Consider the following 115,343-nt stretch of genomic DNA (forward strand, 5'->3'; position numbering starts at 1 on the left):
ACGGAATTCGACTGGCTCAGCACGGACGAGGCGGAGGTCGATAAATTCGTGAAAGATCCGCTTTGCGGGTACATCTGCACAACGGGATTTTTTAAAGACTTTTTTATCCATCTGTCCGATATTCATCTGAAACGTCATATGCGGAGCATTCCGAAGCACCTTCCGGTCCTGCTTCTGGCCGGTGATAAAGATCCCGTCGGCGGGCAGGGCAAGGGCGTGAGACGGCTTGCGGCCTTGTACCGTAAACTGGGGCTGGAGCAGGTGGACTGCAAGCTGTATGAGAACAAACGTCACGAGATTTTAAACGAAGTGAACCGCGAAGAAGTGATGGAAGACGTGATAAGCTGGCTTGATTCTTCCCGTGGCCTGATTAAAGAACCCGTTACATCCTGAGGAGCAGACCGGACCGCGAAAGCGGTCTGTTTTTTTTAGTTGCCGGCCGCATAATCAGGGCTTAACAAAAATACCAAATAAAGGTATTATGGAATCATCTAATCAGGGATGTGATCTTCATAATGGTTACCGACACGGTAGCGGGGCTGCTTTTGTTAGGGGTCGTGGCCTGGAAGTCGTATCAAGCCCGGCAGGCTGATCACGTACGAGGTCGCGGAAGGAAACGGCCCCGTGATCGATATTATCGTAGCGGGCGCGATGGACCCTGTCCGGCTGTCCTGCAAGGAGCGAGATTTTGCCATCCTGAAGGAGCAGATCGTCCGGTATTTCGAAGAGAAGCCGGATGGCCCTCAAACGGCGGACACGGGAAGAGGGAAGATTTCCGCGGTGTGAGATGGGGAAGCATGTAGCGGGAAAGCAGATAGGAAAAAACGTCCTGCAGTTGACCGGTGAGAGATCGGGGTCGCTGCAGGACGTTTTATTTTTTAACGGAAGGCCGCTGTTTTTCGCCTTAGGGTCAGTAAAGGCCGAGCGAGATGTATTTGATCTCTACGTACTCCTCGATCCCGTATTTGCCGCCTTCCCGGCCAAGGCCGCTTTCTTTCATGCCTCCGAACGGGGCTTGGGCGGAAGAAGGCAGGCCGTCGTTTACGCCCACGATGCCGTACTGGAGCCGTTCGGCGAGGCGGATGGCGTGATTGATGTTGGATGTGAACACGTAGGACGCGAGCCCGAAAGGAGAATCGTTCGCCTGCCGGACGGCATCGTCCGGATCGGTGAATTCCACGATCGGCGCAACAGGCCCGAACGTTTCTTCCTTCATGATCAGCATAGAGCCGGTTACGCCCGTAAGCAGAGTCGGCTCGAAAAAGTAGCCGGCATGCTCAGGCACTTCCTTCCGGCTGCCGCCCGTAATGACGGTTGCTCCGCGTTCCACGGCATCCGACACGTGCTTCTGAATCTTGTTCAGGCCGTCTTCGTCAATGACGGGCCCGATTGCGGAGTCCGGGTCCATGCCGTCGCCGACCTTCAGGGCCCGGATTTTGTCCGCCAGCAGGTTTTCGAACGCTGCGCGGATGCCCTTCTGGACGTAAATCCGGTTGGCGCATACGCAGGTTTGTCCGGCATTGCGGAACTTCGACAGCAAGGTCTGCTCGGCGGCCAGCTCTACGTCGGCATCGTCCAGCACGATCACCGGGGCGTGACCGCCCAGCTCCAGCGATATTTTCTTCATCGTATCGGCGGAAGCGCGCATGATGTGCTTGCCGACCTCCGTCGATCCGGTGAAGGTCACTTTCGCCACCCGGGAGTCCGCAAACAGCGTATCGCCGATCACGGAGGCTTCTCCGGTCACGATGTTGAGTACCCCGGCTGGTATTCCGGCTTCTTCAGCGAGCTTGGCCATGTACAGCGCCGTTAGCGGCGTCTGCTCCGCGGGCTTGACGATGCAGGTGCAGCCTGCCGCGAGCGCCGGACCTACCTTGCGCGTAATCATGGCGGCGGGGAAATTCCAAGGCGTGATCGCGGCCACGACACCGACGGGCTGACGAAGGACAAACATCCGCTTGCCCGAGCTGGTTGCCGGGATGATGTCCCCGTAAAGCCGCTTGGCTTCCTCGGCATACCAGGATATGAAGCTGGCCGCGTAGGCGATTTCGCCTTTGGCTTCGGATAACGGCTTGCCCTGTTCGGCTGTCATCGTTTCGGCCAGGTCTTCCTGATGCCGCATCAGCAGGTGGTACCAGCGCATCAGCATATCGGAACGCTCGTAAGCGGATAAAGTGCTCCAGGATTGAAAAGCGGCATGGGCCGCTTCGATAGCGGCCTTCGTTTCGGCTTCTCCCGAATCCGGTACGGTCGCAATCTCGCCCAGAGTGGAAGGGTTAACGACCGAAATCGTCTTAAAGCTGTCCGCTTCGATCCATTGGCCGTTCACGTAATTCAACCAGCGTTCAGAAGTGCTGCCGGAAGTTGTCATAGTCATGAAGATCTCCTCCTTTTTGTTACGAAAAAAAGCTAACACAGTAAAAAAGGCGCACAATCGCCTTTTTGAAAAACGGCACATGGAGTGAATGCCGGGCAATTGAAAGCAGGCGGAGCCCGTAAAGCTTTTCGCTAACCGGTATCCTTAATTTATTATACCCCTTCCCATAACCGATCGCACACCGGGCCTTCTGCGGCTTCTATTTCAGTGTTTTGACGAGTTTGCGGCAGAGAGACAGCCCGTGGAAAATCCTCTTCATCCCGAGAGTGATTAGGGGAGTCTATCGACAGCAGCCGATCCTTTACATATTACGGGTATCAGCGTCAGCCAAAACGGGTATCTATGAAAGGAGGCTTTTACCGCAAATCGGTAAGGCGCCCGGCAGAACTATGAGCAAATAAGCGCGGGTTTTACCGGAACTGTCACCACGCTCTCGTCACGAGAGACCGAACAAGATTGAACGGAAGGAAGGGTGAGATCATGACCGAACAACAACCATCCATGGAGAAAAATACGAAGCGGCGCACCGCCGGCGATTCTCTGGGTCAGGTTCAGCTCCCGGCCGATGCCTATTACGGAGCCCAGACTCAGCGCGCGGTGTTGAATTTCCCGATCAGCGGATACCGTCTGCCGAGGGAGTTTATCAAAGCCCAGGGCATTATTAAAGCGTCGGCCGCTGCCGTACATAAAGAACTGGGCGAGCTGGACGGCGAGATCGCAGATGCCATCCTGGCGGCGGCGGACGAAGTGATCGAAGGGCGCTGGGACAGCCAGTTTGTCGTCGACGCTTTCCAAGCCGGGGCGGGAACGTCGCAAAACATGAACGCCAACGAGGTGATCGCCAATGTTGCGCTTGAGAAACTGGGACTGGAACGCGACCGCAAGGACAAGATCCATCCCAATGATCATGTGAACAAAAGCCAGTCGACCAACGATACGATTCCGACGGCCATTTGCATTTCCGTGCACGAATCCGTGGAGCGGAAGCTCCTGCCCGCGCTGGATAAGCTGATCGGCGAGCTCGCGAACAAGTCGAGGGAGTTCCATTCGGTCGTAAAATCGGGCCGCACCCATTTGCAGGACGCGGTTCCGCTCCGCCTGGGACAGGAGTTCGAAGGCTACGCGGCCACGATCGGCCAAATGCGAAAACAGCTGGAGCAGGCCGCGGACGGCCTCCTGGAGCTGGGCATCGGCGGCAATGCCGTCGGCACGGGAGTGAACACCCATCCCGAATATGCCGCCAGGATGGTGGCGGAGATCGGCCGCCGCACGGGCACGCCTTACCGGCAGGCTCCGAGCCGGTTCGCCTTTATGCAGAACCCGTCGGCGGCTCTGCGCGTAAGCGGGCTTCTCCGGGATTTGGCCGTGCATCTGATCAAGCTGTCCAGCGATATCCGCCTGCTTAATTCCGGTCCGCAGACGGGCCTTGCCGAAATCCGGCTGCCTGCCGTGCAGCCCGGCTCTTCCATTATGCCGGGCAAGGTTAACCCGGTTCTGCCGGAGATGCTGTATATGGTCTGCTGCCAGGTGATCGGCAACGACACGGCCGTCCAGACGGCGATGATAGGCAGCCAGCTTGAAATCAACGTCATGATGCCGGTCATCGCCCACAATGTTTTGCAATCGGCACACATTTTGAGCACTGCGGCGGAAGCGTTCTGCGAACGCTGCGTGAAAGGAATCGAAGCCGATGAGGAGCAGTGCCGCTACTGGATGGATCGCAGCTTGTCCCTGGTCACGATGCTGAATCCGATTATCGGCTACGACAAAGCGGCCGAGATTGCCAAGGAGTCGCTGAAAACGCAGAAGCCGCTTCGTCAGCTTGTCGTCGAGAAGGGGATTCTAACCGAGGACGAGTGGGAGCGGATTGTTCAGAACAGTCTTTCCGAATAAAACGGAAGCCGCCCGCTTGGGAATTCAGACAGGCGGCAGAAAAAAGTCCCGGCTCGTGCAGCATTTTGCGTGCACGTGCCGGGACTTTTTCTTATGAAATAAATAGGAAACGGGGCGGGGGAAAACGTTTGTGTTCCTTAGCCGCAAGTTTCCGTCTTCATCCCGTGCGGTTCAAACGGTTTTTAGCGGCGTGAAACGTACTTCTTGTAAGCCGTCGTGCCGTACAGCTTTAAATGTAGTTTAGCCCTGCCGTATACGGGAAAGGGAGCGGGAAGACGGACCGGAGCTCTTCCTGCCACTGGGCAGGCGCAATCCGGACCACGGCGTCCGGATTGAACAGCAGCTCCATCCAGTCGTCCACGCTCAGGAGAAGATCCGGCAGTCCGTGCAGCGTCAGCCGTACGCCGCCTTCTCCGGTTTCGCCTACGCCGAGCCGCTCACCGAGCCTGCTTCCGCTCTGTTCGTCCAGGTAGGGACGGAGCTGTCTCAGAAGAAGCTGCGCGTCCGTCACAAGAAGGGTGCCTTCATTCCGGCTTTCTTCCGACGGGAAACTTCGCAGGGCTTCGTGCAGTCCCGTTTCATAAAACGGGACCGCCGCCTGAAACTCGGCCAGCTCCAGCTGGGCGGTAAGACCGGCGAGGAGCCGTGCGGCCGCTTCGGGTTCGCCGGCCCACTCGATCAGCCGGGGGAACCGCGTGGACGTCGCGGCCGGGTCCGGCACGGCCGCGACGATAAAGGCCGCGAGCTCGCCGTCCTTCTCGGCGATCCACGTCTCGTGCCGCAGCTTCAGGCAGCTGGCGTACGCACGCGCGTCGATCAGGCTGCCGAGATCCCACGGGCTCTGCTCGAAAGCCGAGCGGCGGGCGGCGGCCAGTCTGCTCATGGCCGGCAGGTCGCCCCGCTCATACGGCCGCAATCGGTAACCTCCTGCGGACTCATCCGCCTGCAGGGGGGCAGCGCCGCCCAGCGCATAGCGGCGGAGGGAGCCGAACGGCCGGCAGCCTGCGCGGGTGTAGAGGGAGCGGCCGCCGGAGACGAGCAGCAGGGAGCCGCCCGAACGCGCCACCTGCCCGCGGGCGGCGGCGAACAGTTCGCCCGCGATGCCTTGTCCGCGGCTTTCCGGGTGCGTGCACACGGAGCCTAGCGAATAGACGGCAAGCCGTGCGGGACCGATGCGGATGACAGACGGGAGCAGGCCCATGAAGGCGACGAGCCGCCCGTTTTCGAAAGCTCCTACGGATTGGGAATGTAGAGCGGAGAAGAGGAACGGGAAACCTTCCGCCATCGAAATCTGCTCGGAATCCCGGAAAATCGAATCCGCCAAATCGGCGGCCTCCCGCATCTCTTCCTGGTTGACAAGCCGGATGTTCATGTAAATATTCATCCTTTCCGCCGTTTTTAACGGTTTTCTCTATTATAGAAAATGCCCGGCCGCAAAGGCAGGTAAAATTTACAAATTGATCATAATTTCTAACCGGCCGCTAAGAAGCGGACTTGGCTGTCCGGACGCCGCGTTCAGCTTGTGAGGCTTTAACGCCGATAAGAACGTTCTATATATCGATAGCGAAAAAAAGGAAAATTAAGGTATAATAACCTCGGTATCCTCTTCATTTCAATAGAGTCGGATCGGAATTTAGGCAAGATTATGGTACGGGGAGAGCTGGGGATGAAACTGCGCTGGAGAGGGCTGGCATACGGCCTTGGAGCTGCTGCGATTGCAGGCGGGATTTGGTTGTTTACCTCGGATTACGAAGTGAGAAAAGAAGGGACGGCCCGTAAAATAAGCGCGGAACAGGCGCCTTCAGCCGAAGCGATTATCGTGCTTGGAGCAAAAGTCCATCCGGACGGGCGGCTTTCGGATATGTTAAAGGACCGGATGATCACGGCCGCGGAGCTGTACGAGAGCGGAAAGGCGGACAAAATCCTCGTGTCCGGCGATCATGGAACACTCGGCTATAACGAAGTAGGGGCGATGAAAAATTTTCTGCTCGAGCGGGGGATTGCGGAAGAGCGCATTTTTATGGATCATGCCGGTTTTAATACGTATGAGTCCATGTACCGGGCCAAGGCTATTTTTCAGATCCGCAAAGCCATCGTCGTCACTCAAGATTATCATCTGGCGCGGGCGCTGTATGACGCGAAGGGACTCGGCGTTGAAGCGTACGGCGTGGCGGCGGATCGCCAGGAATACCGGGGCATGGCGAAATTCAAGGCCCGCGAAATGGCGGCGAGAAGCAAAGATTTCGCTTTGATCCGGTTCTTCAAACCGCAGCCGACTTACTTGGGGGAAGTGATTCCCATTACCGGTGACGGCCGGTCGACCAAAGATTCCTGGCTGATCGAGGAGGCGGTATGGCGGCCGAATGCCTGAGAATACGGTCAGGCACAGATATCGGCACCAACAGAAAAAGCGCCTCTTGCGGGCGCTTTTTTCAGTGAATCGTCCTGAACGTGGGGCCTGTGTCCGCCGAGGCTGTATGTCCGGCAAGCGGATCTTGCGGCTCGAACCAGATGTGACGGTAATCGATATGGCCGAAGGCGTTCAGTTTTAGCCCGCGTACGCTTTTGTGGTAAGTAGTCTGCATTCTCCGGTGATAGAGAAAATGGACCGCGCTGTCTTCCGTGAGAAGGGACTCCAGCTTATCGAAAAGGTCCAGCCGCTTGCGGGGATCGGGCTCGGCAAGCAGTTTGCCCACTCTCCGGCTCAGCTCCGCGCGCAGCGGGTCGTCGAACATGCGCCGGATCGACCCTTCCTCCTGCATGAAAAGCTCCAGCAAAGAGAGCGTCTCGCTTTCGTCCAATACGACTTCATACAGAACGAGATCGGCCTCATCCATGACATCGGGTGTAAGGAATTCATCCCGCTCATGGAGCACCACCTTGATGTGGAGTCCGGCTTTGAGGCAGCGGGTTACGATCCAGTCGATGTCTTCGTACGTTTTGTATGAATCTTTGCAGTGGAGGGTCAGTTCGGTTCCGGCGTAGGCGGAGGAGTCCGGAATACCGGCGGTTTCTTTCTCCTTCTCCTCCAAGTAAGGGGTACAGCCTATCTGCAGGCTTTTATCGGGCAAAAAGCTCGCGGCCGCAATGGCGCGGCTCTCTCCCAATTCTTCGACCATCGCGCAAGCTTGAATGACGGAACGCACGTACCGGCGGAGTCCGGCGTCCTGCAAGGGGCCTTCCTTGCGGCGGTTGAACGAAAGAAGCGCACACCCCGAGGAAATGCATTCTACCGCCTGCCAGTCATGCTGGGGCTTGGAGCCGGGCGCATAAGGGGCGCGCTGGACCATATTGCAGGCGTCCGTCATCACAACCAGTTCCGGTGAATCGCGGAGCAGAATGTGCTCGACGACATCCAGGAACGGGCGTCCCAGGTAGTAGCGTTCGTTGGCGTGCAGCAGATACCCGTAGCCGGGTCGGATCTCCAGCCGGAAAGGACCGGTACCGACGGGACAAGTGAAGTAGACCGCGGGGTCCGCTTCGCAAAGCTCCCGGGGCAGAACCGCCGCAGACGGCGAGGTCAGACAGTGCGGGAAAAGCACGTGCGGTTTGTCCAGCACGAACTGGATGGCCATCCGGCTCAGAACGCGGATCTGCCGGACATCTTCAAGCATCCAGCGCTGGGGCGAGAACACCTCGGGACTCAGCAGCCTGCGGATGGAGTATGCGGCATCGGCCGCTTCCAGTTCCCGGCCGTGGTGAAAGAGCACGCCTTTGCGCAGGTAGAACGTCCAGATCGTGCACGTTTCATCCGATTCCCAGTGATGGGCGAGACTCGGCACGAAGTCGCCTGCGGCTCTGTCGTACCGGACGATGGTATCGAATAACTGCCGGCTTAAATGGACATCATTGGCAAAGAGCAGGGCGGCCGGGTCGAACGTCCGGTAGGTTTTGTTAATGGGCAGCCGCAGCACGTCGGCGTCCTGTTCCGTGTCTTTCGCCTTGTATCCGAAATAGCGGGAGACATGCTGTAGAAGCTGTTCTTTCATTAAAGGCGTATCCGCATACTGGTGTATCCACTCGAAAGCGTGCTGATACTGTTCTTTCTCGGCAAATTCGGCCGTTTGCTTCATCAGCATTTCTTCCAGAGTATAATGGAAGTGGAGCTCGGATTTGTTCCCTCGGCCGCGGCCGGGAACCCAGGTGATCCAGCCGGCTTCGGACATTTTGCGGATCACGAGTTTGACGTTGCGCACCGTGCAGTGAAGCCGTTCGGCCAGTTCCTCCAGGGTGAGGGAGACGGGAAGCCCTTGCGGCACCGCGCTGTACGCTCGGCACAATTCGAGATAATGATGGGTAATCTGCATCCCGATCCCGCCTTTACATGAGAATTTTCTCCTGATTATACAAGAAGCGGGTAAGGAGCGAAAGCGAACAGGCTCAAAAATAAATTCGATTCCGGGAGGGTTTCCTTCATGAAAATAGAGTTTGCCGGCAAAGCCGTTATTGTGACGGGAGCGGCCTCGGGCATCGGCCGCGTAATCGCGCGCCGCTATGCCGAGCGAGGAGCGGCCGTCGTCCTGGCGGATACGGACGAGGCCCGCGGAGAAGACAACGCGCGGACGATCCGCGAAGGAGGCGGGGAAGCGCTGTTCGTTCCGGCGGATATGAGCCGGCCCGGCGACATCGTCCGCCTCATCGAGCAGGCAGCCGGGACGTACGGCCCGCTCGGCTGCCTGATCAACAACGCCGGCGTCTCCGAATGGAAGTCGACGTACGACTTGACAGTGGAGGAGTGGGACCGTGTCCTCCACACGAACCTGCGCGGCACGTTCCTCTGCGCGCGGGAAGCGGCGAAGCGGATGCGTGAAACCGGAGGCGGCAGCATCGTGAACATCGCGTCCACGCGGGCGCTGATGTCGGAGCCGTCTTCGGAAGCATACGCCGCTTCGAAGGGAGGAATCGCGGCGCTGACGCATGCGCTCGCGATATCGCTGGGCCCGGACGGCATCCGCGTGAACTGCATCAGCCCGGGCTGGATCGAGACCGGGGACTACGGGGCGCTGAAGCCGTCCGATCATAAGCAGCACCCTTCGGGCCGCGTCGGCACACCCGACGATGTCGCCAGGGCCTGCTTTTACTTGACGGATCCCGCGAACGACTTCGTTACCGGAGAGAATCTTGTCATTGACGGGGGCATGACCCGCAAAATGATGTATGAAGAATAGAAAGACCGGAGTTTCTCGCTCCGGTCTTCGCTTTTTACCCAAATAATTGTAAACTAATAGAGAAGCGGACTTTATACTAAAGAAGAGGTGTTTTTCATCAAGATTCTTGTCCTATATCTTCTTGTCGTTAATCTTGTGGCATACGTCTGGATGGGCGCCGACAAACGCAGAGCGCGCAGCAGGGAATGGCGGGTACCGGAGAAGCGGTTGTTCCTGACGGCTCTTATCGGTGGGGCTCCCGGTATCTGGGCGGGCATGTATGCCTACAAGCACAAAACCAGACATTTCACGTTCAAATACGGAATTCCGCTGCTGCTGATCGTCAATGTGATCGTTTTCTGGAAGCTGTTCCGTTTTGTGGGGGAGTGAATTTTCATAACGGGGAGAGCCGGTTTAACGAGACTGGACTCCGTGTGAAGAATAATGAAGAAAAACTCCAATTGATGTGGTAGAATAAAAAAATACATAGAAACTGTTTCAAACGGGATTACACAGGTACAGCGACAGTCGTTAAGCCGGGAGGCCTCATGAGGCACACCGGCGGAAGAGCAGGGAAGTAAGCCATCCGACTTGACTCCTTGAACCAAACACCCTATGATGGAAAGGCTGCCGTCCGCTGCTGCTCGCGGATGGCTTTATGCTGTGGACTTCAATCCCCGGCTCTCGGCGCGATGCGCCCTGATTTCGGCCGGAAACGCACATTCTTTTTAACGACCGGAGGAGATCGTGATGGACCATACATTTCTGATCGTCAAAGTGGCGGAACAGGAACAATTACATACGGTGATCCGAACCTTGAAACAACATATGCTGGCTCCTCTGCTCGCCTGGAAAACGCCCGGGAAGAGACACCGGTCCCATCTGATTCTGCGCGGGGATCTCGCCCGTTTGACGGAGGCCAAACTATTGCTGGGCGGACTGATGTCGGCTCAAAGCATCGAGATGGATTTTCAGGTGCTGATGCTCGCGTCGTAGCGCATTTTCCGAGATTCGCCCGTCCGGGATGAAACCCCGTAAGGTTGTCAGTCCAAGACCGGTATGCTAAGGTGGACATACATCCTTTTTTTTGAGGGGGGCGCCAGACGGAATGAATCCCGATTTTATTTCCATCCAGATGACAGACGGCGAATTGAAATATTCCCATAAGAAAAACGGTCTGGGACTTACGGTCACGACGAAAGAACTCATCGTCCAGAAACCCCACGTCAATTACTATATCCCTTTGCAGGCGATTCTCAGCATCGTGCCGTTCGAAGCCAAAGGACGCACGCTCACGTTGTCTTCCCGGAACGGAGGCGGGAGCGAGCTGACTTCGATGTCAGCGGGCCTTCCGCATTACAGGCTTAGCGTCAGCGGCGTAAGGCTTCATAACCGAAGCGGCATCTTTACGATGGGCGCGGTGGAATTCATCGTTCCGCTGCGCGACGAACTGCTGCTCACCGTATCGCGGTTGAGCGGTCTTCACGCCGTCGAGTAATCGCCTCAAGCGCAAGCGCGAACGAGCTGCAGCACCGGGAGACGCACATACACAAAACCCCCGCAGGAAAGCCTTACGGCCTTGAAACTGCGGGGGTTTTTGCATAGCCGGCAGCGGTGGATGGAGCGTCCGTGCCTTGCCGGGCTAAAGCCGCCGTGCGCCATCTTCAGCGGAAGGCTCAGGCTCTGTCCGGCGTGGATTCGGGCCGGTAGCCGGCTTCCGCCTGTGCTTCGGGGCCCAAGCCATTGTCGTCTTCGATGGTTCCGGCTTCGTAAGACTGGAGGAACTGCTCTCGGGTCAGTTCCGTTCCTTCTGCGGAAGCGGCTTCGGCATTACCCCCGGAGGAACTTGGGGTACCCACTGCGAAATTGGGATCGTGATTGTCGGTCATAGACATAATCTCCTTTAAAAAGACCTCCGCTTGGAGGCCGCGATTGGGTTTAGTATGTTCCGGGTCCGACCGGATTATAAAAAAAGAAAAAAACAGGCGGGACCTTAAAAAAACTTAAGTCCCGTCTGTTTTTCGTTTTCTTCGGCGCCTTTGAAAAATTGCTCGACCAGTTTGTCCAGACGCACGATCTGGTGACCGTAGTCATAGATCCCGGAGGCGACCACAACGAGCCGGTGCAGGTCGCCGGTACTGCTGGAAGCGTCCGTAATGAGTCTCAGGAAGGCGTCGTTCTTGAGATCCATCGCTTCGAGCTTCTCGTAGGACTCGTTCTTGTATTTCTTCTCGAATTTCATAAGGACATACTCGTGGTATTGAGTAAGGGCTTCCAAATGCTCGTCGACGAACGCGTTCATGTTTGGAGTGCGCGATGCTTGGAAATAATGCTCTTCGACCAGCTGTAAAATATCCACGCCTTTGCGCAGGGTGTGAAGCATCTGCTTGTAGACGACAAGGCGCTTGGACTGGCTGTATTTCAGCCGTTTGAGTTTTTTCTGCTCTTCTTCGAAGAGCTTGTATTTCTCCTCCAGGCGGAACAGCGCGCCCACGACACCGTCTTTCGTTTCCTGAAAAACGGATTCTTTCATTTCATTGGAGATGACCGTCCTCTGAAGAGGCGATATCTGACTGAAGACCCCGTGAACTTCTTCCATAAACCGTTTCTGCCAATTAGGCGGGAAAAAAAGCACGTTAATGACGAAAGCGGACCCGACTCCGAGCGAGGTGAGCAGGAACCGGTTAACGGCGAACCACCAGTGGCCGCCGGAAGCATCCATCACGGCGATAACCGTTACGAGGGTGAGGCCGATGTTCGCTTCCATTTTCATTTTAAGACAGATCATGATGGCCAGAATACAAACGACCCCGATCGCGATCGGGTGCTTGGGAAAAAACGTACCGGCGACGAGGGCGAGCGCCGCTCCCAGTGTGTTGGTTTGCAGCTGATCGAGAAAATAACGCCAGGAGCGGTAAATGGACGGCTGCAGGGCGAAAATCGCGGCAACCGCGGCAATAACCGGGGCGGTCGTATGCAAAAGCATACTTAAGTACAAAGCTAGAGTGACGGCCATGCCCGTCTTTAACATTCTGGCTCCGAACGTCACATGCAGTAACTCCCTTCAGATGGTTCGAGATGACGAACTCATTATCGCATTGCAGGTGCGGCCGAGTCAATCGGCCGGGAAATTCCCGGCGGGACGGGCTATACAAGCGCCTTGGAAAATGTAAAACGTGTCCGATGAAAGGTAAATGCTGTTAGTTTCACATACCCGCAGGAACGGTTATTGAAAAGATGTAGAGGCTGGGAGGCGTATCATGGAGCTACTGTTAATCGTCATTTATTTGGGGATCGTCCTGCTCGTTATCGAAATTTCGGCGGTATTGATGATGCTCACCGGGCTTGACAACGAAATTGCCCGCTTTCAAGTCACTTCCCTGCTGACAGGCACGGGCTTCACCACACAGGAATCCGAGCTTATTATCCGGCATCCGGTTCGCAGGCGAATCGGTATTTTTTTGATTTTATTCGGCGTGTTCTCTCTTGCCGTCATCATTACGCTGGTGTCCAACCTGCTCGAAAAGCGGTTCAGGCTGCCGGAGCTGCTGGTTATAACGGGTATTCTGGCTTTTCTGCTGGTTATCTTAAAAGTAAAACCGATGCAAAAACGGCTGAGCAAAAAACTTCATGCGCCTCTGGAGGAAGACGAAGGCGTGGAGGAACTGCCGGTAAGCGAGCTTTTGTATAATGACGAAGAAGACTGGATCATTGATATTCCCGTTATTGAAAATTCCGAGTACGAGCATTGTCATATCGACGATCTGTGCACGGCCGATGAAGACATTAACCTGCTCTTTGTCCAGCGGGGGCCGCTAAGAATCCGGAGACGGAGCGAGAATTCCGATACCCGCATTGAAGCGGGCGATGTTCTGTACGTATACGGGAACAAAAAGCAGATCTCCGAAAAATTCAGCAAAGAATTGGAGCATCGTCACGAAAATCTGGTAGACGAAAATAAGACAGTCTCTCTCTTATAACGAAACTATTCCTTCTCCCATGCGTTAAATAATATGGAAAAGTCTAACAGGTGGGGAGAGGGAATTAGATGAACGACAAACGCGCGTCCCGCTTGCGTAAAGCGGGTATGCTTACGGTGGCCGGCTCTCTTGGAGTCGGTCTTCTGCTGCCCGGAATGACAAGTGCGGCGAATGACTCCGCTCCGGTGTACAGGTTTCAGGAGGACGCGAAAATCGTGTCCGGAAGTGGTCCGGTCCAGCCGGCCGATCCCTCGGGCAGCGCCAAGCGGGAGAAAGAGGCAAAGATTACAAAGGAACAGGCGATCGACAGACTGAGGGAATTATTTCCCGACCTGAAAAATGCGGAAGTATCGTCTGCGAGCCTAGGTGAGTCGACGGATGGCTATCCCCCTGTGCCAAGGCTTGTATGGACCCTATCCTGGTCCGTGACGAAGGGGAATTCCACTTCTTCCTTTCACAGTGTGGTGGATGCCCGGACAGGAGATGTTTGGTCGACTTCATTTCCCGGCGTTTGGCTTAAAGAGGAAGAGAGCTTTTATCCGCCGGCAGTCAACCAGGAGAAAGCTGCCCAGATCGCGCTGGATCTCGTGAAAAAAGCGATTCCGTCCTTGCAAAACGATACGCTGGAACCCTTTCTTTCCTACGGCTCGCAAAGCGCGCTTTTCGGTTCGGTCCTGTATGATTTTTCATTCAGACGCAAAGTGAACGGTCTGTTTGTCGATTTCGAAGGCATCAACGTTCAAGTGAGGGGGGACGGCCGGGTTACGGGGCTGCACGCCAGTTTGCACACAAGCTCGTATCCTTCCCCGACTCCCAAAATAAGCGAACGGGAAGCCGCGGCCAAATATAAGAAGGATTTTGCGGTCGACTTGCAATATGTGAAGCTTCAGAACGGATCGGGCCCAAAAGAATGGATACTCGGTTATGTGCGGAACCCGTTATTTTATGCCCCTGTTGACGCTCAAACCGGAGAGTATGTTTTTGAAGGGCTGTATGCCGCGTACGGTACTTCGGCCTATGCGGATGTCCCGAAAACAGGAGCTTCTTTCAAAGCGCATACGGGAGCACCGTTAAGTGCGGAGCAAGCCGAAGAACTCGTAAAAGCGACGGGGTATGTTCCGGAAGGAAGCAAGCTTGCCCAGAAGTCCGAGCAGGAAGGCTGGCGTACGCCGGGGCAACTCGTCTGGAGTCTGAACTGGAAGGACGAGAACGGAAACGATACCCATGCGATTGTCGACACCCGGACGGGTCAAATCCTGGAACTTAGCGAGAACGGGATTTATCCGCCCTGGAACCAAAATCCTACTGTGAAGCCGCGAAGCATACCGATAGAATCCGCGGATGCGAAAGCGCTCCAATTGTTTGACGAACTCGTTCCACAGGCTTCTGAAAATTGGAAACTGGTGAAGAAGAACAGTGCGGTAAAGGACAACGTCTCATCTAAGAAAAACGAACCGTTTACATACCAGTTTCAGCGGGTCAATAAGGGGATTCCCATCCAGGATCAGCAGATTATCCTTCATTTGAACGGAGACGGAAGTCTCTATACCCTCCAGCTTCCCTATGAGCAGGAAGCGATTGAGGAGGCTTTGAAGGCGGTGAAACCTGCTGCCGTAACGAAGGAAGAGGCGTTGAAGCGGCTCCAGGCTGACGGCCGGGTGAGCTTGTCCTATACGATGAACGGAGCGTTTTATACGGGCGGCGGAGACGATAAGGAAAGAAAACTGCTGCTTGTCTACCGGCAAGGTTCTGAGGCAGAGTCGGCCTGGCAGGTGCTCGATGCCGCGTCCGGTAAGCTGCGTGATTTGAGGCCGGTCCCGGCTGCCGCCAAGCCGTCCGAGGGGAAGGATATTACGGGGCACTGGGCGCAAAAAGAGTTGGCGGAGCTCGTCCGTCTCCAAGTTCTTGTTCCGGATGCGGACGGTAATCTGAACCCGGATGCCGTTCTTACTTACGGAGACTGGCTGACGATGTTCGCCCGCGGAATCAGGCCGGATTCGTATTAGGGAGAGAGCTACCGGAAGGTTGAGGCACTTTATGCGGATGTGCAGCCGGGGAGCCCGTACTACAGGACCGTCAGTTTGCTGACGGATATCAACCGGTTGCAGCCGAACCCGGAGAGGAAGCTCGGCGTGGATGAGCCTTTGACGCGGGAGAAGCTGGCATCGGCGCTTGTGAACGAGCTTCGGTACGAGAAACTGTCGTCCTTGCTGGATAAGCCGCTCGGCAAGCTTGCCGTCACAGATGAAGACAGCGTCAAAAACAAAGCCGATGTTTTCCTCGTCATGAAGCTGGGCCTGCTGCAGGACATCGGAGGCGAATTCCGACCGCAGGACGCAGTGACGAGGGCGCAGGCGGCCATCGTTCTGATGAGGATGGCGGGGCTTCAAGGCAAAACGGATCAGCCGATAGCTTATTAAGCGGCGGTAGAGCCTGGGACCAAGACGAAGCAGATCCGGCCTTGCGAGATGAACGGAGCGCCGAAATAAGCGATAGGGGGTGACCTGGCACAGAGAGAAAGAGTGCGGCTCAGTCGTGACATTAACGAAGTCCTAAAGAGTAGTTGAAAAAACGTTGTAAGATAACGCGAACAATGCGGAGCAAGCGGGGCCCATACAGTCCGGAAATGAGGTTAACATAACGGCATTGAATAAGCCCGGCCTGAATCATTCAGGCCGGGCTTATTGGGATGCGGTTGTTGATGCCTCGCAGATGAGTCGCGCCGGTATAGTCCATGACCGGCTGGATAGGAGTCGGCTTACACCCAGGCTACGCGGCTGGCGTTGAAAGCACGGCTTCGGTGTGCGATGGAACTTGACGAACCAGACACGCGGCTGACCTGCCGCCGCTTGGGACCGCATCGCGCGTTGGAAACACGAACGCTGCGGAGACTCCAAGCCGCCGCCGGACCTGCGCGGCGGCTAGTACGTGCTGCGCGCCCGGCCGGGCAGCCTCCGCTGCAGCCAGCGCAGGGCCCGGGCCGCGTTCGGCTCGATGCAAGGCCGCATGACCGCGGCGAACCGGCGGCTCGACAGCGCGGCCACGATCGCGGCCGCGGCCGCGCATCCCGCCGCAAGAGCCGCGACAGCTCCCGCCGCTCCCGCGTCCATCAGCCGGGCGAGCAGCTGCAGGAGCCCGGCTGCGCCCAGCAGCTTGATGGCGGCGCCATGCAGCAGGAAGACATAGACCGTCCGTCCTCCGAGGACGGTCAAGCGGCTTTCCGCGCGCGGGAGCAGCAGCAGGAACGCGGCCGATGCGGCGGCCTGCGCCGCATAGCAGCCGAGGCGCAGCATGGTGCCCGCTGCGGCGGGGACGCCGAGCTGCGCGTAGCTGCCGCCCCCGGCGAGCCACTGCGCGGCGGTGTCTGCGCCCGCCGCGTGCCAGAACGCGGGCAGCGCCAGCAGCAGCAGCGCCGCGGCGGCCCGGATCGCGCGGCGCTGCGGGGCCGTGCGCCGACGGGGTTCCCGTTCTTCCCGCCAGTAGTATCCGGCGAGGAAGAACGGGAAGAACACGAGCGTGCGCGTCAAGCCGAGCCACGCGCCCGCTTCCGCCGGCAGGAAGCCGGCTGCCGCGCCGAGCAGGACGGCGGCGGCCACCGGGTGCTTGAGCCGGGCGAACGGGATGAGCAGAAGCTTCCAGCCGAAATGCGCGGTCAGAAACCAGAGCATCCAATACGGAAGCCAGAACGAATACCGGATGCCGGGGCTGTGGAGCCAGAACAAATCCAGAACCGAGTACAGGGTCTGAAAGAAGAGATACTGCAGGGCGATCCGCAGCATACCGGCTGCCGCCTCGGGTGTCTGCCAGTACTTTTTGGCGAAATAACCGGTTACCAGCACAAACACCGGCAGATGAAAAGTGAAGATGGCGGTCACGACAGCTTGCGCTGCCTCCGGCAGAGGGGGAAGGGTAAGCAGCAGGTTGACCAGAACAACCAGCAGAATCAGGAAAAAACGAACATTGGTAAAAAACACGGCAGTCGGGTTTCGCATAGGAGTCATCTCGCTTTGTGCAAATTTGGTTTTATTACTATAGAAGAAACGCAAGCAGCCAAACCTGCCTGGATGCGGCTGTTACGGGAATTAGGCTTTCTAAAGGAAGTATAGAACTTCTTGTTTTAAGAGATTGTGATATTATTCACATGCCCTTATTAAGTAACGGCTTTCATTATGAAGAATGCTTGAACATGATTATAATCACTTATTTTGGGCTAAGTGTGATAAATATCACATACATCCCTCTTGGGGAGGACTATACTAAAGTCAGAAAGAGAGAACAACACACGAAAGAAGGTGAAGGAGCCATGAAAGAGACAGCTGACCCGCAAGTTCAGCAAGGAAGATGCCCGCAGTGTGGTTCCGGTATCCTCGCTGCCAAAGAAACAGAGTCCCCCTGGGTTTGCGAAGACTGCCGGTTAAAGCCACTGGTATCCAGAGCTGAAGGCTCCGCCGGCTCATCCGATCTTCCTGAATGATTCAGGAAGAAGAAGAAAGCTTTTTACGGCTAACAATGTGAAAATATTCACAATAAAATACGGGATAAACGAAAGGATGCGAGTATCATGACCGCCCTTCATCTTGTAAACGCAGCACCCGCACACTGTCAGGCATGCGGCGCCCGGCTTCAGACACACCCCGAGGGTTATAAGGATCTGTGCTTCGACTGTGTGCAGACCTGGCAAACCGCCAAGGCGCAAAAAGCAGGCGAAACCGGACTTCCTCTTCCTCTGGAAGCGGAATGCGGCTTGATCGAGCAGTACTGGCTCTAAATGCTGGAAACACACTCAACATCCAATACAGAATACGCAGCTTGAGAGGGGAAATTCATATGTTTAACTGGTTAAGAACGAACGTTTATGCGGCAGGTCTGATGCTGATCCTCCGCTTCTATCTTGGATACGCATGGATTACGGGAGGATGGCACAAGCTGACAGGCGGGTTTGACGCCACGGGCTTCCTGAAAGGCGCGGTAGCGAAGCCGATTGTCGATAAAGCGACCAATGAGCTGGTCTATCCGACCTTCACCGCATTCCTGGAAAACTTTGCACTGCCGAACGCCAAACTGTTTAACGTACTGATTCCGCTCGGAGAGTTTCTGGTAGGACTGGGTCTTGTCCTCGGCGCACTGACAACGGCGGCAGCATTCTTCGGGGTTCTGATGAACTTCATGTTCCTCTTCGCAGGTACCGTAAGCACTAACCCTTGGATGATCCTGCTCGGTGTTATCGTCATCGCCGCCGGAGCCAACGCCGGCAAGTTCGGAGCCGACTACTACATCCTTCCTTACCTCCGCAAGCTCCTTCGCCATCGCGGAGATCATGGCGCAAACCCTACCCTTGGAGGAGGCAAGACACGCGCCCATATCTGATCGGACTATAAAACGCTCTTCAAAAAAAGCCCCGGGTATCCGGAGCTTTTTTTTGTTAAACGGAGAAAGAATGAGCTTGAATCAGCTTGAAGAAGCAACACTCAAATGAATAGGGTTACATGGCATAGAATGGCAGCGGGCTGTCCTCCGGGGTTGTTTACAGGCCCGATTCGCGGGAGTAACATACTCTCATGGTCCGTCAGATGGGGCTTCGGACACCATGTCCGGATCCCGGAGGCGGCCATACCATCATCTTCATCTGCGCGCTTAATTCTCGTAAGAGAAGCGGGGGACCCACGAACTGGGGTGAATCGGAATGTTTTTTTCCGTAGGGGCCTCTCAAATCCGAACCCGGCAGCTAACCTCGCAAGCGTCATTGGGAGAAAAGGAGTGGAAAAGGAAGAAATGGACCGACGAATTATCCGGATTGAATTGTTTGAATTCGATGTACCCTGCTGTTACCATCATGCCAAAGGAAAGCTCGAGAACTGCAGGTACGGGCTGCTCAAACTCACGGACGAGGGCGGAGAGACAGGCTGGGGAGAATGTTTGATGTCTGTGAACGAGAAGGTTTTCGATCTTGTGAATTGGGCCCGGTTTCTGTACCGCCTTCAAAAAAGCACGCTGGCTCAAGCGCTCGACACTGTCCGCTTGTACCGCGTTCTCTGGGGGAATGTGAAGGCGGATCTGGTGGAAATGGCCTTGTACGATCTGAAGGCCCGATCGCAGGGCAAACCGTTCGTGGACGTTCTCGGAAGCTTCAGCGGCTTCAGCAGCTTCGGAAGCGCCGGACGTTCCGGAAACAGCTCCTTCCGCCTGGAAACGGCCGCTGCCCGGAGTGACGGCAGCGGGACTTGGCCGGACACGGAATCGCACGTTTCTTCTCGCGTCAGGCAGGCTGCGGGCTTCGGCCACGCTGTGGCGGACCGCGAATTTCCGGTAAGCGGGCGCTTCCAAGCCGAGCGGGAACTACACCCCGGCTGCTGCGGCTCTCTGCTGGATGATTTGCGCAACGCGTGCATGCTCCGGCAGGAAGGAATGGCGCTGGCGATGCATAAAGATTATTTGATCGGTCCGGCCTGCTGCTTATGGGAGCATACCGCTGCCGTGCTGGGAGCAAACTGGCTGGAAGAGGGCAGCAGCCCTGAACCGGCGCGCCTTGCCCCGCTGCAGGCTTGCGAGCGGATAGCCGGCACCGGATTTCAGCTGGATCAGCCGGTACTTTTTGAAGAATCCCGCGCTTATTTTGTCGTTTTATAGGACGGAACGTTTGCTTTTGGGGGGGAGTTCGCCTACAATAATACCAGAATTCCCCTGAAAGGAGAGGTTCTTGTGTCTACTAACGAATTGAATAACCAGGAAACATCTAAAAAATCACGTATCGTTGTCATCGGAACCGGTGCCGTAGGTTCCACCACGGCGTACACTCTGCTGCTCAGAGAGCGGATGTCCGAGCTTGTCCTCATCGATTATAATCACGCGAAAGCGAACGGGGACGCACTGGATATGAACCACGGCCTGCCGTTTACGGGCAGGGTAAAAGTATGGGCAGGGGACTATTCCGACTGTGAAGGCGCCGATATTATCATTATTTGTGCGGGCGTCGCGCAAAAGCAAGGGGAGACCCGTCTCGATCTGCTCAAGCGCAACGTCGACATTTTTAACGGCATCGTCGAGAATGTGACGAAGTACAACCAGACAGGCATTATTCTGGTGGCGACCAACCCGGTTGATATCATGTCTTATTTTACATGGAAAAAGTCCGAATGGCCCGTTAACCGTGTCATCGGCTCGGGAACTTTGCTGGACAGCGCGCGTTTCCGCTATTTGATCGGCGAGAAGCTTCAAGTGGACCCGCGCAGCATTCACGCGGCGATTATCGGGGAGCACGGAGACTCGGAAGTGCCTTTGTGGAGCTTGGCTAATTTTGCCGGACTGCCTCTCGAGCTGAATCAAGAGGATAAGGACGAAATTTTCCAAAATACGCGGGACGCGGCTTACCAGATTATTGAGGCGAAGGGATCGACGTATTACGCGATCGCTTTGGCGCTTGACCGGATCTGTACGGCGATTCTGCGCGATGAAGGCGCGGTGCTGAACGTTTCGACGTTTGTTTCCAATTATCACGGGTTGTCCGACGTTTATCTCGGGGTTCCGTGCATTGTGGACCGTACGGGCGTGCGGGAGGTTATCACGCTGCCCTTAAGTGAAGAGGAAGAGAACAATCTGCGCAAATCGGGAGCCAAGATCCGGGAAATGATCGATTCGATTTCGGAACGCCTGTAAGCGCAGAGACATGAACAAGTATAGGGCATGTGAATAAAACGATGAAAAGCGGCTGGATATCAGCCGCTTTTTTGTATGCTGTAAGTGTTTTTTTAAGGGGATATGCGATTTAATTGACAAATTGACTTAACAAAACTTATAATTACTTATAAACGATTATCGTTTTGCATGAATTCACTTAAGGGTGTGCCGATATGTTTCAGGAAGAACGAATCGAAGCGATTATGGAATACTTAAGGGAACATCAGCGGATGGACGTGAAGGAAATCTGCGACAGGTTCGACGTGTCTCGGGACACCGCCCGCAGGGATCTCGTCCGGATGGATGAGATCGGGCTCATTGTAAGGACCCGCGGAGGCGCTATGCTGCCGACCCTTAACCGCGCGGTGACCGCTTATAAGGACCGGATGCAGAGGGCTCCGGACGAGAAGAGGCAGATCGGCCGGGAAGCCGCCAAGCTGATCCGCGACGGGCATTACTTGTTTCTCGACACGTCCACGACGGTTGCGACGGTCGCCGAGCATATCCAGACAACGGACAACGTGATCGTGACGAACTCCATCGATATTGCGGCGAAACTGGCGGACAGTAAAAGCTTCAAGGTGCATATGCTCGGCGGGCAGCTTGATCTGGAACACCGGTTTCTGTTCGGGGCGACTGCCCTCGCGCAGCTGGGGGATTATTACGTCGATTTGCTGTTTCTCGGCGCCTGCGGAATCAGTCCGGACGGGCTTTCCTACCCGCACGAAGAGGACGGCTCCATCAAACGCGAAATGATCCGCAGAGCCGATCGTGTCGTCGTTTTGGCGGACCATACGAAGTTCGGCAAGCAGTTGTTTTATAAAGTTGCGGGTTTGGACGATCTGGATGTGATCGTGACGGACCGCGAACCGGAAGAAAGTATGCTCCGCCTGCTGGAAAGGCATGATGTGGAGCTGCTCATCGTAGAGGGGGACAATCAGCATGATTAAATTGATCGTAACGGATTTGGACGGTACACTCATGAATGCCGATCTGGAGGTTGCGGACGCGGATGCCCGTATGCTGCGGGAGGCGGCCGGACAGGGCGTGCAGATCTGCATCGCATCGGGCCGGCTGTATCCCGATATCCGGAAGATTATGAACCGTGTCGGGGTCGAGGCATACGGCATCAGCCAGAACGGCTCCGCGGTTTACACCCGGGAAGGAGAGCAGCTGGATGCCTCGCATTTCCCGGGGGACCGCGCGTCCGACTTGTTCGAGATTGTCTCGAAGCGGGAAATCGTATTCTTCGTCTGCTGCTCGGACGAAACGATCCGCCTTCATAAAAGTACGGACGCTTCCCGGCCTTATGAAGAACGTCAACTCAGCCCCGTCCATCATCAGGCCGATATCGGCCGGGAGATCCGCTCGGGGCAGGTGAAGCCCTGCAAGTTTTCCCTGTTCGGCGATATGGAGAAGCTTCTGTCTTTTCGCGAGGAACTGATGGAAAAATATGCGGGAAGCGTGGAAGCCGTCATTTCCGATCATGACTGTATGGACCTGATGCCGGCGGGGATTTCCAAAGGAACGGGCCTGGCCCGGCTGCTTAAAGAGCTGGGGCTGAAGCATGACGAGGCCGCCTGCGTCGGCGATTCCTATAACGATCTGCCGATGTTCGCCCTGACGCCTCACAGCTTTGCGATGATGAAAAGCCGGGATGAGGTAAAGGCGGGAGCGGGTCATAAGACTTCGTCGGTGGCGGAAGCGGTGACGGCCGTTCTGACGCACAACCGTAGCCGCCGCGGCAATGAGGCGGCTGAAGCGCAGGTCTGACGGCCGGGCCGCCGGCCCGGCCGAAGTTTTCCCGGCTTTCGAAGCCAGCCCCGTCCGTTCCTGCAGCGGCAGGACAGCCGGCGGTGTTCGTCAGCCGGAGCGGACCCGGCAGGAGCGTAATCCCCCGCGGAAAGGAAGCTTTCCGGAGCGGGAGCGTGATCCTGCCGGGTCCGCAGGCTTTTTGCGGGAGTGGTGCCGCCCATGCGGGCTTACCCGGCGCGCAGTACCCTGTGCCCCGGTGCGGCACGATGACGGCCAACGATAACAACGCGAAAGGCCCGTCCGGGATATCCGGACGGGCCTTTTAACGATGCGGAGCCCCGCAAGCCGGACTCCTTTGAATATTCGGCTGCCGCAATCAGGCACCAATCTGCTGTTCCGCCCATATCCTGATATCAATTCCCGTTATTCATTCCATAAGAATACCTGATATACAGGAGGATGCGGCATGAATCTGCTTCAATCGATTGAACAATCGTTCGGCGGGTTAAAAAAACCGACGATGAACGAGCTGAGGGCCGGGCTGGAAGCCTTGTCTCTGACGAGGGACAAAATCGCCCCGCACGTTACCGAGCCGGAGCGGCTGGCCTACGGCCGGCATGTGCTGCTGCGGACTGCCGATGTGGAGGTCGTCGTGATCCATCTGCCGGGGCACAGCAAAACGGCTATTCACGATCACGGGTCTTCGATCGGCTGCGCCCGCGTTATTGAAGGCGAGATGCTCAATGTGTGGTACGAACTGGACCGGGGAGGTTATCCCGAGCCTTTTATGGCGGCTCCCGTTGCCGAGGGAGAGTGTATGTATGCTCCACGCGGGCAAATTCACGAAATGCGCAACGAGCATGAGCAGCGGATTGTAAGCCTTCACGTGTATTCGCCTCCCTTAACGGGGACGAAAGCGTACTTGCCCTACCGCGAGGTGCTCGATTTCGTGATCTGATGTTCACCCGTGATTCTGCACCCCTGCCGCCCCGGCTGAATCCGAAGATAGGTGCGGCACTTACGGCAGCGATCATGCAAAAAGACAAAAGCCCTGCTTTATCCAGGGCTTTTTGAGCTGCTTTCAAGTGGCCGGACATACGTCCGGGCCTTTATAACGACCACGCCGGGTACAAAACGCTACCCCGAAGCCGCGGTCTTTTTCGGCTTTTTGGGAAAAATCACATACGACAACGTAATGGCGGCGTCAACGGCCAGGATGAGACTCCATACTTTCAAAACGGATGCAGCAGTCTCGTGGTTCACGATGCCGGCCAGGGCCAGGCGGAGCGCCAGCGGACCCGAAGGTTCGGGAGGAAGCGATTCCGCAGGCAAAATTCCGTACATCACGATCAGGACGGCCGTAACGGCGGCATAGAGAGCAAAATGAACGGAGAAGTTTTTCAGCTCGCGGCGTGTATGTGCGGCTCCCGTTAATTTAAGCTCCGCGGGAGGAAGTTCGTTTGCCGGTATTCCCCGCCATTTGGCCGTCTTTCTGGCGATGAAGGCATCCAACTTGCGCAGATCGTTCCGTCCGAAGAACAGCGCGTAAGCGAGAAAGATCAGGATCACCAGCTGAAAGGTCTCGAATTGTCCGGTCCGTCTGTAATCCAGGTAACCAATGGCCGCCATCCACAAGTCGCTCAGCAGGAAAAGCAGGATAAACAGCTTGCTTAGCTTCCGATAATTCCAGACGTAGCGAAGAAGGAGAAAGCACGCGATACTGACCCAGAAAATCGCTTCTCCTCCGATAAAGAACGCCCACTTGTACTGTAAAATAAAATCCAACATCTGACGATCACCTCTGCTTCATGTCTATGCTCGGAGAATAACACATGACGCAGCGTCAGGTTCAAGAGAAAATCGTCTACGCTTTACATCCGGGTCGGCTCAACGTGCACGTGCACATGACCGACTTTATGCTTGCGGAGCATCCGCTGCTCCACGTCCTCCGCGATATCGTGGCTCTGGGCGACGGTCAGCTGGTGATCCACGACGATTACGACGTCGAGAAGCACCTGATTGCCGTGAACGCGGGCTCTGACGTCTTCGATGGCTTCCACACCGGGTGTTCCGGCAATCGTCTGTTTATAGAGCGCCAGCTTCTTGTCGTCGAAGCCGTCCGTTAAGGCGTGAGCGGCGTCGATGAAAATGCCCCAGGCCGTCTTGCAGATCAGCAAGGAGACGAGAACGGCGGCAACGGGATCGAGCCAGGGAAGCCCGAGCCTCGCACCGATAATGCCCGCGAATGCGGCCAGGCTGACGAAAGCGTCGGAACGGTTGTCGTAAGCGGCGGCCAGCAGCGCTTTGTTGTTGATCCTGCGGGCAAGCCGGATATTGTAGGCGTACACCCCGTACATAACCGCCGCGCACAGCAAAGCGACCCAAGCGGCAAGCAAGCCGGGGGCTTCCAGCTTCGGTCCTGTGAAAGAGCTTACCGCCTGGATAAATACCTGAATGCCGACGGCAAACATGATAAAAGAAGCGATGAGCGCCGCGATGGTTTCGGCGCGGAAGTGGCCGTAAGGATGATCGCTGTCTGGCGGTTTGCGGGAGATCCGCAGCCCGATGAGGACCGCCACGGAAGCGATCAGATCCGTGGCATTGTTGAGACCGTCGGCCGTGAGCGCTTCCGAACCGGCCTTATATCCGATGCCGAGCTTAAGCACAGTCAGTGCGATATAGGCGACAATGGATGTCCAGGCACCCCGTTCGCCTTGTTTTAAGTCGTTGTATGCTTCCACTTGCGCTGCCTCCATTGCCCTGCTTTAGTTCTGGACTTCTATCGTACCGGACGATACCCGTGTGGGTCTAGAGAAACAGTGTTGACCCCCGGCTGAAAACATGGGCCGGGTCCACTATGTTGGTGCCGGACAACTTTCGGAGAGAGGAAAATGGAGCGCTGTTCAGGCACCTGATTCGCCGGGGGGTGGAATGAAAGCGAAAAATTCTTTACAATAGAGTGAGGTATTTAACCCCGCGAAATTTTATGTAGGGATTGTTATCCATAGAAAGAGCGCCGATTGCCGGCAAAACGGCATACAAACGGGCAAACCAACAGGGTTATACAAAGGGTTGTATTTGATCGGTTAGGAGGTATCAGCATGATTCGCAGAAGCACCCTGCTCCTGATAGGCCTGCTGCTTGCAGGAATGTTAAGCGGCTGCCTGAGTACTGGCTCCAACGAGGCGAAAGCGCCTCAGGCGCCGGAACCTACGGTGACTCCCGAACCGCAGCCGACGGTAAAACCGGGAGCGGACACCAAGAAAGATACGCCTTCCGAGTTTCAGATCCAGACGAGGCTGCTCGATTTTCATCTGATCGATGAAAGGACGGGCTACGCCTGGGGCGTGACGAATCAGTCTTTGCGTATGTACCGGACGCTGGACGGCGGGCAGACCTGGCAGAACGTATCCCCGCCGTCAGCCGGTAATTTTAAATTTTCACCGGGCTACGGCCAAGCGATATCTTTCCTCGACAAGCAGAGAGGATGGATCGTCCGCAGCGATCTGGAGGGCAAACAGACCACAATCTGGCAGACGGAGAACGGGGGAGGAAGCTGGAAAGCCGTGGATCTGCCCGAACAGATGAATCCCGTCGTGCTGGATTTTCAGACGCCGCAGAACGGCTGGATGCTCAGCATCACGGACCCGTCCAAGGCGGACTCCGGCCACATCCTGTACTCCACCTCCAACGGAGGATCGACTTGGCAGCGGACCGCCGATGCCCAGCTTCCCCAGGAAGGGACCATTACCGGGCTAACTTTTCAGAATCTGCGGACAGGCTGGCTCTCCATGGAAGTGAAAGGGCAGCCGAAAATGTACCGGAGCGAGGACGGCGGGCGGACCTGGAAGGAAAGCAAGGTGATCGCCGCAGCCCGCAGCAGCGAAGCTTGCGAGGTTGTGGACGTGCTGCAGCCGGTATTCTTCGGATCGGACCGCAGCAAAGGCTGGATTCCGTTCAGCTGCCCGAGCAGCGAGGCGGATCAGTTCCACGGCTTGTTCACGGAGGACGGGGGCGTCAACTGGAATTACGCGCCTTTCAAAGTCGGAACCGTCAAAGAGTCCAACGCGTTCACGCTGCCTTTTTTCCTGAGCGAGACCGACGGGTGGTACCTGGATAAAAATATCGTCTACCATACGACTGACAAAGGTAAAACGTGGGCGCCGCTGAATGAGGACAAAATTTTGTCCAGAACGTGGAGCAAATACCCGCAATTGACGCAGCTCCAATTTATTTCGGAAAATGTGGGCTGGATTCTTCTCGAAACGAAGGATCAGAAGAGGTCCGTTCTCGTACAGACCAAAGACGGCGGTAAATCGTGGTCCGTTTTATAGAAAGTTACAAAAACACCCGTCCGTAAAGGCGGGTGTTTTTGTACGGCTGGCCGGTTCAATCGGATTTTCCTGAAATCCTATTGTTTCAGCAAAAATTCGTTTCCGTCGATATCCTCAAAACGCGCGTAGGTTCCCCAAGGCATTTGATTGGGCGCTTCGAGAAAACGGACGCCTTTGGCGGACAACGTCTTGTAGGTTTCCTGAATATCGTCGCACTCGAAAACGACGGCGGCTTTCTGCTCTTCCCACCCCGGCATGATGGACTTGGGATAAAGCACGAGGCGTGTCTGGGCGCCGGGCGGCGCAACTTCTATCCAGGACGCATCGGGACCCATCGGATGGTTGGCGACTTCGGCGAACCCGGCCCGCTCCGTCCAAAATTTGAGGGATGCCTGCTGGTCATCCACATAAACCGCAATCGTGCCCGCTTGTTTGATCATGGTTGTCCTCCTGGAGTATACTCGACATAGGATCTGGATGGTGTATCCAGCCTTAGTATAGTCAAGCTCCCGTCCGAGATCAAATCGGCAGGGAGAAACGGGAGCTAGCGAAACCGGCCGAACCGGACCCCGAACTGATCCTGATCCGGACCCGACGAACCGCAAACCGTTGGGCCAGCCTTAAACCGATTCGGCCACCCGTAACGCGGACCCGGCCAACGTCAGATCCACCGATCGCAGCCGAGAAAAGAAAGGGGAGCGCAGACTCCCTGAAACCGTTCCGAGGAGTGATTGAAGTCATGAACTCAAACTTATCGCACAAAAGCCGCATACTGATGATGGCAGGCGTTGTGTCCCTGCCGCTTGCCCTGGCGGCATGCGGTTCGGATTCGAAAGCCGTGCCCAGTCCTACGGCCGCGCCAACCTTATCCGCCGCACCGACTCCGTCCGCGAGTCCGAGCGGGAGCCCGCCACCGAGCGCAACGCCGGCTCCGTCGGCCAAGCCGGGCGAAGCGGGTTCGACCGGTTCCGATAAAGCGGCGCAAGTTAAAGGGATAATGGAGCTGGCGCGCAAAGGTCAGATTGCGGGCGTGGAATATGCCGCCCACACGGGACTTATTGACGACGTGGAGAAGAAATGGGGCAAGCCCGACAAGCAGGAAAGCGCAGGAAAAGGCCAATATGCGACCTATACGAAGCGCGGAGTCGCTTTCGGCTTTAACAAAGGGATGCTGATCTTCGATGTCCGTTCCTATGACAAAGCTCTGCAGCAGCTTGCTCTAGCGGATATCAAACAGACGCTCGGCGAGCCTGCGGAAGTAACGGTCAACGGCGGCGACACGATTTATACGTACGGAGCCGGAAGCCGGTATCAGTTGAAATTCGTTATCCCGAAATCGACCGGCAAGGTGGATCACATCTCGGTATACAGTCCCGAGGATACCAAAAATCTGATGGCCGGATAAAAGTCAGGCAGTTCCCGTAAGGGAACTGCTTTTTTATTTCTTGCCTGATTTATTAGGAAGCGCTTCGGCAGGTAAATGAAGCTTGCGGGCGAATTCCAATGTACAGAGCCTGTGCCGAAGGAGGGAACAACATGGACTGGAAAAGCACGACAAGCTGGTTATGATCGGCGATTCCATCACGGATTGCGGCCGTGTAAGGCCGGTGGGGAAGGGCGAACCGATGCGCTGGGCAGCGGATATGCGGCCCAGGTGGATGCCCTGATCCGCTCGGTCTATCCGGAGCTTGCGGTCCGGATCGTCAATATGGGCACGGGAGGCAACACGGTGCGTGAACTGAAAGAGCGCACGGGGAACACCATTAACGTAAATGTCTATGCGTAGGTTTGTATGTACCGGTTTTTCTGTAGAGCTTTGCAAAAAAAGTTCCGACGTACCTGAGTCATTTCTATCACGTAATCTTCGGAGGTGCTGTTATTCATGTATTATTTGGCGGATAAGGATCGCTACGGTTCCATGATTTACAATCGGGTTGGCCGCTCCGGCTTGAAGCTGCCGGTTATTTCACTGGGCCTTTGGCACAATTTCGGCGGATCGGATTCGTACGAGAACGGCCGCGCGATGATCCGAAAAGCGTTTGATCTGGGAATTACTCATTTCGATCTTGCGAACAACTACGGGCCCCCGCCGGGTTCGGCGGAAGAGAATTTCGGCCGCATGCTGAAAACGGACCTTGCGCCTTACCGGGACGAGCTTATCATTTCTTCGAAGGCCGGATATCTTATGTGGGAAGGGCCCTACGGGGAGTGGGGATCGCGCAAAAATCTGACGGCCAGTCTGGATCAGAGTCTGAAACGGATGGGGCTCGATTATGTGGATATTTTTTATTCCCACCGCTTCGATCCCGAAACGCCGCTCGAAGAAACGATGATGGCGCTGGATTCGATAGTCAGACAAGGCAAAGCGCTCTATGTCGGTGTGTCCAATTATACGGCGGAACAGACAGCCGATGCGGTTCGTATTCTGAAAGAGCTGGGGACGCCGCTGCTCATTCATCAGCCGTCGTATTCCATGTTCAACCGGTGGATCGAAAACGGCCTGCAGGACGTGCTGCGGGAGAATGGAGTCGGAAGCATTGCCTACTGTCCTCTGGCGCAAGGGCTGCTCACGACTAAATACCTGGGCGGAATTCCGGCGGATTCCCGCGCGGCCAAACCGTCGGTCTTCCTGCAGGAAAAAGACGTGACAGACGAGAAGCTGGAACAAATCCGGAGGCTGAACGAGCTCGCCGGCGACCGTAAGCAGACCCTGGCCCAGATGGCGCTTGCCTGGGTGCTGAGAGAGGGACGCCTGACCTCGGCGCTGATCGGCGCAAGCCGGCCGGGCCAGATCGAAGAGAACGCGGCCGTTGTCGCCAATCTCGGCTTTTCCGGGGACGAGCTGGACTTGATCGAATCCGTGCTTGCCTGAAAAGAGAACTTCTCCTTGCCGTACCCTCGGCCGGACAAAATATTCCCATAATGCTGGAAGGACCCTACAGGAAGTGTTATGATGGTAGTTGACTATTTTGGCTGTGCCGATTTACAAAGGGGGAAGAAACGATGGGCCGACGCTTTATTATCGAGTCCGTCCTGGTTGCCATATATGGACAACTGCTGGTGCCCGGGCGTCCGGTAGAGTATATTCTGCCTTACTCCACCGTTGCCGAGTTGTACGAGTTGAAGGACAGCCCGGAGCCGGTTATGCCCGATCCGCAGGAGGACGCGCATGTAAAAGAGATGATCGGAGAGCTGATCACTTTTTTCGAGGATCCGCTGAACAAGAAAAAAATCGAACGGGCCTTGACCGTTCCGTGGCGTAAAAGCCCGCCGATCCTTGTGAACGATATGGTATCCTTCACGGTTATTAATTCCGTGGACAACGCTCATTACGGGGAATCGTTCGATCCGGTGGAAACCGAACTGATTTTGACCGCCTTGCACGAAAAGGTGCCTATGCTGACCGATCAGGTCGAGCTGGTGGAAAAAATCATTCAGGCGGAAATTCCGGTGCAGATTTACGATGTGGACGATTTCGAGTTTGCGGTGGAAGAGGGCATATCCGCGGACGATTTCAAAAATTTGCTGTAAGGTGTCCCGTTCAGGGTACGCTGTTACGCGAAAGACCGCCGAAAGGCGGTTTTTTCGTTTCGGTTTAGGATGGCAACAACTGTCGGCTCCTGCAGGCTCAAGGGCATATTGCACATTTTCACACCGTGCCGTAGGATAGAGAGTAGACGATTTTCGAGTTGCATCGTTACAAAACCGCACCCGGATTCGACAACGAAGACCTTATCGCAAGGAGGACAAGACTATGTACAAAGCATTAACGATTGCGGGTTCCGATACCAGCGGAGGAGCCGGCATTCAAGCCGACCTGAAAACATTCCAGGAGCGCGGCGTATACGGAATGACCGCCCTGACCACGATTGTCACGATGGACCCGCATAACGGCTGGGCCCATCAGGTTTTCCCGATTTCCACCGAGGTGCTTGCGCCGCAGCTGGAGACGGTTCTTCACGGAGTCGGCGTGGATGCCATGAAAACAGGCATGCTCGGCTCGGTTGAAATCATCGAACTCGTAGGCCGTACCATCGACCGGGAGAACGTCGGAAATGTCGTGATCGACCCGGTTATGGTCTGCAAAGGCAACGACGAGGCGCTTCATCCCGAGACGACCGTCAGCCTGCGCGACGTCCTGGTGCCGCGTTCCACGATCGTGACGCCGAACCTGTTCGAAGCGGCCCAGCTTAGCGGACACGCTCCACTGCGCACCGTGGAAGATATGAAGGAAGCGGCTGCGGCGATCAAGAAGCTCGGCGCCAAATATGTGCTCGTTAAAGGCGGCGGCAAGCTTCAGCACGACAAAGCGGTCGACGTTCTGTACGACGGCGAAACATTCGAGCTGCTGGAGTCCGATCGCATCGAAACGACGAATACGCACGGCGCAGGCTGCACGTATTCGGCGGCGATTACGGCGGAGCTGGCCAAAGGCAAATCCGTGAGAGAAGCCGTTCGCACGGCGAAAGCTTTCATCACCGAAGCGATCCGTCATTCGTTCCCGCTGAACCAGTACGTAGGCCCGACGCTTCATTCGGCGTACCGTGTGTACGGCGGCGGAAACTGAGCAGTTTTTCATCGTTAAGGCCTCACTTGCATCGAACAAAAACCCGCATGCGGAGAAAATCTCCGTATGCGGGTTTTTGCGCGTTTACTGGGTCAGGGCCTTACTTGCGGTTGTCCGTACCGCCGTTACCGGCGTTCTTCGCCGCTTCACGGAACATATCCCGGAGCGTGTCCCGGTATTTCCGGTCGTCGTACTTCTCGTCTTTCGGCGGTTGCGGCACGATTTCCGGCTCGGGTTCGGGGCGGAGTCCGCGGCGAAGCGCGTCGCGGTAGTCCATGTCCGAATGGACGCCGCCGTCTTCACCCGCTGATCCGGACCTTGCGGCCGGGGCAGCGGGAGCCGCCGCCGTCATTTCGGCGGGTAGCTCGGCGGCATGCGGAGCGGGAACGCCCGACGGCGCGCGATCCGCTGCCGGGGCGCTGCCGGCTGCGGCCGCAGGGGCGGACGGCGCCGGGCGTTCCGCCGGCGTTTCGTCCGCCCGAAGGCTGGCTGCACCGCCCGCACCGTCCGCGTGCAGCGGTTCAGAGCTGCGCTTCCGGTCCGCGAACGGGTGCAGCTGCAGCCGCGGCGTTTCCCCGGCGGAAGCGGCCGCGCTTTCCGCAGCGCCGCTTCCTGCGGCGTCCGCGGAGGCAAGCGCTCCGGCTGCGGACGGCTCGGCCGCTTCATGCGGCGGCTCCTCCGGCAGCGGCGCCTCGGTATGCCGAGGCTGCGACGCCGGACGGATGCTGCTGCCGCGCAGCGACGCTTTGCGGCCGTGCGTGTGGCCCGCGTGCCGCTGGCTGCGCGGAGGCAGCTCCGGCTCGGCCTCCGGCTGCGCGAGCGGAGGGAGGGCCTCCTCGGCCGCAGGAGCGAAACGTGCTTCCTCCTGCTCTACAGGAGCAGAAGCAGAAGCGGCAGCCGTGCCCGGACGTGCAGGGGCGGTATCCGGCTCCCGGGAAGAAGCGCTCGGAACGGTCAGTTCCGGTGCGCGCTGTTCTTCCAGGCTATCGGGATGCGTGCTGGCATGGGCCGCGTCCGTAAGGTCCGGAGCGACTGCAGATGCAGCGGCTCTTGTTCCGACATCTGCAGAAGGAACTTCTCCATGCGGCTCGGCGGTTTCGGGAGCGTGTCCGTCCGTTAAGTTGTTGACCCGGCTACCGGAAGCTGGCTCCTCGGCCGGTTTCTCCGGCTGCCGGCTTTGCGCCGACTTGCGGAACAACTTCAGGTTAACCGGGATGAGCACCAGAAGGCCGATGACCACAATGGCCAGAAAATAAAATAAGTCCAACGGGTATCATCCTTTCCTTAACGCTTTAGGCTAGCTTTTGGGCGATATCGGCAACCCGTTTGCCCAGGGCGCGTCCCAGAGCCAGATCCGATTCGGTCGGCAGGTTGGGGGGAGCATCCTTGGACGCCTCGACCGGACAAGTGATGCCGACGCCGTAATAGGAGCCGTAAAGCACATTTTCCGGTACGTTGCTCGGCAGGCCGACGATGATCATGCCGTTGTGGAGCATCGGTGTAATCAAGTTCCAAAGCGTCATTTCAATGCCGCCGTGGACAGTGGCCGTTGTGCAGAACGCGGCGCCGACTTTCCCGATGAGCTCGCCTTTGGCCCACATGTAGCCGAGTTTGTCGATCCAGCTCTTCAGCCCGGAGCTGATCGTGCCGAAATGGCCCGGACAGCCCCAGATGATCGCATCCACGTCTTCCAGGTCGCTTATGCGAGCCTCGTTAACGTGATGGAGCAGAACCTCCGCCTCCGGATGAGCGGCTGCGCCTTCCGCGATGGAGCGGGCGAGGGCTTCCGTATGGCCGCTTTCACTGTCGTAAACTACGTAAATTTTCATAATAGACTTCCTTTCCTGACAGGGTCAAATGAGAAAGCGCGGATGTTACACCCGCGCTGTTTGTCCTCTCGAATCCGTCAATTCAATCGGTTCTGCCGGCTTCTCGGCCAATTTTTTCTTGGCGGATTTGCCGTGAGCGACGCGGCGGAAGAAGAAGGAGACAACCAATGCGACAATCGTAAGTCCTGTTGCGACGACGAAGGCGTCATTGATACCTTGAATCGTCGATTGCTTCGTAACGAGCCCGTACAGCATCTGGCTGGCATACGCTTTGCCTGCCGCAAGGGACTGGCCCATCTGCTGGGCGAATGCGGCGCCCATGCTGTCCAGCCCGGACGGATTGTAGTTCGGGTTGGATAAAGACAGGTCGTTGGCATATTGTCCGACATGATAGGTTGTGCGATTTGTCATGATGGTAACCAGAATCGCCGTACCAATGGAAGAGGCGATCTGGCGCGCTGTATTGGAAGCCGCGGTGCCATGGCTGGCCAGCTCTCTAGGCAGTTGGTTGAGTCCGGTCGTCATGATCGTCATCGCAATGAACGACATGCCGAACATACGGATCGTGTACAGCCACATCAGAGTCGAATAGGTCGTATCCGCATTAAGATGAGCGAATTGCCAGGTTGTGATGGCCGTGATGGTAAGGCCGATAAAAGCGAGGGGCTTGATGCCGAACCGGTCGAACAAGGCGCCTGAAATAGGCGACATGACCCCCATCAGGAGTGCGCCGGGCAGCATAAGCAGACCTGCTTCCATCGGGCTGTACCCGCGGATGTTCTGGACATAGATCGGAACGAGGATAGACGCCCCGAACATGGCCATGTTCACGATACAGCTGACGACAGTACTAAGGGAAAACATGTTGTACTTGAAAACCCGCAGATTCAGAAGCGGGTTTTTGGCGGTCAGCTCGCGCACGATGAACAGAGCGATAAAGACGACGCCGATAATGATGGTCGAAACGACAGGAACGGAATCCCAGCCCTTGCTGCCGGCTTCACTGATACCGTACAGGAGCGAGCCGAAGCCGATCGTCGACGTAACGAAACCGAGGAAGTCGAATGCGGGTTTCGTTACTTTCGTGACGTTTTTCAGCACAAAGAAAGCAAAAATAATATCGACGATGGCAATCGGCATGGCGACGTAGAACAGGATTCTCCACGTCCAGTGCTCGATAATCCAGCCCGACAGAGTAGGGCCGACAGCCGGAGCGAAGAACATGGCGATTCCGATGGTCCCCATGGCGCGTCCCCGCACCTGCGGGGGATAGATGTTCAGAATAACGGTCATCATGAGCGGCATAATAATACCGGCGCCCGCGCCCTGTACGATACGGCCGATCATCATAATGGTGAAGTTCGGCGCCATACCGCATATCAAACTGCCGACGGTGAAGGAAATCATCGCGGAGATGAACAGCTGTCGGGTCGTAAACGTACCGATCAGGAAAGCGGAAATCGGAATAATAATCCCGTTAATCAGCATGTAACCGGTGGACAGCCATTGAATGGTGTCCGCAGACGCGTTGAAATCATTCATCAAATGGGGCAGGGCCACATTGAGAAGCGTCTGATTAAGAATGGTAACGAAGGCACCCAGAATTAAAACGAGAAGCACCGTACCACGATGCTTCGTCATGTCCTCTTCGGGTTCTTTCTCCTTGTAGACAACTAATGCTTTTGTTTCAGACATTCCTTAATCGCTCCTTACTTATGGATGCGGACCTCGGCGCTCATACCGGGTACGAGTGCAACCCCTTGATTATCGGTCAGCATGATTTTAACCGGGACAACTTGAGTGACTTTCGTGTAGTTCGCGTTGCTGTTGCTTTGCGGAAGCATGGAGAACGTGCCGGCAGTAGCTTGGCCGATCTGATTCACGGTTCCGGTCAGCGTATTGTTCGGGAAAGCATCGACATAGATATCGACGGTCTGGCCGACTTTCACGTTTTTGAGCTGCGTTTCTTCAATGTTGGCATTTACGAAAAGGCTGCCCATGTTGTAGGCATAGCCGAGCGGTGTGCCGGGAGCTACGGTTTCGTTGTCATAAGCGCTTGTCTGTACGACAGTGCCGTCGGCAGGCATAGACACGTTCACGGCGGTAGTTCCTTGAGCTCCGGCCGTTTGAACGGTACCGATCACGTCGCCGGCTTTAAACACTTGACCGACTTTCCCTTTCCAATCCTCAAGCTTGCCTGTGGCGGGAGCGGTAATCAGCATCTGCTGGCCGGCGATCTGCGCATTTTCGGTTTTGATATAAGTGGTCGACTGATTATAGAAATAATAGCCGGTAACTGCGGCGACAATTAAAACAATAATGACAACTACGTTGGTGATAACGATTCTGGTGTAACCCATCTTACTTTATTCCTCCTTGGCATTTAGCTGATCTAAAATTTTTTGATGCGTGTCTAACATGATTTGAAGCTCCTGAGGCGGGACTTCCAAGATCCGTACGAGCTGTTTATAAAGCTGCGAATCTTCGCTCATTGACAGCCTTACCTTCTCCGTACCTCTTCCGGTCAAGTTTAATCTGACGTTCCGGCGGTCTTCGTCGCTGCGGATCCGATTCACAAGCCCCATCCCGACCAACTGCTCAATGGCTACACTGACCGAACTGTTTGTCTGCTGCATGCGTTCGGCCAATTCCGTCACATTGGTACCGGGACAATTTTGCAGGAGCCGAAGAATCGTGAACTGCACATGGGACAACCCCATCGCTTCCGCATTCGTGCGAATGATACGCTTGATCGTCTGATTAACTTCACGAAAAGAAGTATAGATGGGGTAAAGCGGGCTATCCATGCTCTCGCCTCCTATCGTTGCACTGTTTAATGATTCACAAGTGAAACATTCGATAGTAAATATTATGCTACGGAATAAATGACATGTCAAACAAATCAAATCGGAAGATTCTCCACATCTATCCAATCGCGCCGAGGCCGCTTCCGTGCCCAAAAAAGAAAGAAGGCCGACGCCCTTGGAGGGCGCCGCCTTCTTGTACAGGTGCTTTACGGGATGTCCCGGCTCCTGTTACCTTAACGAACCTTTATTTGCGCACGGGAAGCAGCTTCACATATTCATCGGATAGCTGCATCAGGTCCATGATGTAGTCGTAATCTTTGCGGTACTGGCTGATATCAGCCACGGGCTTGTGCGTTTTGAGCGAGACCGCGGTCCCGTCGTCGAAGCCTTCGCCCGGTACGAATAGAACATCGTTGTTGACGAAGGAGCCGGTCGGCAGGTAGTACCGGATCCCGGAAACGTTCTTCGTCACGTTGAGCAAATCGTGCCCGAACGGCACAATGCCTGCTTCCTCCAGCCGGATACCGAGCAGATTGGCTACGGTCGGCATAATATCCAACTGGCCGCCGGCCGTTTCGATCTGCTTGCCTTCCTGCTGGGAAGGGGCGTGGATAATGAGCGGAATATTGTAGCGGGAAATTTGCTCATGGTAGTCGATTCCGAGCGCCTCGCTGACCATCTTCGGATCGTTGTCCTGCGGCTGCAGGCCGAAGTGGTCCCCGTACATAACGAGAATGGTATTATCCCACATGCCGTTCTCTTTGAGCTGATTAATCAGAGTTCCGATCGCGTAGTCCGTATAATGGACAGCTTCCAGATAGTCACCGAGCTGCTTGCCCTTGATGTTCTCCGGCAGATCCAGCGTCTGTTTATCCTCGGGTATTTTGAACGGGTGATGGCTGGAGGCCGAAATAAACTGGGCGTAGAACGGCTGATTTTCATTCTTCAGCTCAACGAGCCGTTTCATGCCGGTCCGGTACAGCTCTTCGTCCGATGCGCCGAAAGCATTGAAATTATCGTTCGTAAAGGACGGTTTGTCGAAATACTGTTTAAATCCGAGTGCGGGATACATTTTGTCCCGGTCCCAAAATTTGACGTCATTCACGTGAAACGTATTCGTTTCGTATTGGAGGGCGTTGAGTGCTCTCGGCAGACCGGGCAGCTCGCGGTTGTTGAAGCCGCTGGACATGGCCACGGTTGCGGTCGGGTAAATGGACGTATTGGAAATAAATTCGGCGTCCGAGGTATTGCCCTGTCCGACCTGCTGGAAGAAGTTGTTGAAATAGAAGCTGGACTTGACCAGCTCATTCATATTCGGTGTGATGGCCTGGCCGTTCACTTCCAGATTGATCGGGAAGTTCTGGAACGCTTCCAGTTGGACCACGATCACGTTTTTACCTTTTTCCGTGCCGAAATAATTAGGCGCCGCACCTTGCGCCAATGGGACACTGCGAGGGAAGGAAGCTTCCAGCTCCGTCAGATTTTGTTTCACCTCGGAAATGTCCGCGTAATTGGTTCGGTTGGCGCGGAGCCCGTCGAATAAAGAAACGGCCTGATAAGCGAAGAAACCGAGTTGTTCTCCTTTTTTCAGTTCGTTTTTCGTGCCGGAAGCGGCCGCTATGGAACTCGAGGCCAGCAAAACGCTCACGATCATGAGAGCATAAGTAACCGGTGACGGGAGACGGAAAGGCACGTAATTCCTCTTCGGTTTTTTACGCACGACGAGTTTGAACAGCAGAACGATCACAATATCCGCGAAGAACAGCAGGTCCTCCGGTCTCATAATCGAACGTACGGATGAAGAAACTTGTCCCACTTGATTTAGCTGCTTTAACGTTGTGTAGATGGGAACTGTTCCAAAGTTTTGAAAGTAAATAGCGGATGCGAGCAATGCCAAACTGACTAAAATGTTAAAAGTCCAAAAAAGTGCCGTTTTTACACGCCCGGGCCGGAAAAGCTCGATTAGACAGGCTGCTACCATCACATCGAAGGCGTCTATTAAAATTTTGTCCAGGGTCAGTTTGTCATAGACCAAGATCCGGAACAGTGCCATCTTGGCAAGCAGCAGCACGATCGTCCAAACAAACATGCTTTTATACCATTCTTTCCATCGAATGCTCATGCAATAGGCTCCTTTCCTTTCGATCTATACTTTTATACATGAAAAATATTAAGGAATTATGAACGTGTCCCTTTTCATGTCAATCCAAATCGTGGATATAAGACTTTAATTGATGCAATACCCATTCATATTGAAAAAGACTATTTATTAACAAAGGACCGATAACCCCCATATTCTTCTGGACTATTGTACCCCAAAAAGGGAGATTGACCAATTTTTTTGTATGAAAATGTCGGTAATTGTCTAAAAAAGGAAGTGTAATTAGAATATTTTTCCTGGGAATCGGCACAATAAAGCGCATAAGGAGGGTGATTTCCATGTGCAAACAATATTCGCTGACGGCCGACTTAGCCGAGATTCAGAACCGGTTCCAAGTGGACAAGATAGCGGCTCCGTACAAAGCCCGGTATAACATCTCGCCCAGACAGCATGTGCCTGTAATCGTTTCCGTAAACGGGGAGCTTGTGTTGGATGAATACCGGTGGGGGTTCGTTCCCTTTTGGGCAAGAGATGCGGTTAATGCGGACGGGATGTCGGTTCACCAGGACCCTGCTTACCGTAAAATTTTTATGCGCCAGCGCTGTATCGTTCCGTGCTCGGGCTTTTACTACTGGAAGACGGAAGGGAAGAAAAGCTTTCCCGTTCGCGTGGTGCCCCGGAGTCGTGAAGTTTTCGGCATCGCCGGTTTGTATGATGTATGGAGCGACCCGAGAGGGAAGGAGCTTCGGACCTGTACGCTGCTGATGACGGAATCGAACTCGCTGATCACTTCCTTCCATAACCAGATGCCGGTTATTTTGAATCAGCATTCGATCGGAGAGTGGATGTCGCAGGGGGCGATGGATACCGACCGGCTGATCCCGCTGCTCAAGCCTTTTCCGGCCGAAGCGATGGAAGCCTATCCCGTCACGCCCGCCATTTCCAACCTGGAGCTGGACGAATCGCATTGTATAGAAGAGATGAATTTAAAAGTTGCCTGGATCAAAGAGTGACCGGTCCAGCGGCAAGGCAGAAGGAAGGATCGTTTCTTGGAATGAATGAGGGTTCCGTAAAAAAGAGGAGGCTTGTCCTTGAGGACAAGCCTCCTCAAGTCTAGGCGGGGGAAGGCTCCGGTTTGGGCCGGGGCTCTTCATCCGTGGACGGATGGATGGCGAATAAAGCGAGAAGAGCTGCCAGAAGGCAGGCCGCACCGAGTACATAGAACAGAATAGTCGGATATCTGGACAACAGAACGGACACGACGGGAGGACCGACCGCAACGCCGATGAACCGCATGGAACTGTAGAAGGAAGAGATCGTGCCCCTCTGGGCTTTGTCGATTCCCGCGGTAATGAAAGCGTCCAGACAGGGAAGAGCGAGTCCGATTCCGATTCCGAGCAGGGAAAGCATCGTTAGCAGGCCGTACAGCGAGCTGAAGAAAAGGCAGCCCAGAGTCGCGCCCAATGCAAGCAGGCTGCCGGCAAAGGTCAGCCATTTCATCCGCTTCTTATGCTGACCGATGATTTTGCCGGTAATAAAAGACGTCAGGCAGAGCAGGGTCAGCGGGATCGCCAGAACGCAGCCTTTCAGAATGCCGTGCAGATTGTATTTCTCTTCGAGCAGCTCCGACAAATAAAAAAGAGCCCCGAAAAGCAAAAACATACAGATGCAGCCGATGGCGAAAATCGCGTACAGCCACCTTCCCTTCCTGGAAAAGATCCATTTCAGATCTTTGAGAAAAACCGGGAGCGAGATCGGCGCTCCGTCGGTGTTATCGGATTCTTTGGCCGAATCCGTTTGCGGCTTTCTGGTTTTGTCGGCCGCTTTGCTTCCCGCGTCCGCGCGCTTCTGGTCCGAGTCGGCTTCTTTGCCGCCGCTTTTCTCCGGTTTTTTGACGAGAAAGAGGACCATCAGGACGGAAATCAGACAGAAAACGGGAATGGCCATAAAAGGCAGGAACCAGACCAGGGCGGCAAGCGCGGACCCGAGAATGGGGCTCAGCACTTTGCCTCCCGTGTTGGCCGTTTCTATAACGCCCAGGCCGCTGCTGACGTCGCTTTCCTCCGTAAACATGTCTCCGACGAGAGGCATGGCGACAGGAGCCGCGCCGGCGGCTCCAATACCCTGCAGCAGACGGCCGAGAAGGATGATCGTATAAGGATTAGGCATAAACCAGGCTGCAAATCCGCAGACGGCGCCGCCGATGCCCGCGATAATCAGACTGGGAATGATCACGATTTTACGGCCGTACCGGTCCGACAGGAACCCCGCGACCGGAATAAGGATGATCGCCGCAATCGAATAAACCGTAATCAGCAGACTGACCTGAAACGAGGTCACGTGGAGCTTTTCACGGATCAAAGGCAGAATCGGAATGAGCATGGAGTTTCCAAGAGTCATGATCAGCGGGATGGATGCCACAGAAATGAGATCCCATTTTTTTTTCGCCTCCATAAGGCGGATTCACTCTCCTCGGTCAGAATTCCTCAGAATCTCCGGTGATCCGGTCGCCAAAAGCTAGGAATACTTTGTGCAGATGAGAGGAATTTTATCCTGCCGGCCGGAGGCGTCTCTCGCGGCTTCCTGAACGGATGAGAGCGGACGATGCTTCAGCCCGCGGAAAGCAGCCGAAGGAGCTGCCGATTCAGCTGCACGGGATGCCGGGGGAATGCCGCGAGCCGGAAATCCCTCGTCAGCTCTTCAGCCTGCACCGGTTCCGGCCGGTCGGTCAGGCCCGACAGGTAGGCCAGGACGCCGAGCAGTGTCTCGGGCGGGACTCCCGCGCGGCGGATGGCGGACACGGACAAGGAGCCGTGCCGCTTGGACAAGCGCTGGCCGTCGGGCCCGTAGAGCAGCGGGACGTGCGTGTAGCGCGGCGGCTCGTACCCCAGGGCGCGCAGCAGCATCAGCTGGCGCGGGGTGGAGTCGAGCAGATCCCAGCCGCGCAGGACGTCGGTGATGCCCATGGCGGCATCATCGACGGCGGCGGCAAGCTGGTAGGCCACGATGCCGTCCGCCCGCTGCACGACGAAGTCCCCTCCGGCCCCGCCGGGGAAAACCTGCGCTCCCGCGGCCAGATCGCGGAAAGCGATGTCTTCCGCAGGCATCGCGAAGCGGAGCGCGGGCACTTTGTCCGCCGCGCGAGCTTCACGCTCGGCCTCCGTCAGGAAGCGGCACGTGCCGGGATAGGACGGTCCTTCGGAGGAGAGGCCGTGAGGAGCGCTGGAGATGGCGTGAAGCTCGGCCCTGCTGCAGTAGCAGGGATACAGGTGCCCGCGCTCCCGCAGCGTCCCGAGCGCCTCCTCGTAGAGGCGTCCTCTGACGCTCTGCTCGTAAGGCCCGAAGGGACCGCCCACGCCAGGGCCCTCGTCCCAGTGGAGGCCAAGCCACCGCAGGTCTTCGGTGATTTGTTCGGCCAGCTCGGGCCGGCAGCGGGGCTTGTCGATGTCCTCCATCCGCAGGACGAACGTACCGCCCGCCGCCCGGGTTTGCAGCCAGGCGAGCAGGGCGGTACGGGCGTTGCCGATATGAAGTTCGCCGGACGGAGTAGGGGCGAAGCGCCCCCGTACTAAGGTTGAGCTCATTGTGGTTACGCCCCTTTCATACGAGATATCTATGAAGATACTCCTTTAAGCGGCTTCGTTCAACCTTTCGAGAATACGGCGTTTCCGGTACAGCATTTTGCCGGCTTCGGCAACGTCCCGGATCGTACCCCGGTTAAAATACGCTCCGAACAGCATACCGGCGACGGGAATCATCTGAAACAGCTTTTTCCAGCCGAAATTATCCCGGTACGTGGTGACGACTTCCCGCCAGCCTTGAAGCTGGGAGACGGACTGCCGGCCTTCCGCATCGTAAACGGACAATTTTTCCAGGATGGCTTTCTTGCCCACGATATCGGAGGATGAAAACTGCAGACAGTTGATAATAAAGATACGTTCCTTCTTGTCATTGGGGTCATAACCGTAGCAGACGGCAATCTCCTGGAGCACTTTCAGGGAAAGGCCCAGGAGGGCGGGAATATCGATCGCCAGCGTAAAAATGCCTCCGAAGCCCGTGGTGGCTCCTTGCACGGTCGCAAGCGCGGATCTGGATTCGGCCAGGGAATCCGCGGCCCGATCCATGACAGCAAGCGGAAGAAGCGCGGCTTCCCGGATAGACGGGACGTCTTGGCGGGCCTCTTTTTCCTCCGCCGTATGTTTGGAAAGATGGTCGAGCATGCCTTTCTCCGAAACGAGATATTTTCCGCCGGTTTGAATGTAGCTCCCGATTTCATCGATAAGCTGTCCGATACGGTCCTGCAGAAAGCGCGGGGTAACCTTGTCCAGCAGGGCGAAGGGGAGACGGCCGAGCTTTTCCCAGAAAAAAATATCTTTCTGATCTTGTTCCCATTTGTCGATTTCTTTGAGCTGTAGGAGAAGTTCGTCCTTTGTTTCCGTCGGGTGCATGGCCAGACCTCCAGGTGTAATTTCGTGTTTTTCAGTAATACGCGCAGAAGAAGAAAACCGGTTCAGAAAAGGGGAAATCCGTTTCCGTTCATTTACCTTTTTTAGTCGGGAACGATTTGGTAAACTGGGGAAACGAAAACAAGCACCCAGTACCGACGGAAGATGAGGAAACGGACATGAGATTCAGAGATTTTCACCCCAATGTAAAAATCCGGATAACGATGCACTTTGTGACGGGCATCCTAAGCGGTATGGTTCTGCCGTTCATGGCGGTTTACTTCGCTAAAACGCTCGGAACGACGACCGCCGGATTAGCGGTCATGGGCAACATTATCGCGGGAGTCGCCGCGACGTTTATCGGGGGATATTACGCGGACCGCATCGGACGCAAGAAGCTGATGCTGATCAGCGAGCTTGTCTGTACCGCGGCTTACGCGGTGATGGCGGCCGCGAACTCGCCCTGGTACCAGTCGCCGTACCTGACCCTGGCGATGACCCTTGTCATCGGAGCGGGCTGGGGACTGAGCAAGCCCGCCGCGGACGCTATGCTGATCGACGTGACCGAGCCCGGCGCCCGTAAATTTATGTACCGCATTACCTACTGGCTGAATAACTTGTCGATCTCGATCGCGGGCATTATCGGAGCGTTCCTGTTCAGCTCGTACTTGTTCGAACTGCTGCTCGGGGTATCGGCCGTTACGTTTATCTCTTACCTCGTTACCCTGATCTGGTTGTCTGAAACGCTCCAGCCGGCGGTTTGGCACGCAGAGCAGGAAGGCGTCCCGAAAACCGGCGGACCTTTTCACATTCTGAAAAGCTATGGAGAGGTATTCCGGGACCGGACGTTTATGGTTTACGTCCTGGCCAGCCTCCTCCTGGTTTCGGTGGAGTTTAATTTGACCGAGTACATTGGAATCCGCCTGGAGAGGGACATTCACGGAGCCGTTCTGCTGCCGGGCATGACGAGTTTGAACGGTCTTGAGCTTCTGGGCATCCTGAGGACCGAGAATACGTTCGCCATCGTTGTCCTATCGCTTTTTACCGGTTATCTGCTCAAAAAATACGGAGGCACCCGCACGATGTTCGTCGGCCTAATCCTGAACATTGCGGGCTACAGTTACCTGGCCATGGGCAATCATCCTTGGGCTCTCCTTGTCCTGATGCTGATCGCCACCATCGGCGAACTGATCTATGTTCCGATTAAGCAGGCGTTCCTCGTGAACATCGTTCCGGACCATGCGCGCAGTTCGTATATGGCGGTCAACGGAATGCTGTACAGCGGCGCCCATTTCATCTGCGCCATCAATGTCGTGATCGGCGGGTTCTTGCCCGCGTGGGGAATGGCCCTGGTGCTCTTCGCAACAGGCCTGACGGGCCTGCTGCTTCTCGGCTCCATCCTTCCTAAGCTTGCGCCAGCCCCGAATACGGCCGCCAAAAGCAAAGTCGCCTCCGCTCTTTAAGAGGGAGACGATGAAAGAGAGCGGCTGGATTTAGAAGGAATGAAAACATGAAGACGAATAAAATCCTGAAACAGATCAGCTACATGTAAAGCTGCAGAAAGCGTCGTGCGGAGTGTTCCGCACGGCGCTTTTTTAAATTTTTTTCCAGTGGTCGAGCCATGTCGAAGCAAAACGGCGGAGAGCGCAGCATAAGTTACCTATAGCGGAAAGGAGGGATACGGGATGCCTTTTATAAACAGATACTCGACTACCACCAACGGAGCCATCACGTTTACGGGCAATACGCTCGGCCTCGGCAAACAGAATAACGCAAACGCGCCGGGAACGGCCCGCTCCATCGGCACGTTCGCTACGGTCAATACAAGTCTGCAGGACGGCACTTGCCCACTCGGGACCACGTCCGGTTACGGGCCGAATTCTTCTTCGGCCATCCTCGTCCTGCCTTCCCGGAGCACCGTTTTGTATGCGGAGCTGATTTGGGGAGGGAGTTACAACCTGGGCGGGGAGAACGTGAGCAGCGTGCTCGATTATACAGTATCGCTCACGAACAGTGCCGGTGTTTTTACGGTTACGCCCGATACGGCTGCGCCCGGGATGAATACATCTCAATACTTTTATGTAAGGTCCGCCAATGTGACGAGTCTTGTCCAGGCGGGCGGAGGCGGGACCTATACGGTCGGTAAAGTTCCGGGTACGCAGGGAGACAGTGAGAACAGCACCAACCATGCGGGCTGGACGCTCGCCGTCATTTATCAGAATGCGACGCTTCCCTCGCGGAACATGACCATTTTCGTCGGCGATGAAATGACGGACACCCCTTCAAGCACGAACTCGGTCGTCGTAAGCGGATTTTTCAGCCCGACAAGCGGTCCGCTCAGCGGGAGGCTGCTCGTCAGCGCCCAGGAAGGGGATTCTCCGCTTACGGGCGACCAGATGCAGTTCGGGCCCACGGCCGCCGATCTTGCGCCGGTCTACGGGTCGAACAATCCCGTGAGCAACTTTTTTTGCTCGCAGATCAATAACGACAGCGGCCTGCAAGACACGACCGGGACGTTCGGAGACCGGAATCATCCTACGGGTTCCGTCATATCCGGCGGCCGTCAGGGGTGGGACATCACGAATGTGGACGTCTCGTCCAAACTGATTCATTCGCAGACGTCTGCCAACATCCGGGGAACGACGTACGGCGACGTGTATCTGATCAATGCGCTTGCCTTTCAGGTGAACATCAATGCTCCGGCCATTAGCGTAACGAAGGAATCCAACCAGACGACCGCTTACATTAATGAGGCAATCACATACAAAGTTACGATCTCGAACTCCGGCAACGCCACGGCCAATACGCTTACGCTCACGGACCAGCAGCCGGCGGGCACGACTTTTATTGCGGGAAGCGTGACTGTCAACGGCACGGCTCAAGCCTCGGCAAATCCCTACACGGGAATTTCCCTCGGAAATTTGGCGAGCAGCGAGTCGATCGTCGTCCAATTTCAAAGCCGGGTCACGTCGCGTCCTGCCTCCCCGGCGCAGTTCGCCGATGAGGCGACGGTCACTTACCAGTTCCAGAGTGTAACGGGAGGGACGGTTTTCAACGGTACGGCCGCCTCTTCCGTTGTGACCGCAGCGGCCGGGAATTACCCGCCGTTTGCTTCCGACGTAACGGGCACAATCGCCGAGGATACGTCCTTTACGGGACAAATTCCGGCCTCGGATCCCGAATCTGCGGTTTTGTCTTATACAGTCGCAAGCCCGCCCGCACACGGGACGGCTACGCTTAACGCCAACGGCTCATTTACCTACGTGCCGAATCTGAATTTCAACGGGACGGATTCTTTCTCCGTTACGGTCAGCGACGGCAGCGGAGGGACGGCAAATTCGCTTGTCACCATCCGGGTTACACCGGTGAACGATCCGCCGGCTGTCCAGAATCTATCGTTCACTACGCTGGAGGATACTTCGTTGAGCGGAAAAGTAACGGCGACCGATGTGGCAGGCGATTCGTTGACATTCAGCCTGGCCGTTCCCCCCGCGCACGGGACGGTTGTATTCGGTCCGACAGGGGTGTTCACGTATACGCCCAGCCCGAATTACAACGGGACCGACGGTTTCACCTATTCGATCAGCGACGGAAACGGAGGCGCTGCCACCGCTTCCGTAACCATTACGGTTACGCCGGTGAATGATCCTCCGGTCACCTCCAATCTGAATTTGACGACGGCGGAGGATACGCCTGTCACCGGTGCCGTTCCCGCGACGGACGTGGGCGGAGACAGTCTGACGTATACGCTGGCGGCTCCCGTTACGAACGGAAGCGTCACGCTGAACGCGGACGGAACGTTCGTGTATGCGCCCGGTCTTCATTTTAACGGTACGGACTCTTTTGCCGTCAGAGTAAGCGACGGGAAAGGCGGTACGGCCGTTTCCAACGTCACGATTACGGTGACGCCCGTCAACGACCCGCCGATCGCCTCGGGAGGGAGTGTCGTCACGCCGGAAGACACTCCGGTCAGCGGAAAAATTAACGCAAGCGATGCGGACGGGGACGCGCTGACCTATGCGCTGGGCACCGCGCCTCTCAACGGTACGGTCGTGCTGGCTGCGGACGGGAGCTATACGTACACGCCGCTTGCGAACTTTAACGGCACCGACAGCTTCAATGTGGTCGTCAGCGACGGCAACGGCGGTGCGGCCATTTCTCATGTTGTCGTCACGGTAACTCCGGTCAACGATCTGCCCGCGGCGCAGGACAAGAACGTCGTTACTCCGGAGGATACGCCGGTATCGGGCCGGGTACTTGCGTCGGATGTGGACGGGGACGCGCTCACCTTCGCCCCGGGTGCCCCGTCTGCCAACGGGACCTCGGTCGTAGCGCCCGACGGGAGCTATACGTACACGGCTGCGCCCGATTTTAACGGGACCGATTCTTTCACCGTTACCGTCAGCGACGGAAACGGCGGAACCGATTCCGCGGCGGCGACGGTAACGGTGACTCCGGTCAACGACCCGCCTGATATGTTCGACGAACAATGCTTAACGCCGGAGGATAAGCCCCTAACGTGCCAGATCAAAGCTTCGGATGTGGCCGGCGATGCGCTGACCTACGCGCTGGGCACGCCTCCGGTGAGTGGAACGGCAGTCGTGACGGCGGACGGCACCTACACGTATACGCCGAATCCCGACTTTTACGGGGGCGACGGCTTCACCGTGACGGTGAGTGACGGCAACGGAGGAACGGCGACAGAGACGGTCACAGTGAACGTGGCGCCGGTGAACGACGCGCCGGTAACGGCCGATTTGGTGCTGACAACGCCTGAGGATACTGCGGCAGCCGGGCAGATTGCGGCGACTGATGCGGATGGCGACGCGCTTACGTTTATGCTGCGGACACAGCCGACACGCGGCAGCGTGATCCTGAATCCGGACGGGACGTTCAAGTATACGCCGATTCCGGATTTCAACGGAACGGATTTGTTCACGGTCTTGGTCGATGACGGCAACGGCGGGACGGCGGTCGCGAATGTAACGGTGACGGTTACGCCGGTCAACGATGCTCCGGTTGCAGCCGATCAGACGGATTATACGGCCGAGGGTACGCCGGTATCCGGTCAGATTGCGGCCTCCGATGCGGCCGGCGACGCGCTGAGTTTCACACTCGGCACGCCACCGGTAAACGGATCGGTCGTGATCGGTACGGACGGGGCCTATAGCTACACACCGAATGCGGATTTCAACGGGACCGACAGTTTTACCGTAACCGGCAGTGACGGAGCGGGAGGAACGGACAGCGCAGTCGTGACCGTACCGGTCGTACCGGTTAACGATGCCCCTATTCTGGGTACGGTGAACGAGACGACCGCCGAAGATACCGTTCTTAACGGCCAAATTACGGCAGACGATCCGGAAGGCGATCCCGGCACAATCCGCGTGAGCGATGACCGTGGAGCCGGCTTCGTCTCGGACGTGACGGTTACGGTGCTGCCTGTCAACGATCCGCCTCGGGTCCGCAATGTATCCCAATCCACGTTCGTGAATCAGACCGTTAGCGGTTCGATCGATGCGGACGATATCGACAATGATGTCCTGACCTACTCGCTGGACACCCCTCCCGCAAACGGTACGGCGACGGCAGGACCCGGAAATACGTACACGTATGTGCCGAATCCAACCTTTACGGGAACCGATTCTTTCCAAGTCAGAGTCACCGACGAGTCGGGCGCTTCGGCGACGGCGGCAATTACCGTCGAAGTGTCGCCGGTTTTCACGGGTTCATCCATCGAAACCACTTTAATGACGCTGCAAAATACGCCTCTTACCAGCATAGTCCCGCTCGTACCGGAAGTTTCAGCGGTCTATCGGTTGAGCACACCGCCTTCAAACGGTTCGGTATCGGTAAATGCCGATGGAAGCTTCACGTATGTTCCTAATCAAAATTTCACGGGCAGCGATTCGTTTGTCCTCACGGAGTCAGGCACTTTGCAGACGGTTCTCGTTAAAGTTGTCGTCCTGCCGGCGAACCAAGCTCCGCTCGTCGGCAATGTCCAAAGCTCAACGACAAGGAATGCGCCGGTTTCAGGAACGATTACCGCGACCGATCCGGAAGGGCAATCGCTCTTTTATAACCTGAATACCTTGCCTCTTAACGGGACGGCATCGGTCCGTACGGACGGGACGTTCACCTATACGCCCAGCCGCAACTTCGCGGGGACGGATTCCTTTACGGTCGGCGTAACGGACGCGGGTGGAGCTGTCAGTATAGCGCTGATTACCGTGAATACCGTATTCGCAAATTTGCCGCCCGTTGCCGAAAATGCTTCTTATTCGACACCGGAGGATACGGCGGTTTACGGGAAGCTGTCCGCTGCCGATCCGGATTCGGACCTCATCGCTTTTACGGTCAAAAAGCCGCCTGCACACGGTACTGCCGAGCTTGAGCTGGACGGAAGCTTCCGCTATACGCCTTATTCGGGCTTTGCGGGGAACGATGTTTTTGAAGTGGAAGTGACGGATTCTTACGGGGCATTCAGCGTTCTGGAAGTGACCGTAACGATACTGCCCGTCACCGAGCAGCCGGTAGCCGGCAATGTCGAACTCGCTACCCGCGAAGGGGAGCCGGTAACCGGACGGATTCCCGCCGCGGATCCGGAAGGAGGGCAGCTTCTCTTTGAACTGCAGGGTTCGCCTTCTTACGGAACGGTCGTGATCTATCCGGACGGAACGTTCACGTATACGCCGTTTGCGGGATTCACGGGAACGGATGTGTTTACGGTGGCGGTCACGAGCCTGCGTACCGGTGAAAAAACGCTGGCGGCGGTCAGGATTACCGTCAATCCGTCGAAAGCTTTGCCGCCGTTCAACCGCCCTCCCGCGGTATCGGGTCAGGAGTTCGCTACGTATGCGGACACTCCGCTCGACGGGCAAATACAGGCGGCCGATCCCGATGACGATCCGCTGCGGTTCGAGCTTCTGCTGCCGCCGGAGTCGGGAAAAGTCAGCGTCGCGGCGGAAGGCGGATTTATTTACTTGCCGGATACGGGCTTCACGGGAAGCGACCGGTTTACGGTCCTTATTCGTGACAGCAGGGGCGGCGTTTCTGTGGCGCTGATTGTTATAACGGTCGAAAGGTAGGATGACGGAGTTGGTAACGGAGAGCCTGTCCCCGATACACTGACGGCACGAAGCGAGACCTTTACGAATCCGGTGAATATGCCGATTCAGGGCTGAGTGTGGGCATTGAGCAGGCTGGGGCTGCCGCCGACCTATTCGTTGAAACAATCCGTCGGATCCGGAAAATCCACGGTAAGCGCGGACGGGATATGAATCTACGCTCCTGTCTCAAACTTTACGGGAATGGATTTCTTCACATTGAGACCGCGAACTTCCGCGGGGACCGTACCGAAGCCGTTATTCCTGTTATTGTGGAACCGCTGGTCGAGGAATAGAGGAGGAGGCGGGCCGCGTACAAGGCGTTCACTCCAAGGGGACGACGAGTTCGTCCTCTTTTTTGCGCAATCGGGCGAATGGACGGAAGCGGTCATTTGGTTTATGCTGTGAAAAGAACTTCCGGTCATTTGCTTTGCCGGATTGAACCGGGTACATGGACCGGCCGCCAACGGAGCGGTTCTTTCGTGTTTTTGAAGAAAACGATCCGGCGCAGACCCGCAAGCCCTGCAGTAAACAGGATCGGCCCGGGATTCGGCTGCGAATGACCGATCCTGGCGAATAAAGGTTTTGCCTGCAGGCTGAACGACGGGGCCATTGCCTGATAAAGAAAAGCAAACGTTGACTTTTGATAAATTAAACGGGGGATACAGATATGAACGTACCGGTGGAGGCAGTGCTCCCGGAACTGCTGGATGTGCTGAGGCGGGAGCGGAACGGCGTCCTTATCGCACCGCCAGGAGCGGGTAAAACGACACGTGTGCCGCTTGCTCTCCTCAAGGAGCCCTGGCTGGACGGCAAACGCATCTTGATGCTGGAGCCGCGGCGAATTGCGGCAAGGGCTGCCGCAGCTTATATGGCGTCCCTGCTGGGTGAAAAGACGGGCGAGACGGTCGGATACCGGATGCGCTCGGATTCGAAGGTCGGGCCGAAGACACGCGTCGAGGTCATTACGGAAGGAGTCCTTACCCGCATGCTTCAGCGCGATCCTACTCTTGAAGGAGCGGGAATCGTGCTGTTCGACGAGTTTCACGAGCGGAATCTGGCGGCGGATCTGGGCCTGGCCCTCTGCCTGCAATCCCAGTCTCTGCTGCGGGAAGACCTGAAGCTCCTCGTTATGTCCGCAACTTTGGAAGGGGACGCTGTGGCGGCGCTCATGAACGGCGCTTCCGTCGTAACGAGCGAGGGCAGAATGTACCCGGTCGAAACCCGTTACAGACGGGAACCCGTAAAAGGGCCCGTGGCAGCGGCCGTCCTGGATACCGTTCTGCAAGCCTGGCGCGAGGAGGAAGGGGATCTGCTCGTGTTCTTGCCGGGTGCTCCCGAAATACGGCGGGCGGAAAAAGAACTCGCCGCCCGACTGCCGGCCGGGCAGGCTCTTGTTGCGCCGCTGTACGGCAGTCTGACGCAGGAGCAGCAGGATCGCGCGATTCTGCCCGACTCGCAGGGAAGGCGCAAGATCGTGCTGGCGACGACGATCGCCGAGACAAGCCTGACCGTCGAAGGCGTGCGCATCGTCGTTGACAGCGGCCTCGTGCGCGTTCCGCGCTTCTCGCCGCGCACGGGCATGAGCCGCCTGGAGACGACGGCGGTCTCCCGCGCCTCCGCGGATCAGCGGCGCGGCCGCGCCGGCCGCCTTGCGCCGGGTGTCTGCTACCGGCTGTGGACGGAGCAGGAAGAGAGGCGCCTGGCTCCTGCCGGACGGCCCGAAATCGCGGAGGCGGATCTGGCCCCGCTGGCGCTCGACCTCGCCGTGTGGGGTGCCCGGCCGGACGAGCTGGCCTGGCTCGACGCGCCACCGGCGGCCGCATACGCGCAGGCGTGCAGCCTGCTCCGCAGGCTCGGGGCGCTCGATGAAGCGGGCGCCGTCACGGCTCACGGCCGCAGGGTCGCCGCGCTTGGCATGCACCCGCGCCTGGCGCACATGGCGCTGCGGGCGCTTCCGCTGGGCGCGGGAGGGCTTGCCTGCGAGCTGGCGGCGCTGCTCGGCGAGCGCGACATTCTCCGCGGCACGCCGTCGGCCCGGGATGCGGACCTGCGGCTGCGCGCCGAGGCTCTGCGGGCCTATACCGGCCCGGGGAGCGGGACGAGGCGGACGCCGCACGACAGCGGCGCCGCCGGCACTGCCGCTGCGGAGCCGGAAAGCTTCGCGGACGTGTCTGCGCCGGGGAGCGCGGATGCCTCCGTGCTGCGCCGTCTCGGGAGCGATGCGGCCCGCTGGAAGCGCGAACTGGGCGTCCCGGAGGGCGAATCCGGCGGTACGGAACGGACGGGCCTGCTGCTCGCGTTCGCTTTTCCCGACCGCATTGCGGGACAGCGGTCGCCCGGGCGGTTTACTCTCAGCAGCGGCAGAGGGGCCGTGCTGCCCGATATGCAGCGCCTCTCGGCGGAGCCTTGGATCGTTTGCGCCGACCTGGACGATCAGGGCGCGGAAAGCACCATTTATTTGGGAGCCCCCGTGCGGCGGGACGAGCTTGAAGAGCATTTTGCCCATGAAATCGTCGAGGAAATAACGGTAAGCTGGGACCGGCAGGCTCAGGCTGTAAGGGCCCGGAAAAGAACCTCGCTCGGCATGCTCGCCCTCCGGGAGGTCACTATTGCCGCTCCGGACCCCGAACTTATGCGGGATGCCCTGCTTCAGGGGATCAGAAGCCAAGGGCTGGAAGTGCTGAGCTGGAGCAAACCGGCGAGGCAGCTGCGCGAGCGGTTGAGCTTTATGGCGCATCATGATGCCCGGTGGCCGGATGTCTCGGACGAAGCTTTGCTGGCTTCTCTGGAGGAGTGGCTGGGTCCGCACGTGTACGGGATGAAAAGCCGGGGCGACCTCCAGCGTCTGAATCTGGCGGCTGTGCTGGAAGCGATGCTCACTTGGGAGCAGCGGAGGATGCTGGATGAGCAGGCGCCGACCCATCTGACCGTGCCGAGCGGCTCCCGCATCCCGGTCGATTACAGCACGCCGGAAGCGCCGACTCTGCATGTTCGGCTTCAGGAAATGTTCGGGCTCCAAGCTACGCCGGCCATCGGCGGCGGACGTGCGCCCTTGACCCTTCACCTGCTGTCTCCGGCACAGCGGCCGGTGCAGGTTACGCGCGATCTGGAGAGCTTTTGGAAAGAGGCTTATTTTGAAGTGAAAAAAGATCTCAAGGGCCGCTACCCGAAGCATTACTGGCCGGACGATCCGCTTGAAGCGATTCCGACCAGCCGGGCGAAGCCGCGTAAATAGTCCGAAGAGGGACAAATAGGTGTAAAAGAGGTGCGTATATGAACGAGACAGCAATCATCCGGCTAATCCGGCACGACGAGTTGGACCAGCTTCTGGAGCTGTACCGGCAGCTGAATACGGAGGACCCCGTCATTCCTCCAAGCGAGGACCTGGATAATCAGTGGAACGAAATGTTCCATAATCCGAAAATGAAATTTGTCGTCGTGGAAGACGACGGGAAGCTGGCTGCCGTATGCGTGCTTGTAATCGTCCAGAACTTGACCCGCGGCGGACGCCCTTTCGGCTTGATTGAAAACGTCGTAACCCGCGAGAACCACCGTAAAAAAGGCTACGGCAGTCTGATTTTGCAAAAGGCGCTGGATTTGGCCCGCGAGGCGGACTGTTACAAAGTGATGCTGCTGACAAGTTCCAAAGAGGACGCGACCCTTCGTTTTTACGAGAAGAACGGGTTTGAAAAAGACGTCAAAACCGGCTTTATCTCGTACCTTTGGTAATGGGGGGAAACGGGAGAGGACGGTAGAGACGGGACGGGACAGATGGACAGTGGGGGACATCCTACCTGGTGCAGGTGAAGATTTGCCGATAGCTCGGGGCGCTGGCTGACCGGAAGTCTCGATATGAAACCGTATAAATTTTATGTATTGAAAGGAATGGAGGTGCCGCTGTGCTTATGAAGCGGGTAGGGCAAGCGATTGCGGCAGGAGTCCTGCTCTTGGGACTCGCCGCATGCTCGGCCGGACAAACCGGCAGCCCGGACGGCAAACCGGACTCAAGCCGGGAAGCGAACGGGAAGGCGGCGGAACTGACAGTATCCGCGGCCGCCAGTCTCAAAGATGCACTGGAGGAGATCGGCCGGCGTTACGAAAGCGCCAACAGCGGCGTTAAGCTGCTCTATAATTTCGGATCTTCAGGCACTCTGCAGAAACAGATCGAGCAGGGAGCTCCCGCCGATCTCTTCATTTCGGCGGGGGTGCCGCAGATGAAGGCTCTGCTGGATAAGCAGCTTATCGACAAGGAACATTCGGGTGTTCTGCTGACCAATGAGCTGGTTTTGATCGTGCCGGGGGATTCGCGAGCAAGCATCGCCGGTCCGGAAGACCTTTTGAAAGAGGCGGTCAAGAAGGTCGCGGTCGGGGAACCCAAAACGGTTCCGGCGGGAAGTTATACGCAAGAAGTCTTGAACGGAGCCGGCATCTGGGATAAGCTACAGCCCAAAATCGTGTGGACCAAGGATGTCCGCCAAGTGCTGGCTTATGTGGAATCGGGAAATGCGGACGCGGGATTCGTTTACAAAACGGATGCCTTGACTTCGGGCAAGGTGAAAACGGTGTATACGGCAAAAGAAGCGGCGGGAAGTTCGCCCATCGAATATCCGGCGGGAATCGTTTCGGGCACGAAGCAGGCGGGGGAGGCCCGGAAGTTTTATGAGTATCTGTCCGGACCGGAAGCGCGGGATATTTTTACGAAATACGGCTTCGGCTTAAAAAGTCCCTGAGCCATGCCGGTGAACATGGAAATGTTCCTCTCTCCCGTCTGGCTGTCGCTGAAAATCGCACTGCTGTCGGGAGTTCTCGCCTTCGTATTCGGTGTTTCGGCAGCCCGGCTCGTACATAAACGCCCGTTCAGGGGGAGGACTCTGCTGGAAACGGTCTTTATGCTGCCTCTTGTCCTGCCGCCTACCGTTATCGGCTTTCTGCTTCTGCTCGCTTTCGGCCGGAGAAGCTGGATCGGCCGTCTGGCGGAATGGCTCTGGGACCAGCCGGTCGTTTTCTCCTGGGGAGCGGGGGTCATCGCGGCGACGGTCGTCGCTTTTCCGCTTGTCTACCAATCGGCCAAAACGGGCTTCCAGACGATCGACGGGGACCTGGAAGGAGCCGCCCGGTCTATGGGAGCCGGCGAGCGGCAGGTTCTGTTCCACGTTACGCTGCCGCTTGCCGGACCGGCGCTCGTGACCGCTTTTGTGCTCGGTTTTGCCCGGGCGCTGGGGGAATTCGGGGCCACGATCATGATCGCGGGAAATATCCCGGGACGGACCCAGACGGTGCCGACGGCCATTTATACCGCGGTCGATTCGGGCGACTATGCGCTCGCCTGGTGTTGGACGGGGGCGATTGTCTCTTTTTCTTTTCTGCTCCTGCTTGCGGGCAACTTCCGCAGAAATCCGCCTGCCGGAAACTCCGCTCCATAAAAAAACCTGCCAAGGCATGAGCCCGGCAGGTTTTTTGTCGTTCGCTTTTTTACGAGTCAGGACCAGCCGTCCTTCTTTAAACGGGCGTCCAGTACGAAAGTGCCGAACGGCAGGAAGGAGGCCAGGATGGCGGTCAACACTTTGATAATCGACCAGCGGTGGACGAATGTGACGTGTGCGACGGCGAGCAGGAAGAGGACGAACAGCAGTCCGTGTAAGCCTCCTACGACCGTGACGGGCTGAGGGACATCCGCGAAATGCTTGAGCGGCATGGCGATGAACAGCAGCAGGAGGAATGAAATTCCTTCGAGAAAGCCGATCACGCGCAAGCGCCCGATGGGAGTGCTGAGCATGGTTAACATACACCGCCTGTGTAAGAAAAATAAGGGAAGGGAGAGGTCTCCCCTTCCTTACTTTATCACAGCGCGAATCCTACTCTCAAACAAGCCTGCCGAGCCGGCTTCTCCAACCTGTCCGTTGACCAGAATCGGGAGAATTATTCCACAGTCTCCACTGTATAAACGGCCGGTTCCAGCTCCGCGACGAACGGGGTCAGCGTTCCCGCGGAATAGAGCTGGAGCTTGTGCATGGCCCGCGTACAAGCCGTGTAAAACAGCTTCCGCTCGCTTTCGCGGCTGTAGGCGTCGGCGGAGGCATCGTAAATGAGAACGGCGTCGAATTCGACCCCCTTGGCGAGATAAGCCGGGATGACCATGACGCCTTTCTCGAACGAAGGCGTATCCTTGCGGATGAGGCGGAGCTCATCCAGGCCGTTCAGCGCTTCGAAGGCGCTCTCGCTTTCGGCGGCGGTTTTGCAGATGACGCCGATGGACGCGTTGCCTTCCGCCTGCAACGCCTTGATTTCCGCCGTCATCCGGCGAACGAGAGCGTCCGCGGCTGCGCGCGTACCCGTACCCGCGCCCGTACCCGTGAAAACAACGGGCTTGCCGCCTTCACGGTCGAACGGCTCGATCAGGGCGCCGTCCTTCAGCATGCCGCGCGTGAACTCGACGATTTCCCGCGTCGACCGGTAGCTGCGGTGCAGCACGATCTGCTCGGTCTCGCCGGGACCGTACAGGCCGGCAACCGGCGTGCTTCCTTCCAGCGTCGTCGCCTGGGCGAACACGGCCTGGTTGAAATCTCCGAGCACGGTCATGCGGCAGCGCGGGAAGAGCCTTTTCAGAAATTCGAACTGAAAAGGGGAATAGTCCTGGGCTTCGTCGATCAGGACGTGCCGGACGATCGTGTTGGTACGGAAGCCTTCGGTCAGTTCCTGCAGGTACAGGAACGGAGTCGCGTCTTCGTAAGGCAGATCGCCCCGGTTCATCCGGTCCAGCGTGTACGCGCAGATTTCATCCCACCGGGCGGGAAGTCCGTCCCTGTCATCAGCGTTCTCCGCGGGAACCAAGGCATCCGCCGCCGCAGCCGCCCGGTGCAGGGACTGAAACAGCGGCTTGTTCTCGTACAGCTGCCGGTATAGGCCGGGAACATCGACGAAGCGGAGCCGCCTTACCCGTATCCGCAGAGGCTTGAAATGCTCCCGGACGATCATTTTCCGCAGAAGCTGCTCTTCCACGTCCGCATCGTCGAAGCTTTCGGCGCGTCCCCGCCGTTTGCGCAGCTGATTATAGGCGAGCTGATACTGCTCTTTGTCGAGGAAATCGAGTTCGTCGCGGACCCAGTCTTCCTGCATCTCCCGCTCCTGATATGCCGCAAGCTCTTCCAGCAGCCATTCCTTCATAAGCTCGATGCGGTTGGCCAGACGGATGGAAGCATCGTAGCCGTAGAAGCGGTCCGATAAGGCTTGCCGGGACAGGATCACCTGATCCCGGAACACGATGTCTTGGAACAGCATATGCTCCTTCAGAAGCTGATCTTTATACGCTTGAATGACGTGCAGGAAGCGGGAGGAAGCCTTGTAGCGGATTCCGCTCACTCTTGCGGCATACCCGGGCGTCTCTTCGTCCGCCAGCACATATTCGATCTGATCGAACGGATCTTCGATGTTGAACCGTCTGCCGAGCCGGTGATGCAGATAATCCTGAAACGTCGTCTGCTGCATATTTTCCTCGCCAAGCTCAGGCAGAACGGTGGACACGTAGCTGTTGAAAAGCGGGTTGGGCGAAAACAGCACCATCTGGTCGGCGGTCAAGGTTTTCCGGTGTTTGTACAGCAGATAGGCGACCCGTTGGAGAGCCGCGGACGTTTTGCCGCTGCCGGCCGCGCCTTGTACGATAAGCATCCGTGAGCTGTCGTTGCGGATAATGCGGTTCTGCTCCTTCTGGATGGTGGCGACAATCGTCTTCATCTGAGAGCCCGCTCCCTTGCTCAGCACCTGCTGGAGCAGCTCGTCGCCGATCATCATCCCCGTGTCGAACAGGAAATGGATACGGCCGTCGCGGATGATAAACTGGCGCTTGAGTTCGATTTCGCCCTCCACAAGGCCTCCGGGCGTATCGTATTCGCCCGGACCGGGCGCGTAGTCGTAATAAAGACTGGCGATAGGCGTCCGCCAATCGTAGACGAGGAAGGTTTCGCCGTCCTCATCGAGAAAAGAAGACACGCCGACGTACACGCGCTCGGTCCCGCCCGCGCCGTCTTCTTTAAAATCAATCCGCCCGAAATAAGGGGAGGGGAGAAGACGGTTCATCCGGTCGGCCAGCTTCTTGAGCTGACGGTGGGTTCTCTCTCTCTCGGATAAAACTTCGGCCTGCTGCCTCAGGCTGAGGTACGTATCCAAGACATCGTCGTCATGAGCCAGATTGACGGTCACTTCATCCCAAAAATGTTTCCGGATATCGACAACTTGAGACTTGAGCTGCCCGACATCGGGTTCGATTTTATCCAGCTGCTGCCGAAGCTTGGTTCTGACAAGACCGACCCTTTGCTGTTCATGCTGCCATTCTTCTTTGGAAACCGACACGAAAACCCCTCCTTAAACGTGAAAAAACAACCCGCATAAGCGGCCACACAAAAAAGTTGACAAATCTGCGCTGAGGTGATACGATAATGTCAGATAAAAGCGCTCAATACTTTTACTTACTAGTATTGACAGCGGTTTTTTATTTTACCATTTCTATATAACAAAATCAAACATGTTTTAAGCCGTCAGGATATCTGGCGGCTTTTTTGGTTTTTCAGGGAGTTCCGATGGAAGACGGAAGCTGCTCAGGTGACGATTTTGTAAGCCGCAAACGCGTGTTTTGCAAGGGAAATCGATGGGTCGCTTCTCCTTATTGTCTTAAACTGGTTCTATCAACGGAAGTGATAATCCCGGAGGAGACTGGATGAGAATGAACCTAGGAGCCATAACCAAACTTGCAAAGACCCGGAAAGAACGAAAGAGAATAGGGGCGCGGACCCTGCTTGCGGCGGCCGCGGCACTTCTTATTGCGGTGCCGGAACCCGCCAAAGCGGCGGGGAGCGTTTCGGGTAAGCCGGATACTGCCGCGCGGATCGACGCTTACATGGAAGCGGCCATGAGCAGGCTGCATATCCCCGGAGCGGCGCTCGGAATCGTGAAGGAGGGCGGTACCGTCTATCTTCAGGGTTACGGCACGAGCGGTCCGGACGGCGCAAAAGCGACCCCGCAGACCGCTTTTGTGCTGGGATCGACAAGCAAATCGATAACGGCAGCGGCCGTGATGCAGCTTGCGGAGAGCGGAAAGATCGATCTGGAGGCGCCGGTGCGCCGCTATTTGCCGGACTTCAAGACGGCGGACCCGGAGCGGTCCGACCGGATACGGGTCAAGGATCTGCTTTACCAGACGAGCGGGTTTTCGAAATACGACGGTGTGGCCGCTCTGACGCAGGGGGATTCGACAATCGGAGCCCATATCGGCGGTTTAAGCAATATTTCGCTTGTCCGGGACCCCGGAACCGGTTTCGAATATTCGAACTTGAACTACAACGTGCTGGGCGGCTTGGTGGAGAAAGTATCGGGAACGTCCTACACAGCTTATGTAAAAGACTATCTTTTCGAACCGCTCGAAATGAAGAACAGCTTCGGTTCGCCGCAAGAGGCGGGCGGGGCGGACTTAGCGGCGGGGTATCAGTCGGTTTTCGGCTTCAAAGCTCCGACCCGGCAGCTTGCGCATACCGGCACGGCGCCTTCAGGTTATCTGATTTCCACGGCGGAAGATATGACCCATTATCTCAGCGCGCAGATGAACGGGGGCCGTTACAAGGAAAAACCGGTCTGGAGCGAAAAGAGCAACGCGGCGCTTCACAAACCGGAAGCTTCCATGGGCGGCGGCGCTTCTTACGCGATGGGATGGACAGTCAAAAACGGGGTTCTCTTTCATGACGGAGCGACTGAAAACACGTATTCGTTTATGGTTATTCATGGAGACACGGGCATTATTCTACTTCTCAACACGATGGATTATCTTGTGCCGTACGATCAGATCGTGATGGGGATATACGGGATTCTGCAGGGAGAAGATGCTCCCGTCGAGTCGCTGCCGAACTATATCCGGACGTATGCGATGGCCGATATGGCGATGGCCGCCGTGCTTGCGCTTGCCGTCCGCAGTTTTTACACCCTGTTCCGAAGGAAAAAACGCGTAAAGCCGACGGCCGGCCGCATCGTGCTCAGCGCAGCGGGGATTGCGGGGGTTCACCTGCTGCTCCCGGCTTGCATCCTGATGCTGCCCAAGCTGCTTCATGCGCCTTGGCCGGTTTTGATGGTTTTCCTGCCGGGGCTGTCCCACGGGCTGTATTTTATGGCGATCTTGCTGGTTTGTACCGGTTTGCTTAAGACCGCCGCTGTTGTCCGGGCGCTTCGGGCGAGAAAAATGGCTCAATAATGGACATCGGTCCCAAATTGACTTCCCGGACGAAGCCGCTCTCCTTCCGTTCCGCCGTCAGACGCTTCAACCCGGCATTTTTTGGGGTAAGCATGGGTAGCGAAAAAGCAGGGGAAGGATGATGAGCATGAATTCGGCACGCTTACAGCGTATCCGGCGTGAAGAGAAGGCGTATCACGAACAGTATTTTGAAGAGCACGATTTGTACGAGAAAGACAGCTGGCTGGAAGAGCCGGATGAAAGGGTTCTGGACTATTTGGAGATGCTTCATGACGGGAAACCTCTGCGGATGCTTGATCTGGGATGCGGGGTCGGACGGAATTCCATTCCGCTGGCCCGGAAGCTTCAGCCGACAGGCGGAAAAGTCGTTTGCGTGGATCTGCTGGACAAAGCGCTGGAGCAGCTTGAGGCAAACAGCGAGGAGTATGGTGTCCAGGAGCTCATCGAAACCGGGCAGGCGGACATCAGCGAATACGAGGTGCCCGGGAACACGTTCGATTACATCCTCGCGGCATCCAGTCTTGAGCATGTCCGTTCCGAATCCGCCCTGGATAAGGTGCTGGCAGGACTTGCGGCGGGGACCAAGGACGGAGGCATCAACTTCATCCTCATGAATACGAACATAAGAGAAGTGGATGCGGAAACCGGCGAGGGACGCGAAACGCTGATCGAGCTGATTTTGACGAAAGAGCAGGCGCTCGAAAAACTCCGGCAGGCATACTCCGGGTGGGATGAGCTAGATGTGTCCCATAAGCCGCTGGATATCGAAATCAACCGGGGCGAAACGCCCGTCATTATGAAAACGGACTGTTTGAGCTATGCGGTCCGGAAGCGGTCAGCGGGGTGTTAAACGTTTTCGAAAATAGAGAGTACGCTAGAGCCGCCAGCCGCCGGATAGTTGGATAGGTGGATAAGCGAAGAGCCGCAGAGAAACTGCGGTTCTTTTTGTTTTTCATTGAGAATAATTTTCAATTAGGGATTGAAAACGGAGCGGAGACCCTCTATACTGATTATGAAAATGATAATCATTATCAACGAAATGAGGCCAGTCATAATCAGTTTACATAGATGGAGGGACGTGTGACGGATGAGCACATTTATAGTCGTGTACGCAAGTTTAACGGGCAATACGGAGGAAATGGCGGACGCTGTGGTGGAAGGGATCAAACAGGCCGGCGGAACGGTGACGGTCAAGGATATTCTGGATGCCCGTGCGGCTGAACTGGAAGCCTACGACGGCATCGTGCTCGGAGCTTACACATGGGGTGACGGAGAGCTGCCCGACGAGTTTCTGGATTTCTACGAAGAGATGGATGAGCTGAAGCTGAACGGCAAAATCGGGGCGGTATTCGGCTCCTGTGATTCCAGCTACGCCCAGTACGGAGCCGCCGTCGATCTATTGACGGAGAAGCTTCAATCCCTCGGCTGCACGATGCAGGAAGGGCTGAAAATCGAGCTCTGCCCGTCGGCTCCCGAACGCGAAGCGTGCAGAGAATTCGGACGGCAGGCGGTACTGCGTTTCCAGGGGGCCCTATGAGCGGCGCGGCAGCGGCAGGCCGGATGGAGGACGGGCGGCTGGAGCAGTTTATCCGCTGCCCCGGCTGCTTCTATTCCGGCGGAAACTGTCAGGAGAGCGAGCCGTGGCGCGAGAGCGCGAGAACGGCGGCCGACCGGATCATCCGCGAATTTTACGGCATCGACGCTTCCCGGCGGACGGCGGACATTATCCTGGAGAGGCTGGAAATGTACTTGATCGGACCGGAGGAGTCGGGGCTTGTCATGGAAGATTATTTGCGCATGAAGAAGAATCTGGCGAAATATTTGATTCTTGCCCTGTTTCAGGAAGAGAAGACGGAACCTCCTTTGTTCCTCTTCGAGACGCTGTCGGTACAGGTCGAAGAACTGGACTTGGAGCTCGTCATGCACCTGCATGTAGGCGAATGGGCGAACGGGTCCTATACGCTGAAGCGGTACTATCTTGACGAGGACTGGTGCGTCGTGAAGGCATACCTTCAGCTGTCGCTCGTTTTCGCCTACAAGGCGTTCGGCAGGCTGCCGGGCCAGATCGAAGCCTACAATCTGCTCACCGGCGAAGCTTACCGGATCCGGCCCAAATTGGACGATTTGCAGGCTTCGATGGATTTTCTGCGGCTGACGGATACGCTTATGCGCGAGCCCAAGCGCGGCCGGATTATGCTCGCATAGCCGGACGAAGCAATTCCTCATGAGCAGCTTTCCTTTTCTCCTTCATGGTGCCGGAATCTTGCCGTACGTTCATTAAAAAAACATCCGGCCGACCCGTCGCCTTACGTCTGAGACTTGTGATAAACTGTTTTAACCGCAAATTTTTTTGCGAAAAACAGGATGAATGGAGACGACCATGATTATCGCCGACCGACCCTTTAACGTGAATGGATTATCGTATACGATCCGGTCAGCAGCCGTCCGAGATGCAGAGCAATTGTCCCGGCTAAGAGTGCAGATCGACGGAGAAACCGAAAATATGGACCGGGAACAAGGGGAAGCGTTCATCGACGCGCTTGGCTTCGAGCGGCTGATTCAAGCGGATTCGGACAGCCCGAGAAACTTGTTTCTGGTCGCGGCCGTAGAGGACCGGGTTGTCGCCTTCTCCAGATGCGAAGGAAATCATCTGATCCGGTTCTCCCACAAAGTCGAATTCGGGGTGGGCGTACTCGAGGAGTTCTGGGGGCACGGCATCGGGAAAAATCTATTAAAGACATCCATCGACTGGGCCGATTCCAACGGGATCAAGAAAATGACACTGACGGTTCTGGAAACGAACGAGAAAGCGGCTCAGCTCTATCGTAAGCTTGGTTTTGAGATCGAAGGGGTCCTGAAAAAGGACAAAATTCTATCGGACGGCAGCTATTACAGCACCCTTGTGATGGGGAGATTTAACGATTAATACTTTTTGCTGCGCAGGATATGGTCCATGGACCTCATCCTGTTTTTTCTGTCCGGCTCTTTGAGTGATCCCCGGGACGGCAAAATTTCGGAATCCGACAGCTGCGGCAATGACCCGATTCCGCCGAAGAGCTGATTCCGGTTCGTGGATTTCAGGGAACGGTAACTTGTCTTATCCTTTTTCCGTTTATGGAGAAAGGATTTTTTTTGATGGAACGGTATTTACAAAAACTTCTTTACACGTTGGGAAAGTCGAAGGTAAGTTTAAAGAAGGACCTTTTAACCAAACGGGGGAGTGATGGAAGTGGAAGTGAAGCAAGCGGGAAAAATAGATATCGCCCGGTACGACCGGAACTTACAAACGGACACGATGGCCGATGAGGCAGCCGTGTGGCATGATCCCCGCCGGGCTCCGTTTACGATTTCGGGGTTTGCGTGGATAGAGACGGAAGGCCGGTACCGGAGACTGCCCGTACGTCCGGACCGCAAGCTGCCGGAAGCGGTTGACCGGCTCGCGGATTGCACGGCGGGCGGGCAGATCCGCTTTATTACCGATACGGCGCAGCTGTCCGTCCGCGTCCGGCTCGGCGGCAATGCCGCCATGCCTCATATGACGGCACTGGGTCAGTGCGGGTTTGACTGCTACATCGGGGAGCCGGGCAATCAGCGCTATGTTGCAACCGCTTCCTTTAAGCCGGGAGACTGCGAGTACACGTCCCGGCTCTACCGGTTCGGGGAGAAGCGGATGCGGCACATCACGCTGAATTTCCCTCTCTACCAAGGGGTGGAGGAGGTCTGGATCGGAACGGACGAGGATGCCCTTGTAGAACAACCGCTTCCCTATGAAAGTCCGGGCAGGATCATCATCTACGGCACCTCGATCACCCAGGGCGGCTGCGCGAACCGGCCGGGCATGAGCTATCCGGGCATTTTGAGCCGGCAAATCAACCGGGAGTTCATCAATCTCGGTTTTTCGGGCAGCGGCAAAGGCGAGCCGGAAGTAGCCGAGGTCATCCGCGAGATCGGGAATCCCGCTCTGCTGGTCCTCGATTATGAGGCCAACACGGGCGAGCCGGAGAACATCCGGGCCACACTGCCGGTTTTTATCGACTTGTACCGGGAAAAGCACCCCGACGTTCCGATCCTTGTTCTCTCCTGCATCGAGTTCGCCGCCGCCAGGTTTGACCCGGCTGTCCGCAAGAAACTGGACGACAGGCGGGCCATACAGCGGCAGACCGTAGAGGACCGGATCGCGAAGGGCGACTCGTTCATCACGTTTTTCGACGGATCGGCTCTGCTCGGCGAAGACGGGGACGAGTGTACGGTAGACGGGATTCACCCGACCGATCTCGGCTTTAAACGGATGGCGGACGGGCTTCTCCGGGTATTCAACCGATGCCTGCAGGCAGAGTGAGACAACGGATGCGCATATCGATCCGACTCGGCTGTCGTCCGCTTCGTCCGCTTGCTTTGCTGAGAAGTTCGCTCCTCCTGGCGGCGCTGGCCGCCGCTTCCGCAGGTTGCGAACGTTCGCCGGAGACGGCCGGAGGGGTATTTATTCCGCCCGGTTCCGCATCTCCCGCCGATTCCATCTCGATTGTGACGAACACGATCGGGCTGAGCTTTCCGCAGGGGCTGGACGAGAATAACAATCCTTACCTGCGTTATATTGAAAAGAACACCGGGCTGAATATTAAGGTGACGCTCCCGCCGTCGGATGTGTATCCCGAAAAGTTGAACGTCATCATGGCTTCGGGCAACACGCCGGATCTTATTAATTATTCCGATAAAGTATGGATGAACGATAACGCCAGACAGAACAAACTGATGCCGCTGGACGAGCTGATCGACCGCTACGGCAAAGACCTCAAGGAGAAGATTCCGAAAGAAGCGTGGGATCAGGTCACCGTCGACGGCAAAATTTACGCGGTTCCGAGTCTGAACGAAGTGAAAGGGCTGGAGCTGATGTACGTGCGCAAAGACTGGCTGGACCGTCTCGGACTCGCTCCGCCCGTCACCTTGGACGATTATTACAAGGTGATCCGCGCTTTTACGCTGGACGACCCGGACGGCAACGGGCTTAACGACACGATCGGGCTGACGTTCGGCGATGCTCTTGCCCGTTCGGCGCCCTTCTTCGGCGCGTTCGGCGTGCAGCTCGATCAGTGGGCGGACCGTTACGGGGAGCTTGCTTACACCAGTACACTGCCGGAGACGAAAGAGGCTCTAGCTTTTTTGAGAAAGCTGTACCGCGAGAAGCTTCTGGACCCCGAATTTCCGCTGAACCGCAATGCCAGCATGATGGACAAAGTCAAGAACGGCAAGGTCGGCCTGTTCTCCGCCGCCTGGTACGATACACGGGGGCCGATTGCGGCCAATATGCAAAAAGACCCGCGGGCCGTCTGGATTCCGCTTGAATACCCGACAGGTCCGGATGGACATAAGGGCGTCTATGCGACCAGCCTGATCCGTTCATACAACGTGATTCCGGTAGGCAGTACTAATCCCGAGGGCGTCATCCGGTATCTGAATTTCATCGCGGGCGACGGCTACAAGACGTTGAAGCTGGGCTTTGAGAACGAAATCTGGTCGATGCAGAACGGGAAGATGGTCACCAACTTCGAGGAACACGACAAGCATATATACCGGGGAATATACCAGGCGATGGCAGATGTTCCAGACAAGGAGATTTCGAAAATGCGGCTCGATTCTCTTGGCGATTTTCATTTGTACGACAATTTAAGACGAATCGAAGGTCACTTGATTCCGAATGCTTTCTACGGCTCGCCGACCCCGTCGATGAGCAAATACTACAACATCAAGGGAAAGGAACTCATGGAACATTTCGTTCGTATCATTGTAGGCGTCGAGCCTTTGGACTCATTCGAAATGGCTGTAGAACGGTGGAGAAAAGAAGGCGGAGATGACATGACCCGGGAAGTGAACGAGTGGTATAAGAAGCAGGGCATCCCGCAGGGTGCGCGATGAGGAAGACGCTGCGCTGGTTGCGGGACAAGTTTCAGCGGAATATACAAGTCCGGCTGACCTGCTACTTTCTGCTCATTCTGCTGCCGCTCGTGCTGGTGAGTCTCTTCGCCAATGAGCGTTCCCAGCAGATTCTCGTCGAGCAGGCTGCGGAAAGATCACGGCTGGCTTTGAATTCCGCGATGGACTACATCGATTTGACGCTGCAGAGCGTCGAGGAGCTGTCGACACTGATCTCGACGGACTCAGAGCTGATCGGCACCTTGTCGCGCAACGGCAGGGAGCTGACTCCCCGAGCCGTGATGGACTTTTCGCAAATGATGAAGCAGTTGTCCAACATGAACTCCATCAATCACATTGCCGCCCAGATTTCCATTTACCATTATCCGTCCACCAGGATGTTTTCCACGAATTACGGCACGAGATACCTGGATAAGAGCCAGCAGGAGTTTATGCAGAGCATGACGCTCCGAAACGGCACGGGTATTCTGTACATGCTGCCCGGCGAAATCATATACGGGAGCACCACCTTCGGAGAGTTGATGAATTCGGACAGCGTGACCCTGGTCCGCTCGATGGACCTGTACAACCCTCTGCGGGAGCAGAACGTCCTGCTTGTCACGCTGAACAAAACGCGGCTGCTTAATCTCATCAAACCGCTGCTTCCTTCACCACAGACTAAGATCTATCTGACCAACGCCAACAACAACCTGATCGCGGGGATCAGCCAGGAAGGGGAGACCCGGGACAAATACCTGCCCTCCGAACCGGACATGCTGTCGGTCACGATTACATCCAACACGTCCAATTGGAAGCTGACGATGATGCAGCCGAAGAGCGAGTTATACAGTAAAACGGAGCAGGTCAAGCTGTATACGTACGGCATTATTACGATCAGTATTTTGCTCGCGCTATGGATTTCCTGGATCGTCTACACGGGTATCGCATCGCCGCTTCAGAAGCTCTCGCACGGAATCAAGCGGCTCGGCAGCGGCAAGCTGAGCATCCAGCTGGAAAACAGGCGCAGGGACGAATTCGGTTATTTGACGGAGGCGTTCAACCAGATGGCCCAGCAGCAGAAGCATCTGATCGAGGATCATTACGAGCAGGAGCTGAGGCTGGCCAAGACGGAACTGAAATTTTTGCAGTCGCAGATCAATCCCCATTTTCTGTACAATACGCTCGACTCTATCTACTGGACGGCAAAAAACTACGAGGCGGACGAAATCAGTGAAATGGTTCTGAATTTGTCGCGGTTTTTCCGGCTCAGCCTGAACAAAGGGCGCGAAGTTTTTTCGGTGGAAGAAAGCTTCGCGCACCTGCATTACTATATCCGGATTCAGCAGATCCGGTTTCTCGAAAACTTCGAGGTGCAGTACCGGATGGAAGACGCGACGAAAGGGGTCCCACTTCTCAAGCTGCTGCTCCAGCCGCTGGTAGAGAACGCCATTCTCCACGGTATGGACGGAAAAGAAGACGGCGGCCGCCTCGTTGTTTCCTCCCGGCTGGAGGAAGGGTTTCTCGTGCTGGAAGTGAAGGACAACGGAAGCGGCATCCCGCAGGAGCGGCTGGCCTATATCCAGGAGGAGCTGGGCAGGCTTCACAGGCGCAAGGGCAAGCTGTACTCGCTGGATGAGGAAAGCGTGGACGACCTGTTCGGGCTCAGGAACGTCGTGTCCCGGATCAAGCTGTATTACGGCTTAAGCGCCGAGCTGAGCATCCACAGCGCAGAAGGCGGAGGTACCTGCACGGCGCTCAAGCTTCCCCTGGTCCGCTGCAGAGAAGATTTCAGTCCCGGTGCGGACAGCATGATCGACTACAAGGAGGAGACGGGAACATGAATGTAATGATCGTCGAGGATGAAGTGCGTCTGCGCACTTCGCTCGTAAACAATATTCCGTGGGAAGACAACGGAATCGAAGTGATTGCCCAGGCGGCGAGCGGGACGGAAGCGCTGTTTCTGTTCGAGCGAAAAAAGCCGGACATCGTGCTGCTCGATGTCCAGATGCCGGAGATGGACGGGCTTACGCTGGCCCGCAAGCTGCGCGAGAAGGATGCCTTCGTCAAGATGATTATTCTCAGCGGGCACGATAATTTCGGCTTCGCCCAGAAAGCGATCGAAGCCGGTGTTTCCCAGTACCTGCTTAAGCCCGCAGGGGACGAGGAAATTCTGGAAGCGGTTCTGAGCGCAGCCGAACAGCTCCGGCAGGAGCTGGAGCGCTGGCACAGCCAGTCGGAGCTCCAGGAGAAATGGTCGGAGCATCTGCCCCAGCTGCAGAGCGCGTTTTTCCAAAACCTGATCGGCGGCAAGTACGCTCTCTGGGAAATCCGCAAGATCAGCAGGGACTATCTGCTTGATCTGGACGAAAGCATGCAGTACGCCGTAGCCGTAGCCGACGTCGATCCTCTCGGCCCCGAAGAGTCCCGCTACAAAAGCGGGGATATGCCGCTGCTGCGCTTCTCGCTGCAGTGTGTCGCCCGCGAGTTTCTCCAGCCGCATTCGTGCTGGGTGAATACGGACGCAAGCGGCTACACGCTGGTGCTCTTCGCCATGCCGGCGGACGATTCGCCCAACGACGTGATGCTCCGCGTGCATGCCGCGGTCGTGAAGCTGCTCTCCCAGGCCAAGGAATGCCTGAAGGTCACCTGCAGCGCGGGAATCAGCGGAGGGACCGGCGGCCTCACGGAGATCAGCAAGCTGTACGCGCAGGCGTACCAGGCGCTGCAGGACCGCATCGTGTACGGGGCCGACATCGCGGTTCCGTACCGGGACAAGCCGGCGGCCGGCACATCGGTGCCGCTTTCTCCGGGCCTGGAGAAGACACTGGAGATCGCGCTCGAAACCGGCGATGCCGACAAGGCGATGGATACCCTCTCGGAGCTGTGGGATCAGGCGATGGAAGGAACGGAGACCGCTGCGGGCATGCACGAGGCGCTGATGTACTGGACGAGCCTGATGATCCGGCTCATTCATAAGCAGGGCTGGAGCGTGCAGGATGTCGTGAAGGACGACTACCCGTACTACCGGGACGTCACGATGCTGAGCACAAAGCAGCAGATCCGGGCCTGGCTGGAGCGTTCCGTGCTCCATTACTCGGCCTATCTGCAGGAACAGCGCAAAACGACGAGCCACGGCGTCGTGAAAACGATCCTGTCCATAGTCGAGAAGGAGATCGACAGCGACATCACCCTCCACAGCGTGGCGGATCGGCTCTACGTCAATTCCTCGTACTTGAGCCGTTTGTTTAAGCAGGAAACGGGTGTCGCGTTTTCCACGTACGTGCTGGAACGGAAAATGGACCGGGCCAAGGCGGCGCTGCTGGAAGGCGCCAAGGTGTATGATGCGGCCAGGCTGGTCGGCTACCGGGACGTCAGCTATTTTACGAAAGTGTTCCGCAAATATTGGGGCGTCACTCCGGGCGAAATGAAGCCGTAGCGTCAGGGGACGGGGTAAGGTATCTTTCGTATTCCCCGATCCGTATATTTATTCTTCCATGAGGATTCGAACAGATAAACCGTTATGTTAAAATTATACTCAAGTAATCAAGAAAGGGGCCTTTTTATGAATCCAACCAGAAAAATTCTGATCACTGGTGCAGGAGGTAGAATTGGACTAGCGCTCATTCCTTATCTAAATGATAAGTACAGTCTTACATTAGGTGATATAAACACATCTAAACTGCAAAAGTGGGTACATGATGGACATGAATTGGTTGATTTAGATATTAGGGATATAGAATCCTGTAGACAGGCTTGTAAAGGTATAGATACTGTTATTCACTTAGCAGGGGATCCTTCTCCTCATGCAAGTTTTGAATCTGTGCTGAAAGTTAATATTGAAGGAACTTATAATATTTTCAAAGCTGCTCAGGAAGAAAGTTGCAGTCGAGTTGTATTTGCAAGCAGCGCTCAGGTTGTAGAGGGGTATCCAATTGATACACAAGTACAGCCGGATATGCCTGTTCGCCCAAAAAATTTATATGGTGTGGGCAAATCTTTTGGAGAAGCACTTGCTTCTTATTTTGCTTACCAAGAAAATCTTCCTAGTATCGCGATAAGAATTGGGGCATTCGATGAAGTTTCTCAAGTAGGTACAGATTTGACAGCGAGAGATATGAGTGCTTATATCAGCCCCGAGGATATGTGTCATTTAATAGAACAGTGTGTTATAACTCCCTTACAAAAGCCCTTTGAAATTGTTCACGCTGTTTCTAATAATCGTTTTAAAAGACTTGATATTTCAAAAACGAAAGAAGTCCTTGACTATAGCCCTCAACACGATGGATTTCAAAAATGCGGCTTTATTTTTAAGGGTTGACTTACGAAACTCTCCCTTTGTTTTACATCAGCTACTACTCCGTTAATTTGAATAAAAGAAGAGTACATATTATACATGACTAATATGTGCTCTTCTTTATTTTTAAGGATTTTATAATTTAGGTCTTGATAACGTACGTTTCCGCTTTTTGTTGGAAGTACCTTTATTTGTTTAGAATATCGTCATTTTTTAAAGTTCCGTTTTTGATTATGTATTTTAACTTCGCGATTCTGACCATTTTAGGAACTTTTCTCGGAGGGGATCATGTGAAGCGAAATTGGGGGCTGGACGAGTTGCCGGATCGCATCGAGCGGCTTATCAGAACCGCAATCCTTACATACGAGGAACAGTTTTTCCAAGCTACGCTGGGAAAGTTGCCTTTGGCATCTTTGTCCGAATTGGATTCGCTCGTGGATAGTATCGCATTTCTTGATGAAGACCAAGGCGGATTCGCACGGCCAGAGCGAGGTTGCGTTTGCATTTTGTTACCTTTTGGGATTACATCAATAAAAGTGAAAAAAAGCTATCCGCCGAATTCGGGCGGCGGCTTTTTTTTATGGGACGCGTTTGCATCCGGGGGTTTTCAGGAAGCGCCAGCGCGCTATCAAAGTACCACAAATAGTAATGAGTGTCCTCTACTACGGATTTCGCGCAGGTTCTACACTTAGTACTATACAAAAGCGAAAGCGCATAAGGGGGGATTCGATGAGACAGCCTGCTTCTGAAGTAAACGTCTCCCGGTCGAAACAAAGTTATTCCAGACAATTGGGGTCGGATATCCGCAAGGATTGGGATTTATATCTGCTGCTCGTGCCGGGTATCCTGTTTGTTTTACTTTTCAAATACACGCCGATGTACGGCCTTGTCATCGCGTTCAAGGATTTCAATATTTTCGACGGAATGGCGGCAAGCCCGTGGGTAGGACTCGAGCATTTCAAAAAACTGTTTACCTCCCAGGAGTTTGGCGGTGTTTTCGTCAACACGCTTATTATCTCTCTGCTGAAAATCGTCATTTTGTTTCCGCTTCCCATTGTCGTCGCCATTCTGATGAACGAAATGAAAAACATGCTGTTCAAGCGCACCATCCAAACGGTCATTTACCTGCCCCACTTTCTGTCCTGGGTCATCGTCAGCGGAATTTTCATCGACCTGTTGTCCACGAACGGAGGACTCGTCAACAAAGTGCTGATCAGCCTGGGGCTGGAACAGATCGCCTTCTTCATGGACAGCAGCGTATTCCGCAGCGTCCTTGTCACATCGGCCGGCTGGAAGGAAACCGGATGGGGCATCATCGTTTACCTCGCCGCTTTTTCGACGATCGACCCTCAGCTATACGAAGCCGCCAAAATGGACGGCGCGGGGCGCCTGAAGCAGATCTGGCACATCACGCTGCCCGGAATTTTGCCGACGATCCTCCTGATGTTCATCCTCCGTCTGGGCTCCGTTCTCGAAGCGGGCACGGAACAAATTCTCGTGATGTATAACCCTACCGTTTACAACGTCTCCGACGTGATCGGCACGTTCGTGTACCGGATGGGTCTGGGCAACCAGGATTACAGCTTTACGACCGCCGTCGGACTTTTCGAATCGGTTATCGCCTTCTCGCTTGTCATCACCGGCAATTATTTGAGCCGCAGATATTTGCAGCGCGGAATTTGGTAGAGAGGAAGAGACGCATATGAATACAGACGCAGCCCTGCCTGCCGTAAAGCCGCACAAACGCAGAAAACCCCGGACTACCTGGTCCGAGAAGATGTTCCATCTGATCAATTATACCCTATTTATCCTGTTCGGAGTGGCAACGCTGCTGCCGTTCCTGAATCTGATCTCCAAATCGCTGAGCGATGAATCCGCTGTCATATCCGGACAGGTCAGTCTGTTTCCGGTTGGCTTTCAGCTAAGCACCTACGCCTATGTGCTGCAGGATCAGATGTTTCTGAATTCGTTTAAAATATCCATCCTGATCACGGTCGTCGGCACCCTTCTCAGTCTTTTTCTGACCACGATTACGGCTTATCCGCTTTCGAAAACAAGGCTGCGGGGCCGGAAATGGCTGCTGCTGGTGTTCATCTTCACGATGCTGTTCAGCGGCGGGCTCATTCCGATGTACCTGCTCATGCAGAACTTGAATCTGGTCAACACGCTGCCCGCTCTTTTCCTGCCGGCCATGGTGAACGTGTACAACATGCTCATCATCAAAAACTATTTCGAAGGGCTGCCCGAAAGCCTTGAGGAATCGGCGAAAATGGACGGGGCCAGTAATCTGCGCATTTTGTTCAGCATCATGCTTCCGCTTTCCATGCCGGTACTGGCCACGATCGGGCTCTTTTTCGCGGTGTATTTCTGGAACGATTATTTTGCCGCCATGATTTACATTACGAATCCGAGTCTGAAGCCGATGCAGCTGTTTCTGAAAGAACTGCTCATTTCGTCCACCGGGGATTTTCTGCGGAACAATAATCTGGATTCTTCTATGAATACGACCCCGCAGTCGATTCAGGCGGCCTCGATTCTGCTGGCAACGCTGCCGATCCTGCTCGTATATCCGTTCCTGCAGAAATATTTCGTGAAAGGCGTTCTGGTCGGTTCCGTCAAAGGCTGACACGACACTTCATCCTGAAAGGCGGTGAGGCCCTTCTTTTGAGGCTTGCGGAACTCGGCTCGGTCTTGTTGTTCAACTAAAAGGGAGGTTTACATCTATGTTAAAAAAAGCAGCGCTTCTGCTCACGGTCGCAGCGCTTGGCGTCACGACGGCGGCATGCGGCGGAGGAAAAGAGACCCAGACAGGCGGTACTTCGCCGGCACCGGCAGGAGGAGCCAAGCCGGCCATGCGCCAGCTTATGCAGTACGGAAATTTCGATCCGAACAAAGAATTCACTGCCAAAACGATTTCGGAGAAAACGGGCTATACGGTCAATTACGAGATGCTTCCGGCGGAAAATCCGGATGAGAAGCTGAACCTGCTGATGGCGAACAAAGAAGAATACGACGTGATGAAGCTGAGCGCGCCTCAATTCGAGAAGCTGGCTACATCGGGTGCCTTGGAGCCGCTCGACGACCTTCTGGAAAAGTACGGCCCGAACATTAAAGCGGCCATCGACCCGGCTGCGTGGGAAAGCGCCAAAGTAAACGGCAAAATCTACGCCATTCCGGAAACGGGCTCCGGTCTCGCGGTCGGGGAAGAACTGGTCGTCCGTCAGGACTGGATGGATGAACTCGGTCTGAAAACGCCGACGAACACGGACGAGCTGTACACGGTGCTGAAAACGATCAAGGAAAAGAAAAACATCGCACCGCTGACAGGTTCCAAAGACTCGAAGGAATCCATTATCGGCGATATCGGCGCGGCCTTCGGCGTTACCGCTGACTGGGTGAACCAGAACGGAACGCTCGTCCATCAGGTGGAGACACCGGCGATGAAAGAATTCCTGACTTACATGAACAAGTTGTACAAAGAAGGTCTGATCGATCAGGAAATGCCGATCAATACGAGCGCCAAGGCGATCGAAAAGTTTTCCAGCGGCAAAGCGGCCATTTTCAAACAGGCTTACTGGAACGCGGGAACGACGGAGAAAGCGCTTAAAAAGAACGACCCTAACGCAAAAACGGCTATCATTCCTTTCCTGAAAGACAAATCCGGTAAAGCGTCCACGTTCGTCAAAGCGAACACGACCTGGTTCGTCACCATTCCGAAGGTTTCCAAACATAAGGAAGATGCCGTGAAATTTCTGGATCTGAAGCTGAAGCCGGATAATTTCATCGAAATTGCCATCGGCAAGCAGGGCGAGCATCACGAGATCAAAGACGGCAAATACTACCCGATTCTTCCGAAGTTCAACGACGAGCTTAACAACGGAAGCGGTTTCCTGACGGGTGTCGATTACAAGAAATATCCGGACTACTGGCAGGCCCGTGTGCGTAAAGATCCCGTTCTGCAAGCGTTCTTCGAACAGATCAACAAAAACGCCGAAGGCATCATGGTCACCGATCCGCTTGCCAAGGCGCCGCCGATTGCGGACATCTCCAAAAGCAAGCAGAAGCTCGACAAGTTCCAGACCGACAGCATGCTGAAATTTATCAGCGGATCGGATCCGCTGTCCAATTACGATCAATTTTTGTCCAAATGGAAGGCTGATGGCGGCGATGCGATGATCAAAGCGGCCAACGAGTGGTTCAAAAGCGCCAAAAAATAACACACATCCAGAATCATTCACATCCGGCAGCGGCTTACGAGCGGCTGCCGTTTTTTTCACCGGCCCCGGCCGGATTCGACTCTAAACTTTGACAGAAAGAAGGGAGCCGCTATGAAAAGCTTGCTGCGCAAGTGGAATGGGATGATGATTATCGCTTTGGTGATTTCTTTGCTTACTCCCGCATGGGGAAAAGTCTCGGCGCAAAGCCTCGGGCAAGAGAGCGGGGGAGTTCAGCCCCAAGCCGCCGGTGTGACGGACGATGTGTACATCCTGTCGCAGGACGGCACGTTCCGGCTGCCCGTCGGGCACATCAACGTCAATGTCGATGCGCCGCCCCAGAAGACGAACTATGTGGCCTTGTTTACGAGCGGAGCCCAGGTGACGAACTCGGCGGAAACCGATAAAGTGTTCGTCAAGAAGACGAATACGGCGATTGCCGTGGATAAGCACGATCAGGTGATCCGCGTCATCGGGCCGACGGCTGTTCCGCCTACGGGCTCCACGTGGGAGGAGAACCAGAACCTGCCCATACCGGAGGGCGGATACGTACTTCTCGCCAACGATTCTTCCTGGGGGACGTCCGTAACCCGGAAACCGCTTTTCGAGCATTATAAAACCGGAGACATCGTGTCTTTACATAAAGGAGGACAAGTTGTGCATGCAGGCGATTTTCTGAACCCGGACCCGGGCCTGAATCTCGTGACGGCTTCGGGCACAACGGTGACATCGCCTGATTTTACGGTATCGGGACAGGTGATCCGTTACGGCAGCGGACAGGGAATCTCCTTGACCGTGAACGGGACGGAAGCCGCGCTGAAGGCGGATGGAGCTTTCCAAAACGTGGTCCGGCTGACTGCGGGGACGAACGTCATACCCGTCAAGCTGCTGAAAGACGGCCGGGAGATCGTTTCGTCCACAGTAACGGTGACGTATAACGACGCTCAGCAGCCGGCTGACCTGATAGAAGTCGAGGCGGCGCCGATCGACATTACGATCAGCATCGAAGGCCCGCGCCACGCGATCGGCTACGTAGACCAGGATATCGCCGGAATCGACGACACCGTGGCACTCTTCACGAACGATTGGGGACCGCAGATTACCGTTCCCCAGTTTAACGTTGCGGTGCAGGTGGATGCGGGGAACAAAGTGACGAAGGTCGTCAACCCGTCCATAGACGGCAAAACGCCGGCATGGACCGGTCCCACGGACCTTGAAATACCGCCCGGAGGCTATGTGCTGGTCGCGCAGGATACGAGCTACGCCAGTAAGAACATCAAGAAATATTTGGCCACGTATTTCAAAGTCGGGGATGCGATCAAACTCCGGAAAAACGGCTTCGCAGTCCCGGTCAAGGATCTGATGGGAACGGGAGGGCCGATTGCCCGGCTGACGCTCGATAATTACGCGATGTATACGGAGACGAAGCCGTCTACTGAGCTTTCCGGAACGATTACGAATATGGACGATCCTTCCAAAATCGCGTTAACGGTGAACGGAACCCCGCTTCCGTTCGGTCCGGACGGAAAGTTCAAGACTTCGTACACGCTTGCCGAAGGCATCAATTACCTCGATCTTGTCGTTACGAAAGAAGGCAAGGAACAGGATTCCAAAGATCTCGTGGTATACAGCCGTCCGGGCTTTTCGACCGAGAAGAAGGTGATCCTGTGGGTCGACCAGGCCGCGAACGCAAGGAAATTCCAAACCAGTGACAATGTGGAGAATTTTTTGCGGACTGCGAAAGAGAATGGCGTGACTTCCGTCGTTTTTGACGTAAAAGGCGTGGAGGGGTACGTATCGTACAAGAAAAGCACGCTGACCGGCCGTCCGTACGTAAGCGCCATTAAAGCGCCTGAAAAAGCGGGCTCCAATCCGGATCTCGATCTGCTCCAGGAATTTATCCGCTACAGCCGTGAGCTGGGGCTCGATATCCACGTCGCCTTTAACATTTTCGCGGAGGGGTCTATCGCCAGCAATGAATACGCACTGCTGAACAGCCATCTCGACTGGGAAGAGCGGGTGTACAACGCGGCGGACAAGGGGCAGATCAAACGTCTCCGCGAGTCCGCCAAGCAGGGCGCGGTCGCATTCGTGAACCCGTCCAACGACGAGGTGCGCGATTTTCAGCTGAAAACGATCGAGGAGGTGCTGCAAAATTACGACGTGGACGGCGTTGTACTGGACCGTGCCCGGTATGACAACGAAAGCGCGGATTTCAGCGACTTGACGAAAGCCAAGTTCGAATCGTTCCTCGGCGCGCGCGGCAAACAGCTTCAAAACTGGCCGGACGACGTATTCACGTACGCGGGTACCGTGCGCAAAGACGGTCCGCTTATCGGGGACTGGTGGGAATTCCGGTCGAAAACGATCAAAAGCTTTACCTCCGAAGTAAGGCAGCTGGCCGACCGGGTTAAAGCGGAAAAAGGCAAAAAAATCGAAGTATCCGCCTATGTAGGCTCCTGGTTCGAATCGTATTACTTGAACGGCGTACACTGGGGCAGCACGGAATTCCGCTACGACGAGCGTCTGCGGATGAAAGACGAATCCGTATACACGCCGGGTTACTATGAAAGCGGCTACGTCAAAAATCTCGATTTCATCATGATCGGCGCCTATCAGACAACCGCTCCCGAAATCGAGCATTACATTACACTCGGCAACATCGTAACGAACGGGGAAGTGCCGCTCTACGCCGGCATCGCCCTCACGAATGTGCAGGAACCGGCTCTCCAGCGGGACGTTTTCCAGGCGGGTCTGGAAAATACGCACGGGCTTATGCTTTTCGACGCGTCTCAGGTGAACTGGCCGGTAGCCGGCGCGGCCCTGCGCAATCTCGTTTACGTGAGAGACTATCAGCTCGGCATCTCCCTTCCGGACTCGCCCGATTCGTTCCTCGAGGGAAGCTACTACAACACCAATCTGATCGAAAATAACATCGGCGTGCTCACGGACACCTTCGGCTATTCGACCGGCAACAGCCGTTTCGGCGTGGAAGCGGTCGTGGACAGCTCCGGCAAAGTGACGTCCGTGCCGAACAAAACCCAGGCCATGACGTGGAACTGGGGCAAGCCGGACGAAACCAACAGCGTCATCCCGAAAGGCGGCTTCGTCGTCTCGACGCTTGACGCTTCCGGGATCCGCACCAAGCGGCAGCTCGTCGCGAATGCTTACGAGACCGGTGACTCCGTAAGAGCGGCGGCTCTCAGCGGCTTCCTTGCTTACGAAGGACTCAGAACCTCCGCCGACAGTGTGACTTTCAGGGGGAAGGTGGACGTACTGGGACCGGGCAAGGCCTCCGTTACCGTAAACGGGAAGAAAGCGGCGCTTCGGGAAGACGGCACGTTCCAAGCGGATACCGTCATCCGTCCGGGGGCGAATCCGGTCGTCGTCACCGTCCGGGTGGACGGCTTCAAGACGAACGAGAAGACCGTCACGATCATCGGGGACGAAGCGGCGGTAAAATCATTGAAACTGGACCGCGGCACGTACAGCATGAACAAGGGCGAGAGTCTCCAGCTGGCCGTCACCGCGGAATACAACAATTCCAGCAAGGACGTGACGGGACAGGCGGCTTATGTTTCCCTCGACCCGGCTGTTGTCTCCGTAGACGCTGCCGGGCGGATCACCGCTTTGCGGGCAGGAAGCGGCACCGTTCAGGCGACCTATGACGGACATATCGCGTTGGCCCGGGTAAGCGTAACCTCCGGGAGCACCGGGGGCGGCTCGGATACGGACTCCGGCACGGGCTCCGGTTCCGGGGGCGGTGCCGCCGGAGGAGGCGGCACGTCCCCGTCCGGCCCGGAACGGACGTCGGTGACGGAGACGAAAGGTTCCGACGGGCGGAACCTGACGCTCGTCTCGGCGGATGCCGGCGTGATGGAGGCGGAAATCGCGGCGCTGCAAGGAAAGGCGGCCCCGGTCCTTTCCTACGAGATCCCCGGCCGAGAGCCGGCGGGAATCGTATCGCTGCCGGGAGCGGCGCTCCGCAAAGCGGTTGCGGGATCGCCGGGCGCGATTCTTAGCGTAACCTCGCATCTCGGCGCTATCGAGCTTCCGGCCGGGCTGCTGGCGGCGCACATTCCCGCGGAAGGCAGCTTCGATCTGCTTGTGCAGATCGTGCAGACGTCGGCGGGCGAGACCGCAGATCTTGCCGCCCGGGCGGCGAAAGAAGGCATGCAGGTACAGGGCATGCCGGTTGCTTTCCGTGTTTCGCTGAAAACCGGAAGCGAAACAAAGGAAATCGGCGGCTTCGGAAGTTACATCCGAAGAACCGTAAACTTGCCGGGGGCGGTCGATCCTGACCGCGCCACGGCGGTTGAGCTGGACCCGGCCTCGGGAGAGCTCCGCTTCGTGCCGTCCCGCTTTGAATCGTCCGGGGACGCGCACCGGACCGTTATCCGCGACAGAAGCGGGGGGACCTACGCGGTGGTCACCTCCGATGTCAGCTTCCCCGACCTTGCGTCCCACTGGTCGCGCAAGGATGTCGAGCAGCTGGCCGCGAAGCGCATCGTCGACGGCATGGGCGCCGGCGGCTTCTCGCCGGACGAAGCGCTGACGCGGGCGCAGTTCGCGGCCCTGCTGACGCGGGCCCTCGCGCTCGATCCGGCGCCGTCCGCGGCTGACTTCACCGACATCCCCGGCGACGCGTGGTATGCCGGTGCCGTCGGCGCGGCCGTTCAGGCCCGGCTTGCGGACGGCTTCGAGACCGGGGAGTTCCGTCCCGGAGAGGTGTTGACACGCGAGCAGATGAGCGTGATGCTCATGCGCGCCGTGAAGCTGGCCGGTATCCGGACGGAGGAGAACTCCGCGGCCGGTGCGCTGGCGGACTTCGCGGACCGGGGCGACATCTCCGGCTGGGCGGCCGCCGCCGTCTCGCAGGCGGTGGAAGCCGGCCTGCTGGACGGGCGCGGGGACGGCCGCTTCGTGCCCGGCGGCACGGCTACCCGTGCGGAAGGCGCGGCCGTGCTGAAACGGCTGCTGCATACAGCCGGTTTCGTGAACTAGGCGCATCTGCACATTCACGGCTCCGCGGCACGCGTGCCGGTTTAAACCATCCGAAAAGGCGCATACCACTCAGGTATGCGCCTTTTTGATATTCCGTTTTTAGCCGATTACGAATTTCGTCCGGTTTGTGCCGCTTTTTTTCGGTCGGCAGGATGAGCGGATACAACACCACCCATAACAGGCTGACTAACCGTGATGTTTCGAAGATAGGTTTAAAACGTGCTGGGAGAACCGTTTCCTTCTCCAATGATCCAATAGGCCGTCACGGTGGCTATTCCAATTCCATTATTTGCTTCCGGAATCAGACTTTGGGTATAATTTTGCGATAGGCCGATGGCGGTGACCCGTGCACATAGAAGCGGAATGAGTACAGTAATTCGAGTAAACGGCATCCACTTTCGCTTTCTTCATGACAACTGCCCGGATCGTTGCAACGACAAGACAGACAGCGGAGTATAGCAACCGGGAGTCCTTCTTCGAAAGGATGGGTTTCTTAGAATAGAGACAGGAGAAGCCGTTTTATTATAAAGATTTCTAAATCTGGGATGTGGAAAATGAATCTTGAAAAGGAATTTTGTTCCTAACGGCGAATAACAGTAATTTCCGTTTAAAGGCGGGGCATTTTTAAAAGCGGTGAGGATTCTGACTGTACGGTTCTTTATTTGGCAATGATCGGGGGATCAGCTATGGATCTACAAGCTTTTTTGCAAGTTTGCCGGAACTGTACAAGGAACGTGCTTTACTGAGGAAATTAGGGCCGGAGGACGAATCGGGCCTTGCAGGCGGATCAAGATCCATAAGTAGCCGAATTTTAAGGAGGAACAGACGAATGAACGAAAGTACGCGTAATTGGCCGGAGGAGCTTCTTGAGCTTCTCGGGCAGGCGGAATTAACCGTGAACAAAATCGGATATTCCGGAGATCACGTCTATCATGTGAAGGAGTACAGGGGCGCACCCGCATTTCTGAAAATCGCCCCCAGTGTCTGGTGGAGAACGCTTCGGCCCGAAATTGAGGCGCTCGCTTGGCTGGACGGGAAGCTCCCGGTCCCCAAAATTTTGTACACGGCCGAACACGGCGGGATGGACTACTTGCTGATGGGGGCGCTCGCCGGAAAAGACGGCTCCCACGAAACGATCCAGGCGAAGCCGGAACTCTTTGTGAAGCTGTACGCGGAAGGGCTCCGAAACATACACGGCCTCGATATCCGCGAATGTCCGCTGTCGAACGGGCTGGAGAAGAAGCTCCGGGATGCGAAAAGGATAGTCGATGAGAGCCTGGTGGACCCGACCGATATAAAAGAGGAGTACGATTGCACGCCGGAGGAATTGTACCGGCTATTGCTCGAGAGTAAGCCGGTAACCGAAGATCTGGTTTTTGCGCACGGAGATTACTGTGCACCGAATCTGATTGTCGACGGAGAGAAGCTGACGGGATTTATCGATCTCGGACGTGCGGGCGTGGCGGACCGCTATCAGGACATCAGCCTGGCGATCCGCAGCCTCCGGCACGACTACGGCGACGACCGCTACAAAGCGCTCTTCCTGGAATTTTACGGGTTGGACGGGCTTGACGAGGACAAGGTCAAGTATTATATCCGGCTGGATGAATTTTTTTGAACAACCGAGAAGAGGTGGTGGCCCGATGCTGTATCATTTCAGCGAAGAATCCGGTATCTCGGTCTTCATTCCCCGAAAAACGCCGGGGCGCGAAGATTTGCCGCCTGTAGTCTGGGCGGTGGACGAAGCCCATGCGCATTTATACTATTTCCCGAGGGAGTGCCCGCGAATCGTGTATACGCTCTGCGGCGAGGTCGGGGAGGAGAATAAGCGGCTGCTGTTCGGGCCGGCTGCCTCCGATACGGTCATCGCGATCGAGAGCGTCTGGCTGGACCGGCTGAGACAAACGGTTCTGTACCGGTACACGTTCGATGAGCGGGACTTCCGTCTGCTCGATGCGACAGCGGGCTACTACACGGCCGAGCGGCCGGTAACGCCTTTATCGGTCGAGCTAGTTGGAGATTTGCTTGACAAGCTGGCGGCGACGGGAGCCGAACTGCGGATTGTACCGAATCTCAACCCTTTGCGCGACGCTCTTGTGGCTTCGTCCGTTTCGCTTTTTTCGGTGATTCGTTTCCGCAATGCTCGGCCTCCAGGGTAGAATCAACATGTGCTATTTTCTCTCTTTATACTTGCCGGAATGAGTGATGTTTACCTTCACGTCGATCTTCTCGATAGAATCCTTGTCCAGCGGAAATTCTTTTCCTTTAAAATGCGTTTTCCAGACGTCCGGGTGCTTGCGGTACAGCGTTTCGCTCAGCTTCAGGACATCGACTCGCTTGTTGACCCCTTTATGGAAGGACATCAGGATTTCGTTTTTGATTTCGGTCTCGGCCGAGGTTTCAATTTCCGCCTCCGTCGCATGTTCCCGGAATTCGTCGATAAACGCATGGATTTTCAATGAAATGGTAAAACGTACTTTTTCGTTTACGACATGAGCGTCGACTGTATATTTGGGACCTTCCAAAATAAGCGCGGCGATAGGATGTTCTTTGGGAGCGTTTAGAGGGGTACGCTCCAGTTTAGTTTGAAGCCAGCGTGCTCCTTTCAAGTCCTCCTGGGACAGCCAGGCCGTGTATTTATCATTGTTGAAAAAGTAAGCGCCGTTTATTTCGTACAAGGAAACCCTCGACTGGTCTTCTTCCCATACGACGGAGTTGGCCGTGAGTGAAGGCAGCATGGTCGAATTGCCGGCTTCGTTCAGATCGGCTATGAATTTGTACCCGTAAACGGGCAGGATCAGAGATTTCTGGGAATAGTACTGTTCGGGTCGGGTCAATAAGGACTCGATCGGCGAAAAATTAAGCATGGACGTTAGGGACAACAACTTATCCAAAGGTTTGTTCGTGCCGTAGAACAAAATGTTGTACCGGAGCTCGCGGTACCGGTTGAGCATGTCGTAGACGTCCGGAAGCCCTTTTTTCATCAAAGCTTCGCTTACGATGACGGCTTTGACATGCCCCCAGAACAAGCGCAGCTGCGAGGTGGAGTAGATGGACGTAAGCGACTCCGAGACGGTTTTCCCTTCGCCGCGGCCGACCCAGATCGGAATACGGGTTCCGACCTGGTTGTTTTCGCTTTTGGCAATATTGGAGAAGTTCAGGATCTGGACATACGTGATATATTTTCCGTCTGCGTAATCGATGCCCAAGGCTGTCGCATAAGCCATCGTCTGGAGATCTTTGGAGTTCCAGCAGCCGGTCAGCAGCAGAAGAATACCCAGCCAGGCGCTCCTTTTCACGATACTCACGGGTTATCCTCCTCCTTGTGGTTTTTGTCCTGCGTATGCAGATTTTTGGGCCTTCCGGTCATCAAGGTCCAGGGAAGACGCATAAAGGCGGGCACCCAGTTGCTGTAAATAGGCGGCGAGAACGGGGACAGATAGGGAACCCCGAACGATCTCAGCTTGGACAAATAAACCGTCACCAGGATAATCCCCATGATAAGTCCGAACATGCCGAGTATGCAGGAAAGGAAGAACAGGAAAAACCTCAGCAGACTGACGGCTGAGCTTAAGTTCTGGTTGACCAGGGTGGCGTTGCTTACGGCCGTAATGGCGCCGACTACGACTACGGAGGGGGAGACGAGCCCCGCCCGGATGGCCGCGTCGCCGATAATGAGGCCGCCCACTACGGTCAATACCTGACCGATGGCGCTGGGCAGACGAATTCCCGCTTCTCGGAAAACTTCCAGCAGGATCAGGAGGATCAGGAGCTCGAACTGCCCGGAGAAGGGCAGGCCGAGACGGGCGATCGTGATGGTGGCGAGCAGCCTGAACGGAATCTGGTCTTGATGAAAAGCGGCCAGCGAAACCCAGAAACCCGGCAGCAGTACACACAGGAAAATGCTGAGTATCCGAACCAGACGGGAAAAAGACGTATAGTAGAAATTATTATGCAGATCCTCGGGCGATTTAATCTGCATAGCCATGGTCGAGGGTGCGATCAGCACCATGGGATTGCCGTCAACAATCAGGACGAATCGGCCGTTGAGGAGAGCGCTGACGGCAAAATCGGGTCGTCCCGTGTAATCCATCAGGGGCATCAGGGAAAACTTCTGGTCCGTGACCATCTCCTCGATCTGGGAAATGCTGTAGATGCCGTCTACGTCAATGGACTCCAGCCGGGTGCGAACTTCAAGGAGCACTTCGGGCGAGATGATGTCCCGGACATACATCAAGGCCACCTTGGTTCTCGTCCTTCTGCCGATCACGAACTTCTCGCAGCACAACGTATGGCTGCGGATTCTCTTGCGGATTAAGGCGATGCTAACCGAAAGATTTTCCACGAAACCGTCCCTCGGTCCTTTAATGGATAGTTCCGTATTGGATTCTTGCGGCTTCCGCTCCGGCAAACTGCTTATATTCATAAGGAAAGCCGAGCGAAGATGCGGGAAAACAAGCAGCAGCTTGCCTTCAAACAAGCTCTCCGAGATCGTTTCGGCCGTAATGGGACCGGTAAAAGGAAGAAGCGGCAGACAGGAGCTTAGGACGGTCCCGGCCGTCGGGAAGCCTTGATCTCTGTCAAAGGCCATTTCAAGCCCGGGCAAAACCATCTCGCCGATGAGCTGGCTGTTGCTGGTTGCCTCGCCGTACAGCAGAAGAACTTCCGCAGAGTTCGCGCCGTTTTCCCCGAAAGTATGGGTAAGCAGAACGACATCTTCACTCTGGTCGAACAAATGCTTGAGCTGTCCGGCTGTCCATATTCCCGCATTGCCGCTGCTTTGTACCATCAGGAAGTCCCCTCCTTGCCCGTTTTAGTCGTGACGGATATAAGCGTCCATATTAGGGTCGAGCCCAGTATGACAATAAGAGACAGGTGAAAGTAATACCGGTGCATAAATTCATACAGACTTTGCTGGGTAATCGGCAGCAGAGTCACGAACAGATAACTTAACGCCATGCAGACGATAAAGCGGTTCCGGTATTTCGCCAGGCTAAAGGAGAGCATATCCCCGAGCAGAAACAAGGATAAGCTGATTCTGACCATAGTTCCTGCCAGCCACTGAAAGACAGAGAAAAAATCGACATGCTCGATGGAGTCTCCCACTTTGACGAGCCGCCACTGTTCATAGGGCGATTCCGTCTGCTTCGCTGCCTCCTCAGGACCGAACTCGGTGATGGCGCCGACGATGGGACCCAGCATGATGTGAATGAATAACAGGGCAAGGATGAGAATCTGCCAGCTCTTGATTCTCGTTTTCAAGTGCTGCTGAAGGGCAAGGATGAGAACGAATTCCATAAAACCGCTGCCCGCGTAGAGCATCCCGTCCATAACCGGTTTCATGCCGAACTCCAGCATGGGAAAGAGCCGGTCGTATTCTTTGTTGGGCATGTTGGCTATCATGACGAAGTAACCGAGCACAACCACGAATGGCAGGAGAACACCCGCGCTGATCGCGATCGTTCGCAGCCCTGATATCGCGCAGTATGCGCACACCGCAATGAGAGTTAGGCTTAAAGCGAAGCGAGGAGTGGCCGGCAAGTAATTCGTAACCGTCCAGATGCTCGTTTGCAGCAGCGTCGTCGTGCCGATCAGGTAGATTTGAATGTACAACGGGACAATCAGAATCCAGGAGACGGCCGGATGTGTCCGCTGCGCCAGCCAGGGCTGAAGTTTTTGCTGCCCGGACTTTTTCATGAAATAAACGAGAAGAAGACACCACGGGACAAGGAACAAGGCGGAGAAGATGGGGACGAGCCACGCATCCCGGCCTGAGGCATCCAGAACAATGGGATTGAGAATAACGTGATTCATCAGACCGTTAACGAGCAGAAGAAGCATGGCGAGCTGTAAAAATGATATTTTTCCGCCTGATTGTGCCATAGGACCACCGCCTTCCCCAAGTGATAACGGGCTTTTACACAGCCGCTTCCATAGAGTTTGCAGAAAGTGGAATATCTATGTCCTCTCCGGACAGATTTTAGGAAAAATGACGGCATAACATCTGAAATACACAAGGACTCCTGTCTGTGGACCGGTAACCGGCGGGATGCGAAGAGGCAGGTAAACAAAGTTGCCGCACACGAATAGCGAAGTGAAAATCAATTTGCCGATACAGGATTTCGAAGTTCCCGATCTGCGGCAGAGCGTGGGCGGCGGGATAGCGATTTTCCCGCTCTTCTCGGGCGCTGCAATTTCTGGGCGGGCGTGAGGAACGAAGCGCACAAGCTTCGCCTTCGGCTATGTGGTCGGGACGGGGCTTCAGCACGGTTACATGGAGGATATCATGGTACATCCGGATTACCACGGCGGAGGAATCGGGAAGGCTCTGGTGTTGCGCTTGCTGGAAGAGGCGGACAGAACGGGACTTGAGATCGTAACCGTCACGTTTGCCGAAGCGCATGCTTCTTTTTACGAAAAAAGCGGGTTTTAGCCGTGCCCCGGCGGTCTGTGGAAAAGCGGATCAAATTGACAATGATAATCTTTATCAATTACAATGAAGGTATATTTCATAAATAAGGAAGTGTATCTTCATGTTCATTCAAACGAGATCCGTCGTAGTGGAAAAGGGAAATGCCGAGCAGGTTGTCGAACGTTTCAGCAAAGAAGGCGCCATTGACAGCCGCGAAGGTCTTATCGACGTCAGTGTGATGGTTAACCGTTCGAAGAAAGAGAACGAGGAAGTGCTGATCCTGATCCGCTGGGAATCGGAAGAAGCCTGGAAGAACTGGGAGAAGAGCGAAGAGCATATCCAGGGGCACCGCGAGAAAAGAGGACAGCCGAAGCCCGAGTATATCATCTCTACCAGCGTAAATTCCTATGAGCTGAAAAAGAGAAAGATCGGCAAAGCAGGCCAATAAATGTACCAAGATGCACCGTGTGTGTATGTACATACGGTCCCGGACGAGAGCTGTGCCGCGGCAACCCGGACTCTGCCGAGCGCAGGGAGCTGCGGGAACGCCGCGCCGCGGGACGGAACAAGGAAAGCCGCCGATCGGCGGCTTTTTTCGTTTTCGCAGGTCTGATCCGTCTCGACCGACCCTTCCCGTCCCGACCCGTCCGGGAGCCGAGCAGGAGATAGGGCTGCCTTCGGAAAAGTGACGGCCTAGAGAGAACGGGCCAACGAAAGCAGCTTGTTCATCGTGTTCCAATTCCGCGTCGTTGCGGGGGTTTTCAGCTTATGCAGGCTGGCGGCCACCTTGGAATCGCGAATGCTTTGATGAAACAGGAGGTATACCTCGCGTCCGACCACCCGGTACTCCTCCAGGCGGGGGTCCGGCTCAGGCACACGCCCCAAATCTTCCGGGGCGGGCCGATCTGCCAGCAGCGTCACGTAGATGCTCTCGCCTTCTTTCAGATCTGCCGCGTCATAGGGACAGTCCCGGATAATCTGCTCCCATTCCTCCGCCGTTCGTATAATAACGGAGACCTGAAAGCCGAAGACGGCGGCGATTTCATCTTCAATCCGCTCCCGGAGCGCCTCTTCTGAATTTGCGAGGTCTGAACGGAACAGAACGTTTCCGCTTTGGATATAGGTTTTTACCGCGAGAAATCCCATCGCTTCAAACATGTTTTTGAGTTCGGCCATTTTGATCAGCTTCTGGCCGTTTACGTTAATTCCTCTCAATAAGGCGAGGTAAGTCGTCATGATTCAGCCCCGATTCTTTTTGGATCCAGTATAGCATGTACGAGCCGTGAAGTGAGAGAGAACGGATGCGGTAAGCCGCAATTTCGCGTTAATTCCGAATATTGCCATAAAGAAGTACCTCAGGCGATCAGCACCGCGATTGCATTTCAGGGCGAGGTGTATAATCGAGCCCGAACGAACAACTTCTGGATGAGCGCCGCATGTTCCTATTATGCGGAATACTACAAGTATAGTCCCGAAGGAGCTACGGTAAGCGGTCATTTGACCATCCCAAATAACCCGTAGGGTTCATAAATGAGATCGGGAAAGCCGCAGCGAATGCAGCTTTTTCTTTTTACAAACCGCCAAGCTCCCCGCCGATCACATGTCTCTTGCGGTATTCGCCGGGGGGGAGCCCCGTCATCTTCTTGAACATCCGGTTGAAGGAGGTGACGTTGCGGTAGCCGATTCTCAAGCTGATCTCCTGCACGCTCAAACCGGTCCCGCCGAGCAGTTCCTTCGCCCTGCGGATGCGGATCGCGTTGAGCTGTTCGCTGAAGTTCACGCCCGTCTTCTCCTTGATATAGACGGACAAGTAGGCGGCCGACAAGTTCAGCTTATCCGCCAGCAGATCGAGCGAAATATCGTCGGCGAATTTGTTCTCCAGCTCGTTCATCACGAATTCGATGACGGAATCCCGCTCTTCCTTGCCCGCCGCGATAATCCCGGCCGCCTCCTTGAACAGCTGCGCGTAGAACCGCCTGAACTGGTCGGGGGTGTAGCAGCTTCTCAGCCGGCGCTGGTGTCGCTCCTGGAAGGAGAGGCCTCCTTCCGGGCCGCAAGCCCCGCCGCAGGCGCGGGTCGCTTCGCAAGGCGTGCCAGGATCTCCGCCGCAGGCGCAGGCCGCCTCAGCAGCCACAGGTCCGGCTCCGCCGCTGCTGAGGCCGCTTCCGGCCATATTCCCCGGCAAGGTCCGGGGAATATGGCCTGCGGCGGCGCCTGCGCCCGCGCTATCGTTCGGCTGCGCTTCCGCCGAACGATGCGCGTTCGCACCTGCCGCCGGGGACTCGGGGCCGGGATCGGCGCCCGAATCCGGCCCTGCCACAGCGGCGGCGGCGGCGCGGCCGTACGGCTCGACGGCTCTCGCGGCGCGGAGCAGGATGCTCTCGGCGATTTGCCGGTACTGCGCGAGTCCCGCGTCTTTCTTCTCCATCTGCTCCAAGATGCGTTCGGTCAGCGACACGCAGTGGGTGAGATTTCCCGCCTGGATGTGCCGGAACAGCTCCTGCTCCTGGGCAGCGTTCAGCGCGTAGGGAGGCGAAACGCGGTGGCTGCGGATAATCTGGCACTCGTCCAGAGGCCGGATCTGCTGCGCCATCTCCTGCGCCTGCCTGTAGGCGGCGTTGAACTGGCCGGAGCCTTTGTGAACCGAACCGACGGCGAGCGTGACGAGAAAATAAGCTTTGTCCCGGTCCAGGATAGGTTTCAGCTTCTCCAGCGCTTCCCTGAGTTTTTCCGTCTCATCTCCGCCTTTTACGAGTGTCAAAATCTGATTCGTGTCGATCTGGAACGTGTGCGAATGGGGAAGATGCTCGGTCATGACGACGTTGATATACTCCCGGATATAGTAAGCGATCCGGTCTGGCCGCGAGTGGCTTTCGGGAACGGTCCCCTCTTTGAAATGAAGCTGGGCCAGCACGAGGCAGAACGGGTCGTCCATTTCCGCGATGTCCTGCCAGTCGTTGATGTCCGATGTAATCGCTTTCAATTTATTGATATACCCGAAGCTGGTCAGAAGCGACTTTTTTCCGAGAAGCTCCTTCCGGACGGCTTCTTTTTCCTCCATCAGCTCGTGGAGGTTCTGATGGATCAGATCGAATTCGCGGATCACGCTCTTCGGCCGGACAGGGTCCCTACTCACGATGGAGCTGAGCATCTGCTTGACGGGCCGGTGAATTCTGCGGCTGAAGAACAGCGAGGCCGCAATGCCGAGCAGAAGGGCGGCGGCAAAAATTAGCAGCAGCGTCAGGCTCGCGTTGCGCACTTTGGCCGTGATATTCGCGTACGGCAGCGCCGTGACATACGTAAGCCGGGTGAGCGGGTCTTTTTCGGCAAAAAAATACGTGTCGCCCGCCTTCATATACCCGGCTCCTTCCGGTCCGAAGGACGGGATATCTCCGGCGCCGAAGGCGGATGAAGACCGGTACAGCAGGGAGCCGTCTTCCCGGAGGATCATAAACTCCCGGCTGTCTCCGGGTCCGTAGAACGCTTCCTGCAGAGCGCGGGCGTCCAGCAGAGCTACGATCTGATAATTGGAGCCGGGCATGCGGAACGAGAACGGGATCAGCTCCACGTCCACCGACGAGTTCAAGGTCGTCACGTTGAACGACGACTGCGGATGCAGCGCGTAGTTGCCGCTTCGCGCAAACTGTTCCTTCCAATAAGCAAGCGGGTAGTCCGCGCTCCGATAAAAGCGTTCGAACAGCATCGGCGCGTTCACACTGCCTTCTTTCTCCACGATCAGCGAATGCGAATCGTAATACACCAGCAGGTTATTCAGATAAAACATCGGATTGTAAGCCTGGGCGCGGACCGTTTTCAGAACCTCGGACGCCTTCCAATATTCGATGTCCGGTTCCGCTTTCGTCAGCAGCTGTCGGTTGAACGCCACGACCGCTTCGTTCGAATAGAGATCGAACAGCATCGTTTTGATCCGTTCGAAATGGGTCTCGTACCGTTCGGTCGTATTTTTAAGCATCAGCCGGTTGTACTGGATAATTTCGTTTTGCATGCTTTTGTTAAAGAAATAGACGGAGACTCCGTTAAAAACGGAAAACAGCAGCAGAATGCCGAGAAAGCTGAAAAATAGTTTGTAGACCAGCGAATGCCGGTTAAGCAGGACCCGTTTCAAGCGCATCAAGCTCCCTTTCCGTGTTGTCTTCTTATTTTATCCAAAGAACGCCGGGGGACAAATAAGCTTTTTTTTAGATTCTTATCTTTTTTTTATCCGGCGAATCTGGGGCCAAGGAGATAAAGAAGTGTAAATACCCGGCGGCTGCCCCGTTTGCTATGCTCCGGAAAGAATACAAGAAAAGTGGGGTGGGGATTTGTCACAAGAAGCGTCATCGTCACAAACAGCGGCTCCGGCATCAGCCCCGGCCGCTTCGGCCGTCCGTAAACCGAAACGATCCGCGGTCTTTAAACGGGTCCGGAGAAATTGGGATCTGTATCTGCTCATCTTGCCGGTGCTCGCGTTTTTCCTGGTCTTCGAGTATTTTCCCATGTACGGCGTACAAATTGCCTTTAAAAATTTTATCGCGACCAAAGGAATCTGGGGCAGCCCGTGGGTGGGCTTCAAGCATTTCGAGCGGTTCTTCGAAAGCTATTATTTCTGGCGGCTGCTGACCAATACGCTGGGCATCGGTCTCTACCAGCTCGTCGTCGGTTTTCCGGTTCCGATTATTCTGGCCCTGATGATCAATGAAGTCCGCTCCAAAAAGTTCAGCAAGTTCGTCCAGACGGTCACGTACGCGCCGCATTTTCTGTCGACGGTCGTTCTGGTGGGCATGGTGTTTATATTCCTCTCGCCGCAGACCGGCCTGCTGAATATGGTCGTGACGTGGTTCCGGGGGGAACCGGTTAACTTCCTGACCGATCCCGCCTGGTTCAAAAGCGTCTATGTGCTGTCCGGCGTCTGGCAGCAGATGGGCTGGAGTTCCATCATTTATCTGGCCGCCCTTACGGGGATCGATCCGCAGCTTCACGAGGCGGCAAGGGTCGACGGGGCAAGCCGCTGGCAGCGCATCCTGCATATCAATCTGCCTGGCATCATGCCGACGGTCACCATATTGCTCATTCTGAATATGGGATCGCTGCTCGGCGTCGGGTTCGAAAAAGTATATCTGATGCAAAACTCGCTGAACATGCAGGCGTCAGACGTCATTTCCACGCATGTGTACCAGAAAGGGATTATCGACGGTCAATACAGCTATTCGGCAGCGGTCGGCCTGTTTAATTCCGTCATCAACTTTATTCTGCTGCTAACGGTGAACCGGATCGCCCGCAAAGTCAGCAGCACCAGCTTGTGGTAGAAAGGAGGACTGCCCGATGAATACCATTCAAAGCACCCGGGAAAAAGCGTTCGACTGGGTCGTGTACGCGCTGTTGTCTCTCGTTTCCCTGATTGTGCTGTATCCCCTTGTCTTCGTTCTGATTGCCTCCTTCAGCAGTCCGGAAGCTGTCATGCGGGGAGAAGTGTGGCTGTGGCCCAAAGACATTACGTGGATGGGCTATACGAAGATTTTTCAGAATAACGAAATTTTAACGGGGTACTTGAACACGATCGTATATACGGTCGTCGGTACGTCGATCAATCTGATTCTATCCGTTGCGGCCGCTTACCCGCTCTCGCGCAAAGATTTTGCCGGAAGGAACGCGATTTCCGCCCTCATGGTGTTTACGATGTTTTTCAGCGGGGGCATGGTTCCGTCCTATCTGCTCGTCAAAAACCTGGGCATGCTCAACACGATGTGGGCGCTCATTATTCCGGGGGCCGTGTCCGTGTATAACATCATTATCATGCGCACCTTTTTCCAGAGCTCGATCCCCGGCGAAATGCAGGAAGCGGCTTCGATAGACGGCTGCTCGAACCTCGGCATTCTCTGGAAAATCGTGCTGCCGCTTTCGATGCCGATCATCGCCGTTATTATCTTGTTTTACAGCGTGGGCCACTGGAATTCGTATTTCAGCGGACTGATGTATTTGACCGACCGCGACAAGTATCCGCTTCAGCTCTTCCTGCGCGAAATTCTCATCCAGGGGCAGATGCAGGAAATGCTCGGGGTCGGAGACGATTCTCATGCCCGGAATGTGATGGAGGGAGAAACGATCAAATACGCGGTCGTCATCGTGGCCAATCTGCCGGTGTTGATGCTGTACCCGTTTTTGCAGCGGTATTTTGTCAAAGGCGTCATGATCGGTTCCGTCAAAGGCTGATTCGCGGGACGGAAAGTTTTTCGGGTCCGCCGGGGCTGACACCCCGGCTGCCGATAGATACAATGGACTAAGGGAGGAAGATTTGCTGATGAGAAAAATGAGATGGACAGCCGTGACGTTAACCGTTGCCATGGCCGTAAGCGTACTGTCGGCATGCAGCGGAGGAAACGAAAGCGCGGGAAGCGCGGACGGCAAAGACAGCAAGAAAGAAGTGGCGAATTTGAATCCGACGGGAATGCCCATCGCCAAGGAGCCGGTATCGCTCACCTTCTTCACGGGGAAGGCGGCCACAAACGGCAATAACTTCGAAGAAACGCTCGTTTGGAAAGAATATGCCAAAATGACCAACATGAACATCAAGTTTCAGCTCGTTCCGTTTGAAAACCTGACGGAAAAACGCAATCTCGCGCTGGCCGGGGGCGATTATCCCGACGCGTTTTATTCGGCCCGCGTTCCTTCCTCCGACCTGATGAAATACGGGGCGCAGGGAACGTTCGTCAAGCTGAACGATCTCATCGATCAGTATGCTCCGAATTTCAAGAAGCTGATGGAGAAGTACCCGGATTTGAAGAAGGGCCTGACGATGCCGGACGGCAACATTTATTCGTTCCCTTCCTTCTACAGCCCGGATTTTCTTCCGATGCTGATCGGAACCCCGCTCTGGGTCAAGCAGGATTGGCTGGATAAGCTGGGCATGAAAGAGCCGGCCACGACGGAGGAGTTCTACCAGTATTTGAAAAAGATCAAAGAAACCGACCTGAACGGGAACGGACAGGCGGATGAAGTTCCATATGCGGGAGAAGGAATCAACCCGCTGATCGAGCAGCTGCGCGGGGCGTGGGGCTTCGGAAACCGCGGTCTCGGCCACAAATTCGTCGATGTGGACCCGAAAACGAACGATCTGCGGTTTTTCCGGACGGACCCGGGCTACAAAGAAGTGATCGAGTACATGCGGAAGCTGTACACTGAGGGCCTGATCGACAAAGAAATCTTTACGATCAAGACGGCGGCGCTGTTCGCCAAAGGACAGAAGGGCGTGTTCGGCGCCACCATCAATCCGAATCCGAAAACCCAGATGAACCAGACCGGCTACTTCGGACTCGGCGCTCTGAAAGGCCCTCACGGCGACCAGCTCTACTCGCACGTCAAGGTGCCGGCCGTATGGCCCGGCGCGTTCGTCATTACGGACAAGAACAAGAATCCGGAAGCGACCGTACGGTGGATCGACCATTTTTACGGCGATGAAGGCGCGACGTTCTATTTCATGGGAATCGAAGGTCAGACGTATAAGAAAACGGCGGACGGCAAGCTTGAATTCGTCGAGGAAATCACAAAAAATCCGAACGGCCTGACGATGGACCAGGCTTTGGCCAAATACATCACGTGGCTCGGAGGCAGCTATCCGGGTTATGTGCAGCAGAAGTATTTCAAAGGCTCGGAGACGCTGCCGGAATCCGTGGAAACGGGCAAGAAAGCAGAGCCTCACGCGGTGAAGGAGCTGTGGAACAACTTTAACTTTACCGAAGAAGAGACCGAATTCCGTTCGACGGTGGGCAAGGACATGGAAACGTATATCGGCGAAATGGAAGCGAAATTCATCACCGGCTCCCAGCCGATGTCCGAGTGGGACAAATACGTGGCGACCGTGCAGAAGATGGGCGTGGACGAATATATGAAGATTTACAAGCAATCTTACGAGCGGTATAAAAGCAGCAAGTAAGAGTTTCCGGCAGACGGGAGAAGGACGCGATGTCTATCTCCTTTTTTTTACAGCCATGGTCAAGAGGCGCTGGATTATCTGTCCGCGCATATGGTAGACGCGATTATTACTGATAACGGACAATTTGCATAGAACTTGATGAAAGGTGGGGGATAAATGAGTGATATTGGATATCTAAAAACCAATCTCTGTTTGCAAAAAGTATAGGAATCTCTCAAGGGAACCTGAGTGAAATTGAAATGGGAAATAGTAATTTTTCAACGGATACATTAATATCAATTAGGATCCAATATAAAGTTAATACAAACTGGTTGTTAACTGGCGTAGATTCTGAAGATGGGATTACATATGAGGACTATGATGAAGAAAGGTTAATTGAGGTATATAGGAACCTTAATAATTACGATTAAAACGAAATTATAGAGATAATGCAATTGAAGATAAGATTAAGATCAAATTCATGACAAAATTCTCTAAGAAGTGTTTACCCGCTGGATAATCTCAGCGGTTTTTTTGCGTTTACTTGGAAACTCTGCGCTGAATATTGTCTCAAACCACTAGCAGAAACACGTTTACGAAGATAAACGGAATTTTTATGAAATGGCTGTACTCTCGGAGTTTGGGAACTCTGTTCGTTCTAAATTGAAGACTAAGAATAAAGCATTTCTTAGTGCTTTGGTTAAGATAAGTCCCCTGTGTAAGCACTACATGCTTATCCGCATATGTTCTTTAATTAGTAATTGGAAATGAAATAGCCTAAGAGAAGGCAAGGCAGCGTCCTTTACGGTCAGGATAGTGGAATGGTCAAAGGGAATATTATTATAGATAGGGGCGATTTGAACCATGGGCTAATCATATACCAGGTGGATACTTACGATGGGTACAAGAAGGTACTTTCATTCAAATCGAAAGCGGAGATTTGACTATACAGGAAATGGTCGCGTTAGCAAAGTCAATGAAATGATTAATTGGTTGAACTAACGGGAAACGATAGCACCACGACAACAGGCTGCCGAGATCATCGGCAGCCTGTTCAGCTAACGGGTCGTTTACGCAAATGAATACTAGATTTATTATTGCGGTTATCATTGCCATGGTGACTTATATACACGGAGTTGGAGATGAGCCAAAGCAAGTGCAGCCATTGCCGTCACATTTGTGGGTAGAGCAACGACTCTCCAGATTAATTCGACATGGGTACAAAGCGAGAAATCCTTTCTTTACACATGATGTGGTTTTTTCAATTATCTACAATTATTTAATCACACGCAAAATAAAATTCAAGTAACCTTTATTCTACAAAATTTTACAAAATTTTCAGGATAAAGGTTGTATGCTATATCTATGATATTATCCAAATTAAAGGTGGAGAGAAAAATGAAATATTGGTACGCATTATTTGTTGAATCCAATCAGGAAGAAATGGTGCTCAAACATCTTAATCTGCATTTTGACTCCTCCGTTTTAAACGCCTTAGTTCCTAAGCGAAGAGTGCCCGAGAAAAAAAACGGCAAGATTCAACATGTTATAAAGAAACTCTTCCCTGGCTATGTTCTGATCAATTGTAGGTTGACCGACGAAATCTACTATAAAATTAAGAGAATTCCCCGTTGCTACCGTATCGTCCATAATGGAAAGAGCTTTAATAAAGAGGAATGTAAAATAGAGTCTCAAGAAATCGAACCCATTATTAAATTGCTTGGTGATAGAGATACACTGGAGTATTCTAGCGTTTATCTTGTTAATTCAAAAGTACTTGTCACTTCAGGGCCTCTAAGAGGATTAGAAGGAATCATTAAAAAAGTAGATAGCCGTAAAAATAGAGCTAAGATTGCACTGAACTTTTTGGGAAACGAAAAACTGGTAGATGTTGGAGTTGAAATTATTCACAAATTAAATCCACGTTCCTATGAACCTTCAAATTAAAATCCGGCGAAGTCTGCCTCTAGCCCTCGCCGGATTTATATTATAGAAGATTTACTCGGTTTTGAAAGAAATTATCATTGATGATATACGTCAGGTAGGCATTCGTCCATCTGAGACTAAAGTAGCCATAGATGCATTAGCGCGTATGCGTGAAGTGTGATAAAGACTACGGTAAGAAACAAATTTAATTAATATCTAAAGAATATCTAGCGTGGAAAAAACCCGACAACTTGATACCGCCCTATATTTTGATAACTATTGACAAAGTTTATGCACAAGAGTATTATTTTATCATAATATATAGCTTTATAACATATTAATACTATCAATGGTATTGATGAAGATGAATATAACAATACCTGAATGGCAATAATCGATGTTTCGGCACGTTATTGGTCATAAGGTGACATAACAAGTAGCTTGAGTAGTTCGGTGAAAAATATGGCTGGACGAGAGGGCGAAGCTAGGTTTTTTTTTGAAATATGTCGAAAATTATACAATGAGTAATTAGACACAAATACATAAGAGTAAGCGACCTATATATAAATGGATATATAGGTCGCTATTTTTTTGTAGATTGAGTTACACAATGTGGAGCTTGATCAAGTAGATCATTATTGATGGAATTTATTCGAATCTTCTACATTTGAATTAATTGCATAATGCATTGCCTTAAAGAGCAACAGATTAATCCAATCTCATCAACTTCATTTTTGCATACTTAAATGTGTAGTTTGGATACTGTAAAATGATCTCTTTCAATAAATTCCCAGAAGAAAGCAAGCCTCCAAGAGTATACTAACTCGTTGTTCCGACTTCTAAGTGACCTTTAAATCCATACTAAAATAGATTTTTCCCCTCACTACTTTTCTTGATTCCCCACTGAGGATCGATGGGGATTTCGTCTCTTAACGTAAAATAAGTTTCGGTTAGTTGAGCTGCAATCTCTTTTTCGTAGATTGATTTCTGTTCTTCTTCCATTTGCTTTTTTTTTTGAGCCAAGCTTCACGCTCGTGCTTAGGCTTTCTTTTTTTTTGCTTGGCCGGGGCTTGATCTCGTGCTTCGATATGGGTTGCATCTACGGCAATAGTATCGTCTGTAATAAATCCCTCAACAACAGCCTGCTTGAGCATGAGTTCCTGAATGTCTTCGAGAGCTTTACTCTGACTGATCTTTGCTACTAATCGGGAATAAGAAGCTGCCGAAGGAATCGTTTCTGCAAGAGATAGTCCACAATTATATCAAGGACTCAGATTTATTAAATTGATGCATTTACTATGTGGGGGGTAGAACATGACGACCTGTATTATGGAGGATGTGCGTATGATAATCGAAGTTTCAGACGTGGTCAAAAAATACAATAATCTCGATGTGTTGAAAGGGGTTACTCTGAGCATACGTGAAGGTGAAATATTTGGGTTGCTAGGACCGAATGGGGCTGGGAAGTCTACGTTGATGAATACGATATTAGGACTTTTACGTTTTAACAGTGGCTCAGTGAAGATACTCGGCAAAGACTTTTCAACACATGCAACAGAGATTAAACGTAAAATTGGTTACGTTCCTCAGGAAATTGCTGTATTTGAAACGTTAAATGCGATAGATAATGTCACTTATTGGGGCAGATTGTATGGTCTGCGCGGAAATGAGTTAACACAAATGGTTAAGAAGGCACTGGAGTTTACTGGTCTGTGGGACAGAAGGAAATCGAAAGTGAGCACCTTTTCAGGCGGCATGAAGAGAAGACTCAATATTGCTTGTGCGATTGTGCATCAACCGAGTGTTCTATTTATGGACGAACCGACGGTTGGGGTTGATCCACAATCACGCAATCATATCTTGGAATCTATCCGTATAATGAACAAAGAAGGCACGACGGTCATTTATACGACTCACTATATGGAAGAAGTCGAGGCAATCTGTGACCGCGTTGCTATCATGGATTTTGGTCAGTTAATTGCACTTGGGACAATTGACGAATTAATCGCAGACCATATCCATGAACAGTGCCTAAGATTGGAATTCACTGCTGATACAGCGGAATCTGTCAAAGTAATCGAGTCCTTTGATGGAGTTTTGTCCTTTAGTGTTAACGAAGAGATATTAGAAATTAAACTAGACAAAGATGACAGTCGTATTCCTCTTATACTGGAACAATTAATCAAGCAACACTTTAATATAAAATATATGGCAGTAGAAAAACCGAATTTGGAAACTGTTTTCCTCCAATTAACAGGTAAAAAGTTGCGTGATTGAATCGGAAAAGAGGATATGCAATGAATATTTTGTTCCAGATGTTCTATGCGTTTAAACGGATGATCATGAATCCAAAAGCAATTTTGATTAATTTGCTTACTTATGCTATCGTTATTCTCATTTTGGGTTCAGTATTCGGTAGTACATATGATCTACAAAAGTCATTGGGGAAGGTCACAATAGCTTATGCAAACCTTGATTCAGGCAAGTATGGCGCTATTTTTGATGCTGCTTTACATTCAACTGATGTTACTCAGCTTGCGGAACTAAAACCGGTTGCGTCAGTAGATGATGGCAAAGTTCTTATTAATAAGGATGAAGCAGATGCCATTATTTATATTCCTGATAATTTCTCTGACGATGAAGATCTCCCCCATGTCGTCAATGTCTACTTAGCAACAGATTACGGTGTACCTACGCTGGTTGTTAAGAACATTGTAAGTAGCCTAACCAATTTGGTGAATACGTCTAGCGTTATTTATAAGATAACAGGACAAGCAAAAGTCGATGCGTCTGGTTCCGAGCCTCAGAAGAAAAATGAAGAGAATGTCAAAGAACAATCCTTAACAAGTTCAAGTTCGCAAGCGACGACTGCGATGGGGTATTACAGCATAGCGATGATACTGATGCTATTATTATACGGGCAAGAATACGGTATTTTTATGGCGTCTGAAGACTATTTGGGCACTTTAGGTAATCGAATGCGCTTGTCTACTGTAAAACCGCATGTACAATATATTGGCAAAGGACTTGGTTTGTCATTGGTGACATTTTTCCAAGCGGTCATCTTACTCTTGTTTACAAAGTACGTGTATGGTGTGGATTGGGGAAACCATATTATAGTTGTACTTCTTACTTTGTTTATATTATCCATACTCGTTACACTACTTGGGTTGATGCTGGTTATTATTACACGTAGCATTCAAAAAGCACAATCATTATCCAATTTTATAAGTTTGGGGGGGACTTTCATCGTTGGCGGTTTTGTAATCGCGGACTTTGGATCAGTTGCCTATCTTTCACCAAGCTATTACGCTAAGACTGCTCTTTTCAATGTCGTATATGGGAATCAAGTGGAACAGGCACTTATGAATATTGGAATAATGATATTAATTTGTGTCGGATTCGTGCTTGTAAGCCTGGCTGCTTCGAGGAGGACGGTAGAATGACAATATTTCTTAATTGCATTAGACGTTTTTTCCAGAAGGGTTGGAGTTTGTTGTTTATTTTTGTTATACCGATTTTACTGACTGTTTTTTTGATTGTGGTGAAATCTCAGGAAGTTCAATATAAGATCGGGATAATAGATGAAGACAAGACCTTGTTCACTCAAGATTTTATAAAGCAATTGGAGGGGCAGTACAAGATTATCAATCTGACGAGCAATGATGATGTCAAAAGCATGGTTATTAATTCAGAACTAGACGGTGGGTTGCTATTTCAGCAGGGCTTCACTAAAAGCTTGTTGAATGGTGAGGACGTCTCTGTATTAACCTATGATTCAACAGGTACTGACATCTTTGGTCCTGTAAAAGTATATGTGTCAAGCTATGTATCTTCTGCTAAACAAATTGCAAGAGCGTCTGGAGGTGATGAGAAGATTTTTTACCAAGGCATGGACTATTACAAGAACAGCGCGTTTAACGTTACATATGAAAGTGCGCTTAAGTATGCAGGATCAGAACGAGACGTCAGCAATGCGGTAAAATCATTAGGATTTATTGCTAGTGGTATGATATTTCTTATGACATTCTCCACCAGTTTAATCTTACAAGATAAATTATCAGGTGTGTATGATCGTATTGCAGTTACGCCCGTATCAAGATTTAGTTATCTCATACAAAACATGCTGGCATGTTTTGTGATCGCTGCTATTCAATCCGTATTGTTACTGAGCATTATATCTGGCATAGTAGATTTTCCATTTGGGCAGACCTCTCAGCAGAAACAAGAAGTGTTGCTCGTGTGCTTGGCTTTCTCCCTTGTTTGTGTCGCTCTAGGTATAGCAATCAGTAGATTCTCAAACACTAACCTTATGGCCGGTTCGCTCTCGACTTTAATTTACTTTCCTATGCTAATGCTGGGGGGGTGTTTTTGGCCGCGAGAGATTATGCCTAAATTTGCGCAGCAGATCGGAGATTTTTTTCCGACGACATGGTTTTTGCAAGCAGGTAGAGATGTTATAGCCGGGAAAGGTATTGCTGCTGCTTCACAGCAACTGATATATTTGCTTTGCTTTGCAGCTTTACTTATATTTATTTCCTTTATCGTAAGGAATGAAAAGGTAAGGATGTGATATGAACATACAAACAATTGTGGTAGGTCAAAAAATTAAATGATATGCAAAGACAGGTCGTAATCCAATGGATTACGACCTGTCTTAACATCCAAGGAGGGAGTGTTGCGTTTATGTACAACATAGCGATCTTACTGCCAGGCATAGGATCACAATATTTAAAAATGGGAAAATCCATGTATGACAACTATGCATCAGCAAAAAGGGTTTATGATATTGCTGACGAGTGTCTAGGTTATCATCTGCGGGAACGAATTATGTACGGTGATAGGAAGGAATTCGATGATAAAACATTTGTGCCGGCAGCTATTTTGACAACGAGCATTGCGTTTTTCACTGTTTTCCAAGACGTATTTAATATTAAGCCAGCTTATTATGCAGGACACAATATAGGAGAACTGTCGGCATTAGTTTGTTCAGGGGCAGTCGATTTTTCAGATGCACTTAATTTTATTGTAGGACATAGTCAAATTACTCTGTCCCAAAACGATGCATCAAATAAGGAAGAAATATCATTACGGTTACAGGCACTTATTGCAAAACTAACATTAAAAAGGCATGTTGAAAGCGTTATCACCGCTGTAGATGGCAAAATATATACGGACAGTGAAGATATTGTGAGATTAATGTTACAACCTTATACCCAGACACGATGGAAAGATACGATTCGATATATGACGAACCAAGGTATTTATCGCTTCATTGAAATAGGTCCTTCCAACATGTTACGTCATCAGGTTTTAGATGTTGAGCCTGCAGCACGTGTTCTTACGATGGATTATGAAGGCGACCCTTATTATTCCACAGAACTGTTCAAGAAAAGAAAGTTATTTAATAAGACGTATTTGTTGTCAAGGATGTTAGGAGTTGCAGTTAGTGTACCAAACAATAATTGTGACAATATGGATTATCTACAAAATGTCGTTACGCCATACAATCAGTTGAAAGACATCTATGATAAGTACTCGTCCTCCAATCAACAACCTTCCGACTCAGATATGGCAGATGCAAGCCGCTATTTTATGCAATTTATGCATGGAAAAAAGACTGAGGCCAATGAGATAAACCTAAGACTATCCGATCTCCAGGAAGAAACTCTAATCGAAGATGTTGATATGTTCATTGATTTGAGTAAGACCACGTTACTAGCAAAGGGCACACCGGTTAGTGGTATGTCTTAAGGAAGGAGCGACAATATGATAACAACTAAAAAGACGAATGCAATGGACCTCGTTATCTCGATGTTCAAAGACGGAAGAATAGATAAAGCAGAAGCGGGTCAATTATTAAAGGGACTGAATTCGCAAAAGACACCGGTTGCTATAGTTGGAATAGGTTGGAAATCTCCTTTGTCTGACAATTATAACGACATATGGGATGTAATATCAAACAAGCGCACATTAATACAGGCTTGTCCAAAGGATAGAATAACACGCGCCGCGCAATTGTTAGGTGGATTAGATACTGATGAGCGTAATTATCATTATGGTGCCATCTTATCAGATATCGATGAGTTTGATTATGAGTTATTTGGTATATCGCATGAAGATGCTTCATTGATGGAACCTAGCCATAGAATCATGCTTCAAGCTGCGTACCGGGCACTTGAAGATGCGGGTTATCTTGGCACAGACCGCAGAAATGAGATTACAGGGGTGTATATCGCCGCTAATTTTACTGCTAACCAATTAGTTAATTATCTTAAGCATATCGATGATATTAACATGAAATCGTATATGTTGAATTGGACTAGCTTTCTTGCTACACGTCTTTCAAATAAATTTGATTTGCGAGGTCCTTCAACTGTAATTGAGAATAGTTGTGTTAGTGGTGCATTAGCGCTTTATGAGGCTTGCAATTTGCTTGAAATGGGTAAAATTACGTCAGCACTTGTCGGGGGAATCAATATTTCGCATTTGCTTGATCAAAGAATAGTATTGAATGAAGTTTTTCATCATGCGCCGGATATTGCGAGTAAAAGCTTTGATGATGAGCCTGGTGGTAACTATCTAGGAGAAGGAGCAATCGCCTTGTATTTAAAGCCGCTTGATAAGGCGGTGGCGGATCAAGACCGGATACATGGGATTATCCGGGGGATAGATACAAATAACAGTGGTGGGGCGAGCGTTGACTTTCTGCAAACAAGTTCGGAAATGATTACACAAGTCGTACAGGGAGCGCTTAATGATGCGAATCTAAGCGCGGAAGATATTACGTATGTTGACGGTGAAGGGTATTGTGAAAGAATTGAACAAGCGTTAGAAGTTAAAGGATTGATTAATGGCTTTCAAACTTCTACACAGAAAAAACAATATTGTGCACTTGGACTAACGAGTGTGAATTTAGGCTATTCAGAAGCAATGTTAGGTTTGAGTAATGCTGTGTGTTCTGTGCTTGCCTTAAAAAATAAACAGATACCGCCTGTCTATAAATTTGATACCCCTTCCTCCTATTTGGATTTAATCAATTCGCCATTTTATATAAACGACAAATTAAAAGACTGGGAGGTTGAGGAAGGGAAAAAACGTATCGTTGCATCGTTTTCTAGTGGATATGGCGGAGGGAATGCACTTACCATATATGAAGAGTATATTCCTGATGAACAGAATTTACAGCCATGGATTAAAGACTGCTATTTATTTTGTATTTCGGGGCACACGCTTGTTTCCTTGCAACAGACAATCAGCAAATTTACGGAATTTGTAAAGCAATATAAGGATACGGAGACGGCTAACGCGCTTGATTTTTCCTATACGGTTCTAGCACGTCGGCAGCATTATAGTCCGTACCGCCTAGCGGTTGTTTACCGTACATTTGATGACCTCTATGATACTTTAAGCCAATGGATTGCTCAAAACAGATCCAGTCAAGATATTTACTATGATGAGAAAAGAAGAAAGAGCGTTGCAGAAAATCGTGATGTAGAGCAAGGCATGCTATCTTCTTTTGCCGGGTATGATATGCATGAAATAGCTGAGTATTATGTGAACGGTTATACCATTGATTTTAATAGGTTGTTTCATGACGAACAACCCAGATTGATTGATGTTCCAGGTTACTGTTTTACACAATCGAAATGTTGGATAGGAGGGTAGATTAGGGCGTTGATGAACGGTCTAATCAATTAAAATGATGAGAAAAGCATTCTATTTTCCGGGACAAGGTTCACAGTATGTTGGCATGGGAAAAACACTATGTGAAAATTCTAAAATCGCTTCAGATGTATTTGCGGAAGCGAGTGATGCATTGTCATTTGATCTAAAGAAGTTGTGTTTTGAAAGTGATCAAACGAATTTAACATTAACACAGAATGCCCAACCTGCGATTTTAACAACAAGTGTAGCCATGTATCGTGTACTGATGGATAGGCACATGATTAAACCCGACTTAATGGCCGGACATAGTTTAGGTGAGATTACTGCACTCACTTGCGCAGGTGCCATCGATTTTGCTGATGCGGTCAGAATTGTGCGTAAACGGGGAGAGTTGATGCAAGAAGCGATTGCACCGGAAGCAGGTTGCATGGTGTCAGTGATGATGCGTGATGTGGAGAAACTTGAGCATATTTGTCATTCGGTTACTCAATCAAACGAAGTGGTAAGTATCTCAAATTATAATTCACGCACGCAAACCGTTATTTCTGGACATCGTAAAGCTGTTGATAAGGTTGTAAATTTACTGAATGAAGAGGGGCTAAAATCTGTTTATCTCAATGTAAGCGCTCCATTTCACTGTAGCATTATGCAACCGGTTGCAACGCTTTTTGAAGAAGAACTTAAAAAATACCGGTTTACAAATTTTACGATACCTGTTCTTTCTAACGTCACAGCTAAGCCTTACCTGGGCAGCGAGGATATCATTCCTAATCTTACAGCGCAAATTTACTCACCTGTTCGCTGGGTAGACTGCATGCTCTATGCTAAAAAATATATGATCCAATATGGCGTTGAAGTAGGTCCGGGACATGTACTTAAGAACTTGATGAATAACATTTTCGGTGACACGCCTATATTTGCGTATGACCATACTAATGATATCGAAAAACTTGAAAAACACATTCAGAATACTGCTATTCCGTTTTTGTCCAGAAGTTTAGGTATTTTTGCGGCTACCCGTAACAATAATTGGGATAGTGAACAATACCAACGAGGGGTTATTGAACCCTATAACAAGTTAAATGCACTTCAGAGCGAGATTGAAAATGAAGGAAGAACGGCTACTGAAGATGAGATGCAACAGGCTATTACGATGCTGCTAACGATGTTCAAAACGAAACAAACAAGCCGGGAAGAACAGATCGCAAGATTAAAAGAGTTATTCAGAGATTCCAATACAGAAACCATTTTCGAGCATTTTGATTACAATGCAATTTAACAAAAGAAGGGGGCTATCCAGTGGATTTGAATATGATTAAGCAAATACCGTATTCGCTATCCGATTCCGATTGTCATGAACCTTCTGCTCAAGATATAGCGATCATTGGTTTACATGCAAAAGTTGGAAAAGCCAACAATGTTAATGAGTTTTGGGATTATATCCGCGATGGGATGGACTTGATCACTGATTTTCCGCAACAACGGTATCAGGATGCGGTTCGATCCTATCAGTACATGCAACAGAAGGAAATGCCTGAAAGTTTAGGGCAATGTGCTTATATGGAACGAATCGATTTATTCGATCCAAGTGTATTTAATATCTCACCTCGGGAAGCTGAATTCATGGATCCAGCGCAACGTATGTTTTTGGAGTCGGCTTGGACAGCACTTGAGGATGCCGGTTATGGTGGCGGTCGTTTAAAAGGCAGTCCGACAGGTGTGTTTTTAGGCTATACAAGTCCGCCTGATTCCTACCGTTCGTTGCTGAAAGAGAATGAAGCGCATACGCACGGAATTTCAGTTTCTGGAAATGTGGATGCCATTATCGCTAGTAGAATTAGCTACATATTAAATCTAAAAGGACCTGCAGTTAATATTGATACGACTTGCTCATCCTCTTTGGTAGCTGTGCATATGGCTTGTGAGCAAATCATGAATGGTAGCATTACAATGGCGATTGCGGGTTCTGTTCGCTTCAGAATAACACCCGCACCACAAGTGATTGAGAACAAGATGGGTATTGAATCTTCTTCTTCGAGAACGAAGACGTTTAACTATGATGCAGACGGTACAGGCACAGGAGAAGGTGTTATATGTTTTATCCTGAAGTCGTTACGCGATGCGGTCCGCGACCGCGATAATATTTATGCGGTTATTAAAGGGGGAAGTATCAACCAAGACGGAGCTTCGATCGGCATTACTGCACCAAATGCTGAGGCTCAAGAATCTGTCATAAGAGGCGCATGGAAAGACGCTCGAATCAATCCTGAGACGATATCCTATATTGAAGCGCATGGTACAGCAACAAAACTTGGCGATCCTGTTGAAATTAACGGTATAGAACGTGCGTTCAGCCGAGTGACGGACAAGAAACAATTCTGTGCAATCGGATCTGTAAAGAGTAACGTGGGTCACCTTGATAGTGCAGCAGGAGCGGTAGGGCTACTTAAAGCAGTTTTAATGCTAAAGCATAAGCAATTACCTCCAACGCTTCACTTCACAGCACCTAACCAAAAGATTAATTTTTCATCATCTCCTCTTTATGTTAATGATAAGTTATGTGATTGGGAGCCGACGCATTACCCAAGACGATGTGGCGTTAGTTCCTTCGGCATGAGCGGGACAAACTGCCATATCATCTTAGAAGAAGCCCCCCAAGTAGATAGTGTACTATATAGTCCCAAACAGTCTCGGATATTTACAGTTTCAGCCAAAGATGAACAGACTGTTCGCCGTTACATTGAGCTGTATAAGGAATACTTAACGCAAATGCCAAACTGCAATCTTGATGATTTATGCTATACCGCCAATGTCGGGAGAGTTCATTTTGAATGTCGTTTTGCGATGATTCTTCATTCTCCGGATGATCTTTTTGCGATTAGTTTCACACAGCATACTAACGATAACCGATATGTTTATGGCGAACATAAAATAACGGATTCCGATATTACGGATGGATATATTCACCGCAATACAGTGCAATTACTTTCGCAAAAAGCTGCTGAAATAACGCAACAAATTATCCATGAGTCGGATGGAGGGCAACATAAGGAGTTATTAAATGCATTAATTGCACTATATGTCCAAGGTGCGACTGTTGACTGGGATCAATTATATGGAAGAGAAGAACGACGTAAATTGAGCATCCCTACTTATCCGTTCGATCACAAAAGATATTGGGTTTCGTTACCGTCTAAACAAGAAAAAGAATTAGTTGAATCTCGCAAAGAGAATCTTCATCCATTAGTTCATACATGTGTGTTAGATACCCATCGTATGCATGTATATATGACAAAGATGAATGTTGAACAATGTTGGGAATTAAAATGTCATATGATAAATGGTGTTCATGTTTTACCCGGCACTGTTTTTTTTGAAATGGCAGTATTCGTAAGCACTCGGTATTTAAAACATGCTCAATTTGATATTGAAAATCTATTATATTGTGTTCCATTTGCTTGTGGCCGGCATGAAACTCGTACGATTCATACCATCATAAGGGAGGAGCATGATGGCATTTCGGTAAATTGCTTTAGTAAAAACGATAAGGAATCTGAATGGATCCATCATTTAGAAGTATCAGTGCGCAAAAGAAAACATGCCCCTCCTAAAAATAGGTCAATTGATATCACTTCGATTATAGCTCGTTGTGAGGTAATGGATAAGCATACATCATTGGTACCTAAATCAATTGTAGAAATTACAGGTAATAAGTGGAACAATCTATCGGCGCTTTATAAAAATGATAAAGAACTTTTACTTTGTTTCTCAGTTGATAAAAGCTTACTAACAGAAGTGGATCAATATATACTGTTTCCGTCTTTACTAGATCCGGCAATTAATTCTGGAAATTTGATTATTAATGATGTGTTTTTGCCGTTCTCCTGTGAACAAGCGCGCTTCTACCAACCTCTTCCGCCTAGGATGTATAGCTATATTAAACTAAAAGAGCAAGAACGTGTAACTCAGGAGTTTGCGGCTTTTGACATCACGCTACTGGACGAGGATTTTCATATCATTGGGGAGCTGAACAATTATGTTATTAAAAAAATCCATGACGAGAAGAACTTTATGAAGTCCTCCCAACATCAGTATAGAACGACACACTGGATTGCTTGTTCTGACCCCATTGATAAAGCGGTGAATGTTGTGAAGGAAGACGATTGCATACTCGTAATGTATCGTCAAGGGCAACTCAATTCATCTCTGATGCTGCAGATGCGTCAGTACTTTGGAGAGCGGATAATAGCTGTAGAGTTAAGAGAGGCATGTGATTTTGATACCATTCTATCTTCATTGGCGAAGGAGAATATTAAATATATTGTTCATATGGCTTCGCTTATTCATGAAGAGATGCAAACAGGATCACAGCTTATAACAGAGATGGAGTTGCTCTTCAAAAGCACATTTAATCTGATAAAAGCATTACTTAACCAAGATGTTCGTCATTCAATAAACTTGGTTATATACACCTCAAATGCAACGAAAGTAACCGGTGAGGAAGAATGGATTCAACCGTTGAGCTACGGATTGAGTGGTATGGTCAATACGATCGGCAGAGAGTATGCGAACATAAAGACACGCGTAATAGATATTGATAACGATACGTCTGCAGACGTTCTAATCGAAGACATGCTTAGCAATGAATCGTTGCATGCGGTGTCCTATCGAAAAAATGTTAAGTATATGCAACAACTTAACAATGTCACACATGGAACAGCCCTTAATGATGAACAAATGACGTTAGTCGATAACGGGGTTTATATCATCACAGGTGGGTTAGGTGGCATGGGGTTAGCCATTTCCCAATACTTATTCCGCCTTAATCCAACTATTCATATCGTGTTGCTTAACAGGACCTATTCAAGAGATACATTTTCGCTTCTATCGGAGCCTATTGATCCAATTCTGCGTAAGAAACTGGAGCAGGTACAAAGCCTTTGGTCTCAAGGATACTCATTGGATATTATGCAGGTTGATATTGCTGACTATATACAAATGGATGATGCATTACAGCAATTACGAGATGCACATGGAGCGGTCCGCGGGATAATACATGCTGCCGGTATTGCTGGAGATGGTTTCATTATGAATAAGACATGGCAAACGTATGAATCCGTCTTAAGACCGAAAATTGCCGGAACCTGGGTATTGCATGAACTGACGCGCAATGATCCTTTAAGCTTTTTTGTGATGTGTTCTTCTTACGTCTCCATATTTGGTGCAGCAGGACAAAGTGATTATGTCGCTGCGAATGCGTTTCTGGATAGTTTTTCATATTACCGCCGTACATTAGGGTTGCCTAGTTTGACAATTAACTGGACAGGGTGGCGTGAATCAGGGATGGCGGCAGTAAGTGGTATACGCGAAGAAGGGCCGTATGTGCGATTCCTTAATGATGAAGAAGGAGCCGCCGCGTTCTGGCATGCCTTAAAAACAAAGCTGCCACAGGTACTGATCGGAGATATTGATTATAAAGCTTTAGAAATGGAACATGACAATCTTATCATCAGTTTGTTTGAGAATAGTAGCAATCATAGAGGTAACGATCAGAGTCATTGGAGTAAGGGGACTAGCCCCGAGGATAAAGAGATCGTTGTGATCGGGAAAAGTATGAGCGATATTACGGATATTGAAAGAAATGTAATCTACGCTTGGTCACAAACTCTCGGCAATGATGAAGTAGATATCCATGCTAAATTTTTTGAGTCGGGTGGCAATTCATTGCTTGCTGCATATCTTCAAAAAGAACTGGATAAGTTCTATCCCGGTATCATCGTGATTACGGATATGTTTGTATATTCTACAGTAGTAGAAATCGCGCAATATATTGAGACAAAGACAACGAAGAGTAACAAGATAACAATTAAGAAAGAAAGTAGTAATAACATACAGGATATGGTAGATCAATTCGTTGCAGGTGATATGAATATGGAGCAGGTGCTAGCGTTACTTGATAAGGACAATTAAAAGGAGGGATTTAGTTATGAACACTGTAAAAAGATTTATATTAGATCAACTCAGCATGAAGCATATTTCCCAAACAGAAGCAGTAAATTTGTTAGCGAAGCTTCAACAAAATGAAGAAGAGAAATTAACCGAAATAGCGGTCATTGGCGTTGCAAACAGGCTGCCTATGGCAAAAAATCCAGGAGAATTCTGGGGTAATTTGGTAAATAGCAGGGTGTGTTTTGTGCCGAAACCTGAAGATAGGCTCGTTTTTGACAAAATGCTCTTAAAGAATATTGCATTTGCCGAGTATATCGGCTATAATCCATCGCCAGAAAATTATGACAAACTTGAACAGTTTCAAGGTGGTTATATTACGGATTGGGATAAATTTGATGCCGCCTTTTTCGGGATTCCTCCACGGGAGGCACGCTATATCGAACCTGAGCAAAGGGTATTCATGGAAACTGCGGTGACAGCAATCGAAGATGCCGGTTATAGCATTCCGTCGATAACCAATTCGAACATGGGTGTATTTGTAGGAAAAGATGAAACAAACTCTATCCATTATAAATACCTGACCGAAGATGATCAGATGAAACTAAGCGGATTTTGGAATGGGATCTTAGCAAGCCGTATTAGCTATACGTTTAACTTAAAAGGGCCGGCTCTCGTCCTTGATACTGCCTGCTCTTCCGGACTTGTCGCAATACATGAAGCGTGTAGTGCTCTTCGCAATCAAGAGTGTGACATGGCACTGGCGGGTGGAATTAACCTCGGCATCACTGGTTTCAACATGCAAGATAGTGATAACAAAGAAACATCAGATGAGGATATGAGTATTATGGACACCGTCCAATCCAAGGACTATCGCATCCGCACCTTTGACAAAAAGTGTAGTGGTACGGTGTTCTCTGAAGGTGTTGTTGTATTCTTATTGAAGCCGCTCAAGAAAGCGATAAAAGATGGCGACCACATTTATGGTGTGATAAAGGGGAGTTCAATAAACAATGATGGGGCTTCAAACGGTATCACGGCTCCGAATCCGCTCGCCCAGGAGGAAGTCATCATTAATGCTTGGAAAAGAGCTAATGTTTCACCTGAATCTATCAGTTACGTCGAGACACATGGTACTGGAACGTTGCTCGGTGACCCGATTGAAGTTACTGGCTTATCAAATGCTTTTTCAAAATTTACGGATAAAAAGCAATTCTGTGGAATTGGTTCTGTGAAAACAAACATCGGACATACGGTCGGTGCTGCCGGCCCTACAAATCTATTAAAAGTTCTTCTATCTATGAAACACCGGATGTTACCACCGAGTCTTCATTTTGAGGAGACGAATCCATACATTAATTTTATCAATTCACCTCTATATGTAGTCGACAAATGCATGAATTGGGATAGCGGGGAAATGCCGCTGCGAGCAGGAATAAGTGCGTTTGGTTTTAGTGGAACCAATTGCCACATTATCGTAGAAGAATATAAGGATTCTGATCTGTTACCAGACACGACGGCAAATAATGTACTTACTCTATCGGCAAAAACTGAAACCGCTTTAAAAAGCTTAATTCATAACTATGAACAATTTCTTGAGAATGAACAGGATATACCGATCGGTAACCTATGCTATACGGCGAACACGGGCCGGGGGCATTATACCTATCGAATCGCTATTGTATTCAATACCCTCAAAGACCTAACAGACAAACTTGCTATTCTGAAAAAAACCGAATTAAAAAATATGGTCAATCATAGCATTTACTATGGAAAAAATCATGTCGTATCGGATAAGCGGCAAAGTATAAATGAAGGCGATATTTCAACTAGTGAGCTAAATCGCATAACACAAGAAGCGCAAAAAATTGTTTTAACAGGAAGAGAAGTGAGTGAAAACAGTTCACAACTCTCCAAGCTTTGTGAACTGTATGTGAAAGGAGCCACAGTTGATTGGAAGCAGTTGTATCAAGATGGTTCATATAAGCGCGTTTCCTTACCTACGTATCCATTTGATAGAACACATTATTGGGCTGAACCGATTACAATGGCACAATCTATTCTCAGGAAACCGGATAGTACGATATTACATCCGCTTGTTCATCAATGTATTGTTGATTCGATGAAGCAAAGTGTGTATCTCGTTAATCCCGAACTTACAAAAGAATGGGTTGTTACCGACCATAAGCTTATGGGCACCCATCTGCTAGTCGGAACGGCATATCTTGAAATGATTAAAGAAGCATGCCAGCATTGTTTTAACAATGCAAATATTGTGATTCAGGATCTCGTTTTTATGGCCCCGTTGCTAGCTTATGAGGGAGATATGGATATCCATATTGTTATTACCCAAAATGACGTTAACGCAGATTTTTCGGTTGTATCTAGGCATGAGGAATCAACTGGGGACGTGTGGATAGAACATTCCAAGGGTACGGTTTGTATGCATGATGATACGCCGCCTAAGCAGTTGCAATTTTCAGAAATAGAATCAGCCCCCGCTTTGAAAAAGTTTAGTATTAAACAAGGGTTGGAAGAAAAAGAGCTGATTCTTAATAGTTGGGAAAGTGATAATTATTTTGGTGAGCGTTGGGAATCCATAATGAATTTCTTCACCAAAGCAAATGGTGATCGGGATGAAATTATAACCGAGATACAAATTCCAGACAAATATTTGTCTGATTTAGACCAATTTTCTTTCCACCCGGCATTGGTTGACAATGCAATTAATATACCTGTTATCCGACTCTATACGGGTGGGCGTAAACTATTGCCTTTCTCGTATAAAAACTTAAAATTCTATCGCCGGGTTCCGCGTCATTTTTATAGTAAGATTACTATTTTGACAAAGGATAATAATACAGAAGTTTTTACGTTCCGTGTCTCACTCGTGGATACATCTGGCAATGTGATCGCAGAGGCGGAAGAAGTCACGCTTCGGCAAATTAGCAAAATGAATGAGTTTAAAAAGAACGCCTTTTACGGTACAAACTGGATGTTGCAACCGGCAACGATACAAAAAACTCAGAATGTGCAAGGTAATGTATTAGTTTTTTGTGACCAGGGTGAATATTATGCTCGTGCGCTTGCAGAACAAATCCAGCATCAAGACAGTCGGTTGTTTTTTGTCTCTATCGGCAAAAAATTCAGCCAAATTGATGCAACCCAGTTTACGGTTGGTGAGGATGAGGAAGATTACGACAAACTGCTTGCTGCGATTGGTGTGAACAATCTTTGTTCGGTCTATCACTTCAGTACCGTTAACTTTACACGAACGGACGTTTCGGCGGAGCGATACGGAGAAGAATTACATCAAGGTCTCTATAGTGTGGTTTATTTGACCAGAGCGATACTTAGAACGATCCGTGATTCTGTCGAGTTTGTGTTGTTGACTGACTATGCACATGAAGTAACAGGGGAAGAAGCTTGTATCAAGCCTGCAAACGCAGCCTTTCTGGCAGTAGCCAAGTCGACTGCGACAGAGTATCCTAATCTTCGCTATCGTTGTATCGACATAGATGAGGCAACAGATATGGAGACTGTACTGGATGAGGTGTTGACGGAGAATCCAACCTTCCGCGTCGCATATCGAAACAATCAACGATTCACGGAGGCACTTACTGTAATCGAACAGAAACAAGAATCGATGAGGGAGATGGAGATTAAGCAAACGGGCGTCTATTTAATTACAGGAGGTACCGGTGGATTAGGGTTGCAAATGGCAATAGATTTAGGGAATAGGGGAGCACGAACAATCTGTCTTCTGGCTCGTAAAGCATTGCCTGACCGGTCAACATGGCAAACCTTACTTTCGAATGGAGATCGTAAACTTAGTACGCTTATTGAATCGATCTTATATCTTGAAAACCTAGGGTGTACCGTTTTGCTTCGCTATACGGATGTTAGTGATAGGGTACAAATGGAAAGCATTCTATCAGAGCTAAAAGAAGCATATGGCCCTATTAATGGCATTATCCACTGCGCTGGAATGGCAGGAGATGGATTTCTGTTTAACAAAAATATGAATACATTTCGTGATGTCGTAAGACCAAAGATTAATGGTACGGTAGTATTGGACGCTCTGACGAGAGGAGAGAAGCTTGATTTCTTTATCCTGTTTTCTTCGATGACGTCTTTATTAGGAGGACCGGGGCAAAGTGATTATACCGCGGCGAACGCTTTCCTTGATGCATATGCGCCGTACCTTCGGAAAAAAGGTATACCTGTGCAAACTGTGAATTGGCCAGGATGGAGTGAAGTGGGTATGGCAGTAGATTATCAGGTTGCTGATGCCGTTACCTTATTCCGTTCGCTAGAGACAGAAGTAGCTATTCAGGCGCTAAATGAGATCATAAAGTACGATTTAAGTAATGTTATACCAGGGCAAATCAATTATGACATTCTTCAACAAATAGGGGAGAATAATCTTCCGTTTAGACTGTCGCCATGGTTGAAGAAAAACCTTGATCGTCATATAAGTCGTCACAATACACAGAGAAAACAAGTAGCAAAACAAACGATTGCACCAGAAGATATACACATTATAGGTAAAAATGATAATTATACGACCACAGAGAATGAAGTGGCGTTCCGCTATGCTGTCGTTTTGGATCTAAGAGAGATCGATATCTATGAGAGTTTTAATTCTCTCGGAGGGGATTCAATTCATGCGATGGAACTTTTAAAGGAAATAAATGCGATATATCCTAGAACGATTGATATTACGGATATTTTTACGCACTCTTCCGTAGAAGAATTAGCGGGGCTCATTGATAAGAAGCGCGGTATCGGTAAAGAACAATCCGATGACAAGGCGGTTATTGTACCGGATTATAAATTGTCCGATGATGATATTATGTCAATGTTAGACAATGTGGAAAAAGGCAATGTATCCTCTTTCGATGAAGCGATAAAAGTAATTAAAAGTAACAAATGATACATGATTGTATCATCATATCTTGCATTGTCGAATTGTAGAAAGGGGTTATTGATATGGGCAATGAGATTAAATTGTTTTGCATTCCTTATTCAGGGGGATCCGCCGAAGTATATCGCAAATGGAGCAAATCGTTAAGTAGCGATATACAATTGTTCCCTGTGGAATTGCCGGGTCATGGCAAGAGAATATTTGAGCCACTTCGGGACGACATAGATACTATTGTTGAGGATATCACTGCTACGATAGCAAGCAATGTTGCTTCGAACGACGATTATGCGATATTTGGACATAGTTTAGGTTCATTACTTACGTTTGAAACGTATTACAAGTTAATCGAGAACGGGGTTCATAAACCGCAGCATATTTTTTTTAGCGGACGTAACGCACCGCAAAATAAGCATAACCAAACTTCAATTCATCGATTGCCAGACGAGCAATTTTTGCATGCGGTTATGAGTTATGGGGGCAGTACGCATGAAATAATTAAAAATCCGGAGTTGCTTGATTTATTCTTACCGATATTGCGCGCTGATTTTAAGATATCAGAAACATATTGTTACCAAGAGAAAAAAGATAAGATCGCTTGTGATATTACAATCATTAATGGTCGCAACGACCGCAGTGCTATCATATATGACATGAGCGAGTGGAAATATTATGCGGGTGGGGCAGCGACTTTTCATACGGTAGATGGTGGTCACTTTTTTATTACAGAGAATTATGAACCTGTTGTGGATATTATCAAGCAGACATTGAGAATATCGGATAAAATTCTCGAAACGCAAGGATAGATCGTTTTATTGTGAAATAATCATCATTTATCTTAATTGGAAAGGGGTTTTGATCAATGAATAACAAAATTATTTGGGGGA

The 115,343-nt window shown here is 52.9% G+C and carries 91 protein-coding genes, 1 pseudogene and 1 riboswitch (2 of these 93 cut by a window edge); of the genes and pseudogenes, 66 read left to right on the top strand and 26 right to left on the bottom strand.

The window, feature by feature from the left end; translation table 11 throughout:
- Both ABH899_RS09995 and ABH899_RS10000 read left to right on the top strand, forming a co-directional pair.
- On the top strand, window positions 1-393 hold the 3' end of the coding sequence (locus ABH899_RS09995; protein ID WP_369995866.1) for an alpha/beta fold hydrolase. 561 nt of this gene lie to the left of the window's left edge; the window shows 393 of its 954 coding nt (coding positions 562-954); the start codon falls outside the window, past its left edge; its stop codon occupies window positions 391-393.
- A 231-nt stretch (window positions 394-624) separates the two neighbouring features.
- Complete coding sequence (locus tag ABH899_RS10000; protein ID WP_369995867.1) at window positions 625-786, top strand: hypothetical protein; 162 nt, start codon at window positions 625-627, stop codon at window positions 784-786.
- A gap of 124 nt (window positions 787-910) precedes the next feature.
- On the opposite strand, the gene ABH899_RS10005 is transcribed toward ABH899_RS10000, so the two are convergent.
- Window positions 911-2,377, bottom strand: a complete 1,467-nt coding sequence (locus ABH899_RS10005; RefSeq protein ID WP_369995869.1) for an NAD-dependent succinate-semialdehyde dehydrogenase — start codon at window positions 2,375-2,377, stop codon at window positions 911-913.
- A 480-nt stretch (window positions 2,378-2,857) separates the two neighbouring features.
- On the opposite strand from ABH899_RS10005, the gene ABH899_RS10010 reads away from it, so the two are divergent.
- Window positions 2,858-4,270: a class II fumarate hydratase gene (locus ABH899_RS10010; RefSeq protein WP_369995870.1), complete on the top strand. Its 1,413-nt coding sequence runs from the start codon at window positions 2,858-2,860 to the stop codon at window positions 4,268-4,270.
- 229 nt (window positions 4,271-4,499) lie between these two features.
- Here the strand turns inward: ABH899_RS10010 and ABH899_RS10015 are convergent, their stop codons facing one another.
- Entirely contained in the window at window positions 4,500-5,642 is a 1,143-nt protein-coding gene (locus tag ABH899_RS10015) for a GNAT family N-acetyltransferase (RefSeq protein ID WP_369995871.1), read from the bottom strand.
- A gap of 294 nt (window positions 5,643-5,936) precedes the next feature.
- Between ABH899_RS10015 and ABH899_RS10020 the strand changes: the two genes are divergently transcribed.
- Window positions 5,937-6,641: a SanA/YdcF family protein gene (locus tag ABH899_RS10020; RefSeq protein ID WP_369995873.1), complete on the top strand. Its 705-nt coding sequence runs from the start codon at window positions 5,937-5,939 to the stop codon at window positions 6,639-6,641.
- A 61-nt stretch (window positions 6,642-6,702) separates the two neighbouring features.
- On the opposite strand, the gene ABH899_RS10025 is transcribed toward ABH899_RS10020, so the two are convergent.
- Window positions 6,703-8,577, bottom strand: a complete 1,875-nt coding sequence (locus ABH899_RS10025; RefSeq protein ID WP_369995874.1) for an ABC transporter substrate-binding protein — start codon at window positions 8,575-8,577, stop codon at window positions 6,703-6,705.
- Between the two features lie 108 nt (window positions 8,578-8,685).
- On the opposite strand from ABH899_RS10025, the gene ABH899_RS10030 reads away from it, so the two are divergent.
- The 4 genes from ABH899_RS10030 to ABH899_RS10045 all read left to right on the top strand — a co-directional run bounded on the left by ABH899_RS10030 (window position 8,686) and on the right by ABH899_RS10045 (window position 10,915).
- On the top strand, window positions 8,686-9,438 hold the full coding sequence (locus tag ABH899_RS10030; RefSeq protein WP_369995875.1) for an SDR family NAD(P)-dependent oxidoreductase: 753 nt from the start codon (window positions 8,686-8,688) through the stop codon (window positions 9,436-9,438).
- A gap of 87 nt (window positions 9,439-9,525) precedes the next feature.
- Window positions 9,526-9,807 carry a DUF1294 domain-containing protein gene (locus tag ABH899_RS10035; protein ID WP_369995877.1) on the top strand — a complete coding sequence of 94 codons (282 nt, stop codon included), beginning with the start codon at window positions 9,526-9,528 and terminating at the stop codon, window positions 9,805-9,807.
- A gap of 360 nt (window positions 9,808-10,167) precedes the next feature.
- Window positions 10,168-10,413, top strand: a complete 246-nt coding sequence (locus tag ABH899_RS10040) for a hypothetical protein (RefSeq protein WP_009672463.1) — start codon at window positions 10,168-10,170, stop codon at window positions 10,411-10,413.
- A gap of 112 nt (window positions 10,414-10,525) precedes the next feature.
- Window positions 10,526-10,915 (top strand): hypothetical protein, encoded by a 390-nt coding sequence (locus tag ABH899_RS10045; protein ID WP_369995878.1) that lies wholly within the window; start codon window positions 10,526-10,528, stop codon window positions 10,913-10,915.
- A gap of 178 nt (window positions 10,916-11,093) precedes the next feature.
- Here the strand turns inward: ABH899_RS10045 and ABH899_RS10050 are convergent, their stop codons facing one another.
- Entirely contained in the window at window positions 11,094-11,306 is a 213-nt protein-coding gene (locus ABH899_RS10050; RefSeq protein ID WP_369995879.1) for a hypothetical protein, read from the bottom strand.
- A 104-nt stretch (window positions 11,307-11,410) separates the two neighbouring features.
- Window positions 11,411-12,466, bottom strand: coding sequence for an FUSC family protein (locus ABH899_RS10055; RefSeq protein WP_369995881.1), 1,056 nt, complete (start codon window positions 12,464-12,466; stop codon window positions 11,411-11,413).
- Window positions 12,467-12,677: 211 nt separating this feature from the next.
- Here ABH899_RS10055 and ABH899_RS10060 point away from each other — a divergent pair, with 211 nt between their 5' ends.
- The 3 genes from ABH899_RS10060 to ABH899_RS10070 all read left to right on the top strand — a co-directional run bounded on the left by ABH899_RS10060 (window position 12,678) and on the right by ABH899_RS10070 (window position 15,817).
- Window positions 12,678-13,397, top strand: coding sequence for a trk system potassium uptake protein trkA (locus tag ABH899_RS10060; RefSeq protein WP_009672506.1), 720 nt, complete (start codon window positions 12,678-12,680; stop codon window positions 13,395-13,397).
- A gap of 68 nt (window positions 13,398-13,465) precedes the next feature.
- On the top strand, window positions 13,466-15,403 hold the full coding sequence (locus tag ABH899_RS10065; protein WP_369995882.1) for a YcdB/YcdC domain-containing protein: 1,938 nt from the start codon (window positions 13,466-13,468) through the stop codon (window positions 15,401-15,403).
- 126 nt (window positions 15,404-15,529) lie between these two features.
- Window positions 15,530-15,817, top strand: a complete 288-nt coding sequence (locus ABH899_RS10070) for an S-layer homology domain-containing protein (RefSeq protein ID WP_369995883.1) — start codon at window positions 15,530-15,532, stop codon at window positions 15,815-15,817.
- 501 nt (window positions 15,818-16,318) lie between these two features.
- Here the strand turns inward: ABH899_RS10070 and ABH899_RS10075 are convergent.
- Window positions 16,319-17,389, bottom strand: coding sequence for an acyltransferase family protein (locus tag ABH899_RS10075; protein WP_369995884.1), 1,071 nt, complete (start codon window positions 17,387-17,389; stop codon window positions 16,319-16,321).
- A 17-nt stretch (window positions 17,390-17,406) separates the two neighbouring features.
- On the opposite strand from ABH899_RS10075, the gene ABH899_RS10080 reads away from it, so the two are divergent.
- The 8 genes from ABH899_RS10080 (at window position 17,407) to ABH899_RS10115 (ending at window position 23,784) form a co-directional block, all read left to right on the top strand.
- A complete protein-coding gene (locus tag ABH899_RS10080) occupies window positions 17,407-17,871 on the top strand; it encodes a hypothetical protein (protein WP_369995886.1) in 465 nt (154 codons plus the stop codon).
- 87 nt (window positions 17,872-17,958) lie between these two features.
- The gene (locus tag ABH899_RS10085) at window positions 17,959-18,165 is read left to right on the top strand and encodes a hypothetical protein (protein WP_009672460.1); all 207 of its coding nucleotides are present in this window, start codon (window positions 17,959-17,961) and stop codon (window positions 18,163-18,165) included.
- Window positions 18,166-18,224: 59 nt separating this feature from the next.
- Window positions 18,225-18,764, top strand: a complete 540-nt coding sequence (locus ABH899_RS10090; protein ID WP_009672377.1) for a DoxX family protein — start codon at window positions 18,225-18,227, stop codon at window positions 18,762-18,764.
- A 254-nt stretch (window positions 18,765-19,018) separates the two neighbouring features.
- Window positions 19,019-19,152: riboswitch (cyclic di-AMP (ydaO/yuaA leader) on the top strand.
- A gap of 2 nt (window positions 19,153-19,154) precedes the next feature.
- Window positions 19,155-20,024 (top strand): hypothetical protein, encoded by an 870-nt coding sequence (locus ABH899_RS10095; protein WP_369995887.1) that lies wholly within the window; start codon window positions 19,155-19,157, stop codon window positions 20,022-20,024.
- Between the two features lie 87 nt (window positions 20,025-20,111).
- Complete coding sequence (locus ABH899_RS10100) at window positions 20,112-21,050, top strand: L-lactate dehydrogenase (RefSeq protein WP_369995981.1); 939 nt, start codon at window positions 20,112-20,114, stop codon at window positions 21,048-21,050.
- 194 nt (window positions 21,051-21,244) lie between these two features.
- The gene (locus ABH899_RS10105) at window positions 21,245-22,021 is read left to right on the top strand and encodes a DeoR/GlpR family DNA-binding transcription regulator (protein ID WP_369995888.1); all 777 of its coding nucleotides are present in this window, start codon (window positions 21,245-21,247) and stop codon (window positions 22,019-22,021) included.
- Window positions 22,014-22,844 (top strand): HAD family hydrolase, encoded by an 831-nt coding sequence (locus ABH899_RS10110; RefSeq protein ID WP_369995890.1) that lies wholly within the window; start codon window positions 22,014-22,016, stop codon window positions 22,842-22,844. Before ABH899_RS10105 ends, ABH899_RS10110 begins: the two co-directional genes overlap by 8 nt.
- 448 nt (window positions 22,845-23,292) lie before the next feature.
- Window positions 23,293-23,784, top strand: a complete 492-nt coding sequence (locus ABH899_RS10115; protein ID WP_369995891.1) for a cysteine dioxygenase — start codon at window positions 23,293-23,295, stop codon at window positions 23,782-23,784.
- A 179-nt stretch (window positions 23,785-23,963) separates the two neighbouring features.
- Here ABH899_RS10115 and ABH899_RS10120 read toward each other — a convergent pair whose 3' ends face one another.
- Together ABH899_RS10120 and ABH899_RS10125 are read right to left on the bottom strand one after the other, a co-directional pair.
- Window positions 23,964-24,614, bottom strand: a complete 651-nt coding sequence (locus ABH899_RS10120; RefSeq protein WP_009672485.1) for a hypothetical protein — start codon at window positions 24,612-24,614, stop codon at window positions 23,964-23,966.
- Between the two features lie 83 nt (window positions 24,615-24,697).
- On the bottom strand, window positions 24,698-25,567 hold the full coding sequence (locus ABH899_RS10125; RefSeq protein ID WP_369995892.1) for a cation diffusion facilitator family transporter: 870 nt from the start codon (window positions 25,565-25,567) through the stop codon (window positions 24,698-24,700).
- A gap of 360 nt (window positions 25,568-25,927) precedes the next feature.
- Between ABH899_RS10125 and ABH899_RS10130 the strand changes: the two genes are divergently transcribed.
- Window positions 25,928-27,160 carry a VPS10 domain-containing protein gene (locus ABH899_RS10130; protein ID WP_369995894.1) on the top strand — a complete coding sequence of 411 codons (1,233 nt, stop codon included), beginning with the start codon at window positions 25,928-25,930 and terminating at the stop codon, window positions 27,158-27,160.
- Between the two features lie 77 nt (window positions 27,161-27,237).
- Here the strand turns inward: ABH899_RS10130 and ABH899_RS10135 are convergent, their stop codons facing one another.
- On the bottom strand, window positions 27,238-27,600 hold the full coding sequence (locus ABH899_RS10135; RefSeq protein WP_009672549.1) for a VOC family protein: 363 nt from the start codon (window positions 27,598-27,600) through the stop codon (window positions 27,238-27,240).
- Between the two features lie 299 nt (window positions 27,601-27,899).
- Between ABH899_RS10135 and ABH899_RS10140 the strand changes: the two genes are divergently transcribed.
- The 5 genes and pseudogenes from ABH899_RS10140 to pdxK all read left to right on the top strand — a co-directional run bounded on the left by ABH899_RS10140 (window position 27,900) and on the right by pdxK (window position 31,727).
- Window positions 27,900-28,565, top strand: coding sequence for a YjgB family protein (locus tag ABH899_RS10140; protein WP_369995895.1), 666 nt, complete (start codon window positions 27,900-27,902; stop codon window positions 28,563-28,565).
- A gap of 160 nt (window positions 28,566-28,725) precedes the next feature.
- Window positions 28,726-28,910, top strand: a pseudogene (locus ABH899_RS10145) (SGNH/GDSL hydrolase family protein); the annotation flags it as partial.
- 132 nt (window positions 28,911-29,042) lie between these two features.
- Window positions 29,043-30,032, top strand: a complete 990-nt coding sequence (gene mgrA, locus ABH899_RS10150) for an L-glyceraldehyde 3-phosphate reductase (protein ID WP_369995896.1) — start codon at window positions 29,043-29,045, stop codon at window positions 30,030-30,032.
- A 131-nt stretch (window positions 30,033-30,163) separates the two neighbouring features.
- The gene (locus tag ABH899_RS10155) at window positions 30,164-30,691 is read left to right on the top strand and encodes a hypothetical protein (protein ID WP_009672384.1); all 528 of its coding nucleotides are present in this window, start codon (window positions 30,164-30,166) and stop codon (window positions 30,689-30,691) included.
- 223 nt (window positions 30,692-30,914) lie between these two features.
- On the top strand, window positions 30,915-31,727 hold the full coding sequence (pdxK, locus tag ABH899_RS10160; protein ID WP_218230046.1) for a pyridoxine/pyridoxal/pyridoxamine kinase: 813 nt from the start codon (window positions 30,915-30,917) through the stop codon (window positions 31,725-31,727).
- Window positions 31,728-31,827: 100 nt separating this feature from the next.
- Here pdxK and ABH899_RS10165 read toward each other — a convergent pair whose 3' ends face one another.
- The 6 genes from ABH899_RS10165 to ABH899_RS10190 form a co-directional block, all read right to left on the bottom strand.
- The gene (locus tag ABH899_RS10165; RefSeq protein WP_369995898.1) at window positions 31,828-32,994 is read right to left on the bottom strand and encodes a hypothetical protein; all 1,167 of its coding nucleotides are present in this window, start codon (window positions 32,992-32,994) and stop codon (window positions 31,828-31,830) included.
- A 25-nt stretch (window positions 32,995-33,019) separates the two neighbouring features.
- Window positions 33,020-33,556 (bottom strand): NAD(P)H-dependent oxidoreductase, encoded by a 537-nt coding sequence (locus tag ABH899_RS10170; protein WP_009672476.1) that lies wholly within the window; start codon window positions 33,554-33,556, stop codon window positions 33,020-33,022.
- 45 nt (window positions 33,557-33,601) lie between these two features.
- Entirely contained in the window at window positions 33,602-35,251 is a 1,650-nt protein-coding gene (locus tag ABH899_RS10175) for a DHA2 family efflux MFS transporter permease subunit (protein ID WP_369995899.1), read from the bottom strand.
- A 14-nt stretch (window positions 35,252-35,265) separates the two neighbouring features.
- Window positions 35,266-35,916 carry a beta-barrel domain-containing protein gene (locus ABH899_RS10180; RefSeq protein ID WP_009672433.1) on the bottom strand — a complete coding sequence of 217 codons (651 nt, stop codon included), beginning with the start codon at window positions 35,914-35,916 and terminating at the stop codon, window positions 35,266-35,268.
- A gap of 6 nt (window positions 35,917-35,922) precedes the next feature.
- Complete coding sequence (locus tag ABH899_RS10185) at window positions 35,923-36,363, bottom strand: MarR family winged helix-turn-helix transcriptional regulator (protein WP_369995901.1); 441 nt, start codon at window positions 36,361-36,363, stop codon at window positions 35,923-35,925.
- A 244-nt stretch (window positions 36,364-36,607) separates the two neighbouring features.
- Complete coding sequence (locus tag ABH899_RS10190) at window positions 36,608-38,485, bottom strand: LTA synthase family protein (RefSeq protein WP_369995902.1); 1,878 nt, start codon at window positions 38,483-38,485, stop codon at window positions 36,608-36,610.
- 317 nt (window positions 38,486-38,802) lie between these two features.
- Here ABH899_RS10190 and ABH899_RS10195 point away from each other — a divergent pair, with 317 nt between their 5' ends.
- Window positions 38,803-39,477 carry an SOS response-associated peptidase gene (locus ABH899_RS10195; protein WP_369995903.1) on the top strand — a complete coding sequence of 225 codons (675 nt, stop codon included), beginning with the start codon at window positions 38,803-38,805 and terminating at the stop codon, window positions 39,475-39,477.
- 100 nt (window positions 39,478-39,577) lie between these two features.
- Here the strand turns inward: ABH899_RS10195 and ABH899_RS10200 are convergent, their stop codons facing one another.
- The 3 genes from ABH899_RS10200 to ABH899_RS10210 all read right to left on the bottom strand — a co-directional run bounded on the left by ABH899_RS10200 (window position 39,578) and on the right by ABH899_RS10210 (window position 42,912).
- Complete coding sequence (locus ABH899_RS10200) at window positions 39,578-40,918, bottom strand: MFS transporter (RefSeq protein WP_369995904.1); 1,341 nt, start codon at window positions 40,916-40,918, stop codon at window positions 39,578-39,580.
- 155 nt (window positions 40,919-41,073) lie between these two features.
- Window positions 41,074-42,048, bottom strand: a complete 975-nt coding sequence (gluQRS, locus tag ABH899_RS10205) for a tRNA glutamyl-Q(34) synthetase GluQRS (protein WP_369995906.1) — start codon at window positions 42,046-42,048, stop codon at window positions 41,074-41,076.
- Window positions 42,049-42,093: 45 nt separating this feature from the next.
- Entirely contained in the window at window positions 42,094-42,912 is an 819-nt protein-coding gene (locus tag ABH899_RS10210) for an EcsC family protein (RefSeq protein WP_369995907.1), read from the bottom strand.
- A gap of 176 nt (window positions 42,913-43,088) precedes the next feature.
- Between ABH899_RS10210 and ABH899_RS10215 the strand changes: the two genes are divergently transcribed.
- The 6 genes from ABH899_RS10215 (at window position 43,089) to modB (ending at window position 55,441) form a co-directional block, all read left to right on the top strand.
- On the top strand, window positions 43,089-44,372 hold the full coding sequence (locus ABH899_RS10215; RefSeq protein ID WP_369995908.1) for an MFS transporter: 1,284 nt from the start codon (window positions 43,089-43,091) through the stop codon (window positions 44,370-44,372).
- Window positions 44,373-44,594: 222 nt separating this feature from the next.
- A complete protein-coding gene (locus tag ABH899_RS10220; RefSeq protein WP_369995910.1) occupies window positions 44,595-49,997 on the top strand; it encodes an Ig-like domain-containing protein in 5,403 nt (1,800 codons plus the stop codon).
- Between the two features lie 688 nt (window positions 49,998-50,685).
- Window positions 50,686-53,253 carry an ATP-dependent helicase HrpB gene (gene hrpB / locus ABH899_RS10225; protein ID WP_369995912.1) on the top strand — a complete coding sequence of 856 codons (2,568 nt, stop codon included), beginning with the start codon at window positions 50,686-50,688 and terminating at the stop codon, window positions 53,251-53,253.
- A 38-nt stretch (window positions 53,254-53,291) separates the two neighbouring features.
- On the top strand, window positions 53,292-53,747 hold the full coding sequence (locus tag ABH899_RS10230; protein WP_369995913.1) for a GNAT family N-acetyltransferase: 456 nt from the start codon (window positions 53,292-53,294) through the stop codon (window positions 53,745-53,747).
- A 176-nt stretch (window positions 53,748-53,923) separates the two neighbouring features.
- Window positions 53,924-54,748 carry a molybdate ABC transporter substrate-binding protein gene (gene modA, locus ABH899_RS10235; RefSeq protein WP_369995982.1) on the top strand — a complete coding sequence of 275 codons (825 nt, stop codon included), beginning with the start codon at window positions 53,924-53,926 and terminating at the stop codon, window positions 54,746-54,748.
- 3 nt (window positions 54,749-54,751) lie between these two features.
- Complete coding sequence (gene modB, locus ABH899_RS10240; protein ID WP_369995914.1) at window positions 54,752-55,441, top strand: molybdate ABC transporter permease subunit; 690 nt, start codon at window positions 54,752-54,754, stop codon at window positions 55,439-55,441.
- Window positions 55,442-55,497: 56 nt separating this feature from the next.
- Here modB and ABH899_RS10245 read toward each other — a convergent pair whose 3' ends face one another.
- A complete protein-coding gene (locus ABH899_RS10245; protein ID WP_016424041.1) occupies window positions 55,498-55,794 on the bottom strand; it encodes a DUF3817 domain-containing protein in 297 nt (98 codons plus the stop codon).
- Between the two features lie 143 nt (window positions 55,795-55,937).
- A complete protein-coding gene (gene helD / locus ABH899_RS10250; RefSeq protein WP_369995915.1) occupies window positions 55,938-58,364 on the bottom strand; it encodes an RNA polymerase recycling motor HelD in 2,427 nt (808 codons plus the stop codon).
- Window positions 58,365-58,728: 364 nt separating this feature from the next.
- On the opposite strand from helD, the gene ABH899_RS10255 reads away from it, so the two are divergent.
- From ABH899_RS10255 to ABH899_RS10335, 17 genes are all read left to right on the top strand, one after another.
- On the top strand, window positions 58,729-60,249 hold the full coding sequence (locus ABH899_RS10255; protein WP_369995917.1) for a serine hydrolase domain-containing protein: 1,521 nt from the start codon (window positions 58,729-58,731) through the stop codon (window positions 60,247-60,249).
- Between the two features lie 127 nt (window positions 60,250-60,376).
- Entirely contained in the window at window positions 60,377-61,099 is a 723-nt protein-coding gene (locus ABH899_RS10260) for a class I SAM-dependent methyltransferase (protein WP_369995918.1), read from the top strand.
- A gap of 237 nt (window positions 61,100-61,336) precedes the next feature.
- On the top strand, window positions 61,337-61,786 hold the full coding sequence (locus tag ABH899_RS10265; protein WP_369995920.1) for a flavodoxin: 450 nt from the start codon (window positions 61,337-61,339) through the stop codon (window positions 61,784-61,786).
- Complete coding sequence (locus tag ABH899_RS10270) at window positions 61,783-62,454, top strand: hypothetical protein (RefSeq protein WP_369995921.1); 672 nt, start codon at window positions 61,783-61,785, stop codon at window positions 62,452-62,454. Before ABH899_RS10265 ends, ABH899_RS10270 begins: the two co-directional genes overlap by 4 nt.
- Window positions 62,455-62,629: 175 nt before the next feature.
- A complete protein-coding gene (locus ABH899_RS10275; RefSeq protein ID WP_369995983.1) occupies window positions 62,630-63,175 on the top strand; it encodes a GNAT family N-acetyltransferase in 546 nt (181 codons plus the stop codon).
- A gap of 297 nt (window positions 63,176-63,472) precedes the next feature.
- Window positions 63,473-64,588 (top strand): SGNH/GDSL hydrolase family protein, encoded by a 1,116-nt coding sequence (locus ABH899_RS10280; RefSeq protein WP_369995922.1) that lies wholly within the window; start codon window positions 63,473-63,475, stop codon window positions 64,586-64,588.
- Between the two features lie 8 nt (window positions 64,589-64,596).
- The gene (locus ABH899_RS10285) at window positions 64,597-66,162 is read left to right on the top strand and encodes an extracellular solute-binding protein (protein ID WP_369995923.1); all 1,566 of its coding nucleotides are present in this window, start codon (window positions 64,597-64,599) and stop codon (window positions 66,160-66,162) included.
- On the top strand, window positions 66,159-68,000 hold the full coding sequence (locus ABH899_RS10290; protein WP_369995925.1) for a sensor histidine kinase: 1,842 nt from the start codon (window positions 66,159-66,161) through the stop codon (window positions 67,998-68,000). The genes ABH899_RS10285 and ABH899_RS10290 overlap by 4 nt, the downstream gene beginning before the upstream one ends.
- Complete coding sequence (locus ABH899_RS10295; protein ID WP_369995927.1) at window positions 67,997-69,595, top strand: response regulator transcription factor; 1,599 nt, start codon at window positions 67,997-67,999, stop codon at window positions 69,593-69,595. Before ABH899_RS10290 ends, ABH899_RS10295 begins: the two co-directional genes overlap by 4 nt.
- Before the next feature lie 126 nt (window positions 69,596-69,721).
- A complete protein-coding gene (locus ABH899_RS10300; protein WP_369995928.1) occupies window positions 69,722-70,477 on the top strand; it encodes an NAD-dependent epimerase/dehydratase family protein in 756 nt (251 codons plus the stop codon).
- Window positions 70,478-70,644: 167 nt separating this feature from the next.
- Window positions 70,645-71,145, top strand: a complete 501-nt coding sequence (locus ABH899_RS10305; RefSeq protein WP_369995929.1) for a hypothetical protein — start codon at window positions 70,645-70,647, stop codon at window positions 71,143-71,145.
- A 37-nt stretch (window positions 71,146-71,182) separates the two neighbouring features.
- Window positions 71,183-72,139 (top strand): ABC transporter permease, encoded by a 957-nt coding sequence (locus ABH899_RS10310; RefSeq protein ID WP_369995931.1) that lies wholly within the window; start codon window positions 71,183-71,185, stop codon window positions 72,137-72,139.
- Window positions 72,140-72,155: 16 nt separating this feature from the next.
- Window positions 72,156-73,079, top strand: coding sequence for a carbohydrate ABC transporter permease (locus ABH899_RS10315; RefSeq protein WP_009672560.1), 924 nt, complete (start codon window positions 72,156-72,158; stop codon window positions 73,077-73,079).
- Window positions 73,080-73,176: 97 nt separating this feature from the next.
- Window positions 73,177-74,670: an extracellular solute-binding protein gene (locus tag ABH899_RS10320; RefSeq protein WP_369995932.1), complete on the top strand. Its 1,494-nt coding sequence runs from the start codon at window positions 73,177-73,179 to the stop codon at window positions 74,668-74,670.
- A gap of 111 nt (window positions 74,671-74,781) precedes the next feature.
- On the top strand, window positions 74,782-79,671 hold the full coding sequence (locus ABH899_RS10325; RefSeq protein WP_369995933.1) for an S-layer homology domain-containing protein: 4,890 nt from the start codon (window positions 74,782-74,784) through the stop codon (window positions 79,669-79,671).
- 829 nt (window positions 79,672-80,500) lie between these two features.
- Window positions 80,501-81,289, top strand: coding sequence for an aminoglycoside O-phosphotransferase APH(3')-IVa (gene aph(3')-IVa, locus ABH899_RS10330; protein WP_369995935.1), 789 nt, complete (start codon window positions 80,501-80,503; stop codon window positions 81,287-81,289).
- A 25-nt stretch (window positions 81,290-81,314) separates the two neighbouring features.
- Complete coding sequence (locus ABH899_RS10335) at window positions 81,315-81,830, top strand: DUF6886 family protein (RefSeq protein ID WP_369995936.1); 516 nt, start codon at window positions 81,315-81,317, stop codon at window positions 81,828-81,830.
- Window positions 81,831-81,842: 12 nt separating this feature from the next.
- Here ABH899_RS10335 and ABH899_RS10340 read toward each other — a convergent pair whose 3' ends face one another.
- The 3 genes from ABH899_RS10340 to ABH899_RS10350 are packed head-to-tail and all read right to left on the bottom strand — an operon-like array spanning window position 81,843 to window position 85,554.
- Window positions 81,843-82,979, bottom strand: coding sequence for a Ger(x)C family spore germination protein (locus ABH899_RS10340; RefSeq protein WP_369995937.1), 1,137 nt, complete (start codon window positions 82,977-82,979; stop codon window positions 81,843-81,845).
- Entirely contained in the window at window positions 82,976-84,460 is a 1,485-nt protein-coding gene (locus ABH899_RS10345; RefSeq protein WP_369995938.1) for a spore germination protein, read from the bottom strand. Before ABH899_RS10345 ends, ABH899_RS10340 begins: the two co-directional genes overlap by 4 nt.
- A complete protein-coding gene (locus ABH899_RS10350; protein ID WP_369995940.1) occupies window positions 84,460-85,554 on the bottom strand; it encodes a GerAB/ArcD/ProY family transporter in 1,095 nt (364 codons plus the stop codon). Before ABH899_RS10350 ends, ABH899_RS10345 begins: the two co-directional genes overlap by 1 nt.
- 403 nt (window positions 85,555-85,957) lie before the next feature.
- Between ABH899_RS10350 and ABH899_RS10355 the strand changes: the two genes are divergently transcribed.
- Both ABH899_RS10355 and ABH899_RS10360 read left to right on the top strand, forming a co-directional pair.
- Window positions 85,958-86,104, top strand: coding sequence for a GNAT family N-acetyltransferase (locus tag ABH899_RS10355; RefSeq protein ID WP_369995941.1), 147 nt, complete (start codon window positions 85,958-85,960; stop codon window positions 86,102-86,104).
- Window positions 86,105-86,204: 100 nt separating this feature from the next.
- Window positions 86,205-86,531 carry an antibiotic biosynthesis monooxygenase gene (locus ABH899_RS10360; protein ID WP_009672436.1) on the top strand — a complete coding sequence of 109 codons (327 nt, stop codon included), beginning with the start codon at window positions 86,205-86,207 and terminating at the stop codon, window positions 86,529-86,531.
- A gap of 245 nt (window positions 86,532-86,776) precedes the next feature.
- On the opposite strand, the gene ABH899_RS10365 is transcribed toward ABH899_RS10360, so the two are convergent.
- Entirely contained in the window at window positions 86,777-87,319 is a 543-nt protein-coding gene (locus tag ABH899_RS10365) for a DUF1697 domain-containing protein (RefSeq protein WP_369995943.1), read from the bottom strand.
- Window positions 87,320-87,653: 334 nt separating this feature from the next.
- The gene (locus tag ABH899_RS10370; RefSeq protein ID WP_369995944.1) at window positions 87,654-90,215 is read right to left on the bottom strand and encodes a helix-turn-helix domain-containing protein; all 2,562 of its coding nucleotides are present in this window, start codon (window positions 90,213-90,215) and stop codon (window positions 87,654-87,656) included.
- A gap of 190 nt (window positions 90,216-90,405) precedes the next feature.
- Between ABH899_RS10370 and ABH899_RS10375 the strand changes: the two genes are divergently transcribed.
- The 5 genes from ABH899_RS10375 to loaP all read left to right on the top strand — a co-directional run bounded on the left by ABH899_RS10375 (window position 90,406) and on the right by loaP (window position 95,939).
- Window positions 90,406-91,389: an ABC transporter permease gene (locus ABH899_RS10375; RefSeq protein WP_369995945.1), complete on the top strand. Its 984-nt coding sequence runs from the start codon at window positions 90,406-90,408 to the stop codon at window positions 91,387-91,389.
- A gap of 16 nt (window positions 91,390-91,405) precedes the next feature.
- Window positions 91,406-92,293, top strand: coding sequence for a carbohydrate ABC transporter permease (locus ABH899_RS10380; RefSeq protein WP_369995947.1), 888 nt, complete (start codon window positions 91,406-91,408; stop codon window positions 92,291-92,293).
- Window positions 92,294-92,381: 88 nt separating this feature from the next.
- The gene (locus tag ABH899_RS10385) at window positions 92,382-94,013 is read left to right on the top strand and encodes an extracellular solute-binding protein (RefSeq protein ID WP_369995948.1); all 1,632 of its coding nucleotides are present in this window, start codon (window positions 92,382-92,384) and stop codon (window positions 94,011-94,013) included.
- A gap of 188 nt (window positions 94,014-94,201) precedes the next feature.
- On the top strand, window positions 94,202-94,423 hold the full coding sequence (locus ABH899_RS10390) for a helix-turn-helix domain-containing protein (protein ID WP_369995985.1): 222 nt from the start codon (window positions 94,202-94,204) through the stop codon (window positions 94,421-94,423).
- A gap of 967 nt (window positions 94,424-95,390) precedes the next feature.
- Window positions 95,391-95,939, top strand: coding sequence for an antiterminator LoaP (gene loaP, locus ABH899_RS10395; RefSeq protein ID WP_369995949.1), 549 nt, complete (start codon window positions 95,391-95,393; stop codon window positions 95,937-95,939).
- Between the two features lie 840 nt (window positions 95,940-96,779).
- On the opposite strand, the gene ABH899_RS10400 is transcribed toward loaP, so the two are convergent.
- A complete protein-coding gene (locus tag ABH899_RS10400) occupies window positions 96,780-96,941 on the bottom strand; it encodes a hypothetical protein (protein ID WP_369995950.1) in 162 nt (53 codons plus the stop codon).
- A gap of 321 nt (window positions 96,942-97,262) precedes the next feature.
- On the opposite strand from ABH899_RS10400, the gene ABH899_RS10405 reads away from it, so the two are divergent.
- The 10 genes from ABH899_RS10405 to ABH899_RS10450 all read left to right on the top strand — a co-directional run.
- Window positions 97,263-98,195: an ABC transporter ATP-binding protein gene (locus ABH899_RS10405; RefSeq protein ID WP_369995951.1), complete on the top strand. Its 933-nt coding sequence runs from the start codon at window positions 97,263-97,265 to the stop codon at window positions 98,193-98,195.
- A gap of 20 nt (window positions 98,196-98,215) precedes the next feature.
- Window positions 98,216-99,364: an ABC transporter permease gene (locus tag ABH899_RS10410; RefSeq protein ID WP_369995952.1), complete on the top strand. Its 1,149-nt coding sequence runs from the start codon at window positions 98,216-98,218 to the stop codon at window positions 99,362-99,364.
- Window positions 99,361-100,491 carry an ABC transporter permease gene (locus tag ABH899_RS10415; protein ID WP_369995953.1) on the top strand — a complete coding sequence of 377 codons (1,131 nt, stop codon included), beginning with the start codon at window positions 99,361-99,363 and terminating at the stop codon, window positions 100,489-100,491. The genes ABH899_RS10410 and ABH899_RS10415 overlap by 4 nt, the downstream gene beginning before the upstream one ends.
- A gap of 113 nt (window positions 100,492-100,604) precedes the next feature.
- Window positions 100,605-101,672 carry an ACP S-malonyltransferase gene (locus ABH899_RS10420; RefSeq protein WP_369995954.1) on the top strand — a complete coding sequence of 356 codons (1,068 nt, stop codon included), beginning with the start codon at window positions 100,605-100,607 and terminating at the stop codon, window positions 101,670-101,672.
- Between the two features lie 15 nt (window positions 101,673-101,687).
- Complete coding sequence (locus tag ABH899_RS10425; protein WP_369995955.1) at window positions 101,688-103,586, top strand: beta-ketoacyl synthase N-terminal-like domain-containing protein; 1,899 nt, start codon at window positions 101,688-101,690, stop codon at window positions 103,584-103,586.
- Window positions 103,587-103,620: 34 nt separating this feature from the next.
- A complete protein-coding gene (gene fabD, locus ABH899_RS10430) occupies window positions 103,621-104,865 on the top strand; it encodes an ACP S-malonyltransferase (RefSeq protein WP_369995956.1) in 1,245 nt (414 codons plus the stop codon).
- Between the two features lie 20 nt (window positions 104,866-104,885).
- Window positions 104,886-109,556 carry a beta-ketoacyl synthase N-terminal-like domain-containing protein gene (locus ABH899_RS10435; protein WP_369995957.1) on the top strand — a complete coding sequence of 1,557 codons (4,671 nt, stop codon included), beginning with the start codon at window positions 104,886-104,888 and terminating at the stop codon, window positions 109,554-109,556.
- Window positions 109,557-109,572: 16 nt separating this feature from the next.
- The gene (locus tag ABH899_RS10440) at window positions 109,573-114,468 is read left to right on the top strand and encodes an SDR family NAD(P)-dependent oxidoreductase (RefSeq protein ID WP_369995958.1); all 4,896 of its coding nucleotides are present in this window, start codon (window positions 109,573-109,575) and stop codon (window positions 114,466-114,468) included.
- Between the two features lie 56 nt (window positions 114,469-114,524).
- Window positions 114,525-115,262: a thioesterase II family protein gene (locus tag ABH899_RS10445; RefSeq protein ID WP_369995960.1), complete on the top strand. Its 738-nt coding sequence runs from the start codon at window positions 114,525-114,527 to the stop codon at window positions 115,260-115,262.
- A gap of 56 nt (window positions 115,263-115,318) precedes the next feature.
- A protein-coding gene (locus ABH899_RS10450) for a hypothetical protein (protein ID WP_369995961.1) crosses the window boundary here: on the top strand, window positions 115,319-115,343 show its start. It continues 197 nt past the right edge of the window; the window shows 25 of its 222 coding nt (coding positions 1-25); its start codon is at window positions 115,319-115,321; the stop codon falls past the right edge of the window.

Origin of the sequence: Paenibacillus sp. RC84, from assembly GCF_041260495.1 — a bacterium.
Classification (GTDB): domain Bacteria; phylum Bacillota; class Bacilli; order Paenibacillales; family NBRC-103111; genus Paenibacillus_F.

What these genes read in the sequence shown, in the direction of transcription:
- ABH899_RS10005 (WP_369995869.1), bottom strand. Translation starts at nt 2,377, where the DNA reads ATGACTATGACAACTTCCGGCAGCACTTCTGAACGCTGGTTGAATTAC.
- ABH899_RS10010 (WP_369995870.1), top strand. Translation starts at nt 2,858, where the DNA reads ATGACCGAACAACAACCATCCATGGAGAAAAATACGAAGCGGCGCACC.
- ABH899_RS10015 (WP_369995871.1), bottom strand. Translation starts at nt 5,642, where the DNA reads ATGAACATCCGGCTTGTCAACCAGGAAGAGATGCGGGAGGCCGCCGAT.
- ABH899_RS10020 (WP_369995873.1), top strand. Translation starts at nt 5,937, where the DNA reads ATGAAACTGCGCTGGAGAGGGCTGGCATACGGCCTTGGAGCTGCTGCG.
- ABH899_RS10025 (WP_369995874.1), bottom strand. Translation starts at nt 8,577, where the DNA reads ATGCAGATTACCCATCATTATCTCGAATTGTGCCGAGCGTACAGCGCG.
- ABH899_RS10030 (WP_369995875.1), top strand. Translation starts at nt 8,686, where the DNA reads ATGAAAATAGAGTTTGCCGGCAAAGCCGTTATTGTGACGGGAGCGGCC.
- ABH899_RS10040 (WP_009672463.1), top strand. Translation starts at nt 10,168, where the DNA reads ATGGACCATACATTTCTGATCGTCAAAGTGGCGGAACAGGAACAATTA.
- ABH899_RS10045 (WP_369995878.1), top strand. Translation starts at nt 10,526, where the DNA reads ATGAATCCCGATTTTATTTCCATCCAGATGACAGACGGCGAATTGAAA.
- ABH899_RS10050 (WP_369995879.1), bottom strand. Translation starts at nt 11,306, where the DNA reads ATGACCGACAATCACGATCCCAATTTCGCAGTGGGTACCCCAAGTTCC.
- ABH899_RS10060 (WP_009672506.1), top strand. Translation starts at nt 12,678, where the DNA reads ATGGAGCTACTGTTAATCGTCATTTATTTGGGGATCGTCCTGCTCGTT.
- ABH899_RS10065 (WP_369995882.1), top strand. Translation starts at nt 13,466, where the DNA reads ATGAACGACAAACGCGCGTCCCGCTTGCGTAAAGCGGGTATGCTTACG.
- ABH899_RS10075 (WP_369995884.1), bottom strand. Translation starts at nt 17,389, where the DNA reads ATGCGAAACCCGACTGCCGTGTTTTTTACCAATGTTCGTTTTTTCCTG.
- ABH899_RS10085 (WP_009672460.1), top strand. Translation starts at nt 17,959, where the DNA reads ATGACCGCCCTTCATCTTGTAAACGCAGCACCCGCACACTGTCAGGCA.
- ABH899_RS10090 (WP_009672377.1), top strand. Translation starts at nt 18,225, where the DNA reads ATGTTTAACTGGTTAAGAACGAACGTTTATGCGGCAGGTCTGATGCTG.
- ABH899_RS10105 (WP_369995888.1), top strand. Translation starts at nt 21,245, where the DNA reads ATGTTTCAGGAAGAACGAATCGAAGCGATTATGGAATACTTAAGGGAA.
- ABH899_RS10110 (WP_369995890.1), top strand. Translation starts at nt 22,014, where the DNA reads ATGATTAAATTGATCGTAACGGATTTGGACGGTACACTCATGAATGCC.
- ABH899_RS10115 (WP_369995891.1), top strand. Translation starts at nt 23,293, where the DNA reads ATGAATCTGCTTCAATCGATTGAACAATCGTTCGGCGGGTTAAAAAAA.
- ABH899_RS10120 (WP_009672485.1), bottom strand. Translation starts at nt 24,614, where the DNA reads ATGTTGGATTTTATTTTACAGTACAAGTGGGCGTTCTTTATCGGAGGA.
- ABH899_RS10130 (WP_369995894.1), top strand. Translation starts at nt 25,928, where the DNA reads ATGATTCGCAGAAGCACCCTGCTCCTGATAGGCCTGCTGCTTGCAGGA.
- ABH899_RS10135 (WP_009672549.1), bottom strand. Translation starts at nt 27,600, where the DNA reads ATGATCAAACAAGCGGGCACGATTGCGGTTTATGTGGATGACCAGCAG.
- ABH899_RS10140 (WP_369995895.1), top strand. Translation starts at nt 27,900, where the DNA reads ATGAACTCAAACTTATCGCACAAAAGCCGCATACTGATGATGGCAGGC.
- mgrA (WP_369995896.1), top strand. Translation starts at nt 29,043, where the DNA reads ATGTATTATTTGGCGGATAAGGATCGCTACGGTTCCATGATTTACAAT.
- ABH899_RS10155 (WP_009672384.1), top strand. Translation starts at nt 30,164, where the DNA reads ATGGGCCGACGCTTTATTATCGAGTCCGTCCTGGTTGCCATATATGGA.
- pdxK (WP_218230046.1), top strand. Translation starts at nt 30,915, where the DNA reads ATGTACAAAGCATTAACGATTGCGGGTTCCGATACCAGCGGAGGAGCC.
- ABH899_RS10170 (WP_009672476.1), bottom strand. Translation starts at nt 33,556, where the DNA reads ATGAAAATTTACGTAGTTTACGACAGTGAAAGCGGCCATACGGAAGCC.
- ABH899_RS10175 (WP_369995899.1), bottom strand. Translation starts at nt 35,251, where the DNA reads ATGTCTGAAACAAAAGCATTAGTTGTCTACAAGGAGAAAGAACCCGAA.
- ABH899_RS10180 (WP_009672433.1), bottom strand. Translation starts at nt 35,916, where the DNA reads ATGGGTTACACCAGAATCGTTATCACCAACGTAGTTGTCATTATTGTT.
- ABH899_RS10185 (WP_369995901.1), bottom strand. Translation starts at nt 36,363, where the DNA reads ATGGATAGCCCGCTTTACCCCATCTATACTTCTTTTCGTGAAGTTAAT.
- ABH899_RS10190 (WP_369995902.1), bottom strand. Translation starts at nt 38,485, where the DNA reads ATGAGCATTCGATGGAAAGAATGGTATAAAAGCATGTTTGTTTGGACG.
- ABH899_RS10195 (WP_369995903.1), top strand. Translation starts at nt 38,803, where the DNA reads ATGTGCAAACAATATTCGCTGACGGCCGACTTAGCCGAGATTCAGAAC.
- ABH899_RS10200 (WP_369995904.1), bottom strand. Translation starts at nt 40,918, where the DNA reads ATGGAGGCGAAAAAAAAATGGGATCTCATTTCTGTGGCATCCATCCCG.
- gluQRS (WP_369995906.1), bottom strand. Translation starts at nt 42,048, where the DNA reads ATGAGCTCAACCTTAGTACGGGGGCGCTTCGCCCCTACTCCGTCCGGC.
- ABH899_RS10210 (WP_369995907.1), bottom strand. Translation starts at nt 42,912, where the DNA reads ATGCACCCGACGGAAACAAAGGACGAACTTCTCCTACAGCTCAAAGAA.
- ABH899_RS10215 (WP_369995908.1), top strand. Translation starts at nt 43,089, where the DNA reads ATGAGATTCAGAGATTTTCACCCCAATGTAAAAATCCGGATAACGATG.
- ABH899_RS10220 (WP_369995910.1), top strand. Translation starts at nt 44,595, where the DNA reads ATGCCTTTTATAAACAGATACTCGACTACCACCAACGGAGCCATCACG.
- hrpB (WP_369995912.1), top strand. Translation starts at nt 50,686, where the DNA reads ATGAACGTACCGGTGGAGGCAGTGCTCCCGGAACTGCTGGATGTGCTG.
- ABH899_RS10230 (WP_369995913.1), top strand. Translation starts at nt 53,292, where the DNA reads ATGAACGAGACAGCAATCATCCGGCTAATCCGGCACGACGAGTTGGAC.
- modA (WP_369995982.1), top strand. Translation starts at nt 53,924, where the DNA reads ATGAAGCGGGTAGGGCAAGCGATTGCGGCAGGAGTCCTGCTCTTGGGA.
- modB (WP_369995914.1), top strand. Translation starts at nt 54,752, where the DNA reads ATGCCGGTGAACATGGAAATGTTCCTCTCTCCCGTCTGGCTGTCGCTG.
- ABH899_RS10245 (WP_016424041.1), bottom strand. Translation starts at nt 55,794, where the DNA reads ATGCTCAGCACTCCCATCGGGCGCTTGCGCGTGATCGGCTTTCTCGAA.
- ABH899_RS10255 (WP_369995917.1), top strand. Translation starts at nt 58,729, where the DNA reads ATGAGAATGAACCTAGGAGCCATAACCAAACTTGCAAAGACCCGGAAA.
- ABH899_RS10260 (WP_369995918.1), top strand. Translation starts at nt 60,377, where the DNA reads ATGAATTCGGCACGCTTACAGCGTATCCGGCGTGAAGAGAAGGCGTAT.
- ABH899_RS10265 (WP_369995920.1), top strand. Translation starts at nt 61,337, where the DNA reads ATGAGCACATTTATAGTCGTGTACGCAAGTTTAACGGGCAATACGGAG.
- ABH899_RS10270 (WP_369995921.1), top strand. Translation starts at nt 61,783, where the DNA reads ATGAGCGGCGCGGCAGCGGCAGGCCGGATGGAGGACGGGCGGCTGGAG.
- ABH899_RS10275 (WP_369995983.1), top strand. Translation starts at nt 62,630, where the DNA reads ATGATTATCGCCGACCGACCCTTTAACGTGAATGGATTATCGTATACG.
- ABH899_RS10280 (WP_369995922.1), top strand. Translation starts at nt 63,473, where the DNA reads ATGGAAGTGGAAGTGAAGCAAGCGGGAAAAATAGATATCGCCCGGTAC.
- ABH899_RS10285 (WP_369995923.1), top strand. Translation starts at nt 64,597, where the DNA reads ATGCGCATATCGATCCGACTCGGCTGTCGTCCGCTTCGTCCGCTTGCT.
- ABH899_RS10290 (WP_369995925.1), top strand. Translation starts at nt 66,159, where the DNA reads ATGAGGAAGACGCTGCGCTGGTTGCGGGACAAGTTTCAGCGGAATATA.
- ABH899_RS10295 (WP_369995927.1), top strand. Translation starts at nt 67,997, where the DNA reads ATGAATGTAATGATCGTCGAGGATGAAGTGCGTCTGCGCACTTCGCTC.
- ABH899_RS10300 (WP_369995928.1), top strand. Translation starts at nt 69,722, where the DNA reads ATGAATCCAACCAGAAAAATTCTGATCACTGGTGCAGGAGGTAGAATT.
- ABH899_RS10310 (WP_369995931.1), top strand. Translation starts at nt 71,183, where the DNA reads ATGAGACAGCCTGCTTCTGAAGTAAACGTCTCCCGGTCGAAACAAAGT.
- ABH899_RS10315 (WP_009672560.1), top strand. Translation starts at nt 72,156, where the DNA reads ATGAATACAGACGCAGCCCTGCCTGCCGTAAAGCCGCACAAACGCAGA.
- ABH899_RS10320 (WP_369995932.1), top strand. Translation starts at nt 73,177, where the DNA reads ATGTTAAAAAAAGCAGCGCTTCTGCTCACGGTCGCAGCGCTTGGCGTC.
- ABH899_RS10325 (WP_369995933.1), top strand. Translation starts at nt 74,782, where the DNA reads ATGAAAAGCTTGCTGCGCAAGTGGAATGGGATGATGATTATCGCTTTG.
- ABH899_RS10335 (WP_369995936.1), top strand. Translation starts at nt 81,315, where the DNA reads ATGCTGTATCATTTCAGCGAAGAATCCGGTATCTCGGTCTTCATTCCC.
- ABH899_RS10345 (WP_369995938.1), bottom strand. Translation starts at nt 84,460, where the DNA reads ATGGTACAAAGCAGCGGCAATGCGGGAATATGGACAGCCGGACAGCTC.
- ABH899_RS10350 (WP_369995940.1), bottom strand. Translation starts at nt 85,554, where the DNA reads ATGGCACAATCAGGCGGAAAAATATCATTTTTACAGCTCGCCATGCTT.
- ABH899_RS10355 (WP_369995941.1), top strand. Translation starts at nt 85,958, where the DNA reads ATGGTACATCCGGATTACCACGGCGGAGGAATCGGGAAGGCTCTGGTG.
- ABH899_RS10360 (WP_009672436.1), top strand. Translation starts at nt 86,205, where the DNA reads ATGTTCATTCAAACGAGATCCGTCGTAGTGGAAAAGGGAAATGCCGAG.
- ABH899_RS10365 (WP_369995943.1), bottom strand. Translation starts at nt 87,319, where the DNA reads ATGACGACTTACCTCGCCTTATTGAGAGGAATTAACGTAAACGGCCAG.
- ABH899_RS10370 (WP_369995944.1), bottom strand. Translation starts at nt 90,215, where the DNA reads ATGCGCTTGAAACGGGTCCTGCTTAACCGGCATTCGCTGGTCTACAAA.
- ABH899_RS10380 (WP_369995947.1), top strand. Translation starts at nt 91,406, where the DNA reads ATGAATACCATTCAAAGCACCCGGGAAAAAGCGTTCGACTGGGTCGTG.
- ABH899_RS10385 (WP_369995948.1), top strand. Translation starts at nt 92,382, where the DNA reads ATGAGAAAAATGAGATGGACAGCCGTGACGTTAACCGTTGCCATGGCC.
- loaP (WP_369995949.1), top strand. Translation starts at nt 95,391, where the DNA reads ATGAAATATTGGTACGCATTATTTGTTGAATCCAATCAGGAAGAAATG.
- ABH899_RS10405 (WP_369995951.1), top strand. Translation starts at nt 97,263, where the DNA reads ATGATAATCGAAGTTTCAGACGTGGTCAAAAAATACAATAATCTCGAT.
- ABH899_RS10410 (WP_369995952.1), top strand. Translation starts at nt 98,216, where the DNA reads ATGAATATTTTGTTCCAGATGTTCTATGCGTTTAAACGGATGATCATG.
- ABH899_RS10415 (WP_369995953.1), top strand. Translation starts at nt 99,361, where the DNA reads ATGACAATATTTCTTAATTGCATTAGACGTTTTTTCCAGAAGGGTTGG.
- ABH899_RS10420 (WP_369995954.1), top strand. Translation starts at nt 100,605, where the DNA reads ATGTACAACATAGCGATCTTACTGCCAGGCATAGGATCACAATATTTA.
- ABH899_RS10425 (WP_369995955.1), top strand. Translation starts at nt 101,688, where the DNA reads ATGATAACAACTAAAAAGACGAATGCAATGGACCTCGTTATCTCGATG.
- fabD (WP_369995956.1), top strand. Translation starts at nt 103,621, where the DNA reads ATGATGAGAAAAGCATTCTATTTTCCGGGACAAGGTTCACAGTATGTT.
- ABH899_RS10440 (WP_369995958.1), top strand. Translation starts at nt 109,573, where the DNA reads ATGAACACTGTAAAAAGATTTATATTAGATCAACTCAGCATGAAGCAT.
- ABH899_RS10445 (WP_369995960.1), top strand. Translation starts at nt 114,525, where the DNA reads ATGGGCAATGAGATTAAATTGTTTTGCATTCCTTATTCAGGGGGATCC.